At 40.1% G+C, this 115,343-nt stretch carries 106 protein-coding genes (2 of these 106 only partly in view); 45 read left to right on the top strand and 61 right to left on the bottom strand.

Annotation, left to right across the window (positions count from 1 at the left end):
• Nucleotides 1–10 carry the final stretch of a DUF547 domain-containing protein gene (locus tag KO530_RS20760; RefSeq protein ID WP_216050359.1) on the top strand. The gene continues 869 nt to the left of window position 1, outside the view, so only the last 10 of its 879 coding nucleotides appear in the window; the start codon falls outside the window, past its left edge; its stop codon occupies nt 8–10.
• On the top strand, nt 1–1,223 hold the 3' portion of the coding sequence (locus KO530_RS20755; RefSeq protein WP_216050358.1) for an ABC transporter substrate-binding protein. 10 nt of this gene lie to the left of the window's left edge; the window shows 1,223 of its 1,233 coding nt (coding positions 11–1,233); its start codon lies beyond the left edge, outside the window; the stop codon is at nt 1,221–1,223. Before KO530_RS20760 ends, KO530_RS20755 begins: the two co-directional genes overlap by 20 nt.
• Nucleotides 1,199–2,854, top strand: coding sequence for an ABC transporter permease (locus KO530_RS20750; RefSeq protein ID WP_216050357.1), 1,656 nt, complete (start codon nt 1,199–1,201; stop codon nt 2,852–2,854). The genes KO530_RS20755 and KO530_RS20750 overlap by 25 nt, the downstream gene beginning before the upstream one ends.
• Nucleotides 2,841–3,503 (top strand): ATP-binding cassette domain-containing protein, encoded by a 663-nt coding sequence (locus KO530_RS20745; protein WP_216050356.1) that lies wholly within the window; start codon nt 2,841–2,843, stop codon nt 3,501–3,503. The genes KO530_RS20750 and KO530_RS20745 overlap by 14 nt, the downstream gene beginning before the upstream one ends.
• Before the next feature lie 68 nt (nt 3,504–3,571).
• Nucleotides 3,572–4,189, top strand: a complete 618-nt coding sequence (locus KO530_RS20740; protein WP_216050355.1) for a CDP-alcohol phosphatidyltransferase family protein — start codon at nt 3,572–3,574, stop codon at nt 4,187–4,189.
• Here the strand turns inward: KO530_RS20740 and KO530_RS20735 are convergent.
• Nucleotides 4,186–4,995, bottom strand: a complete 810-nt coding sequence (locus tag KO530_RS20735; protein WP_216050354.1) for a sterol desaturase family protein — start codon at nt 4,993–4,995, stop codon at nt 4,186–4,188. The genes KO530_RS20740 and KO530_RS20735 overlap by 4 nt on opposite strands.
• A 127-nt stretch (nt 4,996–5,122) precedes the next feature.
• Here KO530_RS20735 and KO530_RS20730 point away from each other — a divergent pair, with 127 nt between their 5' ends.
• Nucleotides 5,123–5,830, top strand: a complete 708-nt coding sequence (locus KO530_RS20730; protein WP_216050353.1) for a DUF1499 domain-containing protein — start codon at nt 5,123–5,125, stop codon at nt 5,828–5,830.
• A 263-nt stretch (nt 5,831–6,093) separates the two neighbouring features.
• Nucleotides 6,094–9,168, top strand: coding sequence for an EAL domain-containing protein (locus KO530_RS20725; RefSeq protein WP_354667885.1), 3,075 nt, complete (start codon nt 6,094–6,096; stop codon nt 9,166–9,168).
• Between the two features lie 65 nt (nt 9,169–9,233).
• Here KO530_RS20725 and KO530_RS20720 read toward each other — a convergent pair whose 3' ends face one another.
• Nucleotides 9,234–9,911: a spermidine synthase gene (locus KO530_RS20720; protein WP_216050352.1), complete on the bottom strand. Its 678-nt coding sequence runs from the start codon at nt 9,909–9,911 to the stop codon at nt 9,234–9,236.
• A gap of 208 nt (nt 9,912–10,119) precedes the next feature.
• Here KO530_RS20720 and KO530_RS20715 point away from each other — a divergent pair, with 208 nt between their 5' ends.
• Nucleotides 10,120–11,235: a polysaccharide lyase family 7 protein gene (locus KO530_RS20715; protein ID WP_216050351.1), complete on the top strand. Its 1,116-nt coding sequence runs from the start codon at nt 10,120–10,122 to the stop codon at nt 11,233–11,235.
• A 104-nt stretch (nt 11,236–11,339) separates the two neighbouring features.
• Here KO530_RS20715 and KO530_RS20710 read toward each other — a convergent pair whose 3' ends face one another.
• Nucleotides 11,340–11,831, bottom strand: coding sequence for a helix-turn-helix transcriptional regulator (locus KO530_RS20710; protein ID WP_216050350.1), 492 nt, complete (start codon nt 11,829–11,831; stop codon nt 11,340–11,342).
• A gap of 145 nt (nt 11,832–11,976) precedes the next feature.
• Between KO530_RS20710 and KO530_RS20705 the strand changes: the two genes are divergently transcribed.
• The 4 genes from KO530_RS20705 to KO530_RS20690 are packed head-to-tail and all read left to right on the top strand — an operon-like array spanning nt 11,977 to nt 17,577.
• Nucleotides 11,977–13,173 carry a hypothetical protein gene (locus tag KO530_RS20705; protein WP_216050349.1) on the top strand — a complete coding sequence of 399 codons (1,197 nt, stop codon included), beginning with the start codon at nt 11,977–11,979 and terminating at the stop codon, nt 13,171–13,173.
• Complete coding sequence (locus tag KO530_RS20700) at nt 13,170–14,204, top strand: hypothetical protein (RefSeq protein ID WP_216050348.1); 1,035 nt, start codon at nt 13,170–13,172, stop codon at nt 14,202–14,204. The genes KO530_RS20705 and KO530_RS20700 overlap by 4 nt, the downstream gene beginning before the upstream one ends.
• Nucleotides 14,205–14,207: 3 nt before the next feature.
• A complete protein-coding gene (locus tag KO530_RS20695; RefSeq protein WP_216050347.1) occupies nt 14,208–17,282 on the top strand; it encodes an efflux RND transporter permease subunit in 3,075 nt (1,024 codons plus the stop codon).
• Nucleotides 17,266–17,577: a DUF3240 family protein gene (locus KO530_RS20690; protein WP_216050346.1), complete on the top strand. Its 312-nt coding sequence runs from the start codon at nt 17,266–17,268 to the stop codon at nt 17,575–17,577. The genes KO530_RS20695 and KO530_RS20690 overlap by 17 nt, the downstream gene beginning before the upstream one ends.
• A gap of 90 nt (nt 17,578–17,667) precedes the next feature.
• Here the strand turns inward: KO530_RS20690 and KO530_RS20685 are convergent, their stop codons facing one another.
• From KO530_RS20685 to KO530_RS20670, 4 genes are all read right to left on the bottom strand, one after another.
• The gene (locus KO530_RS20685; protein WP_216050345.1) at nt 17,668–19,752 is read right to left on the bottom strand and encodes a sensor domain-containing protein; all 2,085 of its coding nucleotides are present in this window, start codon (nt 19,750–19,752) and stop codon (nt 17,668–17,670) included.
• A 148-nt stretch (nt 19,753–19,900) separates the two neighbouring features.
• Nucleotides 19,901–21,670 (bottom strand): glycoside hydrolase family 9 protein, encoded by a 1,770-nt coding sequence (locus tag KO530_RS20680; RefSeq protein WP_216050344.1) that lies wholly within the window; start codon nt 21,668–21,670, stop codon nt 19,901–19,903.
• A 236-nt stretch (nt 21,671–21,906) separates the two neighbouring features.
• Nucleotides 21,907–22,578, bottom strand: coding sequence for an LrgB family protein (locus KO530_RS20675; protein ID WP_216050343.1), 672 nt, complete (start codon nt 22,576–22,578; stop codon nt 21,907–21,909).
• A complete protein-coding gene (locus KO530_RS20670; protein WP_216050342.1) occupies nt 22,578–22,943 on the bottom strand; it encodes a CidA/LrgA family protein in 366 nt (121 codons plus the stop codon). Before KO530_RS20670 ends, KO530_RS20675 begins: the two co-directional genes overlap by 1 nt.
• A 412-nt stretch (nt 22,944–23,355) precedes the next feature.
• On the opposite strand from KO530_RS20670, the gene KO530_RS20665 reads away from it, so the two are divergent.
• A complete protein-coding gene (locus tag KO530_RS20665) occupies nt 23,356–24,258 on the top strand; it encodes a LysR family transcriptional regulator (RefSeq protein WP_216050341.1) in 903 nt (300 codons plus the stop codon).
• A 378-nt stretch (nt 24,259–24,636) separates the two neighbouring features.
• Nucleotides 24,637–25,236, top strand: a complete 600-nt coding sequence (locus KO530_RS20660; protein ID WP_216050340.1) for a Yip1 family protein — start codon at nt 24,637–24,639, stop codon at nt 25,234–25,236.
• 85 nt (nt 25,237–25,321) lie between these two features.
• Here KO530_RS20660 and KO530_RS20655 read toward each other — a convergent pair whose 3' ends face one another.
• On the bottom strand, nt 25,322–25,927 hold the full coding sequence (locus tag KO530_RS20655) for a peroxiredoxin (protein ID WP_216050339.1): 606 nt from the start codon (nt 25,925–25,927) through the stop codon (nt 25,322–25,324).
• A 277-nt stretch (nt 25,928–26,204) separates the two neighbouring features.
• Between KO530_RS20655 and KO530_RS20650 the strand changes: the two genes are divergently transcribed.
• The gene (locus tag KO530_RS20650; RefSeq protein WP_216050338.1) at nt 26,205–26,399 is read left to right on the top strand and encodes a bacterioferritin-associated ferredoxin; all 195 of its coding nucleotides are present in this window, start codon (nt 26,205–26,207) and stop codon (nt 26,397–26,399) included.
• A 70-nt stretch (nt 26,400–26,469) separates the two neighbouring features.
• Here the strand turns inward: KO530_RS20650 and KO530_RS20645 are convergent, their stop codons facing one another.
• Entirely contained in the window at nt 26,470–26,811 is a 342-nt protein-coding gene (locus KO530_RS20645; RefSeq protein WP_216050337.1) for a Grx4 family monothiol glutaredoxin, read from the bottom strand.
• A gap of 335 nt (nt 26,812–27,146) precedes the next feature.
• On the opposite strand from KO530_RS20645, the gene KO530_RS20640 reads away from it, so the two are divergent.
• Nucleotides 27,147–27,728 carry a superoxide dismutase gene (locus KO530_RS20640; protein ID WP_216050336.1) on the top strand — a complete coding sequence of 194 codons (582 nt, stop codon included), beginning with the start codon at nt 27,147–27,149 and terminating at the stop codon, nt 27,726–27,728.
• A gap of 280 nt (nt 27,729–28,008) precedes the next feature.
• Here the strand turns inward: KO530_RS20640 and KO530_RS20635 are convergent, their stop codons facing one another.
• Together KO530_RS20635 and KO530_RS20630 are read right to left on the bottom strand one after the other, a co-directional pair.
• Nucleotides 28,009–30,048, bottom strand: coding sequence for an NADPH-dependent 2,4-dienoyl-CoA reductase (locus tag KO530_RS20635; protein WP_216050335.1), 2,040 nt, complete (start codon nt 30,046–30,048; stop codon nt 28,009–28,011).
• 23 nt (nt 30,049–30,071) lie between these two features.
• Nucleotides 30,072–30,944 (bottom strand): crotonase/enoyl-CoA hydratase family protein, encoded by an 873-nt coding sequence (locus KO530_RS20630; protein ID WP_216050334.1) that lies wholly within the window; start codon nt 30,942–30,944, stop codon nt 30,072–30,074.
• Nucleotides 30,945–31,135: 191 nt separating this feature from the next.
• Between KO530_RS20630 and KO530_RS20625 the strand changes: the two genes are divergently transcribed.
• Nucleotides 31,136–31,759, top strand: coding sequence for a TetR/AcrR family transcriptional regulator (locus KO530_RS20625; protein WP_216050333.1), 624 nt, complete (start codon nt 31,136–31,138; stop codon nt 31,757–31,759).
• On the opposite strand, the gene KO530_RS20620 is transcribed toward KO530_RS20625, so the two are convergent.
• Entirely contained in the window at nt 31,760–33,385 is a 1,626-nt protein-coding gene (locus KO530_RS20620) for a GMC family oxidoreductase (protein ID WP_216050438.1), read from the bottom strand.
• A gap of 233 nt (nt 33,386–33,618) precedes the next feature.
• Here KO530_RS20620 and KO530_RS20615 point away from each other — a divergent pair, with 233 nt between their 5' ends.
• Nucleotides 33,619–34,344: a DUF1439 domain-containing protein gene (locus tag KO530_RS20615; protein ID WP_216050332.1), complete on the top strand. Its 726-nt coding sequence runs from the start codon at nt 33,619–33,621 to the stop codon at nt 34,342–34,344.
• Here the strand turns inward: KO530_RS20615 and KO530_RS20610 are convergent.
• On the bottom strand, nt 34,341–35,840 hold the full coding sequence (locus KO530_RS20610) for a wax ester/triacylglycerol synthase domain-containing protein (protein ID WP_216050331.1): 1,500 nt from the start codon (nt 35,838–35,840) through the stop codon (nt 34,341–34,343). The two genes, KO530_RS20615 and KO530_RS20610, sit on opposite strands and share 4 nt — an antisense overlap.
• Nucleotides 35,841–35,868: 28 nt before the next feature.
• Nucleotides 35,869–36,519 carry a TetR/AcrR family transcriptional regulator gene (locus KO530_RS20605; RefSeq protein ID WP_216050330.1) on the bottom strand — a complete coding sequence of 217 codons (651 nt, stop codon included), beginning with the start codon at nt 36,517–36,519 and terminating at the stop codon, nt 35,869–35,871.
• Nucleotides 36,520–36,859: 340 nt separating this feature from the next.
• On the opposite strand from KO530_RS20605, the gene KO530_RS20600 reads away from it, so the two are divergent.
• Nucleotides 36,860–37,621 (top strand): ParA family protein, encoded by a 762-nt coding sequence (locus KO530_RS20600; RefSeq protein ID WP_436792313.1) that lies wholly within the window; start codon nt 36,860–36,862, stop codon nt 37,619–37,621.
• An 18-nt stretch (nt 37,622–37,639) separates the two neighbouring features.
• On the opposite strand, the gene KO530_RS20595 is transcribed toward KO530_RS20600, so the two are convergent.
• Nucleotides 37,640–38,842: a DUF445 domain-containing protein gene (locus tag KO530_RS20595; RefSeq protein WP_216050328.1), complete on the bottom strand. Its 1,203-nt coding sequence runs from the start codon at nt 38,840–38,842 to the stop codon at nt 37,640–37,642.
• Between the two features lie 451 nt (nt 38,843–39,293).
• Here KO530_RS20595 and KO530_RS20590 point away from each other — a divergent pair, with 451 nt between their 5' ends.
• Nucleotides 39,294–40,781, top strand: a complete 1,488-nt coding sequence (locus KO530_RS20590; RefSeq protein WP_216050327.1) for a DUF3336 domain-containing protein — start codon at nt 39,294–39,296, stop codon at nt 40,779–40,781.
• A 411-nt stretch (nt 40,782–41,192) separates the two neighbouring features.
• On the opposite strand, the gene KO530_RS22165 is transcribed toward KO530_RS20590, so the two are convergent.
• The 3 genes from KO530_RS22165 to fadR form a co-directional block, all read right to left on the bottom strand.
• Nucleotides 41,193–41,765 (bottom strand): hypothetical protein, encoded by a 573-nt coding sequence (locus KO530_RS22165; protein WP_216050326.1) that lies wholly within the window; start codon nt 41,763–41,765, stop codon nt 41,193–41,195.
• Nucleotides 41,766–41,860: 95 nt separating this feature from the next.
• Entirely contained in the window at nt 41,861–42,214 is a 354-nt protein-coding gene (locus KO530_RS20580; protein WP_216050325.1) for a phasin family protein, read from the bottom strand.
• A 234-nt stretch (nt 42,215–42,448) separates the two neighbouring features.
• The gene (gene fadR / locus KO530_RS20575; RefSeq protein ID WP_216050324.1) at nt 42,449–43,159 is read right to left on the bottom strand and encodes a fatty acid metabolism transcriptional regulator FadR; all 711 of its coding nucleotides are present in this window, start codon (nt 43,157–43,159) and stop codon (nt 42,449–42,451) included.
• A gap of 264 nt (nt 43,160–43,423) precedes the next feature.
• Here fadR and nhaB point away from each other — a divergent pair, with 264 nt between their 5' ends.
• Both nhaB and dsbB read left to right on the top strand, forming a co-directional pair.
• The gene (gene nhaB / locus KO530_RS20570) at nt 43,424–45,010 is read left to right on the top strand and encodes a sodium/proton antiporter NhaB (protein WP_216050323.1); all 1,587 of its coding nucleotides are present in this window, start codon (nt 43,424–43,426) and stop codon (nt 45,008–45,010) included.
• Nucleotides 45,011–45,032: 22 nt separating this feature from the next.
• A complete protein-coding gene (gene dsbB, locus KO530_RS20565) occupies nt 45,033–45,557 on the top strand; it encodes a disulfide bond formation protein DsbB (protein ID WP_216050322.1) in 525 nt (174 codons plus the stop codon).
• Nucleotides 45,558–45,589: 32 nt separating this feature from the next.
• Here dsbB and KO530_RS20560 read toward each other — a convergent pair whose 3' ends face one another.
• From KO530_RS20560 to KO530_RS20510, 11 genes are all read right to left on the bottom strand, one after another.
• Nucleotides 45,590–46,081, bottom strand: a complete 492-nt coding sequence (locus KO530_RS20560) for a YcgN family cysteine cluster protein (protein ID WP_216050321.1) — start codon at nt 46,079–46,081, stop codon at nt 45,590–45,592.
• On the bottom strand, nt 46,078–46,752 hold the full coding sequence (locus KO530_RS20555) for a fumarylacetoacetate hydrolase family protein (RefSeq protein ID WP_216050320.1): 675 nt from the start codon (nt 46,750–46,752) through the stop codon (nt 46,078–46,080). Before KO530_RS20555 ends, KO530_RS20560 begins: the two co-directional genes overlap by 4 nt.
• Entirely contained in the window at nt 46,753–47,742 is a 990-nt protein-coding gene (locus KO530_RS20550) for a lytic murein transglycosylase (RefSeq protein ID WP_216050319.1), read from the bottom strand.
• Nucleotides 47,739–48,041 (bottom strand): YcgL domain-containing protein, encoded by a 303-nt coding sequence (locus KO530_RS20545; protein ID WP_216050318.1) that lies wholly within the window; start codon nt 48,039–48,041, stop codon nt 47,739–47,741. The genes KO530_RS20550 and KO530_RS20545 overlap by 4 nt, the downstream gene beginning before the upstream one ends.
• On the bottom strand, nt 48,041–49,189 hold the full coding sequence (gene rnd, locus KO530_RS20540) for a ribonuclease D (RefSeq protein ID WP_216050317.1): 1,149 nt from the start codon (nt 49,187–49,189) through the stop codon (nt 48,041–48,043). Before rnd ends, KO530_RS20545 begins: the two co-directional genes overlap by 1 nt.
• A gap of 87 nt (nt 49,190–49,276) precedes the next feature.
• Nucleotides 49,277–50,929, bottom strand: coding sequence for a long-chain-fatty-acid--CoA ligase FadD (fadD, locus tag KO530_RS20535; RefSeq protein WP_216050316.1), 1,653 nt, complete (start codon nt 50,927–50,929; stop codon nt 49,277–49,279).
• Nucleotides 50,930–51,024: 95 nt separating this feature from the next.
• Nucleotides 51,025–51,879 carry an alpha/beta fold hydrolase gene (locus KO530_RS20530; RefSeq protein WP_216050315.1) on the bottom strand — a complete coding sequence of 285 codons (855 nt, stop codon included), beginning with the start codon at nt 51,877–51,879 and terminating at the stop codon, nt 51,025–51,027.
• A 143-nt stretch (nt 51,880–52,022) separates the two neighbouring features.
• Nucleotides 52,023–52,676, bottom strand: coding sequence for a Slp family lipoprotein (locus KO530_RS20525; protein ID WP_216050313.1), 654 nt, complete (start codon nt 52,674–52,676; stop codon nt 52,023–52,025).
• 303 nt (nt 52,677–52,979) lie between these two features.
• Entirely contained in the window at nt 52,980–53,300 is a 321-nt protein-coding gene (locus KO530_RS20520; protein ID WP_216050312.1) for a hypothetical protein, read from the bottom strand.
• Between the two features lie 108 nt (nt 53,301–53,408).
• Nucleotides 53,409–54,092, bottom strand: a complete 684-nt coding sequence (gene tsaB, locus KO530_RS20515) for a tRNA (adenosine(37)-N6)-threonylcarbamoyltransferase complex dimerization subunit type 1 TsaB (RefSeq protein ID WP_216050311.1) — start codon at nt 54,090–54,092, stop codon at nt 53,409–53,411.
• Nucleotides 54,093–54,096: 4 nt separating this feature from the next.
• Nucleotides 54,097–56,025 carry an ATP-dependent DNA helicase gene (locus KO530_RS20510; RefSeq protein ID WP_216050310.1) on the bottom strand — a complete coding sequence of 643 codons (1,929 nt, stop codon included), beginning with the start codon at nt 56,023–56,025 and terminating at the stop codon, nt 54,097–54,099.
• 445 nt (nt 56,026–56,470) lie between these two features.
• Between KO530_RS20510 and KO530_RS20505 the strand changes: the two genes are divergently transcribed.
• On the top strand, nt 56,471–56,644 hold the full coding sequence (locus tag KO530_RS20505; protein ID WP_216050309.1) for a hypothetical protein: 174 nt from the start codon (nt 56,471–56,473) through the stop codon (nt 56,642–56,644).
• A 20-nt stretch (nt 56,645–56,664) separates the two neighbouring features.
• Nucleotides 56,665–57,033, top strand: a complete 369-nt coding sequence (locus tag KO530_RS20500) for a hypothetical protein (RefSeq protein WP_216050308.1) — start codon at nt 56,665–56,667, stop codon at nt 57,031–57,033.
• A 182-nt stretch (nt 57,034–57,215) separates the two neighbouring features.
• Here the strand turns inward: KO530_RS20500 and KO530_RS20495 are convergent, their stop codons facing one another.
• The 6 genes from KO530_RS20495 to KO530_RS20470 all read right to left on the bottom strand — a co-directional run bounded on the left by KO530_RS20495 (nt 57,216) and on the right by KO530_RS20470 (nt 63,395).
• The gene (locus KO530_RS20495; RefSeq protein WP_216050307.1) at nt 57,216–58,769 is read right to left on the bottom strand and encodes an amidase; all 1,554 of its coding nucleotides are present in this window, start codon (nt 58,767–58,769) and stop codon (nt 57,216–57,218) included.
• 512 nt (nt 58,770–59,281) lie between these two features.
• Complete coding sequence (locus KO530_RS20490) at nt 59,282–59,713, bottom strand: DUF3859 domain-containing protein (protein ID WP_216050306.1); 432 nt, start codon at nt 59,711–59,713, stop codon at nt 59,282–59,284.
• 43 nt (nt 59,714–59,756) lie between these two features.
• Nucleotides 59,757–60,320 (bottom strand): isochorismatase family protein, encoded by a 564-nt coding sequence (locus tag KO530_RS20485; RefSeq protein ID WP_216050305.1) that lies wholly within the window; start codon nt 60,318–60,320, stop codon nt 59,757–59,759.
• Entirely contained in the window at nt 60,310–61,614 is a 1,305-nt protein-coding gene (locus KO530_RS20480) for an alpha-amylase family glycosyl hydrolase (protein WP_436792312.1), read from the bottom strand. The genes KO530_RS20485 and KO530_RS20480 overlap by 11 nt, the downstream gene beginning before the upstream one ends.
• Nucleotides 61,615–61,640: 26 nt before the next feature.
• Entirely contained in the window at nt 61,641–62,468 is an 828-nt protein-coding gene (fdhD, locus tag KO530_RS20475; RefSeq protein ID WP_216050303.1) for a formate dehydrogenase accessory sulfurtransferase FdhD, read from the bottom strand.
• Between the two features lie 42 nt (nt 62,469–62,510).
• Nucleotides 62,511–63,395 (bottom strand): sulfite exporter TauE/SafE family protein, encoded by an 885-nt coding sequence (locus tag KO530_RS20470; RefSeq protein WP_216050302.1) that lies wholly within the window; start codon nt 63,393–63,395, stop codon nt 62,511–62,513.
• A 52-nt stretch (nt 63,396–63,447) separates the two neighbouring features.
• Between KO530_RS20470 and KO530_RS20465 the strand changes: the two genes are divergently transcribed.
• Nucleotides 63,448–63,948: a DUF2244 domain-containing protein gene (locus tag KO530_RS20465; protein ID WP_289847931.1), complete on the top strand. Its 501-nt coding sequence runs from the start codon at nt 63,448–63,450 to the stop codon at nt 63,946–63,948.
• 11 nt (nt 63,949–63,959) lie between these two features.
• On the opposite strand, the gene KO530_RS20460 is transcribed toward KO530_RS20465, so the two are convergent.
• The 7 genes from KO530_RS20460 to seqA all read right to left on the bottom strand — a co-directional run bounded on the left by KO530_RS20460 (nt 63,960) and on the right by seqA (nt 72,267).
• Nucleotides 63,960–64,283: a heavy metal-binding domain-containing protein gene (locus tag KO530_RS20460; RefSeq protein WP_216050300.1), complete on the bottom strand. Its 324-nt coding sequence runs from the start codon at nt 64,281–64,283 to the stop codon at nt 63,960–63,962.
• Complete coding sequence (locus tag KO530_RS20455; protein WP_216050299.1) at nt 64,277–64,702, bottom strand: HIT domain-containing protein; 426 nt, start codon at nt 64,700–64,702, stop codon at nt 64,277–64,279. The genes KO530_RS20460 and KO530_RS20455 overlap by 7 nt, the downstream gene beginning before the upstream one ends.
• A gap of 9 nt (nt 64,703–64,711) precedes the next feature.
• Nucleotides 64,712–65,737, bottom strand: coding sequence for a succinylglutamate desuccinylase (gene astE, locus KO530_RS20450; RefSeq protein ID WP_216050298.1), 1,026 nt, complete (start codon nt 65,735–65,737; stop codon nt 64,712–64,714).
• Between the two features lie 69 nt (nt 65,738–65,806).
• Complete coding sequence (locus KO530_RS20445; RefSeq protein WP_216050297.1) at nt 65,807–67,120, bottom strand: putative bifunctional diguanylate cyclase/phosphodiesterase; 1,314 nt, start codon at nt 67,118–67,120, stop codon at nt 65,807–65,809.
• A gap of 180 nt (nt 67,121–67,300) precedes the next feature.
• Complete coding sequence (locus KO530_RS20440) at nt 67,301–69,793, bottom strand: glycogen/starch/alpha-glucan phosphorylase (RefSeq protein ID WP_216050296.1); 2,493 nt, start codon at nt 69,791–69,793, stop codon at nt 67,301–67,303.
• 195 nt (nt 69,794–69,988) lie between these two features.
• Nucleotides 69,989–71,641, bottom strand: a complete 1,653-nt coding sequence (gene pgm / locus KO530_RS20435; RefSeq protein WP_216050295.1) for a phosphoglucomutase (alpha-D-glucose-1,6-bisphosphate-dependent) — start codon at nt 71,639–71,641, stop codon at nt 69,989–69,991.
• Nucleotides 71,642–71,670: 29 nt separating this feature from the next.
• Nucleotides 71,671–72,267: a replication initiation negative regulator SeqA gene (gene seqA / locus KO530_RS20430; protein WP_216050294.1), complete on the bottom strand. Its 597-nt coding sequence runs from the start codon at nt 72,265–72,267 to the stop codon at nt 71,671–71,673.
• Nucleotides 72,268–72,540: 273 nt separating this feature from the next.
• Between seqA and KO530_RS20425 the strand changes: the two genes are divergently transcribed.
• Genes KO530_RS20425 through KO530_RS20415 form a run of 3 tightly spaced genes read left to right on the top strand, consistent with a single transcriptional unit; the run spans nt 72,541 to nt 76,452 of the window.
• The gene (locus KO530_RS20425; RefSeq protein WP_216050293.1) at nt 72,541–73,458 is read left to right on the top strand and encodes an AAA family ATPase; all 918 of its coding nucleotides are present in this window, start codon (nt 72,541–72,543) and stop codon (nt 73,456–73,458) included.
• A 1-nt stretch (nt 73,459) separates the two neighbouring features.
• Entirely contained in the window at nt 73,460–74,428 is a 969-nt protein-coding gene (locus KO530_RS20420; RefSeq protein ID WP_216050292.1) for a DUF58 domain-containing protein, read from the top strand.
• A complete protein-coding gene (locus tag KO530_RS20415; protein ID WP_252729380.1) occupies nt 74,425–76,452 on the top strand; it encodes a transglutaminaseTgpA domain-containing protein in 2,028 nt (675 codons plus the stop codon). The genes KO530_RS20420 and KO530_RS20415 overlap by 4 nt, the downstream gene beginning before the upstream one ends.
• 50 nt (nt 76,453–76,502) lie before the next feature.
• Here KO530_RS20415 and rlmM read toward each other — a convergent pair whose 3' ends face one another.
• From rlmM to KO530_RS20395, 4 genes are read right to left on the bottom strand one after another with little or no spacing between them, the layout of a single operon-like run.
• A complete protein-coding gene (gene rlmM, locus KO530_RS20410; RefSeq protein ID WP_216050436.1) occupies nt 76,503–77,567 on the bottom strand; it encodes a 23S rRNA (cytidine(2498)-2'-O)-methyltransferase RlmM in 1,065 nt (354 codons plus the stop codon).
• Entirely contained in the window at nt 77,563–77,934 is a 372-nt protein-coding gene (locus KO530_RS20405; protein WP_216050291.1) for a DUF423 domain-containing protein, read from the bottom strand. Before KO530_RS20405 ends, rlmM begins: the two co-directional genes overlap by 5 nt.
• Complete coding sequence (locus tag KO530_RS20400; RefSeq protein ID WP_216050290.1) at nt 77,931–78,548, bottom strand: alpha/beta fold hydrolase; 618 nt, start codon at nt 78,546–78,548, stop codon at nt 77,931–77,933. The genes KO530_RS20405 and KO530_RS20400 overlap by 4 nt, the downstream gene beginning before the upstream one ends.
• On the bottom strand, nt 78,532–79,449 hold the full coding sequence (locus KO530_RS20395; RefSeq protein ID WP_216050289.1) for a transcriptional regulator GcvA: 918 nt from the start codon (nt 79,447–79,449) through the stop codon (nt 78,532–78,534). The genes KO530_RS20400 and KO530_RS20395 overlap by 17 nt, the downstream gene beginning before the upstream one ends.
• A 232-nt stretch (nt 79,450–79,681) precedes the next feature.
• Here KO530_RS20395 and KO530_RS20390 point away from each other — a divergent pair, with 232 nt between their 5' ends.
• Nucleotides 79,682–79,957: a hypothetical protein gene (locus KO530_RS20390; protein ID WP_216050288.1), complete on the top strand. Its 276-nt coding sequence runs from the start codon at nt 79,682–79,684 to the stop codon at nt 79,955–79,957.
• 17 nt (nt 79,958–79,974) lie between these two features.
• Here KO530_RS20390 and kdsA read toward each other — a convergent pair whose 3' ends face one another.
• The 7 genes from kdsA to hemA form a co-directional block, all read right to left on the bottom strand.
• Nucleotides 79,975–80,826, bottom strand: coding sequence for a 3-deoxy-8-phosphooctulonate synthase (kdsA, locus tag KO530_RS20385; protein WP_216050287.1), 852 nt, complete (start codon nt 80,824–80,826; stop codon nt 79,975–79,977).
• A gap of 197 nt (nt 80,827–81,023) precedes the next feature.
• Nucleotides 81,024–81,839, bottom strand: a complete 816-nt coding sequence (locus KO530_RS20380; RefSeq protein ID WP_216050286.1) for a SirB1 family protein — start codon at nt 81,837–81,839, stop codon at nt 81,024–81,026.
• Between the two features lie 81 nt (nt 81,840–81,920).
• Complete coding sequence (locus tag KO530_RS20375) at nt 81,921–82,292, bottom strand: SirB2 family protein (RefSeq protein WP_252729378.1); 372 nt, start codon at nt 82,290–82,292, stop codon at nt 81,921–81,923.
• A gap of 195 nt (nt 82,293–82,487) precedes the next feature.
• Nucleotides 82,488–84,038 carry a DUF3369 domain-containing protein gene (locus tag KO530_RS20370; protein WP_216050283.1) on the bottom strand — a complete coding sequence of 517 codons (1,551 nt, stop codon included), beginning with the start codon at nt 84,036–84,038 and terminating at the stop codon, nt 82,488–82,490.
• A 417-nt stretch (nt 84,039–84,455) separates the two neighbouring features.
• A complete protein-coding gene (prmC, locus tag KO530_RS20365) occupies nt 84,456–85,316 on the bottom strand; it encodes a peptide chain release factor N(5)-glutamine methyltransferase (RefSeq protein ID WP_216050282.1) in 861 nt (286 codons plus the stop codon).
• Nucleotides 85,306–86,394, bottom strand: a complete 1,089-nt coding sequence (gene prfA, locus KO530_RS20360) for a peptide chain release factor 1 (protein ID WP_216050281.1) — start codon at nt 86,392–86,394, stop codon at nt 85,306–85,308. Before prfA ends, prmC begins: the two co-directional genes overlap by 11 nt.
• Nucleotides 86,391–87,668 (bottom strand): glutamyl-tRNA reductase, encoded by a 1,278-nt coding sequence (hemA, locus tag KO530_RS20355; protein WP_216050280.1) that lies wholly within the window; start codon nt 87,666–87,668, stop codon nt 86,391–86,393. The genes prfA and hemA overlap by 4 nt, the downstream gene beginning before the upstream one ends.
• Nucleotides 87,669–87,856: 188 nt before the next feature.
• On the opposite strand from hemA, the gene lolB reads away from it, so the two are divergent.
• From lolB to KO530_RS20335, 4 genes are all read left to right on the top strand, one after another.
• Nucleotides 87,857–88,465, top strand: a complete 609-nt coding sequence (lolB, locus tag KO530_RS20350) for a lipoprotein insertase outer membrane protein LolB (RefSeq protein WP_216050279.1) — start codon at nt 87,857–87,859, stop codon at nt 88,463–88,465.
• Nucleotides 88,462–89,334: a 4-(cytidine 5'-diphospho)-2-C-methyl-D-erythritol kinase gene (ispE, locus tag KO530_RS20345; protein WP_216050278.1), complete on the top strand. Its 873-nt coding sequence runs from the start codon at nt 88,462–88,464 to the stop codon at nt 89,332–89,334. The genes lolB and ispE overlap by 4 nt, the downstream gene beginning before the upstream one ends.
• A gap of 106 nt (nt 89,335–89,440) precedes the next feature.
• On the top strand, nt 89,441–90,388 hold the full coding sequence (locus KO530_RS20340) for a ribose-phosphate pyrophosphokinase (protein WP_216050277.1): 948 nt from the start codon (nt 89,441–89,443) through the stop codon (nt 90,386–90,388).
• 144 nt (nt 90,389–90,532) lie between these two features.
• Entirely contained in the window at nt 90,533–90,940 is a 408-nt protein-coding gene (locus tag KO530_RS20335) for a hypothetical protein (protein WP_216050276.1), read from the top strand.
• Between the two features lie 80 nt (nt 90,941–91,020).
• On the opposite strand, the gene KO530_RS20330 is transcribed toward KO530_RS20335, so the two are convergent.
• Nucleotides 91,021–92,397: an amidohydrolase family protein gene (locus tag KO530_RS20330; protein ID WP_216050275.1), complete on the bottom strand. Its 1,377-nt coding sequence runs from the start codon at nt 92,395–92,397 to the stop codon at nt 91,021–91,023.
• Nucleotides 92,398–92,629: 232 nt separating this feature from the next.
• On the opposite strand from KO530_RS20330, the gene KO530_RS20325 reads away from it, so the two are divergent.
• From KO530_RS20325 to ychF, 3 genes are read left to right on the top strand one after another with little or no spacing between them, the layout of a single operon-like run.
• Entirely contained in the window at nt 92,630–93,271 is a 642-nt protein-coding gene (locus tag KO530_RS20325) for a 50S ribosomal protein L25/general stress protein Ctc (RefSeq protein WP_216050274.1), read from the top strand.
• Between the two features lie 5 nt (nt 93,272–93,276).
• A complete protein-coding gene (pth, locus tag KO530_RS20320) occupies nt 93,277–93,861 on the top strand; it encodes an aminoacyl-tRNA hydrolase (RefSeq protein WP_216050273.1) in 585 nt (194 codons plus the stop codon).
• A 48-nt stretch (nt 93,862–93,909) separates the two neighbouring features.
• Nucleotides 93,910–95,001, top strand: a complete 1,092-nt coding sequence (gene ychF / locus KO530_RS20315; RefSeq protein ID WP_216050272.1) for a redox-regulated ATPase YchF — start codon at nt 93,910–93,912, stop codon at nt 94,999–95,001.
• A gap of 69 nt (nt 95,002–95,070) precedes the next feature.
• Here the strand turns inward: ychF and KO530_RS20310 are convergent, their stop codons facing one another.
• On the bottom strand, nt 95,071–95,520 hold the full coding sequence (locus tag KO530_RS20310; protein WP_216050271.1) for a GNAT family N-acetyltransferase: 450 nt from the start codon (nt 95,518–95,520) through the stop codon (nt 95,071–95,073).
• Between the two features lie 159 nt (nt 95,521–95,679).
• On the opposite strand from KO530_RS20310, the gene putP reads away from it, so the two are divergent.
• The 7 genes from putP (at nt 95,680) to KO530_RS20275 (ending at nt 103,958) form a co-directional block, all read left to right on the top strand.
• Nucleotides 95,680–97,191, top strand: coding sequence for a sodium/proline symporter PutP (putP, locus tag KO530_RS20305; protein WP_216050270.1), 1,512 nt, complete (start codon nt 95,680–95,682; stop codon nt 97,189–97,191).
• A gap of 179 nt (nt 97,192–97,370) precedes the next feature.
• Nucleotides 97,371–98,285, top strand: a complete 915-nt coding sequence (gene cysD, locus KO530_RS20300; protein ID WP_216050269.1) for a sulfate adenylyltransferase subunit CysD — start codon at nt 97,371–97,373, stop codon at nt 98,283–98,285.
• Nucleotides 98,285–98,881, top strand: a complete 597-nt coding sequence (cysC, locus tag KO530_RS20295; RefSeq protein WP_216050268.1) for an adenylyl-sulfate kinase — start codon at nt 98,285–98,287, stop codon at nt 98,879–98,881. The genes cysD and cysC overlap by 1 nt, the downstream gene beginning before the upstream one ends.
• Nucleotides 98,881–99,666, top strand: coding sequence for a 3'(2'),5'-bisphosphate nucleotidase CysQ (gene cysQ, locus KO530_RS20290; protein ID WP_216050267.1), 786 nt, complete (start codon nt 98,881–98,883; stop codon nt 99,664–99,666). The genes cysC and cysQ overlap by 1 nt, the downstream gene beginning before the upstream one ends.
• 3 nt (nt 99,667–99,669) lie before the next feature.
• On the top strand, nt 99,670–101,079 hold the full coding sequence (cysN, locus tag KO530_RS20285) for a sulfate adenylyltransferase subunit CysN (RefSeq protein ID WP_216050266.1): 1,410 nt from the start codon (nt 99,670–99,672) through the stop codon (nt 101,077–101,079).
• A gap of 18 nt (nt 101,080–101,097) precedes the next feature.
• Complete coding sequence (locus tag KO530_RS20280) at nt 101,098–102,825, top strand: SLC13 family permease (protein WP_216050265.1); 1,728 nt, start codon at nt 101,098–101,100, stop codon at nt 102,823–102,825.
• A 167-nt stretch (nt 102,826–102,992) separates the two neighbouring features.
• Nucleotides 102,993–103,958 carry a transposase gene (locus KO530_RS20275; RefSeq protein ID WP_216050264.1) on the top strand — a complete coding sequence of 322 codons (966 nt, stop codon included), beginning with the start codon at nt 102,993–102,995 and terminating at the stop codon, nt 103,956–103,958.
• A gap of 56 nt (nt 103,959–104,014) precedes the next feature.
• On the opposite strand, the gene KO530_RS20270 is transcribed toward KO530_RS20275, so the two are convergent.
• Nucleotides 104,015–105,208, bottom strand: coding sequence for an ABC transporter permease (locus tag KO530_RS20270; RefSeq protein ID WP_216050263.1), 1,194 nt, complete (start codon nt 105,206–105,208; stop codon nt 104,015–104,017).
• Entirely contained in the window at nt 105,208–105,993 is a 786-nt protein-coding gene (locus KO530_RS20265) for an ABC transporter ATP-binding protein (protein ID WP_216050262.1), read from the bottom strand. The genes KO530_RS20270 and KO530_RS20265 overlap by 1 nt, the downstream gene beginning before the upstream one ends.
• 236 nt (nt 105,994–106,229) lie before the next feature.
• Between KO530_RS20265 and KO530_RS20260 the strand changes: the two genes are divergently transcribed.
• Nucleotides 106,230–106,934 carry a YIP1 family protein gene (locus tag KO530_RS20260; protein WP_216050261.1) on the top strand — a complete coding sequence of 235 codons (705 nt, stop codon included), beginning with the start codon at nt 106,230–106,232 and terminating at the stop codon, nt 106,932–106,934.
• 11 nt (nt 106,935–106,945) lie between these two features.
• Here the strand turns inward: KO530_RS20260 and KO530_RS20255 are convergent, their stop codons facing one another.
• Complete coding sequence (locus KO530_RS20255) at nt 106,946–107,929, bottom strand: DUF3025 domain-containing protein (RefSeq protein WP_216050260.1); 984 nt, start codon at nt 107,927–107,929, stop codon at nt 106,946–106,948.
• Between the two features lie 66 nt (nt 107,930–107,995).
• On the opposite strand from KO530_RS20255, the gene KO530_RS20250 reads away from it, so the two are divergent.
• A complete protein-coding gene (locus KO530_RS20250; RefSeq protein ID WP_216050259.1) occupies nt 107,996–109,630 on the top strand; it encodes a M28 family metallopeptidase in 1,635 nt (544 codons plus the stop codon).
• Nucleotides 109,631–109,697: 67 nt separating this feature from the next.
• Here the strand turns inward: KO530_RS20250 and KO530_RS20245 are convergent, their stop codons facing one another.
• From KO530_RS20245 to KO530_RS20235, 3 genes are all read right to left on the bottom strand, one after another.
• Complete coding sequence (locus tag KO530_RS20245) at nt 109,698–110,621, bottom strand: LysR family transcriptional regulator (RefSeq protein ID WP_216050258.1); 924 nt, start codon at nt 110,619–110,621, stop codon at nt 109,698–109,700.
• Between the two features lie 228 nt (nt 110,622–110,849).
• A complete protein-coding gene (gene uvrB, locus KO530_RS20240) occupies nt 110,850–112,868 on the bottom strand; it encodes an excinuclease ABC subunit UvrB (RefSeq protein WP_216050257.1) in 2,019 nt (672 codons plus the stop codon).
• Nucleotides 112,869–112,886: 18 nt separating this feature from the next.
• Complete coding sequence (locus KO530_RS20235) at nt 112,887–114,251, bottom strand: MATE family efflux transporter (protein ID WP_216050256.1); 1,365 nt, start codon at nt 114,249–114,251, stop codon at nt 112,887–112,889.
• Nucleotides 114,252–115,343 lie beyond the last annotated feature (1,092 nt).

Here is a 115,343-nt window from a genome sequence, read left to right as displayed (position 1 = left end):
GAACTTTTAACGTGGCAGTAACAACGTCTATGATGAGCAGAGCTACCCTGCCAATAACAATGCTATTGCTTGTGTTGAGTAGCGTAATGCCGTTTGCCCATGGGCAAGAAACTCAGCGTGCAACCGCGACCATAGTGACCACTAGCCCAGAATGGCAAAAAACCTTAACTGAAGCTAAAGGCCAGACCGTGTATTTTTACGCATGGGGTGGCTCAAAGCCAATCAATGACTATCTGCGCTGGGCAGCGCGGGAAATTGCCAGTCGTTACAAGATCCGTCTGCGCCACGTTAAAGTTGCGGATATTAGCGAAGCCGTGAGCCGTTTAAAAGCCGAGTCAGGCAACCAAAGTGCCATCGACTTGCTTTGGATAAACGGCGAAAATTTCAGTTACTTAAAACAACAACAGTTGTTACTCGGTAATTTGTGGTCAACCATTCCCAATAGTGCAATGCTGGCCACCGAACAACTTTCGTTACAGAGTGATTTTGGTGTAGCCATAGAAGAATTTGAAGTACCTTGGGGCGTAGGCCAGTACAACATTATTGCCAATCAGAATATCTTTGCACTTAACAGTGCTGACAAACAGAACTTAAACTTCACACCGGCAAGTATTCTGCAAGCTGCTAAACAACACCCTGGCCGACTTAGTTATCCAAGACCGCCAGAGTTCCATGGCACAACATTTTTGAAGCAACTTATAGTGGCTCTTAGCAACAACGATAAACGATTATTTGAATTCGCAACCCCAGAAGCCCAAACAAAACTACTCCCCTTGCTGTGGGAATATTTAGACCAATTGCATCCATTAATCTGGCAACAAGGTCGTGCCTTTCCGAGTTCAAACACCGAGCAACTTTCGCTGTTTCAACAAAACAAATTGGATATGGCCGTCAGTTTCAATCCAAATCAATTAAACAAAGAGCAGCAGGAAAAGCGCATATCGGTCTCGGCACAACGTTTATATTTCACTCAAGGCGCTATTACTAACAGCCACAATTTGGCTATTCCAAAGGGCGCACAAAGCCCATCAGGGGCAAAGGTTGTGATCAACTTCTTATTAAGTGAAGAAGCACAGAATCAAAAATTACATGGCAGTTGGGGTGATCCTGCGGTGATTAGGCCGTTATTAGATCCCGCATCAACGCTCCCCTCGCAACAAGAACTGCATAGCTCATGGCAACAAGTTATTGAAGATCAATGGCAACAAAAATACGGCGCTTAACGCTTAGTACCGGCTGGTTGATTGTTACATTAGTGGCAGGACTTCCCCTATTTGGAATCATCGTCGGTATATGGCCTTCAGTCGCTATATCTTGGAGTGATATAGCGCGTTTTTTTGCATACAACGGCTTAGCATCTACGGTATTAAGCACGCTGGCGTTATCGTTACTTGCTCCTTTATTGGCGCTTTACATTGCGTTTATGGTGTACAGTCAATATCGTTTTAACTCTCGTTGGCAAGCGCTAGAAAAGCGACTCGCCCCGCTATTATCGTTACCTCATTTAGCCGTTGCCTTGGGTTTAGTTTATTTATTTAGTTCTGGTGGTATGCTGTGGTCCTCCCTTTGGGGAGTATTTGGCTATTCCCCACCACAATGGCTAGGTTTACCACACAAAAGCTTAGTCACAATGTTGTTCGCAATCAGTATTAAAGAAGTTCCATTCTTTTTATTAATATTCAGTGCCTTAGGCCGTCAGTTAGCGATTAAAAATTGGTTGTTACAAGGCAGAGCTCTAGGACACAGCGAAAGTGCTAGTTGGTGGCTGTTGGTATTTCCTATCATCTTAAAACAATCACGTTTAGCGTTGCTCGCCGCTATGGCCTATTCCTTGTCCGTGTTAGATATAAGTTTATTGGTAGGCCCTAATATTCCGGAACTTTATGCTGTCGTGCTATATAACTGGCAGACCGGTTTTACTGCTGAACACCAAACCTTGGCTTTTGTTGGTAATCTTGTACTTTTAGTTTTGTTAGCCCTTTTAATTGTCGGCATTTATCTGCATGAATGGTGGGCAGTCAAACGTTTACGCAATCACGCAGTAAAAGGAACTAATTTAAAAATCGTTCGAATTAGCCGTCTATTTACCCATTGGTTAGGTTTTTTTAGCCTGTTAACCCTTGCTATTTTAGTGACTTTTTTGGTCTGGTCGTTAGGCTGGAACAATCAAGGAACAATTAACACCTTAAGCAGCGTAAATTGGTCTTTCAGATTATGGCAAGACGAATGGTTTTTTATGCAAGGGCCGTTATTGAACAGCCTCTACATTGCTTTATTAAGTGGTGTCATAGGTGTGTTCATGGCAATTTTAGCCTTAGAGCTACAACGTCAAAGCACAGTTTATTTACCCGATTATATTTGGTTAATGGCGATTCTTTTACCGCAACTGAGCATGGTATATGGTTGGCAAATATCACATACAGCTTTGAATGGCGGTTATCATAGCGGTTGGATAATCCTGTCACACCTGCCCTTCACCTTTGCTTATAGCTACCTTGTGTTGCGCGGCCCGTTTCAGAGTCTGGATCGCCATTTTGAATTAGTCGCCGCCAGCTTTGGATACAATTACTGGCAACAATTTTGGAAAATTCGCATGATGTTGCTGCGACCCGCAATGTTAAGTGCTCTAGCGATCGCTTTTTCCGTCAGTGTTGCCCAATATATTCCAACTTTAATGATCGGAGCCGGCCGCGTGACCACAATCACTACTGAAGCGGTTGCGATAGCCTCTGGTAACGAACAAAATATCACTGCGATCTATATGTTAGTTCAAGCTTCATTGCCTTTTATTGCCTTTTTTACCGCCAGTATAATGGCACAACGTGTCCGGGGAAGTTTCGATGTTACACATTAGCCACTGTAAAATTTTTATGGAAAACGGATGCATCGAACTTCCAGAAATACGCCTTAAAAACGGCGAGTTGTTGGTATTGACTGGCCCAAGTGGTATGGGAAAATCTACTTTTTTGCACTGGCTGTTAGGAGACACACCAGAGCATGCTAAAGTCAGTGGTGATATAACCTTGAACGATGTGCCGCTTAACGCTATCAAGATAGAACAGCGCCGTATAGGTTTGTTGATGCAAGATGTACATCTATTCCCTCACTTAACCGTGCTAGATAACATTTGTTTTGCACTACCTAAGCATCTAACAAACCAACCCCCTAATAAATTAAATAAGCATCAACGTCGTGATCTAGCTTTAGCCATGCTAAATAAGATTGATATGGGTTACGTCGCCAAGCATTACGTTGAACAACTAAGTGGTGGCGAACGCTCAAGAGTGGGGTTAGTAAGAGCACTGGCAAATGAGCCGAAAGCACTGCTAATGGACGAACCTTTTGCAGCACTGGATCCGAAAACCAGCGCCCAAGTGAGTCAATGGGCATTTGCGCAACTTCAAACTCGAGGAGTGCCAACTATTATGGTCAGTCACGACCTAGATAATATTCCTGCACAAGCCCAACACTTAGACTTAGCTGATTTTTATCGCAGTCTATAATAATAAATTCACTTTTAAAAAAATGATAAGCCATTCATAAGTGAAAACCACTAATAACAAGGTAAACCATGATTGACCCTCTATTAAATCGGCTTTTGAAAAAACCTCTTTGTTGCCTAGCGAAACGGCTAATTAAATGGGGTATTACTGCAGACTCAGTAACCTTTGTGGGTTTTATAGTTGGAATGTTAGCGATACCGGCGATCATGTTCGAGCACTATTATGTGGCATTAAGTTTAATTTTGTTAAACCGATTAGGAGATGGATTGGACGGCGCTATCGCCAGAGAAACGGCCCCTTCTGACGCCGGTGGTTTTTTAGATATTACCCTAGATTTTATTTTTTATTCTGCCATTGTTTTTGCATTTGTATGTGTCAATCCACTGGAAAATGCAATTGCTGGCAGTTTTCTAATGTTGTCTTTTATGGCCACTGGGGGGAGCTTTTTAGCCTTTGCCATTATGGCCAGCAAACATGGTATAGACAGTCCTAACTATCCACAAAAAAGCTTACATTATATGGGTGGCCTAGCAGAGGGTTTTGAAACGATTTTAGTCTTGTGTCTATTTTGTTTGTTGCCCACTCATTTTGTACTGATCGCCAGTGTGTTTGCGGTCATTTGCTGGTTAACGGCAATTATTCGCATCTGGGTAGGTTATAACACTTTGCTAGCAACCAAAGATTAATCACTATGGTTGCTAGGTTTATCCCGAAAAGGCATTAACAGCACAGTTCCAATACCTGTATTGCTAGACTCATTGGGGTAGTCTTTTAATCCCAATTTTAGCCCATCGTCTCCTGCTTCGGCTTGTTTAGTGTAACTATTAAAAAGACGGTCCCAGATAGACAAACAGAAGCCATAGTTGCTATCAGTCTCTTTCACTACCTGGCTATGATGAATACGATGCATGGCTTGGGTAACCACCAATTTACGCAAAGGCCATTCTAACCAACTGGGCAATTTAATATTGCTGTGATTAAAAATCGCACTTCCATTGAGCAATATCTCAAAGATTAAAATCGCCTCAACCGGCACGCCTAAGATTAAAATCCCCAGAAGCTTAACCAATAAACTTAGGGCTATTTCAATCGGGTGAAAACGCAATCCAGTAGAAGCATCTAAATGGGGATCGGCATGGTGAACTTTGTGTAAACGCCATAAAATAGGCACACGATGGAATAAACGGTGCTGCCAGTAAATCAAACAATCTAGCATAATCACGGCCAGCGAAATCACCAACCAATTGGGCATACTTAGAATATTAAGTAAACCAAATTGCATGTTATCAGCGAAAATAGCGACAACTGCCAGCCCGGCAGGAACGAATAGCCGCCCCACAAGCGCACCACAGAACACCAAAAAAAAGTTGCTGAGCCATCTTTTCGATCGCACTACAGGAGATACCCGATTGGGCAATATCGCCTCCCACAACATCATGATCACTAAGACCGTTAAAAAGCTACCCATTCGCAGCCATGCTTCATTTTGCATATTGATTCAATACCATTGTTAAACAGATTTCAAAACTAAGTCTAAAACAATTACTGACCGTACCTATTTGTTCATATATCATAAGGCTATAAAACATGGATATTACAATAAGATCGGAGTACTCACTATGAAGACCTTGGTTAGCCTCATTAGCTTTCTCGCTATTTTACTTGTTGCACTACCTGGCCCGTTATACAAATATGGAATTTTAGAGCTCGGTCCAGCTTTTACAGCATTGCGCTACGGAGTTTTCGCCGGTGTTGGGGCAATTATTCTGATTTTAATTCAAGTGATTTTTTTACGTAAAAACATCAGTTGGGCAAGTGTAACAGTATCTGCTGTTTTGGCATTAGTTGCCGTTGGTTTACCCCTTAGCATTATGAATAAAGCTAAATCTGTACCTCCGATTCATGATATTTCAACTGATCTTAGCAATCCTCCTCAATTTATCGCTATAGCAGACTTACGTGCAGATGCGCCTAATCCAGTTGAGTACGCCGGTGAAGAAACGGCTAAACAACAACGAGAAGCCTACCCGCAATTAACCCCTCAAACATTCTCTCAGCCTAGTTTGCAAGTCTTCAGTGCTACAGAAGCTGCCATTAAAGATTTAGGTTGGGAATTGGTTAATGCTGACAAAACATTAGGTATTATTGAAGCAACAGATACTACAGCCTGGTTTGGCTTCAAAGATGATGTGGTTGTTCGCATTGCTAGTAAAGGACCAGACACCATTGTTGATATCCGCAGCAAATCCCGTGTTGGTAGAAGTGACCTCGGCAAAAATGCTGAGCGAATTGAACAACTCATCGCTACAATCAATAGTCATCTATAAAACAAATTAAGCCCTCAATATTTCATTTAGATAAAATATTGAGGCTTTTTGTGACGACCAAGATTCCACTAAAACCAAAAAAAAATATATTCTTTCTTATATGCTATACAATTCTATGTATATAAGGTTTGAAACCATGCGCTGTGGTTACCTATTTTGGATTTAATTAGATAAACATGAGACGATTTTTAAAGTCAATACAATCGAGGTTAGTGTTACTCATTTTTTTGGTTGCTCTTCCGGGGATATTGGCTCTTGTTTATATGTCAATCCTTGAGCGCGAGCATGCAATTCATGAGGCCCAAGAGGAAGCACTAAAAACGATAGATATCACCACAAATTTTCAATCTTTGTTGATTAAAAGAACTGAGAAATTTTTAAAGCACCTAGCGACATTTAGCGCGGTGTTAACGCCAGATTCAGCTGAATGTAGCGCGTTGTTAGCCGATATAGTAAAAATTAAAGATACCTACATAAACATTGGTGTACCAAACGCTAGTGGGGAGTTGGTATGTAACGCTAAACCACTCAAGCAACCGATAAATGTCGCTGACCGTGCTTATATCCAACAAGCGATGGCAAATAAACAATTTTCGATTGGTGAATATCAAGTAGATAGAGCAGCGAAAGTAGCCAGTATTAACTTTGCGTATCCCGTCTTAAATCCGCAAAATAATGATGTCATTGGAGCTGCGGTAGCCGTGCTCTCGCTTGATTGGTGGAGTAAACAACTTTCCGATTCTCGTTTACCGCCAAATTCAGTAGCGTACATAACGGATCATGAACAAAAAATACTGGCCGCCTTTCCTGCTGATGCTAACTTACTGGGTTCGGATATTTCAATTATTCAAGGTAATCTGAAAAAATACGATTCTACTTTTAAGGTCGATAACCAACAGCGAATTTTTGTTAAAAAGCCACTATTCAATGATAGTGAAGTTATTAATATTCTCGTCGGTATTCCTTTCGGAAAAGAGCTTAACGCGATCAATTCACGTTTAATCATCACTGGTATTGTGCTACTTCTGATTGTATTTTTAATGATTATCATCGCCAGTTGGGGTATTCAAAAGACTTTAGTTATCCCGTTAAGAAACCTGTTGCAATCAACAAAAGATTTAGAGTTGGGTAAAGATATCGCAGATATACCTGAGCAAGGTTCATCTGAGCTTATAGAATTGCAACACCGCTTTATGCTGATGGCCAAAACTCGTTTAAACGCTGAAAGACAACTGCAAGAAAGTCAACAATCCCTATTAAAAAGTGAAAAAGAGTTTTCTGAACACATAAAGAATACCCCACTTGGCTGCATTTCTTGGGATAAAAACCTTATTTGTACTAAGTGGAACAAATCTGCAGAAAATATTTTTGGTTATACTGCGAATGAAGCAATAGGTAGACATGCCTCAGATCTTATTTTACTACCCGAATTAGAAGAAGAACTCATCAATGTTTATCAGTTACTGCTAGATCAAAAAGGAGGCAGATGTAATACCAATGAGAACTTCACTAAAAACCGCAACGTTATAATTTGTGAATGGCACAGTACACCAATCTTAAATGAATTCGGTACTGTTATTGGCGTAACTTCGCTGGTCCAAGATGTGACCAAAAATAAGCAGATTGAAGAACAGCTCAAGTTAGCTGCCAGTGTTTTCTCCCATGCCCGCGAAGGCATCATTATCACCGATATTAAGGGAGATATAATCGACGTCAATCAAACCTTCGTCAATATAACAGGGTATTCACGAGAAGAAGTTTTAGGTAAAAATCCAAGCATTCTAAAATCAGATAAACAATCTGCAGATTTCTATCAAAAGCTGTGGAAAGCAATTTCAGAATACGGTTTTTGGTGCGGAGAAATCTGGAATAAACGTAAGAATAATGATGTTTATGCCCAACTGCTAACCATTAGCGCCGTAAATGATGCCAATGGTAATGTAAAAAATTATGTGGCTATATTTACCGATATTTCCGAATTTAAAGAGCAGCAAAATAAACTTGAGCACATGGCCCATTACGATGTTTTAACTAACCTCCCCAATCGCACATTATTGGCAGACCGGTTAAGGCAGGCAATTTCCCAAAGCAAACGCAATCAGAGATTATTGGCTGTCGTATTTTTGGATTTGGATGGGTTTAAAGAAGTAAACGATACCCATGGGCACAGTTTAGGTGATGACTTGTTAGTGGTTATTGCATCTCGACTAAAAGAGGCCATGCGAGATTGCGACACATTATCACGCTTCGGTGGTGATGAATTTGTTGCCGTATTAGCAGATTTGGAGCAATTACAAGATTTCCAACCGATCATAAACCGGATGTTAAAAGCCGCTTGCGTACCAGTAACTTTAGGCAATATCACCCTAAAAGTCTCAGCAAGTATAGGTGTTACTTTGTACCCTGCCGACCAGACCGACGCCGACCAACTTATTCGTCATGCTGACCAAGCAATGTATTTGGCCAAGCAAAAAGGCAAAAACTGCTACCACCTATTTGATATCAAATCTGAAGATGCTATCAAGGTGCGTCATGAAAGGTTACAAAATATTCGAACCGCGTTAGACAACCGCGAGTTTGTACTGTTTTACCAGCCTAAAGTAAATATGAGAACCGGAGAAGTTATTGGCGCCGAAGCATTAATTCGTTGGCAGCATCCTGAGCTAGGACTACTGTCTCCGGCGGAGTTTTTACCTTTCATTGAGAACCATCAGCTGAGCATAGACGTTGGCGAATGGGTAATTGAGGAAGCGTTACAGCAAATAGGTAAATGGCAAAAAGATGATCTTGTGATCCCTGTTAGCGTCAACATTGGTGCACTGCAGATTCAGCAGAATAATTTTGCTGAGCGGCTAGGAAAGCTACTACTTGCCTATCCTGATATTGCACCCAACTTATTACAACTAGAAGTCTTAGAGACCAGTGCTTTAGAAGATCTGTTAGATGCGTCAGAGACAATGAAAAACTGTATAAATTTAGGGGTGAGTTTTGCGATTGATGACTTTGGAACCGGTTATTCTTCACTCACTTATTTAAGAAGATTACCTGCCAACTTAATCAAAATAGATCAAATCTTTGTGCGAGACATGTTAATCGATCCTGACGACAGAGCCATAGTCGCGGGTATAGTCGCCCTGGCTAAATCTTTCAATCGGAATGTTATTGCCGAAGGAGTAGAGACTGTTGCCCACGGCGTTACGTTACTTCAACTTGGTTGTGACCTAGCACAAGGTTATGGTATTGCCCGACCAATGCCAGCTCAGGATATAGTTGCATGGACGGCGCAATGGAATACTGAGCAAATATGGCAAACATGGGTAACTGACAATAAAAGCTAACAAAGACTTCAGTAGAGCTAAAATCGAAACTAGATTTTAGCTCTACTGGCAGATTTAGCTGGTTCTTAGGGTTTTCTAGCCAGAAAAATAGTATGCCTGCTTCCCTTACCTTGCCGCGCTCTCACTACACGGGTATCAACATCAAAACCAGCATCTTTTAAACGCACGCTGAACAGATAATCAGGACCTGCCGACCAAACCGCTAGCATCCCCTTAGGTCGTAATACCTGATAGATATCTTGAATTCCCTGTATTGAATAAATCCAATTATTATTGGCATGAGTAAGCCCTTCAGGACCATTATCAACATCCAGTAAAATAGCATCAAAGGTCGGTTTATTAGTTGATAACAGCGCTTTAACATCGCCCACTACCACTTTAGTGCGAGGATCATCGAGTGGACGCTTAGCACATTCTCCTAATGGCCCCTGATTCCAGACAACCACTTCAGGAACTAATTCAGCTACCGTAACTTGTGCTGACAAGGGTACAGCTTTTAGGGCTTCTGCGAGTGTGTACCCCATGCCTAACCCACCCACTAATACTTGAGCATCATCAACTGACTTTAAATAAGCACAGCCTAGCTTAGAAAGCTCTTTCTCTGAATTATAGACTCGACTATTCATCAGTTCGCCACGAATACCTGACAAACGTATTGAAAATTCATCACCTCGTTGCGATAGTTTCATTTCACCGCCACCATTAGGGATATTGGCAGTGCCTAACTGGGTCCATGGGATCATGAATTGCCCTTAAAAAAATATTCTGAAAACAAACCCACAGATTAACATAATTATACGGTTAACTAATTACAACAATGCTGCTTGTAAACAATTAATGCATTCCAGCTAATTCCCAGTTAAATTAATACATAATCAATTGATTAAGTATTTGTTATGGATTTGTCTAAAATAGTAGGCAAATTATTGAGAACTTTAATAAGAGAACTAAATGAATAAACCGCGAATTAAAAAAATTGCGCAAGCAAGTGTCATATTACCTTTGTCGATATCTTTTGTTTTAGCTTGTTCAAACAATAGTATGCAAGATGATTCTAGTAGTCCTGTCTCATCCGTTGCTAATGTTCCTGCAACCAAATTTGATTTATCTAATTGGAAAATTACCGTGCCGGTGGACATCGACAACAATGGCAAAATTGATGAAATCGACGTGGCTGAAATGCAAACCTATGTTCACCCTGATTTTTTCTATTTAGATGAAAATGGCGGCATGGTTTTCGCGACTCCGAATAAAGCAATCACCACTGCTTCATCAAGTAATACGCGTAGCGAACTACGCCAAACCTTCCGAGGTGTAAATAAAAAAATTAAGACTAAAGCTCCGGGAAATAACTTTGCTTTGGCAGCCCATCCTTTAGCCTCTAAATTTGCTGCTATTGGCAGTAAAGTAGATGCAACACTAAAAGTAGATCATGTAGCCCTGCGGGCCAAAAACCCCGACACACCTGCTGCATTTTCAGTGGTAGTGGGTCAAATTCATGCGGTGAAAGATGACAAGGTAATCGCTAAAAATCAAGGTTTTGGCTGGGGTAATGAACCGATAAAAATCTATTTTAAAAAGTGGCCAAATCATCAAAAAGGCTCTGTTTTTTGGAATTATGAGCGCAACTTGGCAAAAACTGATCCGAATCGCACCGATATTGCCTATCCAGTATGGGGAAATACTTGGGAAAACCCAAATGAACCTGGAAATACTGGCATCGCATTAGGAGAAGAATTTAGCTATAGCATCAATGTGTACGAAAATACCATGTACCTAACCTTTAGCGCAGAAGGCAAAGACGATGTTAAATACGAGATAAACCTCGCTAATAATATTGACGCTTACGGAAAGATTGACCCGAAAGATAATCCACTAGGTTATGCTGGTGACTCTCATTACTTTAAAGCCGGAGCGTATAACCAATGCAGCACAAAAGACCAAGCAGGCACTCTTTGGTATGCAGGATGTTTAGGAACTGGGGATTGGCAAACGGACAAAATGAATGGTGACTATACCCAAGTGACTTTTAGTAAGCTGACATTAAGTTCACCGGAAGCCCGTTAAACGAGAGTGAGTCCAATAGTTACCTCCGCGGTGCACAAGGTGCAGTGGGGCAAGCGCATGTTTCAGTAACCGGAAACATGCGCTAAAACCTAACGAAAATACGGTTAATTAAGAAAGTCTTCTAAAAACCACGCTGACAATTCATGTCGACCTTGTAAGTTGCTTTTCGAATATAAGCTAGAGGCTTGTTGCCTAACAGTGGCCTCTTTCGTGTCCCTAACGGAGGCAATTTCTTTTAAGCTTAAACCTTTTAAAATAAGTATCGCTACCTGCTGCTCTCCAACTGTCAAACCCCAGTCATTAAACTGCGCCTGAATAACCTGAGCATAATGTTTACGTTCGCTAGCGATTTCTCCGCTGAGCGTCTGAATTTGTATATTGGCATCTTTAAGTTTTGTCGCTAAGCGGTTTAATGATCTAGAACGTAACCGCAAATCATGGATGAGAAGTAAAGCTGCAATGGCCGAAACAATAACAATTATGCTTTCCCCTAACACATGCCAAATAGGCACATTTAATTGTATATCAACAAAGACATCCATCGCATTGAGTATCATGATGGTAATTAGCACTAAAATGATAATTCGATCTTTCATTTACTCTCCAACTCTCTAAATTTAATACCAATTCAGGTTATATCGAACATATGTTCGATGCCAAGTCCTACATGTGTTTATTGTTCCATAACCGATTAACATCAATAATTTGCGCACTGACCTAACCAGTAAGCAGCGCAAAATAATGTTTTATCTATCAGCAATCCCAAAACCACTTTTCATATTATTTTTTATTTGGCCTTCATCTATTTTTGCCGCGCAGTTGACACTCAATGATGTATTAAATGCTGCGTTAGAGATTCACCAACAGGATAACAAACAAAATCTGTTAAAGGGTAAAATTGAACAACCTTCTGATTCTTGGTTTGCTAGTCCTCCTACGGTTGGACTTTTATATATGCACAACCAGCAAAGCCTAGGTTCTAAAGAAACAGAAATCAGTTTAAACTTAGCAATTAAATCACGTTTACAGACTGACATTGACCAGCAATTAAAAAGTACTGCTCCCTTAATTCAGCGCCATGCGTTGCAACAACAAGCGCTATTCTTATCTGGGCTGATCCGCTTCACAATTTGGGAATATAAACTCGAATATGTTTACCGTGAACAAGCGCAGCAAAAACTCAAAGTGCTAAATAGGTTACTAAGCCATTACGAACAACTCGAACAAGCTGGTAACACCCCTTCATACCTAACCTTACTCGTAAAACAAGAACGTATTCAGGTTCAACTCGCTTTGTTAACACATCAAAATAGAACCCAAACCTTATTGGCACAATACACTGAGCTTACTGGTTTACATGCACTACCCGATAATACCAATGAAACCGTCTACAATAAAAATCTAGATGTGCTTAACATGCATCCTGACGTGCAGGCATTAGATGCAATTTGGCAGTTAAATATTGCCCTACTTAATGGGGCTTCAAATCATGCTAAACCTTGGAACCTTTCAATTTTTGCTAAGCAGAACGAAACCGCAGGGATCACTGACAAGCAAATAGGCCTAGGCGTTGAAATCCCTTTGTCGGTAGGCAACAACTATACAGCTACTCAGTATAACGAATTTATAGCCGCTCAATCTCAATACGCGATGGAAAAGAAACAGACGCAGCAACTAATTCGGCAATCCATCAGCGATGCAGCCGCCCAGCTGGAAATTAGTAAAACACGGCAAACACTGCTTAATCAATCTTTGCAGATAACCCAGAAACTACAGCCAACCTTAGATAAATTGCTGACATCCAATATAACCGATCAAGAGTGGATCTTAAGAAGGACGCTAGAGATTGTCGAAATTCAAGGGCAATACGCCATAAATCAAATTAATTTGGCCAAAAATATAGCCACCCTTAATCAAGCAGCAGGAAAATCTTTATGAAAGGTTTCGTAAAATCTATCTTTATTGCCACCAGTTTACTGGTTATCACTTCCACTTCGGCAGAACAGTTTAGTCTTGATGTAAAAGATCTCAACAATTTAGCGCTGCAGACAAAACGGGTAGAACAAATAAATGAATATGCAGGTCGCCCTACTCTGGGTGAAGTGTCAGAATTGCCGGGGCAAGCTTACACTGTCCGTTCACCTTTAACGGCTCAGCAAGTACGATTTCTGCACCCTGTAGGCACTAAGCTCAATATTGGAGTGGATTTTGTTGAACTAAGTGGTCCGGAAGTACATCACTATTATAGCCAGTATCAGGTAAAAAAATCGTTGTTTGAACTTACTCAGCAACAGTATGAAAAAAATAGAAAATTATTTGCTCAGTCTGCTATCTCTCAACAGGCCTGGCTTGACATCACTCACGCCTATTTCGCAGCTAAGCTAGAGTATGATGAAGTGCAGCACTTTTTTGAGTTAGTTGCCCGCTTTAATGACGAAACAGAAACGTTAACCTTAAAAACACCAATCAAGGGCGTAGTGCAATACACTAGATTTGAATCGCTGACAGAAGGCAGCGTAATTGCTAAGGTCACTCCTTTAGAAAGCATCAGGTTGAGTTTTAATATTACTAACAAGGAAGCAAAAAACCTGGCTTACTTATCCGCATCAAACTCTCAGTGTAAGTTAAACATAAGTAGTATCGAACTTGTTACCGCGGGACTTTCTAGCAAGGTTTGGAGCGACCCCTTGAACACTGAATGTCCTTACAATTTAGGGCAGAACTTGTCAGTCACGCCATTTTTTAAGCAGCACGCTTATTTAGTTCCCAAACAATCGGTTTTTTCGATGAACGGAGCCCAGTTTGTATTTGTGAAATCAGGTAATCAATTAACCGCAGTTAAAGTCACGCTCGTTAGCAGTGCTGCTGAAAATTATACAGTCACTAGTCAAGAATCACTTATTAACAGTCATCTACTCATCAGCTCCGTGAGCGCTGCTCAAGGTATACTGCTCGGGCTGGGGGAATGAATAATGTTATCTAATTTGATTCGATTATCCCTTAGCCAGCGGATTTTCATTCTACTAATGGCGGTAGGAGTCATGCTCACCGGCATTGTCTCGTGGATGAATATCCCTATAGACGCGTTCCCTGACATTTCGCCTACCCAAGTTAAAGTAATACTGAAAGCGCCAGGAATGACTGCTGAGGAAATAGAAGCGCAGGTGACTCTCCCCATAGAGACAGAGTTATTGGGGATCCCTGACCAACAAGTATTGCGATCGACCACCAAGTACGCAATTACCGACATTACCCTTGATTTTGTTGAGGGCACTAATATTTACTGGGCTAGACAACAAGTGGCGGAACGCCTAAACAATATTTGGACTTCGCTGCCCGCAGATCTTGAAGGCGGTATTGCACCGATGAGTACACCTTTGAGTGAAATGTTTATGTTTTCACTGGAAAATCCGCAGCTAAGTTTACTTGAACGCAGACAAATACTGGAGTGGGAGATTCGGCCCTTACTTAGAACCATAGATGGTGTCGCCGACGTAAATATATTGGGTGGCTTTGCGAAAACTTATCAGATCACACCAGATCCGGTAAAGCTAGCAACTTTAGGCTTAACCTTAAACCAATTAGCTCAACAGATTCAAGCAAACAATTTGAACGGGAATATTGGTCGTTTAGATATAGGTAACGACGCGCTAATTATTCGTGGTGAAGGACGCATAGATACCTTAGATCAACTTCGAGACATGGGAATCAGTAACCGTCTTCAACAGTCTATTAGATTATCTGATGTGGCGGATGTTAGTGTGGGTCATTTAACCCGTTATGGTTCTGTTACCCGCAATGGTGAAGAAACCACTGAAGCCATCGTTATATCGCTGAAAAATGCCAATACGGCAAGAGTAATAGAAGGCGTTAGTGAAAAGTTAAAACAAATTGAAAAGAGCCTACCTACTGGCTCACAAATAAACGTTTTTTATAATCGTAAGAACTTAATCGACACAGCAATAGGAACCATTCAAGAAGCATTATTGATTGCCGTGATATTGGTGATTATTGTGTTAACTTTGTTTTTAGGAAATATTCGAGCCGCACTAGTTGTATCCATGATCTTACCCCTTGCCGCGTTGAGCACATTTTGGCTGATGAATAGTGTCAATATGTCGGCCAATTTAATGAGCCTAGGCGGTCTGGTTATCGCAATCGGTATGCTTGTAGATGCTTCCGTAGTCGTCGTCGAAAATGTTGTTAATCAGCTAAGTAAAAAAAACCACTTACCCAAGTTACATCTGGTTTTTCGAGCCTGTAAAGATGTTGCCGTACCCGTGGTTTCCGGCACAATCATAGTGATAATAGTGTTTTCGCCTTTACTGACACTGACCGGTTTGGAAGGTAAATTGTTTAAGCCCGTGGCGATGACGATTGTATTTGCGATGTTTTGTGCACTGCTGTTATCACTAACCGTTATTCCAGCACTGGCCTCAATATTAATTAAACAACATGATTCCGCTGAGCCTAGTTTTGTAACCACACTCAAAGCCAATTATCGCACCACCTTATCTAAAACGTTAGCCCGCCCTGCTCCGCTAATTATCGGCATACTGTTAGCATTAATCGCTAGTGCCGTGCAGTTCGTATATTTAGGTAAAACCTTTATGCCTGTGCTCGATGAAGGCGACATAATTGTACAGCTTGAAAAAACGCCAAACATAACGTTAACGGCTTCCACGGAACTGGATATACAAATTCAAAATGCATTGCTTGAACAGGTGCCTGAAATAAGCCAAATCGTCGCCAGAGTCGGTGCCGACGAAATAGGTTTGGATCCAATGAGCTTGAATGAAACAGATGTTTTTATGGAATTAATCCCACCAGCACAATGGCGATTCAGTTCTAAATCAAAGTTAGTCGACGCCATTCGAGATGTGCTAAAACAGTTTCCCGGTATTAACTTTGGATTCACCCAACCTATTCAAATGCGAGTTTCAGAAATGCTTACTGGCAGCACAGGAGATGTAACCATTAAGGTGTTTGGACAGGATTTAACCGAGTTAGCTAAATTGGCCTCACGTATCTCCGAAATAACTAAGTCCACTGCGGGGAGTGTTGATGTCAATACTGCGGTCACCGAAGGAGGTGAGTTTTTAAATATTCGTCTCAAACCAGAAATTGCGCAGCGCTATGCCATGAGCATTACCGAATTGTCGAGTTATTTACGTTCACAATTCGAAACTGTTGCAATATCAGAAATAATTCAGGGCAAACGTAAAACCCCTGTCGTATTCGCTACTTCTGTTAGCTCTGCAATGCGTCCAGGCACATTACTCGAGATCAAAAACAATCTAATTTTGTTACCAGATGCTAGCTTAGTACCTCTGCATGAAATCGCTGAAATAAGCTTTAAGCAAGGACCTATTTTAGTTGAACGAGAAAACAGTAATCGTTTTTCAGTGGTAACCACCAACGTGTCTGGGCGCGATATAGTGGGTTTTGTCGAAGAGTTAAAAAAGACCCTTGCCAACACACTGGAACTGCCGTCTGGTTACGTACTTAGTTTTGGTGGTGAGTTCGAAAACCAACAACGAGCCACCAATAACCTTATGATGGTTGTGCCCATTTCATTACTGCTGATTTTAATCATCCTGTTTACTACTTTTGGTTCGTTAGCAAAATCTGCACTTATTTTAGTAAATATCCCCTTTGCCGTGATGGGCGGAATTTTCGCTTTATTTATTAGTGGCCAATATTTGTCAGTTCCCGCATCGGTGGGCTTTATCGCTTTATTGGGAATTGCCGTATTAAATGGGGTGGTAATGGTAAGCTACTTTGAACAAACAAAAATGGAGATTAGCGACACTCTCATCCGCATTATTGATGGAGCAACTCGACGTTTAAGACCAGTATTGATGACAGCGATGACTGCCATGTTTGGGCTAGCTCCACTAGTCTTCGCATCAGGTCCTGGCGCAGAAATTCAAAAACCACTAGCCATTGTTGTGATTGGAGGCTTATTTACCTCTACCCTAACCACTTTGTATTTATTACCTGTGTTGTATAATTGGATGGAGCGTCGAAATGCAAAAACAAAATAATATTCAATTGCTTATAGCGATTGTGCCACAACAATTAAAGGATAATTTAGTAGATACTTTAATTGGTTTAGAGGCCTTATCGGGTTTTAGCTTAAGCAAAATTCAAGGCTATAGTCGTGAGAATCATCAATACAATATTCAAGAACAAGTTGAAGGCTATAGGGATTTCTATCGATTTGAACTATTGCATAACCCAGCCCACTACCAAGAACTGTTAGCACATATTAAACAAGTTTGTGCTAACAGCCATATCCGCTTTTGGTGTGTTCCTGTTATTGATGGCGGGACTTTATAGAAAGCAGTAGAAAAAACACTTTTTCATATCAAGCATTGCCGGTGGTCAAAAACACGTTATGAATAATCGTTGGAATGTAGATTTAATTTTTTAATGTTGGCTAGAAAATTTAAGTAGCTGTTTAGCAGTTAATGGTTTACTAAAATAAAATCCTTGCACCAAATCACAACCTAAATCTTTCAAAATAGTAAGTTGTGGCTCCGTTTCTACACCTTCGGCAACCACAGTTAGCCCGAGGCTATTTGCCATGGCAATGGTCGCTTTAACTAAGTCACAATCTGACTTGTTTAATGTGATCCCATGAATAAAACTGCGGTCTATTTTAAGAACATTAAAAGGATACTGCCTTAAATAACTTAATGATGAATATCCCGTCCCGAAATCGTCTTGAGATAATTTAATTCCTAAAGCACTGATTTCAGCAATGGATTCATGAATGTAAGATTGACCATTCATTAACACCCCTTCGGTAATTTCAAGCTCTAAACATTCTGCACTAATTTGCGTAACCTCTAATGCCTTTTTAAGGCTCGAGAGTAACCCCTGCTCTCGAAATTGACGAGGTGACAAATTAATTGCCATTGTATAAAACTGTTGATCGCAAATTTGCCAATGTTTTAAAAAAGCTAGAGCTTGATTGATCACAAACTCACCGACAGGCACAATTAATCCAGTATGTTCGGCAATTGGAATAAACTCGCCGGGTGTGACCTCGCCCAATGACGGGTTATGCCAGCGCAGCAATGCTTCTGCACCCACAATTGCATTATTGTTTATCTCGAATTTAGGCTGATAATGCACTTCAAACTCACCACGCTCGAGAGCAACATGCATCTGCTCTTCGATTTCAAAACGGCGTTGCATAACCTTATTCATTTCGCTGGTAAAAAATGAAAAAGTATTCCTTCCTAATGCTTTAGCTTGGTACATTGCCGTATCGGCGTTGCGCAATAAATCAGATGCGCTATTGCCGTTTTCTGGGTAAACGGCTATGCCAATACTTAACGTTAAAATTAATTCTCTTCCAGCTAACTGGAATGGCTTTCTAAAGGTTTTTAGTAAGTTCTCAGCAATGGCTAACGCATCATTTGGTTCAGCTAAACCTTTCAATAAAACGATAAATTCATCACCACCTAAACGCCCAACGGTGTCTTCTTTTCGTACAACTTCTTTTAATCGGTTGGCAGCACTGATTAATAGTTTGTCACCGATTTCATGACCCAAAGAGTCGTTTACTTTTTTAAAGTCGTCTAAGTCAATGAAAATGACCACGGCTTTTTGATCGTTTCGTTTAGCTTCAATGAGGATTTGAGACAATCGGTCCAGGGCTAAAAAACGATTAGGCAATAAAGTAAGACTATCAAAATAGGCTTGATGACGAATTAATTCTGCCGATTTATGCTGTTCAGTAATATCGCGTATAACAACCATTACCTGTTTATATTCGCTCAGATAGGCCAACCTTGCTTCAAAATATGAAATGCCCTGTGGCATAGTGAGATCATATTCAAAGCTAATCATCTCCCGCTGTTCTATCACTTTTTCAATGTACGTCTGAAATTTGCTGGTAACTTCCTCAGGCATAACATCCGCCATGTTTTTGCCAATAAATTGCTGAGGAGAAACATAGAGATTTTCTTGTTTACTGGCATGATAATCAATAATGGTCCCGTCTTTTTGCATCAAAAAGAATAGATCTGGAATAGCTTCAAAAATGGTTTCTAGCATGTGTTCTTTGAACAATGCCTGGGCTTCAGCTTTTCTGATATCCGTCAGATCAATATCAACACAGTACATTTGTTTATTACCGTATTGATTGGTGAACATTACATGGCTTGAAAACACCGATACTTCAGCGCCACTTTTATGCTGCAAGGTAATCTCGGCCGCCGGAATCTCGACACCTTGATTGAGCCAATTTCCATGGGCCTCAACCACTCCTTCTCGCATATAGGGTGGAATGATTAAGTCTTCTAATTTTTGTCCGGTCGCTTCTTGCTTGGAATAACCATAAAGTACCTCACTGCCTTCATTCCAATAGATAACTCTGCGATCATCATCATAGCCTTGCACAGAAATCACTTTAACGGCGTCAAACAATTGGTGAAGCGGATCATTGAGCTCATATTGATGAGACAATGTTTTGCTTATTTTGCCTGTTTTGTTTGAACTCATTTTCGCGAATATTCCCAATTACACAGCTTTCCCCTAATAGTAGAACGAAACAATTAAATTAACACTAATAAAGCCAAACCATTTCATTGGGATTGTTGAAAATTGTGTAGCTTAAATCGCGCAAAACTCAGTTTGTCATATCCTTTATTTACTCCGCCGCGAGAAGGCTACCAAGCACGTAAACCAGAGGCGCATTCCAGTTAATTGCTACTTCATTACTTGCGTAGCTGCACCAGTCATCAACATAGCTACCAGCAGCAAAGTTGTTTGCATAATCGCATTTATCTTGTTGTCCTGGTTGTGGCCCTCCCGCAAGCATGCCGGGTACAGGTTCGTCGATTTTGTCACCGGCAGAAATACGGTGATGAGGATTTTGTGGGCTGATGTCACCAAACCCGGTTAAAAAAGAATAGCCTGTGGGATTGCGACCGAATACAAAATTGAGATTACCTTGGGCAACTTGACGATACTTTTCGTCGCCGGTAATTCGAAATGCGTTCAGCAACATAATCGCTTTATTTAAAACAACCGAATTACTTCCCCAAACATAATCGTCTGAGTTCATCGCCACACCGTAACCATTATTTTCATATATTTGTAAACTTGCTTCAGCGTAGTCAATCAGCTGAGATTGCAGCTTTTGAAAATCGATAGACGTTAAAGACGGCTTCCCTTCTCTGACAAGGCTAAAGTAACCCAACGCTGCCACATTGCTCCAATCGGGCTCTTTAAGAGGTTTGTTGTATTGTTGAAATGCGTGCAAATACTTTGCATTCTTTGTGGCTAAAAACAACTCTGCTCCAGCCCATGCAAATTCATCTGAAAAATCATTATCACCATATTCACCGCTGCTGACATCTGCAGGTTGTTGATATACGTAATTCGGATGGGCCATCGCCCAACGCCATGCTTTTTGCGCACTTGCTAACCATGTATCCAACTGTTCTGGATTCTCTGAAAACAACGGACGTAAAATTCGACTCGCTGCTGCAAGCGTGGCTGCGTAATCCAGTGCTGCGGATGTTGAGAAACCAATTACATAACGATCTGCGTTGTCATCTGCCGGCATATCTTTACCCGGCCACTGCAAGGTAGTGAGTTTATGATAAACCGCACCTTCATCATTTTGCATAGTATGCAGCCACTCAAGGTTCCACATAAGTTCATCAACAATATCGGGAAGCTGATTATTAGACTCAGGAATCGCCAAAGCAAGATTGTGGTAATAATTAGGATTATCAGCATAGGCGGCTAACAAAGTATAAGTTGCGATACTGGCATTCACGGTATATTTACCGTAGTCACCTGCGTCATACCACCCCTTCGGTGAACTGATGGTACTGAAGGCGGGTTGACTAGGACTGGCAGCAGAAGGATGCACAATGACGTTTTGATCAAGGTGACCTGCTTGGCGTTGAAATTTGCCTGCATAGGGTTCTGTTAAGGCCATTCCAGCGCGATTAAAATAAAAATATTTCAATGCTGCCTTATGTGCCAGTTGATTAATCTGGCTATTAATTTTTATTTGCCGTGAGAGTTCAACGCCTTCACCAACTTGCTTAATCGTTAAGCTATAAGTACCGGGTTGAGAAAATTCCGAAAAATCAGCAAATTTAAACTTATCAGGCCCTTGCGCTGACCAGCTTTTGGACTCGCTCAATGGGCCATCAAACACAGTGTCACCACGCAAATTTTGTAACCTAAACGATGTCTCTTGGGTGTTTGGCACAATTGCACCTTTTTCACCCTTTACAAAATATCCCAGTTGATTAATCTGAATTACTTGGTCGGGCTGCTGTGTTGCTATTGCATTGGCGGGCTGAGGGGGGATATCGGCTGTTTTACAGCCAATTAAAACCGAAGTTACGGTGTAACAGATTAAACTAGACAACAGTGTTTTTTGATTAAATTTAAGCATTTAGTCCCCTTAATTAATAGGCGATAAAATAAATTCATTACAAGTAAAAAGGTTTTATTCAAGCCTCTTCAAAAAATGAATCAACCGCAATTAAAGCCTAAATACAAATCGTTGGTATTTTGGCTTTCCTAAAACAAGATATGAAAGAATGAAGTAATAACGAAATTTATACCAGAGCGCTTCTTTGCTTTTCTTAAAATGCGATTCCGAAAAAACCGATTTCATTGGCAGGCTGATTAAATCCAGGTGAAAAATTGATACGCCATTGGCGCTAGAAATGATGAGAATATCGCAGCAATGATCAATGCAACTGAACTGAATGCGGTATCCTCAGAAGAGTGTTTTACAGTGGCGGAAGTGCCAATAGCATGTGAGAGACTTCCTACGATAATTCCCCGTTGCACAGACTCGTTTACGCCCAACAATTTGAAAATTGGGTAGAAAAGAATAGCGCCTGTTAATCCTGCGAATAACCCTAAAACAATCACGATTGAAGTTTGTCCGTTTAGACTCCCGCTAATCTCAAGGGCAATGGGTGTGGTGATGGATTTAACTAAAAGGGATGCTAAAAGAGGTGCAGGAGCATCAAACAACCAAGCAACAAAGCCGGTAAATAGCACTGCCAATGAGCAGCTTGCTAAACAAGAAAGTAAAATAAACTTCATGTTGGAGCGAATCTGCGGTAGCTGTTCATACAACGGATAAGCAAAGGCTACCACTGCGGCTTGCATAAAGTAGTTTATCCAATTGGTTTGCGCGTAATAAGTTTCAAAGGAAACGTCCAACACTAAAAGAATAGCAATAATGGCAATCATACTGATCAATAAAGAATTTAAAAAAGGAATTTTGATTCGATGTAAAAAGTACACCGATAGTAAATAAACCACTAGGGTTAGTGCTATCCACATTATTGATGTTCCTTAGCCTTGAGTTGTTTAAATAGCAAACTCAATATTACCGCGACAACAATATTAGACGCTATTGTGCAGGCCAATATTAATCCTATTTGCTGGTACATTAGCTCAAAGTAATTCATTAATCCGACAGCAATAGGAATGAAAAACAACAACATGTGTTTTAGCATTAATTTAGCACCGTCTTCCATCAATCGAACCGGAATAACGCCAACTGATAAGCAAAAAAATAATAACAACATTCCGATGATACTGCCCGGTAAGGAAATGCCAGACAAAGCTTGAAGGGTAATTCCTACCCACAAAAACAAAAAAATGATGGCGATGGAAAAGAAAACCTTAAGAATCGTACTTAACACGCTGATTTAATGCCATTTAATAGTAGATTTACAAATAATACCAGATTGCGGCCTCAATTCTGCGTAAAGTATAAAATTTAATGTTGATGACATGCCTTAAAAAGCATAACAGAAGATAAAGACAGAAATCGCCTATTGCTGCCAAATCCAAATTACCCTGGCGCTAAACACTTTTCTAATAACCAGCCCATTTTTGCAACAATTGTTGTTCTATCCCCTGATTATTCCAATATACCTTATAGGTGAATCTCAATTCTTAGTTAGCACCAAAATGGCAAAACCAACTATTACTTTTGGTCATCTATATAGCCAAATGAGATAACGTTGGCTTAAAATCAGCATTTGAATAGATGAAAGATAGTGGTATATTTTTATATATTCATGAATTTACTTCATAGAAATTAATCACAATATGTTGGATCGCAATCATCTCACTATTATTAAGGCTGTTGCTGAGACAGGTACCGTTACCCAAGCAGCCTCGCAGTTGTGTTTAACTCAGTCAGCACTTAGTCACGCCATTAAGAAAGTTGAGCTTCACTATCAAGTACAAGTTTGGCAAAAAGAAGGCCGAAAGCTACGCCTTACCCAAGCAGGTAACCAATTACTTAACCTTGCCAACCGTTTGCTGCCACAGTTTGAATATGCAGAACAACAACTTGAACAAATAGCCCATGGCAAAAAAGGCATATTACGCATTGGAATGGAATGCCACCCTTGTTATCAATGGTTGTTGAAAACTGTCAAACCTTTTTTGGCTCAGTGTGAAGGAGTAGATGTAGATGTACGGCAAAAATTTCAGTTCGGCGGTTTAAGTGCTTTATTGGGCTATGAGATAGATTTATTGATTACACCCGATCCCTTATTCCACCATAATGTGCGCTATACGCCGGTATTCGATTACGAACACGCTCTGGTCGTTTCAGGACAATCTCCCTTAGCTGAATTGCAACAACTTAATCCTGAAGATTTAAGCGAACAAACCTTAATTACTTACCCAGTGGAAGCCAGTCGCCTGGATATTTTCAGCCATTTTTTGACCCCCGCAGGTGCCAGCGTTAAACAGCATAAAATTATTGAGAATACTGAGATAATGCTGCAAATGGTAGCCGCAAATCGAGGCGTTGCAGCGCTACCGCGATGGTTAATTGAAGAATACCAACAGCATATGGATATAAAGCCAATATCATTGATCAGTCCGACTGCCAAAAATGGTATTCAGAAATCGATACACTTGGGTATTCGAGAAAATGAAACGCCACCAGAGTATTTGAATAGATTTATGGAATTATCCAAACGAGTGAAAGTAACCTAAACCGAGTCGGTCGAACAAGTAGCGTTTACAGAAAAATCATCGCAAAATAACGGCATTTCAATCAACCTGAAAATTTACATAAATCCTTTAACCTTGAGTGTTACTTCCCCCATTTTTTTACAGATCGGCGAAATTTCGTCCGGCAAAATCTAAATAGCCCGATCTTCGCACCCTAAAAAATACCATCATCTGTGCTTTTTCAGATAACTATGCGGAATATTTACAATAAACATCACCTAAATACGATTATTTGCCGTAAAACTAAACAAATCAGTTGACGAAAAATCGTTTGTAAAAGAAACTATTGTTAACATTTTGTTATTAATTAGTTGCTTTAAAATTAATGACGGTACAAAAAGCCACCAAAGGAGTCGTATCTTGGTACTAAATCACTTATGGGGTATTTATACTCACCCAAAAGAAGAATGGCATGCAATTGACGAAAGGCATGAAAGCTACTTCTACAGTCTGAGTCACATATGCATCATTTCACTCATTCCTGCTATTTTGAGTTATTACTCTTCCTATCATTTGGGCTGGAGTATTGGTGTTGGAGAAGTTATTAAATTAGATCAGATGTCTGCCGCATCTTTGGGTATAGGCATGTATTTTGGCTTAATTGCAGGGGTCATTGCCCTGGCTATTATCATTTATGAACTTGCCAAAGTGTTCGATTCTAACCCAAGTTATACACAGTCGTTAGAACTAGCTGCGTATACTGCAACTCCGCTATTTATGTGTGGATTTGCAGCGTTTTATCCTGCGCTTTGGTTTGTTATGGTGGTAGCCTTTATCGGTATCTCCTACTCTATTTACTTGTTGTATTCAGGTGTGCCCATCATGTTGCATATACCTGAAGATAAAGGTTTTATATATTCTAGTGCGGTGGTTACCGGTGGCCTTATTCTTCTTGTAGTACTGATGGTAGGTTCGGTGCTGTTGTGGAGTGTAATCGGGGACCCCGTATTTACTCACTAAATTTTAAACGCTCATAAAAAAACCGCGAAACCTTTACAGTTACGCGGTTTTTTATTTTCTATGACTAATTAACAGCTATTGCTAATTAAAGCGCGTCAGAATTCTCTGCAAGATACTTAGCAACACCTTCTGGAGATGCATCCATACCTTTTTTACCTTCTTGCCAGCCTGCAGGACAAACTTCACCGTGCTCTTCATGGAAGTTCAAAGCATCAACCATGCGCAACATTTCGTCAACGTTACGGCCTAGTGGCAAGTCGTTCACGACTTGGTGACGTACGTTACCTTCAGCATCGATTAAGAAAGAACCACGGAAAGCAACGCCCGCGTCAGGATGCTCTACATCATACGCTTGGCAAATTTCATGTTTAGTATCAGCTACCAAAGTATATTTCACTGGACCAATACCGCCTTCATTAACTGGGGTATTACGCCATGCGTTATGGCTAAATTGTGAATCGATTGAAACACCGATAACTTCTACGCCACGCTTAGTAAATTCTTCATAACGTTTATCAAACGCGATCAACTCTGACGGGCAAACGAAAGTGAAATCTAAAGGATAGAAAAAGATAACGGCTTTTTTACCTTTAATATTTTCGCTAAGGGTGAAACTATCAACAATCTCTCCGCTTCCAAGAACTGCTGCTGCAGTGAAATCTGGTGCTGGACGACCAACTAGTACACTCATTTTTTTCTCCATTTATTAGTGAAAGCATTTATAAACGCAAATGCATGTTCGATTAACGATTTAAAAACCTTGTAAGCACAATATAAGACTAGAATAATAAAACCCAAGGAAAACAATAAACTTTTTTTAATTAAATCGACAAAAAACAGTATTCACGATTCTATCCCCTGCTATCAATCACTTTTTAAAACAATGTATAACAAATAAGCAAATTAGCTATTGAAAAAGATACAAATAACAACTATTATCATTTGCATGAAGATTGAGGTGTAATTAAATGTACGTTTGTTTGTGTCACGGCATTACTGATAAAGCTATTGCAAAAGCTGTCCGCGAGGACGGTATTGGAAGCACTCGAGAATTGCGCGCCAAATTTGGTGTCGGCAGCCAGTGCGGTCGTTGTATACAAATGGCACAAGATATCATTGACACAACTATTATCGATGAAAGCCTGTTCAAAGAAGTCAGTTAAAACAAATTTAAATCACAAAAAAGGAGCATTACGCTCCTTTTTTAGTTTTTAATCTAGCTTAAAATAAAACTTAGCTTTCTTTGTCTTGCTCAGCATTTTTTTCTGCAGTCTGTTTAATCAAAGGCTGCAATTCACCCTGCTGAAACATTTCCATTATAATGTCACACCCGCCAACTAGCTCGCCATCAACCCATAACTGTGGGAATGTTGGCCAATCTGCATATTTTGGTAATTCGGCACGAATGTCAGGGTTTTGCAAAATATCAACATACGCAAATTGCTCTCCACAAGACATTAGGGCTTGAGAAGCCTGTGAAGAAAAACCGCAACTTGGCAGCTTCGGAGACCCTTTCATATACAATAAGATTGGGTTTTCATTAATTTGTTGTTTGATTTTCTCTACAGTGTCCATTTTACCACTCTCTAAATTAAGTTAATTTGAATATGGGTGTTAGTTTACCTGTTTCAAGCGCTGCTTTCCAAAAGGTTTGCTAAATTACGCAGATTTGTCACAATCATTGGAAATACTTGAATAAATGCAAATTCATAAATAATCTAACGACTTCGTAAAAAGTATTTGTAATTCGGGTTGATAATTAGCATCTTATCCCCAGATCATCATTTATAAATCATAGTATTACAGTAGAATGAAAGCCTTTATTGAGGCTTTACATTCTAAAAATTCACGCTAGCATTTAGCCTGAAAGTAATTTAATAACGCTAAGCTCACATTAATGGAGAATTTACATGGCTTTTGAACTACCCCCGTTACCATATGAAAGAAACGCTCTAGAACCGCATATTTCTTCTGAAACTCTTGATTACCACTATGGTAAGCATCACGCTACTTATGTAACTAAACTAAACGGTTTAGTTGAAGGTACTGCAATGGCTGATATGTCATTGGAAGATGTGGTTAAGCAATCAGACGGCGGTGTATTTAACAATGCTGCACAAATCTGGAACCACACATTTTACTGGAATAGCCTAAGCCCTAATGGCGGCGGCGAACCAACTGGTGCGTTAGCTGATGCTATCACTGCCAAATGGGGTTCTTTTGACGACTTCAAAGCAGCCTTCAACGACAAAGCGGTAAATAACTTTGGCTCAAGCTGGACTTGGTTAGTAAAAACTGCTGACGGCAGCCTAGACATCGTTAACACTAGCAATGCTGGTACTCCAATCACTGAAGAAGGTGTAACACCGCTTATCACAGTTGATTTATGGGAACACGCATACTATATCGATTACCGTAATGTTCGTCCTAACTACTTAGGTGGTTTTTGGGCATTAGTTAATTGGGAATTTGCGGCAGCGAATTTCGCATAAGTTTTAGTTTAAAAGCTAAATCAAAAAAACCAGTCAAATGACTGGTTTTTTTATATTCAAAGATAATCTCGGGGCTAAAGCACCCGACTACAAATTTATCGTTAAACCACATTGAATAACAACCTGTAGCACGGCCTTCAGACCGTCGATTTATTGGCTTCATGCAGATCGAAAGCCCCCCCCCCACACAGATTCATCGTTAAACCACATTGAATAACAACCTGTAGCACGGCCTTCAGGCCGTGGATTTAATGGTTTTTACGCAGTTAAAAAACCTCGCCTACAAGGTGGCTGCCAAGCGAGTTCCTTGATTGATAGCGCGTTTTGCGTCTAATTCTGCTGCTACATCTGCGCCACCTATCAAGTGATATGGTTTATTAAGTCCATCGGCTAATTCGCGCAGCGGATCTTGGCCTGCGCAAATAATCACGTTATCGACATCTAAAACTTGAACTTCATCGTTTACTTTAATGTGTAAACCTTGATCATCAATTTTCAAATATTCTACACCGGCTACCATATGCACACCTTTGGCTAACAAACCTGCACGATGAGCCCAACCTGTGGTTTTCCCTAAATTAGCACCGACTTTAGTGGTTTTACGCTGCAGTAAATAGATTTCTCTGCCAGAGGCACTAGGTTGAGGTTTCACTCCCTCTACGCCGGCTCGTGCATTAAAAGTCATGTCGATTCCCCACTCTTTCATAAAAGCAGGAATATTTTGACTGGTAGATTCCCCTTTATGGGCTAAATATTCAGATACATCAAAACCAATGCCACCAGCGCCAATCACCGCTACCGAATTGCCCACCGGTTTCTTATCACGAATAACATCTAAATAACTTAGAACCTTGGAGTGTTCCACACCAGGAATTTGAGGGGTTCTAGGTTTAATACCAGTAGCAATCAATACTTCGTCAAAGTCACCGCTATTTAATAGCTCAGCATCTACCCGAGTATTCAATTTCACCTCAACGTGATGCAGCTCTAATTGTTTTGAAAAGTAGCGAAGGGTTTCATAAAACTCTTCTTTTCCTGGTATTTGTTTAGCAATATTGAACTGCCCGCCAATTTCACTGGCACTATCAAATAAGGTTACCTTATGACCTCGTTGGGCAAGGGAAACTGCAGCTGCCAATCCGGCCGGTCCCGCACCAACAACGGCCATATTTTTAATCACATCTGCTGCGACTATATTAAGCTCAGTTTCATGACACGCTCTAGGGTTTACCAAACAACTTGTATCTTTACCTTCAAATACATGATCTAAGCAGGCTTGGTTACAACCAATACAGGTATTGATTTCATCGGCGCGATTCTCCATGGCTTTGACAACAAAATCGGCATCCGCCAGAAACGGTCTAGCCATAGAAACCATATCCGCATCGCCGCGAGCTAGCACCTCTTCTGCAACCTCGGGCGTATTAATTCGATTAGAAGTAATCACTGGAATATTTAGCGCGCGGCGAAACTTTGCAGTTACCCATGTAAATGCTGCACGAGGAACTTTAGTAGCAATGGTGGGAATTCGCGCTTCATGCCAACCGATACCAGTATTAATGATGGTTGCGCCGGCTTTTTCTACCGCAAGGCCCAACTCCACAACTTCTTCGTAAGTTGAACCACCCTCCACTAAATCGAGCATGGATAGTCGATAAATAATAATAAAGTGTTCACCCACAGCTTCTCTAACACGTCTAACCACCTCAATGGGAAGACGGATTCTATTGCTGTACTCTCCGCCCCACTCATCATCACGGTGATTCGTTCGGCTAGCTATAAATTGATTTAAGAAATAGCCTTCAGAGCCCATTATTTCGACCCCGTCATAACCGGCTTTTTGTGCTTGTTTGGCGGTAAATACAAAGTCGTCGATTTGCTGTTGGATTCCAGCTTCATCTAACGCTTTGGGTTTAAATGGATTAATTGGCGCTTGAACCGCCGAGGGAGCAACGAGCTTGGGATTATACGCATAACGTCCTGTATGCAGTATTTGCATACATATTTTACCGCCTTCAGCGTGCACAGCATCAGTGATAAATTTATGTTCGGCTATACGTTTATCACTATCGAGTAAATTAGTTTTCGCATGGGTTGCTCCTACTTCATTTGGTCCAAACCCGCCGGTAACAATCAAGCCAACACCGCCTTTTGCCCGTTCTCTGAAAAAGGCAGCCATACGAACATGGCCATTTTCGGCCTCTTCAAGCCCCGTATGCATTGAGCCCATGATGACTCGGTTCCTTAGCGATGTGAAACCCAAATCAAGGGGTCTAAATAAATTCGGATAAGGTGCACTAACTTTTAAATCTGCGGTCATTGTTTTTTGGTCCTGTATTAAATTTATTTGTTGGTCATCATCGAGCTTTTATCCAGAAGCTCGGCATATTGCGGCATGCGTTTTTGCTGTTGCGATGCCATGGCTTCTTGAATATCAGGCATTTGGAACATGCCAGACTGCCATGTCGCCATATAGGTAAGACTGTCTTGAACACTGTGATCTCGGGTGTAATTAATCATCTCTTTACATCCGGCAACGGCCATAGGTGAATTCATGGCGATCTTTTGCGCGATTTTCATCACAGCGTCTAGCATCGATTCTTGATCTTCAAATACTTTATTGACAAAACCTTGGGCCATCGCCTCTTCAGCACTCCAATTTCTGCCGGTAAATGCCAGCTCTCTAACTAAACCTTGAGGAATTAAATGCGGTAGACGTTGCAAAGTACCAACATCGGCGGTCATGCCAATTTCAGTTTCTTTGATAGTGAAATAGGTGTCTTGGGTGCAATAACGGCAATCTGCGGCGCAAATCATATCCACAGCGCCACCAATAACCCCACCTTGGGCTGCAACTAATACCGGCATTCTTACTTGCTCAAGGGCATTAAATGAATCTTGCAACTCCAACACTGAACGTCTTAGTCGTTCAGCTCTTCGGGCAGGTTCTCCGCTAAAATCTTTGGCCATTTGGGTAAATACTGACAAATCCATACCCGCACTAAAGTGCTTTCCTAAAGCGGAAATAACAATCACTCTCGCTGCCGACTCATGATCTATTCGTCGGACAGTTTCTGGTAATTCATGCCAAAATTCGGGGATCATGCTGTTAAGTTGCTCTGGTCGAGACAGCTGTATGTGCGCAATATGATTTTCTATTGATACAGTTAACGTGGTTAATTGTGAAAAATCTAAATTTGTATTTGAGTTTTCCAAAACGATTTTCTCCAAGATGGTACACAGGTAATAAGTAAAGCACGCCTACCTAATTGAGGCTGTTTAGTTAGCTTATGCGTACCTATAAATTGGATGAATTCCTCAAAGGAACGCTTAAACTTACCTTATCTAGACAATGTCAAGATAAGGTAAGATGTTGACGCTGTCAAGATCTATGATAAAGTGCACGAATGACCGATAAAAAGCCTCTCAAAGCCCGTTATCACCACGGTGATTTGCGCACAAGCCTTATACTTACCGCCTCCTCAATGCTCAAGGCGCAGGGAGTAGAGAGCTTGTCATTACGTAAACTAGCTGATCAGGTTGGTGTTTCGCGCACAGCGCCTTATCACCATTTCAAAGATAAAAATGAGCTTTTATGCGCGATAGCGGAACAAGGTTTTAGCCATTGGAAGTTACAACTGGATGAAATATTTGAAAATCCGAATTTAAATGAAAGACAGAAATTAAGGGCATTTATTCACGGCTATATTAGTTATGCTGCTGAAAATCCAGAGTTGTATGATTTAATGTTCGGTAGAACAATATGGAAACAAAACAGCGCTACTGATTCGTTGAAAGACATCGCCTACCCAACATTTCAATTTCAAGTGAAAATGACCCGTGATTGGCAACACAAGGGATTATTACCGGCTAGTTTAGATACGCTGCGCTTATCCCAAGTTACTTGGGGGACTATTCATGGTATTGCAAGATTATTAATCGATGGAATTTATGCAAACGCCAGTCATATTGATGAGATGTGTGAAACAGCTTTACAAATGTTTGTATTAAACAGCCAAGATAGTGATTAATTATAGTGACAATTGGTACTGCTGTTTTATCATATCGGCCGCTTTTTCAGCGATCATGATAGTCGGAGCATTGGTGTTACCACCTATTAAACTTGGCATCACTGACGCATCAACCACACGCAGGCCTGTTATTCCCTTCACTTTTAGCTGACTATCTACCACCGTCATGGGATCTTCAGTGTTGCCCATTTTACAAGTACCAATGGGATGATAAATGGTCTCTGCCCGTTTACGTAGATAAGCTAATATTTCTTCATCTGATTGTGCAGCAATACCTGGCCCGATTTCACGGGAACCGTACTGATTAAATTCACTCGTTGCCAATAATTCACGGGCTTTGCGAACGCCATCAATCATTACAGCTATATCATCTGGATGGCTTAAATAATTTGGGTCGATAATCGCCGGAGCCAATGGATCTGATGATGCCAACCTTATTTCACCTACGCTTTTAGGATATAAACAACAAACATGGACACCATAACCATATCCAAAAGCGGTGCTACGACCATGATTCAATAAAATTGCTGGTAAAAAATGATATTGCAGATCGGGACGGTCGGTAGCATATTTGGATTTAGCAAACCCACCTGCCTCGGCAATGTTCGATGTCATTAATCCTTTACGTCCAAATAAATATTGAAATACTGATTTGATATACATAGGTAATGACGGCAGCGCTACAGCGTAACTTTCTCTGGCTTCACATCGCTGCTGGACGATAGCATCCAAATGATCTTGTAAATTCTGCCCGACACCAGGTAAATCAACGTTAACCTTTATGCCATGTTCAGTCAGATGCGCTTTAGGGCCAATTCCAGATAACATGAGTATTTGCGGGCTATTGATAGCTCCGCCACAAAGCAGCACTTCTTGCTTCGCGTTAAGCTGTATCAATTTGTCTTTTAAATGTAATTTAACTCCAGTAGCAACACCATCATCAACAACAATATGTTCCACTTGTGCATGGGTGAGCACGGTTAAGTTAGAGCGTTGTAAAGCTGGTTGCAAATAGCCTTTTGCACTAGAACATCGTTGCCCATTTACTTGAGTTACTTGATAAAAACCTAAACCTTCCCGTTCTTCTCCGTTGAAGTCTTGTAGAATTGGCATGCCCACTTGTGCGGCGCTTTTAACAAAAGATTGGGATAATTTGTTGGTGTGGCGTAGGTCATTAACATGCAACAACCCCTGATTGCCATGATTGTCACTGCCACCGTGTTGTTGCCGTTCAGATTTAATAAAATAAGGTTTAACTGACTGCCAATCCCACCCTTGAGCGCCTTGGGCTTGCCAGTCATCGTAGTCTTTCTGATCACCGCGTATATAACACATTGCGTTTATCGAACTAGAACCGCCTAAGGTTCTACCACGAGGCCAATATAACTCTCGATTGTCTAAGTTAACCTGTGACGCGGTATTATAATTCCAGCCGACATTTTTAATTCTTGAAAGCAATGACAAACCAAAGGGAATATGGATCAAAGGATTGGAGTCTTTTCCACCCGCTTCGAGCAGACAGACCTGAACATTGGGATTTTCACTTAGCCGAGAAGCCAATGTGGATCCAGCCGAACCTGCGCCAATAATAATAAAATCAAATTGGGTCTGTTTTAATTCATGCATGTCGGCTTCTACTTCAAAGGTTTTTTTGTTAGTTACAACTACGAATAAATAGTTACTTAAGTTCACAAAGCTAGTCAACTGCTCTGATGTCATACCAGTCAGTTTACCAAAAAATAAAATGGGTTGTTACTTTAATGTACAAATGAAATGAAATAAATAACGCCAAACTTGACATTAAAAGCCTCTCACCTTCACACTTAGTGCTGGATAATGATGAATAAGTTAACAACTACGTGGCAGAAACACTTAGAAAACGGTTTTCACTAAAACTCAATAAGTTCATTGCTAAATGGATGATCAAGCTAGGCAAAATAAGCCATGTAGATTATACCGTCGAAGAGTTAAATGATTTGGCAAGGCCACATTTTCCGCAACACCTAGACGTCGACGTCCCTGTGGGTAAAGGCACATTTACCATTCTTGAGACAGAAATAGACATTCCACGCAATAGTAATACCGTAAAGGTACAGCTTTATTCAAGCTTAGATATTGATGCGGTTAGCAATCCACTTTATCGCGCGCATTTGCTAATTGTATTGGATATGACACCCAAATATGATGCTGAAAATAAGACTGTGACTATCGACTCACTAGAATTGGATTCAATTAGGTTGATTAATGACGAATATGCGTTACTTAATGATTCGAAGCAACTTCTCGATCTAGTAATGCCTAGAAGCGTACAAAATTTAATATCTGGTACCTTCAAATCGGCTTTAGGCTTAATGACTGCGGGAAGTTCAGATATTGCCTCTGATTACTTGCGATTATATTTATCAGGAAGCAAACAACGGGTATTGGATTACCACAAACCGCAGATTATTAAGTTACTAGATGAAACAAAACACAACCCAGAATTTGTCTATAAACTGGACGAAAACGATTGGCAAGAAGCTTTGTTCATCCAACATGGCCAATCAGTTTGTGTAGAGCAACGTTGTGTCAGGTTTAAATTCTAAGCAGACTTTTTAGCTGTATTTTCTGACTCCAAGTGGTCGTGATCGGCTTCTTCATCATAGACCTCATCATCCACAATCGACAAGTCGGTTTGACGCACACGTTCACCAATATCGTCAATGTTCAAAGACGGATCATCAATACACCTTTCCAACATCTCAAAAGCTTCGGTGAAATAAACAGATAAAGTCTCCAAAGATTTTACGTTTTTATCACAGCAAACAATCCCCACATTTGCAGTTCCTGCATAGGTAATTAAAGTGATATTTACGCCTCCACCAGGGGTCATCGTTGAAATGGGATAACAGGCCAATAATTTGCTGTCTTTTAAATAGCGCACATCTGTTGGGCCAGGCACATTGGAAATTAGAATATTGGCGATAGGACGCACAAAGTCAGACAGCCGCAACATTTCAAATATCAATGAGTAAGACTGTATTAGCACAGTGTAATAACTGAATGCTAAGGGTCTGGAGCGCTTTGCCGCGCGTTTTACAATACGATGATTCTCGATGATTTGGCGCAAGCGTAAATAAGGATCATTTTTACCGTGAGCCAAGCGCACAGGCACGATAGCTATTTTGTTCCCCGCGGCCTGATCACCAGGTTTTCGCAGGTTGATTGGCATATTAGTATAGAGCGCTTTTTTGAAAGTGTGTCCTCTATCCATTAAAAATCGATGAACCCCAATATCAAAACAGCAGAGTAAAATTTCATTGGCAGACGCTCTGGCACGCTTACTCAAACCTCTAACTCGAGCAAAGTTTAAGTCTACCGTGGACACCACTCGACCTTTCTTAACTTGGCCAGTTAATATGGTTTTAGTGCCAGAAAAAGGCAAAGGCATGTAGGTTGAGTTGATGCGGGTTAGCTTCATCAATAGACGCAAAACGATATAGAGTAAGTCAAACACCACCATAAACAGTTCAAATGCGCCACCAAATACTAAGGTGAAAATACCTAGCTTACGGCGTTTGCGGCTTCGTCTTTGTGCCGCCCAAACCGGAATAAATGTTTCCGTGTTCTTTTCCGCCAGATAGCCAGCTTGGAACCAACGAATTAACGTTGCCCCATCACCATACAGATGATGGACTTTGGCATAAATCGCATATTCTTTATTCTTATTGTCAGTAATAAAGTGGTACTGCCAAAGAGGTTTATCACGATCCAGCCATTCTTCATGCAATTTGGCAACAAATTTATGCAGCGCTTCTTTGTCATTAACGTCGTCAACCACATGGTACTTGACGTGATAATCCATATCTAACTTGTCAATTTCATTGAGGCCGATAGGAAAACCCATAAACGTTTTAACCGTGCCATTGAAGGGACTAACGCCTTTATCGAATTGCTTCACCTCATTACACAGGTTTTCAACGTATTGTGGGGAGGCATCTTCTGGCATTTCCAAAAGCTGTAAACTTGCGACATGTTTTGGATTATCTTCAGACTCAGTAATCCAAAATGTTTTGTCGAGAAATGAAAGTTTTTTACTCAATCTCAATATTCCTTAAACGTACGGATTCTTAGGAAACGCCTAACCCACTGACCAAAGTTTGGGTAGCAATTGCTTCTTGTAAATGATGCAATTCCCCAGGTGGCAGGTTTATATAGGGCAATACAGCAAATAGAATGGTCGCTAGTCCCTTATACAAATGCGTCTCATCGCTGATATTTTGACCTTTTAATGCATAATAGTTCGCTGATTGAGTAAAGACTAGACCAACCAGCTCGACAATTTGAATTCCTTGGTGAAAAGTGGCTTTTAAACTGCTATTTTGAATAAACGACTTAATTAATTTTTCTATACTCCTTTCTTGCGAGAGGATAAGCAGTTTGAACTTCTTGGCAACCGTCGGATAATTTTCAGCAAGATTAGCTTGATTATGAAACAGAAATTGAAAATGATGGCCTTTTTCTAAAATTACGTATAGAAAATAAAAAAACTCTTCAATACTTAAATCTTTGTTGGTAGCAGAATTAAATGCTGTATCTATTTGATTTTTATATAAATCAAATAACGCGGCCACTATCATTTCCTTGCCTTTGAAATGATAATATAAATTACCGGGGCTAATATCTAATTCAACCGCAATATCAACACTACTGACATTACTCTCCCCGTGTTGGTTAAATAAATCCAACGAAGTGACTAGTATTTTCTCTGCCGTTTTCATAGTGATCAACCAAAGTTAGTCGAACGATTTACTCTTTCTTGCCAATACGATAATTAAATTACGCTAGGATATGCGGTAGCGTATAAAAATATGACAAAATTAATAATACCCATCATTTCATAACCCGTTGTGAACATACAAGAGCTACGAATGAAATAACGCTTTATTTATTTGTATCATGCTTTCGGTAAATTATGTTTACTTTCTGGTCATTAATATTATTATTTATCCACAGCATAGCAAATATCAAGACTGGTAATTGCGCAGTTCAATAATATAGTAGAGCGAAAATGGTTCCTGTTTCGCCAATCCAAATCCAGAGGCAATCCCATTGATAAGAGTGCTATTTAATAAAAAAGGTGGAGTAGGCAAATCCAGTTTAACCGTCAATCTAGCGGCCATTTCAGCTCACCACGGTTTTAAAACCTTATTGGTAGATTTAGATACCCAATGTAACAGTACAGCCTATCTAGACGCCATTAAAAAAGACGATGATTGCACTATTGCCAATCTATTTGAACAAACCATTACATTTCATTTGCACCGCAAACCAGCGAAGGAATTTTGTCAGCCAACAAAAGTAACAAACTTGGACATTATTGCCGGTTCAGCACGTTTGTCGGAATTAGAAAGTGAATTAGACAGTAGGCATAAAATCTATAAGTTAAAAGAAGCACTAGAAACGCTTAGCACTGAGTATGATCGCATCTACATTGATACCGCGCCCGCGCTTAACTTCTATAGTCTATCAGCTCTCATTGCCGCATCCCGCTGCTTGATACCTATAGATTGTGATGATTTTGCCAGACAAGGCTTGTACAGTTTGCAGCAAAAAATCGCCGAAATAAGAGAAGATCATAACCCTGATTTAGAAATCGAAGGTATTATTGCCAACCAGTTTATGAGTAACGCCAATCTGCCAAAACAAATCATCAATGAATTAATCGAAGAAAATTATCCAGTCTTAGCTGAGTACGTTTCCCAATCAGTTAAAATGCGCGAATCTCATCAGGCTAAGTCCCCACTTATAGAAATGGCCCCAAAACACAAGCTAACCCTATCTCTGGTAGGTATATTTGAATTAATCGAAAAGACCAAATAAGTAGAATCGGAATCTGTATTAAATTAAGTAAAGTTGCATAAATCCGGCAATCATACCCAGCACAGCACCAACCACAATTAATTTCCATTCGTCTGCTTGGTAAGCAGGACGCAATACACCTTCGAACTCTTCTGGGGTTAACAATTGCATTCTAGCGCATAGATCATCGCCAACTCTCAGTGCATCATTGGCATATTCATAGGCGTACTGTAAATATTTATCAGAACTGTCAAAAATCAACTGCACAGCTAACGCTTTCATTCGGTAATACTGCTTAGAGCCAACACCCAACGCAAAATAAGGTTGGGCAATAGCAACATATCGTTCAATAGCATCGTTTACATGTAATTCTATCAGTTCGAGTAACTGCTCTGATCCCGAACCATGGAGCACAATTTCTGTAATATTTTTCGAATTAATAAGCTTTTTTTCAATAATTTCAGAGTAAACTTCTGAGACTTCTTTTTGACGTTTTAAAAACATTCCTTGGAATGTGATTCCAAATAACCGAATTGGTTGTTTAGGCTCGAATATTATCTTAATTGCGATCCAATTGGTTGCATAACCCACAATCAAGCCGCCCAAAGGTAATATCCACCAACTCTGAAACCAATACCAGAAGGCCATAGTGGGTAATCCGAATAAGAAACCGAAATAGAGCCCTGAACGTTCAATAAATGGAAATTCTTTTTCACCAGATTTAAGAAATATTTCGTTGATTAGTTCAGGTTCATTGACTAAATGACTCACCACTAACTCTTTGATATCGAGAATTTCTTCCACATTATGTTGGAAATCATCGATCATTTTAGTGACCATATTAGGAATGTCAGCTTCAACGCGCTTGTAAACCAAATTTTTGGCTTGTACAGGCATGGATGCCCATATTTGAGGAGCAGACTCCTGCATCACTTGATTAATCACTTTGCGCAAAACTTGTTTAAGTCGGCGTTGTATAGAGGCTGTCATTTTGTCAGCCTCAATTCTTCCTGCAAGTTCCTGCACACTGAGCAACTTGCCTAAAACCAGTTCCACTTCAATTTCAGCCATTTCCTGGCGTTTCATAGGAATGAGTCCCTGCCAGCCGAAAAACGGACGGATACCAATAAATTCTATTGGATAAAACATCATTTTGACTGCTAGAAAGTTAGTTGCCCAACCAACAATCCCGCTGGTAATAGGAATCAACAACAGCAAGTAATTTTCTAAAATCCATTGCATAAGTGGCGTGGATGCCTTTAATTTATTAAAAAGGAATAAATAACAATTTAATCCGTGAACTCACTCTACAAAAAAGCAAATTAATAGTCACAGCTAAGTAACGGGCTTACTACCCTACTCCATCAGGCTAAACTTTGCGATTACAATGGTCAATCAAATTTGTGCCATTGACAGCAAATTATACATTCTCAAACAAAATCTCTTTGTAAAATAGTTGAAACGCCCAATTCTACTAAATTGGGTAGCACTTTCTAAAAACTTAAGTTATTAATAATCTCACACTAAAGGATACTATTAATTGGTTAACCATAGTGTTAGCGTTTAGTAATACTAATGTTAACGTTTAGCAACAATAGCGTGGTGTTAAAGATTCGAAAATTAGGGTTTGAATTGAACGAATTTACAGACCCTTATGTTTAAAAGTTGTATTTAATTAAACTAGGTGGTCCAAATGGCGTACCGTAATTCGCTTACTGATTTAGAAGCTGCAATTAATCATGCAGATAGTTATGAAGAATATAAGGAAGCTTGCCAAGAACATGATGAATTGTCTGGCGCGGAAGAATGGAAGGCAAAGGATACCTGTAAGGAATATGACTATCGTCTAATTCGTAAACGGGTTCAACGAATTAAGTTGGCGCGTTCTCGTGGTGATGCATTAGGCTTGATGTCCATTTTACACGAAGGTATTCATGGCAATTTAGGCAATATTGCTAATCCTGCGATGAAAAACCACAGTAAAATAGGTACCAAGTATTTAATTCAAGAATTTATCGATCAAGTATGTGAGTCATTAGATTTTATATACCATGCAAACGAGTCTGAAATCGACTTTTACGAAAAATTGTCATTTTTTGATGAAACAGCCCATGCCTTTGGCAAAAGTTGCTTGATGTTAAGCGGCGGTGCTGGGCTTGGATTTTTTCATGGTGGTGTCGTTAAATCACTTACTGAGCATGACTTGCTGCCAGATGTAATTTCAGGCGCTAGCGCCGGATCTATCATCGCAAGTCTTATTGCCACCCGTACCAACGAAGAACTCAAAGTCGCCTTAGAGCCACAAAATATCTACGAAAATTTTAGTAATTGGAGAATTTGGCAAGGTTTTGGTCAAAATAGTTTAATGGATAGCACCAACTTAGAAAATGCATTCATTGAACTCTTTGATTTGATGACATTTGAAGAAGCTTTCAAGAAAACTGGACGACATGTGACTGTTACCGTGTCGCCATCTGATTTGCACCAGTATTCACGTTTGCTCAATGCTAAAACGTCACCTAACGCAATTATTACCCAAGCGGTTAGAGCATCATGTGCCATTCCATTGGTATTTAGTCCAGTGCAATTAAAAGCGAAACAAGCAGATGGCAAGATTGTTCCATACATACCTAACCGACGTTTTGCAGATGGCTCATTGATGGCTGACATGCCATTTAAACAACTCGCCCGCTTATATGGGGTAAACCATAGTATTGTTAGTCAAACTAATCCCTTAGCCGTACCTTTTTTATCTCGGGACAAAAAAGATAGTCGAGGAATAGGAGCCTTAACTTGGCGCCACTTAGCTAACATTACCAAATTGAATAGTATTTACGCATTTGATGTTTTAGAAGGTATGACTTCTCATAAAGGCGCAAAACTGGGAATACACAAGTTGCGTTCAATCATAGATCAGCAGTATGTAGGTGATATCAATATTTTACCTAAACGAGGATTCGCAAGTTTAAAACATATCTTAGCCAATCCGTCGTTACGCAGTATTGAAAAACTAATTTCAAGTGCAGAAAGAGCAACCTGGCCACAAATAGATCGGATCAAACGTGATACCCAAATTAGCAAAACATTCGGGAAATACTTGAAGTTGCTTAAAGCCAGAGAAGAACGAGTATTGACTCAACACAATGGATTGAGCTTAGTCAACAACTCTAAATCGGCGTAAACACAGTGGTAGAAGGAAGAACAAAACAGTTGTTCGCGGATTATGGCTGAAAGAATGTAAAAATTTGGCACATTTGAACTCTCATTTGTGCCAAGTAAATTCTGTTGCAAACAGCATAGGTGTTTAATCGCAAATGCATTTGTATGTGGAATGAGTAACAAGAAAGCGAGAAAATGCGCTTAAGTACAACATGTCGTCAGCACTTCTTTAAAAAGCCACTAGTCAGCTTTGGTGGTAAAGACAATGCCGCTTATACAACGCGTATGTCCTATACAAAGACATCAAATTCAACTGAGCAGTGTGTAAGACCCAGTGCAAATCACCACAACGCCAACTCATCTCAACTTGTCGCAAGTTTGTTATAATCTGGCGTTATAGATTGATGGTCATCAAGACCGAGTAGTTATTCTACTATTCTTTATCTGCAGCCGGCTTTTTAGCTGCTGGTTTACGAGTTCTTGTCGTCGTTGACGTTGTCTTTGCTGGCGTTTTAGCTGCATCTGAGGCAGGTTTAGCACTAGCAGTCTTTTTAACGGCAGGTTTACGTGTAGTAGCAGTTTTAGCGGCAGTTGTCTTAGTGCTCGCTTTAGCAGCAGGTGTTGCCGTTGATTTTGCAGCACTTTGTTCAGCTGCTTTTTTCTGAGCAAGTTTTGCGACAACATCAATTAGGTTATCAACTTTGTTAGAGAGTATTTCTAGTTGAATTTCGCGACTATGACTTTGCATGCCCAATTTCGCCTTGAACATATCAATTTTGCTTTTTAACATCGACTTCCCCTTAAATATTGGGCTGTGTTCTAGTTTAGCTTTGATTTCCGCTTCTACCGATTCACCGCGTATAATCAGGTCCTGTACTAAAGCATTGCCGTCTGTATAGAGTTTGTCCAGTGCATCTGTGGATTTATTTAAACTTTCCCCATATGCGCCAACACTAGCTAACCAGGATTTACGCCCAGTTTCTTCAACAGATTTTATCGCTTTCATAACTCCCCCGACTTAATTATCCAAGTACATATATAAAGTGTTCAGGTACTGTAGACCTTAATTAAGGCCTACAGACAATCCTGAACTTGATAACATTACTTAGCAGCTAATTTTGCAACAGCGTCAGTTAATGCATCAATTTTTGCAGAAAGTTCTTCTACTTTGTCTTCTGAACTTGAAGAATCTAAACCTAGTTTTTTACGAACTTCAGTTACACGTTCTTCAACATTAGTTTTAGCTTTGATTTTAGCTTTAGCTTCAGTTTCTAAAACTTCACCTTTTTCAACTAACTCTTCAAATACTTTACCTGCTTCAGATGTCAACTTCTCATATTGACCTTGAGCTTCATCGAAACTCTTACCGTAAGCACCTAAACCAGCTAACCAGATTTTACGTGCAAAATCTTCAGCGTCTGAAACTTTACTTTTGATTGCGTCTAATTTAGTCATGATTATTTCCTCGATTTGTTGACTGTGAACAAGATTAACGATCTAAATTAGAAAGCGCATACTAAAGTCCTAAAATAATAAAAATTAATTTAGGACTTTAATGCAAAGCATTGATTTATGGTGTTTTTAAATTACCAAGTGAAGTCATAAAGGTTTACATTTTATGCAAACTTTTGCCAACTAGATAACGCGGTGATTTGAATGTCTAATAACAGAGGTTACAAAAAAATTGATTTAATCGACTAAGTCATTGGGCATTTCAGCACGAATTTCATGCCAAATTTTGCCAGACTCGATACCATACTCACGAACGACAGAAGCAACTCCTGCAAAATCACCAGTATCGGCCAACTCCATCAACTTTTGATAATAGTTGCGAGATAACTCTCGGGATTTGGGACAAGAAAAATAGTAGCCTCCAATTCGCGAGTATAGACCTCTAAAACCATTCATCATTAACACATATACTTTATTACCAGAGGCAAACGCCATGTCGTGATTAATGCGATAGTCATACAAAGCAAATGCGGCACCATCTTCAGGAATGTCTGGGAAGCCTTTGAGGATTTCCTTAACTCGCTGTGCATCATTTTTAATTGCACCACGAATAAACACAGCGCTTAAATTTGTTCTCGCGGCTAATAAGTGATCGACTAACTCAGAAATCCCGTCTTGGTCTAATCGAGCCAATGTTTCAAGGATGTTTAGACCTGAGGTTTCCCAAAAATTATTTACTTTAGTCGGTTTACCATGTTGAATTGTCAGCCAGCCATCTCGAGCTAGTCTTTGCAATACTTCACGTAACGTTGTGCGAGTCACACCAATAAGTTCTGACAACTCTCTTTCTGCTGGTAAGATCGTCCCAGGCGGAAATCGTCCACTCCATATTGACTCAACAATATATTCTTCTGCAAATCCAGCTGGACTTTGTGCCTTGTAAATCATGCAACGGCTCTCTTATTATCGTTTTAATGTCATGTTGATAACTGATTGTACCAGATGAATTTTATATGGAACAATGAAAGTTTAACAGCATGTTAAATATTTAATAGACTTTATCAGTCGCAAAGCTGCACAATATCTGTTCAAATAGAATCAATTCACTGATTAACAACAGATTTACCTTGCATTTATTGCCCTGACCTTTTAAAAATGAAGACATAAATAAATGCAATCGCACTTAAAGTCGATGAGTAAAAGGATTCCCATATGCAAGTTTCTATGACTCAAGCCATTTACAAAAACTTTTTAGGCCATGCTCCTGATTGGTACAAACAAGTTATTGTTGGATTTTTAATCTTAAACCCAATTCTATTTTACTTTGTTAGTACCTATATAGCTGGCTGGGTTTTAGTTCTGGAGTTTATATTCACCTTGGCAATGGCATTAAAATGCTACCCATTACAACCAGGGGGGTTACTGCTGATCGAAGCCCTCTTCATTGGAATGACATCGCCTTCCCACATGTACCATGAGATAACCGTTAATATTAGTGTGGTGTTATTACTGGTATTTATGGTTGCGGGTATTTATTTTATGAAAGACTTGCTGTTGTATTTGTTTACTAAGCTCTTGATTAAAATAGAAAATAAACGAGCGTTATCGTTAGCTTTTATTATCGCATCGGCGTTTTTGTCGGCGTTCTTAGACGCCTTAACAGTTATCGCGGTCATTATTGCTGTGGGGTTAGGCTTCTACAGCATTTACCATAAAGTCGCCTCAGGAAAAGATTTCAACAATGATCACGATCATTCAAGTGACGACGAAATAGGCCAACCAAGCCGCGATGATTTAGAGAATTTCCGCGCCTTTCTTCGCAACCTAATGATGCATGCAGCTATAGGTACTGCCTTAGGTGGAGTGATGACTATGGTTGGTGAACCGCAGAATTTAATCATTGCAGAAAAAGCATCTTGGGGCTTTGGTGAGTTTTTTGTGCGCATGTCTCCTGTGACAATTCCGGTGTTCTTCTCGGGACTGATTACCGCTTATGTAGTGGAAAAGTTTGGATGGTTTGGATATGGCGCTAAGTTGCCCCCTGTTGTGCGAGGCATATTAAGTGATTACAACACGCAAATGGACAAACAACGCACCAAGTTAGATACCGCTCGACTTTTTACTCAGGCATTAATTGGTATTTGGTTGATCATTGGTCTTGCACTGCATTTAGCAGAAGTGGGATTAATTGGTCTTTCGGTCATCGTTTTAGCGACGACCATGTGTGGTGTGATTGAAGAGCATTCAATTGGTAAGGCGTTTGAAGAAGCGCTTCCTTTTACTGCGCTGCTGTGTGTCTTTTTTGGCGTTGTGGCGGTAATCATAGATCAAGGTCTGTTTACGCCGGTCATTAACTATGTTCTGACCTTTGAGGGTAAAACACAAATGGTGATGTTTTACTTAGCCAATGGGTTGTTGTCTATGGTGAGTGACAATGTGTTTGTTGGCTCGGTATATATAACCGAAGTCACCACTGCATTAAAAAATGGCCAAATTACCCGTGACCAATTTGATCTATTAGCCGTTGCGATTAACACAGGTACGAATTTACCCAGTGTTGCGACCCCCAATGGACAAGCTGCATTTTTATTCTTATTAACCTCTGCCATCGCGCCGTTATTGCGATTATCTTACGGTACTATGGTTTATATGGCATTCCCATTTACGATTGTCTTAACCTTAGTAGGATTGGCTGCGACTTATTTTGGATTGCAGGAATTAACAGACGTTTTATATGATTTGCACTGGATAAATCACCATGTTCCAGATGCAGAAGTTGGCGCAGCTAGCGCCCACTAATAATTAGGTTAATTTAATAAACATGAATGTATTTGTATTCTTTGGCGACATGGCTTCAACACGATGGGCTTGGTTGACGTTGTTGCTATCTGCTTTAGGCTTAATTGTGGCAGCTCTATTTTTTCAATATGGGTTAGATTTAAAGCCGTGCATTATGTGCATATATCAACGAACAGCAGTGTTTGGCCTGCTGTTCGCTGGGCTACTCCCTACCCTAAGAAATAATCTCATAACACGATTCATAGGTTTTGTGACTTGGGGGGTCTCTGCGATTTGGGGAATGTTTATCGCCATTGAACATGTGGGGATACAGAACGAGTCAAATCCATTTTTTGTTTCCTGTGAAATTGTTCCCAATTTCCCAGCTTTCTTGCCGCTGCACAATTGGCTACCCAATATGTTTGCCGCTACTGGTGATTGTGGCAATATTGATTGGGAATTTATGAATATGAGTATGCCTGAATGGATGATTGTTGTATTTGCAATTTATACAGCGGTTTTTTCTATTGTATTATTTAGCCGACTATTTACCCGTAGAAGTTTTTAGCCGAAACAACTTGAAATCGATTAACTAGCTAGTTAATCGATTTCGTTTAATGGCCAAATAACGATGTGGTCTTCAAACTTACTTTCATCAACGTCCCGATCAAAAACAGTTTTACCACGCACAGACATGCCAGCCTTGTGCATCTCTGACTTTTTATTCTTATGCAATAATGGATGCCAACTCGGAAGCCCCTTTCCCTCGTTGAGTCTGCGATAACTGCAACTTGGCGGCATATAGGCAAGTTGATGAAGGTTATCTTGGGATAGAGTGACACATTCAGGTACCAGCTCATCACGGTCGGCATATTGGGTGCACGCGCAAGTTTTGGTATTCAAAAAACTGCAAACGACATTGGTAAAATGCAGCTCTTCGGTGGCAGCTTGTTGCCCATCTGTTTGCGAAGCATCTTCATCGATGATTTTGTGTAAGCAACATTTAGCGCAACCATCACAAATGGCCTCCCACTCCTGACGGTTCATTTGCTTCAACGATTTAGTTTGCCAAAAATTTGCTTCTAAACTCATTTTTCACCCTGCACTTTGCTATTAACGCTAAAATGTTTATCCAAACGTAAACACAATTCATCATTCGCAAATAGAGGGCCTACACCTTTTGGTGTGCCTGTCAGCACAATATCACCTGGTAACAGAGTGAATACCTCACTTATTTGTGACAACAACGAATAAACGCCCCACATCATTAAAGATGTGTCGCCTTGCTGTTTCAGTTGTTGATTAACCTCTAAACTGAAACTTAAAGCTTGAAGATCAGCTACATTGTGTATTTCAGTGAACCCTGATACTGGACAGGCACCATCAAAGGATTTAGCTCGCTCCCAAGGTAAACCTTTTGATTTTAATTTGCTCTGCAAATCTCGCAAGGTTAAGTCTAGTGCTAGTCCCACTCCCCAGATAGCGGATTGACAATCGCTCTGTGATGCATTTTTGAGTGGCGATTTAATCAGAATCGCTATCTCTAATTCATTGTGACAACTTCCCAGCGTATCGGCTGGTAAGGTCACCCCTGCATTTACATCACATAAACTTGTGGAAGGTTTCATAAATAACAAAGGGGTATCAGGAACTTCATTGTTAAGCTCTTTGACGTGATCAACGTAATTACGTCCCACGCACACCACCTTCCCAACCGGCAGTTGGATGGGCTGGCCATTAATATCTTTGTGAAAATACTCCATCTAAGAACCCTTTTTAATTCGATCGGCAAGATAACTCACAGCGCTTCCAAAGTATGTCGAGCGATTCCAACGCATTAATGTATGGAAATTCGAGTAAACTAAATAGATTCGGCCATTTTCATCATCTGGCATGATCAACGAAGCTTGCAAGTCGACCTTTGGCAAATCAGAGCCGTCATAACGCCTAACCCCCAATGCCTGCCATGCGCTTAAAGATTGCATTTTAGACTTAGTTAAACCTGCAAGGGCCAAATCAAAACCTTTAGGAATGCGAACTTGTCTGCCCCAAGTAATACTGTCATCCCAACCTTCTTTGCTTAAGTAATTGGCAATTGATGCAAATACGTCCGCGGGGTTACCCCAAATATCTTTTTTACCATCTTTATCATAATCAACCGCATAAGTTATGAAGGATGAAGGGATGAATTGGCTTTGCCCCATTGCACCAGCCCAAGATCCCACAAACTGTTGTTTTTGAATGTGACCTTGCTGCAGGATAGTCAAAGCTGCGAACAATTGTTTTTTAAAGAAGGATTCACGACGACCTTCATAAGCCAATGTAGACAATGCGGAGATAACAGAGTAATTCCCCATAATCTTTCCAAAATTACTTTCATTTCCCCAAAGGGCCACTATGAAGCGCGGTTGCACACCATATTCTTTGCCTATTTTGTTTAATATTTGTTGGTGTTTACGGTACAAATCGATGGCTTGTTGCACTTTCCAATCAGGGACTCGGGTGCGTAAATATTTATCTAAGGTGATTTTAGATTCTGGTTGATTCTTATCTGCCTTAATGGCTCTTTTATAGAACGTTATGTCGGCAAACGCCTGATCTACAAATTGTGCATCGAAACCTTCCGATATCGCTTCACTTTTAAGCTGTTCGACATAACCTGCGTAATCTTTTTCGTTTTTCTGAGCGTGTAGCGGGAAACTCAACAGCAGAATTGAAACTAAAATGCAGCTCCCATTCATTAGTCTTTTCATTTCGATGTCTGTCCTTTATTTTCTTTATTTTTATCTTGTGTTTGCTTATGGGCTTTTAACAAATCTTCATTAGGTGGAGGAAGTTGCAAGTAAAATCCATTTAAATTTAGTTCGTTGGTTAATTTATGTATATCCACTTGAGCCAATTTTTGACGCTTTTGCAGGGCTAAAATCATCACAAATGTGGGTTTACCGAAAGTTGCCATAAGCTGTTCGGGCACATCATCAAAATTGTCTCTTTTTAAGACATAGAGATACGTTTGTTGCTTTTTATTACTTTTATATACATATACAAGCATTAGTTCAGCTCTCCATATTTGGCGACTATTTTAAGCACTTGGTCTCCCAAAAGATCCCCTCTCCAGCCCTGAATCAAATCAGGTTTCAACCCCATCTCTCGCAATTCATCTTGTTTGTGCCAATGATATTTTAACAATTGTTGTATTTGTTTTTTTGATCCCAGGACTTCAACGGGTATCTCAAGTTCATCCGCTTTTAGCTGGCAAAGTGCTCTCAATTCAGCAGAGGCTTTTTTAAATCCTTTGTGCGTCATCAACCTTTCTACAGGCGATGGGTATATCTCAACCGGTGCAATCTTCGCTTCTTCAACCAAACTGAGTAATGCATCTGAGTGAATCCGAGCTTCTTGAGGAGTCATGCCATCAATGGCAAAAATAGCCCCTTTATGGCTAGGCAGAGTGCGTGCAATTTCTACTAAATTGGATTCACGCACAACAAAGTTTAATGCCAAGTCACGCAAACGCGCTTGCTCAATTCGCCATTTCGCTAAGGTTTTCAGTAAATACAGAGATATGCCCGATAGTTTCCAACTGTTCTTAATATTAAGATAGGCAAGTTCTGCAGGGAGATTAATGGATTTTTTCAATGCCAATTGCTGCATTTCTTGGTAAATCCATTCCGTGCGGCCTAAAGCAGCGATTTGTTCGCTCAACTGAGGGTAAATTTGCAACAAATAGAGTACGTCATTCGCTGCATATTGGCATTGCTGTTCGCTCAGCGGACGAGCAATCCAATCGGTTCGCGATTCACCTTTATCAAGTTTAATATCTAACATCAGCTCAATCAGATTTGCATAGCCCAATGTCGCTCCCATATTCAACAAGCATGCAGCAAATTGACTATCAAAAATAGGCGTCGGTATCACATTCAAACTATGCCAAAACGTTTCTAAATCTTCAGAGCAAGAATGCAAGACTTTGACCACATCAGGGTTAGCTAGAAGGTCCACCAGAGGCGATAAATCTTCAATCTCCAATGGATCCACAAGGGCCAGAGTAATGCCATCATAAATTTGGATTAAGCCCAATCTAGGGTACAAAGTTCTCGTTCTAACAAACTCCGTATCAACGGCTATTGCAGATGCTTTATTGGCTTGAACACAAAAGGAGTGTAATGCTTCGAACGTAGTTATTAGGGTATATTGCATATGAAAAGATGGACACCTAGAAAATAAAAAAACCGACATGAGTCGGCTCTTCAATTTAAATAAAATCAGTAGATGATTTCGTTTAAGCTAATCGCGCAACTCTTTGCGGAGTATCTTACCAACATTTGTCTTGGGAAGCTCGTCTCTAAATTCAACAAATTTTGGTACTTTGTAGCCGGTTAAATTTTTACGACAATGATCGATCAATATTTTCTCGGTCAATTCATCTGAATTTCGAACAACAAAGAGTTTAACCGCTTCGCCAGATGATTCACTAGGCACACCAACAGCTGCCACTTCGACCACTTGATCGTGCATCGCTGCGACTTCCTCAATCTCATTAGGAAACACATTGAAGCCAGATACCAAAATCATATCTTTCTTGCGATCGACAATATAGAAGTAACCTTGTTCATCAACGGTGGCGATGTCCCCCGTTAATAACCAGCCATCTTTGATAACCTCATCTGTCGCTTCGGGGCGGTTCAAGTAGCCTTTCATTACCTGAGGACCTTTAACATACATTTCCCCAGGCTCCCCCATAGGAACTTCATTGCCATCATCGTCACATAACTTGATATCCGTAGAAGATACGGGCATACCAATTGACCCTTTATAACTTTCAAGCTGTGGTGGGTTAACGGTAACAACAGGGCTACATTCGGTTAAACCATAGCCTTCCAAAAGTACCTTTCCAGTGACTTTTTCCCACTTCTCAGCCACTGAACGTTGCACTGCCATACCACCACCTAAAGCAAACTTTAAACCCGAGAAGTCCAGCTCACTAAATTCTGGTGTATTAAGAAGACCATTAAATAAAGTATTCACACCTGTTATTACGGTACAGTGATGTTGTGCCATTTCTTTTACAAAACCGACCATATCTCGTGGATTGGTTATCAGTAAACTTGGACAGCCAAATTTAACAAAAGTCAGACAGTTAGCCTGCAAGGCAAAAATATGGTAAAGCGGTAAAGCCGTCACCACCAACTCTTTACCTGGCTCGATAACGGTTTCCAATACTGAAGAAATTTGCTCTAAGTTTGCCACCATATTACGGTGAGTAAGCATTGCCCCTTTAGATACACCTGTAGTGCCGCCGGTGTATTGTAGAAAAGCGATGTCGTCACTGCTTATTTCTGGTCTGGTGTAGGTAAGAGAAGCACCTTTTTTAATTGCAGATGTGAAGTTTTCGGTATTCGCGATAGTAAAACTCGGCACCATTTTTTTAATGTATTTTACCGCAAAATTCATTATCCAGCGTTTGGGGGCTGGGAACATATCTGCTACTTGGGTCAGCAGTACTTTTTTCACATTAGTTTGTTCAATCACTTGAGCTAAAGTACTTGCAAAATTTTCAATAATAACAATAGCTTTGGTGTTTGAGTCGTTTAACTGATGTTTTAGCTCACGAGCGGTATAAAGTGGATTAACATTTACTACCGTTAATCCAGCACGCAATATTCCAAATAATGCAATAGGGTATTGAATAACGTTAGGCATCATAATGGCGACTGGATCACCTTTCTTTAAACCCTCGTTTTGTAAATAAGCAGCAAATTGAGCAGATAACTTATCTAACTCAGCAAAGCTTATGCTGTGTCCCATATTGATAAATGCAGTGTTGTTAGCGTAAGTCGATACTGATTGCTCAAATATATCTACTATTGAAGAATAACGCTCTGGGTCGATTTCTGCAGGAATTTTAGGGTCGTAGTGTTTTAACCAAATTTTGTCCACTTTGCCTCCAGGGCTTATGCTTCTCAATACGATTACACGATGTTAACCAATGAACATTTAAATTAATACAGGTAAGACCTGATTGTAGCTTAATTTTAGTGATTTAATGGATTAAGTGCTAGGAAATCCAGCAATTTTTTAGCAATGTCGGCGGGATTATCCATATGTAAGTGATGTCCCCCCTCACAAGTTACATGGGTTAAATTTGGCACCCAATCAAACCTTTCTTTGACTTTTTCACGCATGACTTCGTACCCCGTTGTGCCCATTATTGCTAATGTCGGTGCTTGGATATTTTGCATAAAGTGTCTAGCTTGCTCATCTGTCACTCGAATTGACGAGAGCGTACGAAGCCTTCTATCGGTGCGAAAACGAAGCTCGCCATTTTGCTCAATTAAATTGCGATTAACCAACAATGTTGCCGCATCTTCACTTAAGTCCCCAGCTAATGCTCTGGCTTTGATTACGGCTTCGTAGCTTTTGGGATGTTGCGGCTCTCTAGCTTGTAATTTTAATCTGCTTTCTATGGCCTCACGCATTTGTGACGGACTACTTTGCGCATTTTTTGAAAGAGGACCAAAGGATTCAATCGTGATGTAATGGGAAACAAATTCAGGAAAACTGCTAGCGTACATCGAACCGACGATCCCTCCCATGGAGTGCCCCAGTAAAATAAACTTTTTATACCCTTGACTTAAAATTAACTCATGCAAGTCGTGGACAAAATCAATTTGGTGATAATGAGCGTCAGCACTGCGATGGCTGGAGAGTCCATGCCCAGCAAAATCAATTGCGACCAAATGGTAATCGTTCAGATATTTGGCTAAAGGAATAAAGCTCGCGGCATTGTCTAACCAACCATGCAAAGCAATAATTAGGGGTTTATCGGTGTGTCCATTTGCAAGACCTGCTAACTCTAAGTTAGGTAAAGAGAACCTGACATCATGCATTTTAGTATCCTGTTGAGCGTTTTTTATAAACAAAAAAAGCGGCAATTACATGCCGCTTTTTAACACTTTATTGCCGTCACCGGAAATTATCCGCCGTGATACTCAGCTATTTTGATTAGTTATAATCCTATAAAAATCAGCCTTTAACGCTCTTTATCAACTGGCGCTATACCATTATTACGCGTAGCTGAACGGGTACTTTGTTGACGGTTAGGTTGAGTCGCTCGACTGGGAGTTGTTGCGCCGCCAGAGGGACTATCACTATTACGACGTATAATAACGCGTTGGTGATAAGGTCGGTATGGCCATCCCCAGTATGGATTATATGGCCACATGCTCAAGCTACTCACATTCACTTGCTCTATTTCTTTCCAAAGATGGTATCCAGATGATTTAAGGGTCGGAAAAACATATTTGTGCTCACCTACCATGCCTTCCTCGGAACCAGTAATTTTTCCGGTAAAGGTAACGCTACGACCTTTTTCAAAGACCACTGGATCGATAAATCCATCAATATAGACCCGAAACCGGCCCATGCTTTGATTTGAGACTCGAGGGCGAGCATAAGAACGCAATGGAAAATCGACCATTTCGATCATGGTTGCATCAGGTAAGTTTTCGACTTTAGCAATCACTCCCCCCCAACGAACAGTCTTGCCAATATTACTTTCGGGATTACTTGTAACCTGCTGATATTCTACTAAGTTTGCTTCATCTTCCACCTGAATACTGTCAGGTATGACAGAACAGCCAGCCATCAGTACTACTGAACAAAACACCGCAATTTTCGCTAACATGAGAATCCTCTCTACCGCTAAATTTTAACTTGCTAAACTTTTACCTTAATAAACTCTTAACTGATTAGATAGTTCACCAATTAGACTATTTACTTACTAAAACATGAATCCACTAATTAACGCTATAGAATCGTTTAGATATGTTGCTAATACTAACACCTATTGCCAATAACACGTTGCGTTATTGGCTGAATCAACATAGTTTCGGGATATAAAATCATCATAATCCGTTGTTCAGCATAACAAATAGGCGAAAAATTTTACACCAAAGTGATCATTTTATTCGAGCCTAATTGGATAAGATTAAACGAAGGTATCAATTCCCAGTAACGATTGGATTTCACTACGTTGACTTTCTTTGGCAAGAGATTGATAGGCGTCTATTGCCTGGCGAGCACTAAAATCTTGAGGTTGTGATGCACTATTTTTTTGTTCTCGAAAACGTTCGGCTTGTGCATATGCTTCAGGGGAATTTTGACGCGTAACAACCTGCTGACGTGGCAACTGAGTGTCACGTCTTTGATTTTGCTGCTCTTGTGCTTCCGCTTGTTTTTGCGGCTCACGGGCAGTGGGAGTAATAGTTAGTTGATTTTGCGCGGCAACTAACGAAGATTCAATTTCCACTTAGCTAAACTATTGCATCCTTTTTAGGTGTCAAACCAAAATTAACTGCAATAATCATGCACAAGATACGAACTATCGCGTAAAACCAATCTAATCCAGTTAAAACCACTATTCTCTACCAGGCAACTTTTTCCAGGTCACCTTGTCTCGCAAATAAACCGGTTGAATATTCTCTGCGTCGCTAAAATTGCCCTGCGCGATAGCATCTATAGCTAATGGGATCATTGCACTACTTGATGGAAAAAGAATGGATGGCTGACCGACCTGCTCGACGATTTGCTGGAAAGCTTTATAGGCAGTCCACCCCGTACCGCATAATACATCCGGTATTTCGGTTAAGCCTTCAAGCACAGCTTCCGGCCCTAGCACCTGCTCTTCTTCGATTAAACGGGCTAGGTTATTTTCATTGCGAAATAATGCGAAATAGACTTCATCCATGCGAGCATCTATCGCTACAGCAACCAACTTGGCCTGAGATTCATCAATCGCTTGTTGCGCCATTGCAGCTAAAGTAGAGATACCAACAACCGGCTTTTCAGTTCCCAACGCCAAACCTTGAATAATACCTGTTGAAATACGCACGCCAGTAAAACTACCTGGACCACGACCAAACACGAGATAGTCGATTGCCGATAATGTTTGATTATTTCGTTGTAATAATTGCTCGACCATCGGAAGCAGTTTTTGGCTATGTTGTTGAGGGCAAACTTCAAATATTGAATCGGTTTTTTGATCTACAAAAATGGCTGCAGAGCAGGCTTCAGTGGCTGTATCTATCGCAAGTATTTTCATCAATTCACAGGCCTTCAGAGGTATGTAATTCAGTTAAAAAATCAACCGCCACCGACAAGTCTCGAGTGCGCTTCATGGGCGGTAAACTGGCTAAAAAGGTTTTTGCGTAGTCTTTCGTGATTAGGCGATTATCGCAGATCACCAAAACCCCCTTGTCTTTTTCATCACGAATTAACCGCCCAGCCCCTTGTTTGAGGGAAATAACCGCTTGGGGGATCTGGATTTGTGCAAAAGGATTGGCACCTGACTTTCGACAATCTTCAATTCGAGCCTGCAGAAGTGGATCATCTGGGGCGGCGAAGGGTAATTTATCAATCATTACGCAGGTTAAATCATCACCACGCACATCAACTCCTTCCCAAAATGCTCCCGTGCCTAACAGTACGGCTTGTTTATTGGTTACATACTCGTCTAGTAACGCACGCTTGGTCGTGGTGCCTTGCACTAATATTGGGTTATCAATATATTCAGGCAAGCTTTGGGCAATGATTTTCAGCATCGCATGGGAAGTAAATAACAGGAAACAACGGCCTTTGCTCGCCTTAATTAAGGTCACTGCTACTTCCAATAAATTCTGTCGCATCTCACGGCTGCTAGGCTCTGGTAAATATCGAGGTACACACAAAATAGCTTGTTTTTGGTAATCGAATGGACTGTCCAAGGCTAATGTTTTTGCATTATCTAAGCCCATTAAACGCTGAAAATGGGCAAAACCGCCATCCACCATCAAAGTTGCAGAGGTAAACACCCAGCTTCTTTTCGGTTCTTCTATAAAATCAGCAAAGCGCTTAGCGATACTAAGTGGGGTTAAATGCAGCACAATGTGCTTAGGTGTGGTTTCGTACCATAAACTCACACCTTTTTGATTTACATCGTTTAAAACAGCCAGTTTGGATTTGGCGTGAGTTACCCTTTCAAACAAAGTATCAAGTTCTTTTTCTCGACCCAGATGAATTTTAACCACTTCGTAAAGTACCGTCAGTGATTCGTCCAATTTATTGATTTGCGCTTCGACCTCTGGGCGTTTTAGCATTTGTCGCCAATTGCCCCGCTCTGGAGTGACTGGAAACAAAATACGCAAGTCAGCCGCAATCAAACGACACTTCTCAGCAACTTTTACTAGTTGTTCGGCATCTTTTAGTTGAGTACGTTTTATAATCTCAATGTCTCGCGCTAAATCATGTATTTGTCGACTTGAGAGAGCTTCACCAAAGTATTCGCTGGCAATATCGGGTATTTGATGAGCTTCATCAAATACCACCACATCAGCTTCCGGAATTAGCTCACCAAAGCCTGTGTCTTTTAAAGCCATATCTGCAAAAAACAAATGATGATTCACCACCACTATATCGGCGTCCATTGCTTTGTTTCGCGCTTTGACTAAATAACAATCTTCATAATCAGGACAATCTCGACCTAAACAATTATCAACTGTAGAAGTCACCAAAGGTAATACTCTGGCATTCTCAGACAGTGACTTTAAATCTCCCATATCACCGGTTTTAGTGGTAGACGCCCACTGTCTAACTTGGGTTAATTCATCCAGGGTTTCCCGCTCCAATAAGGTACTGTTGCCACTATGCTGACCTAACCGATGTAAACAAAGATAATTTGAACGGCCCTTAAGCAGCGCTGCCTGACGATTACTGGCTAAGGCTTTTTTAAGTAACGGTAGGTCACGGTGAAACAACTGCTCTTGAAGATTTTTTGTACCCGTTGAGATTATTGCTTTTTTGTTACTGATCATTGCTGGGGCTAAGTATGCAAAGGTTTTACCTGTTCCCGTACCAGCCTCGACAATTAGCGGAACTTGATCGTCAATACATTGTTCAATGGCTTCAGACATTGCAATTTGCGATGCACGTGGGCTAAACCCAGCAATTGCCGTAGATAAAACCCCATCTTCGGCAAACAATTCTGATGTTTTAATCATGCACCCTTGCCTGTCTTTTACTGTCACAAATTAGTATCACTATCGTTATCCGTTATTCGCAAATTCTTAGCTTGTCCCGCAGCGCGAGAAATTGGCGGTGAGTATGCCAAAAAAATGCAAGCATTGTTAGAGGAAGATAGCCATTGCTTAACCTTGTGATATAAATATTGTTTAAAAAATTGCCCCAAAAAAGACACTCCGCACCAAAGGTGTATTTAAAAACAGACGCATTTATTGCAAACACGCTCAAAAACAACGCCATTCGCAAACAATATTGTTATTAATCAAATAGATAAATTAGTGGCACGAATTAAGCAATATCTCAAGCAATAGACAAATTATTAATTTATTCATCACAAAACAGAAAGATTTCTCTGTTATTAATGATGGAAACGACAGGTGAAAACCCAATTGTTTCAAGTGGCACACAGTAAGGAGTTCGATTATGTTATTCTGGTTAATCTTAGCGACTATTGTCACCTTGGTGGCAATTTTCAAACCTGCCGATTTATCTAGCAAGTTAATGTCAGCTGTAATTTCTGCTATATGTTATATCGGTATCTTTTTATTTGTGACAATGACGTTTGCTCGGTCACTTAAGAAAGAAACTGCACTTTAAAATGGACTAAAGGAAACACAATGAAAACAATCAATCAAAAACTCTTACTAGCATTATTTTTAGCTAGCTTAGGCTTAGCGGGATGTTCAGAAGCTCAGAAAGAATCCGCTAGCGATACTAAAGCTGAAATGACTGAAGAAATGGAAGACATGAAAGAAGAGTCTGCTGATTATCTTGACGATGTTAAAGATGAAGCCGGTGATATGATGGATTCAGCAAGCGAAAAAGCATCAGAAATGAAAGATGATGCACAAGATAAAGCCTCTGAAATGATGGAAGATGCTGGCGACGAAATAGAAGACATGAAAGAAGCTAGCGCTGATAAGCTAAAAGAAGCTTGTATCAAAATGAAAGAAAAAACAGGTGGTGACGTATCAGATTGTAATTAATTACAATCGGGTGTCTTTAAAATGAGACACTTTATGTTATCCCAAAAAAAAGAGCGATTTTTCGCTCTTTTTTGTTTATTCTGCAGCCTAAATAAGCTTGTCTCTTTTCAAGCTATCGACTGATTTTCGTATTGAATATTTTTCACTAATTAGCACTGAAAATCGAAATCTGAAACAGCGCTTCAATTCAACTCTGCTGGTTTTCTGTGTTTTGTCCCCTGCTCATAGGCATAGATGAGCTGTATTAACTTAGGTTCATTGTACATTCTGCCTAAAAACTGAAGCCCTGTGGGTAAGTTTTCCGAAGTGAACCCCATTGGAACCGTAAACGCCGGCTGCCCTGTGTGTGGACTGATAACTTGACTGTTGTCACCCATGTAATCTTCCTCAAAACGACTGATAAGAGCGGCTTTGTTATTCCAAGAAGGATATATTAGCGCATCTAGATTTAAGTCGTCCATCACCTTCTCAATACCTTGCCTAAACGCTATGCGCAGTGGATCAGAATAAGCACTTCCGCATTCAACATTGGACTCACCATAACGACCGCTTGCAGCAAGGTTTGCTTTTAATCTCGCTTTTGCAAACTCTGAGGTGGAGCCAACTGCGATAATATCTTCTAAGCGCTCCAGGGTGTCACTTTTCACATAGGTTGCTAAGAACTGCTCTACATCTTGTTGGAATTCTGCACACCATTGATTGGCTTTTAAACTATCAAAATTAGGGATCTCAACTGGATCAACGATTGTTGCCCCTAGCCTCTGTAAATCTCGAAGGGACTGTTGGAATAAGGCTAAAATTTCAGGATCAAGGCCGTCATCACTAAGTTGATTCAACACACCTATGCGTGCTCCACTCAACCCATCTTCGTTTAAATACGACAAATAACTAGCCGGCATCTTACCGTCCGAATGGGCCGTGATCGGATCATGCTCATCGTAGCCAGCAATTACGTCTAATATGCGAACAGCGTCTTCGGTTGTTCTGGCCATTGGGCCAACAACATCATTGCGCAGAAACAAAGGCACTATGGCACTGCGTGACACTAAGCCAATGGTGGTTCTTAAGCCCACTAGCGCTGCATGGGAAGAAGGTCCTCGAATAGAATTACCCGTATCGGTACCTAAACCAACAGTTGCAAAATTAGCGGCAATAGCAGCAGCTGTTCCGCCACTAGATCCTGCTGGAACATAATCTTGGTTATACGCGTTACGAGTGATTCCAATGGTAGAGCTTTCGGTATGTTTTGGACTAAATGCCCACTCCGCCATATTCGTTTTCGCTAAAACAATAGCCCCCGCGTCAACGAGTTTTTGAATGATAAAAGCATTCTGATTGGGAATGTAATCGACTAACGCAAGAGAGCCTGCGGTGGTGGGTAAATTAGCGGTATTGATATTATCCTTCACCAAAATAGGAATGCCGTGTAACGGGCGAAGCTTTCCTGTTTGTATAAACTCTTTATCTAAGGCTGCGGCAATCATTAGCGCATCGTTATTGACCACACTAATAGCATTAATTTTATCATTATGCTGGGCGATTCGTTTTAGGTACGTCTTAACTAAGTCTTGGCTATTGTACTCGCCATTTTTATAGTCTTGGTGAATTTGGGCAATAGTCAGCTCTGTGAGATCAATCTCTTTTGCCGATGTTCTATGTTGCTGGCACCCTTGCAAATATGCGACAAAAATCGATAACAGTATAAATTTAGTGGGTAACACAGTTAATTTGAGCATTTAAGGGCCAGTCAGTAAAAATGAAAAAGGTGGCCTGAGCAAAGTTTCAGAGAATGTTCGCCATATGTTTAATCGCCCGCAAACGATGCATTTAATGCCAACATAACTGAACACTCGTAGTACAAGACCTTGTATTATGACAGAATAAAACACCTATTAACGCTATTCAATAGGGTCATATGGACAGACATCTTTTCAATCAAAGAAGTATGCTAATAATATGAAAAAATATATATTTGCAATAGCTCTTAGTTTGATAAGTATGGTTACGAAAGTAAATTGTAATGAGAAGATTAGTTTTGTTAATACATTTAAATTTCTTAAAGTTAATCTTCAGAAAATACGCCAATTCGAATTAGCAATAGGAAAGTACAGTGCAGTATCACTCCATCGCCATGGGTAACGAGCAGATATAAAGACCTATCAGAACATCAACCCGCTTCACTGTGATTCATTTTTTATCCACAGCGAAGCTCATTTAAAGAATAAAATGTCTGTTTACAAAAATGGCTTCAGTAACCGCGTTTTTTCCAAAATTGAATCTCGCCATCGGCATACTCTTCTAAAACGGTAAATGTTTTTTCAGCCACGATTTTGCCGTCACACTCAATTACCATACGCCAGTCCCCGACTTTGTCGTCAATAGGTGCCCATAAAGTATCACCTAAATAGAACTCCCAGTTATTGTTTCGCACATAAACATCACCGCTAAACGGTTCCATAACATTGCCTTTTTTATCTGGGATATTTGGATGATAAATAGTGAAATCTAACCGTAATCCTTTGCCTTTTTTAACTTCCAATATAAAACCAAATTCCACATCTAAAGTGGCTGGGATTTTGGTGGTAAAGTTGCGAATCGATGGTAATTCTTTACTGTTGTTGTCCCACCCTTCATAGAGACCATAACTGGTCATTTCAAATTGCGCTTTATGTTTCGCCATTACTGCTAATCTCTTGAATGCTATTAGGGGGCTTTATTTTTAATTAGTGGGCTTTAAGTAAATTACTGACACGTTTAAAATGTTCATGTTTGGCATCCTTCAACCACCCAAAAACCACCATTTCCACTGAAACCAAATTACAACCAGCTGCGATTAATTGCTGCTTGGCTAATTCCCGATCGGATTCATAACGAGAAGCAGTAGCGTCCCACGCAATGGAAACTGTATAGTTCGCCTTGAGAGCATCAATGGCAGTTTGATATAAACAAACGTGGGATTCAGCCCCTAAGAGCAACAAATTTGGCTTGTCACTTGATGATCGGATGTGATCAAGATGCGCGACTAAATCTTTTTGCCCAAAAGCAGAGAATGCGGTCTTGGTAAAGTTATGTTGTACATAAGGCTGCAACATTTCGTGGGTTTCACCTAAGCCTTTGGGATATTGCTCTACGCCCGTAATGGGAATTTGAAATATCTGAGCAGTTGCCAGTAAAGTAAGACTGCGACGCAACATCATTTGGTGATTACTCATTTGAGCAAACAATTTTTGTTGTATATCGACCATTAACACTTGCGTTGTTTCGGGTTTAATTTTTTCAATTGACATAAATTTGATATCCCCATGGTGCTATTGTCAGTTCGGAATCTTGCTTAAACACTAAACTTTTATTTTCGAAAAAAGAATCGTACTCACCTAAAAACAAACTTCCAGTGAAATTCACTTGCAGCGAGTGACTTGATAAATTTAATACGACAAAAATTTTACTATTTTTATCGGTCCGCACAAAACTGAATATTCTTTCTGGCTCAGAATTAGCGACGTGAATCATCCGCGCGCCCCACTGGGCATTATGTAGCGCGGAATGTGATTTTTTAAGTTGAATTAATCGTTGATATAAATCACCAATGTGATGTTCCTGCCAGTGAATCGGGTCTCTTTCAAAAAACGCTAAGCGTTTTGTTTCACCGGCTTCTTGTCCATTGTGAATAAGTGGCATACCTTCACCAATAACCGACAGCACAATAGCGGCTTCTAGGCCATCTTGAAATTGCTCTTGCTGAGTACCATCCCATGCATTCTTATCATGGTTACTGACAAACGTCATTCGATGTGCTTCAGCTGGATAGGATTTTTCGTTCCAAGAGTAGTATTTAAAAAGTTTACTAATAGGTAAACCATTGCACGTAATACCATGCATGATTTCATTCCAACTCCACGCATAGGTCATATCAAAGGCATTTTGATGTAGATCTTTGGATTCCCACTCAGCTAACATAAAGATCGGTTTAATGGTCTCTAAATCAGCCCTAACAGCTGCCCAGAAATCATTTGGAATAAAACCGGCCACATCACACCGAAATCCATCAATGTCAGCCACTTCAACCCAATAACGCATCGCTTTGGCTATATACTCACGTAATTCAATACTTTGATAATCAAAGTCAATGACATCATCCCAATCCCACCAAGGTGTTGGCGTAAAATCGCCCTTATAATCCCTAGCGTACCACTCTGGATGATCTTCAACTAGGTGATTATCCCAAGCAGAATGATTGCATACCCAATCTATAATAACCTTGAAACCAAATGAATGGGCGGTTTTGACAAAATCTTGAAATGCGCTCAAATCACCAAATTCTGGATTCACACCATAATAGTCTTGCACCGCATAAGGACTCCCTAGTGTGCCCTTACGATTTTTAACTCCAATAGGATGAATTGGCATAATCCACAAAATGTCGACACCTAAGGATTTTAAACGTGGGAAGTGTGATTGGGCTGCATTGAAAGTGCCCACAGAGGTGAATTGGCGGGTGTTAATTTGGTATATAATTGCGTCTTTAGCCCAGACTGGACTGACAATTTGCACATAGTTTTTAGGGGTATGATCCATTTTCAAAAAGTCCTTTTTGTTAGCTAAACTGTTTAAATTAACTGCCTTTCTCCATGATACAGATTAAATTGCGTCGCTTTGATAAATCCAATCAGTGCAATATCCAATTCTTTACATAAATCTACGGCCAAACTGGTCGGTGCGCCAACCGCAATAATCATACTAATACCAGCTCTAGCTGATTTTTGCACCATTTCGAAACTCACCCTACCGCTCAATAGCACCGCATATTGGCCAGGTAAAAGGGCTAAATGTTTACCAATTAACTTATCCAGCGCATTGTGCCTACCAATATCTTCACTGGTTCCTACAAGAGATCCCTTGTGATCCAGCAGCGCTGCTGCGTGAACACCGCCAGTCCTAAAAAAAACCGGTTGTTGTAATCTCAGATTATTCGGTAAATCACATATCGACTTTGCCGCTAATGAAACCCTATTTTGTTCATCGATAGGAGACAAATTTTCTAGCAGTTTGTCGATATTCTGTTGTCCGCAGACACCACAACTAGAAACGGACAATGGGTTCGCCTTATATTTCGATAATTCAACAGATACACCCGGTTTCAGAGTAATCAGGATCCGATTGCTATGATTTTCTTTTAATCTGTCTGTGCCAGTATGTTCAATACTGAATATATCGTTAAGGGAAACCAAATCAATAGAAAGCAACCAGCCTTTAACCAAATGGATGTCATCACCAGGAGTACGCATGGTGGAATGCAAATAAAGCTTTTCGGTTTGGTTCGGCGTTTTATAAAATTTCAACCAAATTTCCAAGGGTTGCTCACACGCAATCCAGTCGGCTTTATAGGTCGCTGAATTCTTATAACTCACTATATTGTATTGAATAGATTCTTGCATACCGCGCTTTTGTTAGAAAAATCTAGTTGCCAGAATCGAGCATCAGTAGGGTAATGCGCTGAAGCCAAGAAATAACACCCAACTGGCAAAAAAGATTTTTAAATTTGTTGCTGAAAAATATAACACCACTTGCTTAGCCAAGATACCACCGATAATCGCGCCAGCTCCAGCAAATAAAACCACAGGCCAGTAAACGTCAACGCTAAAAAAGCCATGATAGATGATGGCGCTCCACACTGAAAAAGCACTTAGAATAACGGCTACAGCGATGGAAAAAGTGATACTGAATTTACGAATGATTAAATAAATGGCGACTAACTCCCCCACTCCAATTGATAAGTAGGCTGTTATGATGCCTCCGATAAATGCGATTATCGTCAAGGCATAACAATCAAACCGTGCTAAGTCAGAGGAAAAGGACTGCTTTTTAAGCAAAGGAATACTCGCAAATAACGCGATCGCCAAACCAATAGAGAATACGCCAAAACCTGCATGTAATTGCTCAGCTTCGCCTATTCCACCTCGGGCAGCTTGAAATAGTTGTGCAAGCCAAATGCCCAATACAGAAAAAGGTACTGTTAGCTTGAGTATTTTGCTGATCTCGTGCCAATGCTTATCATCAATATGCTGTTTGCGATAAAATGCCCACCAAGTTATGGCGCCAGCTGTCATCCCACAACATTGAATGGCAAAACTGGTTGCCACTGTAGAATTGGAATCGAATCCCAATTGATTAAAAAATGGGACAAATATCACACCACCACCAGCGCCTGTTGCGTTGGCAAAAATAGCGCCCACCACACCTAAAATTGCAAAAGCGCTATACTCTGTTATTAACAACAGTGGTTCTGCTTGAAAAAGCAATACACCAAACCAGGTTACAAAAAGGAAACATCGGATTTGATTGGCAGTTATGACGTGCAACATAGCAGTATCTTAAAGGTGTTTGGCGACTCAGTGTATCGCGTTTCAAATTATTATGGTTAAGCATTTTACGCAAAACAATATCACAACGATCACGCTGAGCCCAAATCGTTCTGCTACTTGGGCTGAAGCCAAAATGATTGTATTTATTATGGCCCTATGTGTACTGCTAATCGCGTCGATTTGGACATTGTTAGGGATGTGGCTAATTTTACCTTTTGCCGGATTTGAGGTCGCTTTACTTGCCTTTTTAATGCATAAAGTGAATCGCCATTGTTACAGCAAACAAATCATTACCATCAACCCAAAAACCCTAATAATTGAATGTGGAATTCAATATCCCATTTTCAATTGGCAGTTTGAACGGCATAAAACACACTTGTCGGTCATCGAAGCTGAAAGCTCATTTGACCGACCACACATGATCTTAACCGATGAAAATATCAGCATTGAGTTGGGACAATTTTTAAATCAACAAGACTGCCTTATCGCGCGTAATTTGTTGAAGCACAATGGCGTTATGGAAGTCAGCAACAAATGGTGGAAGCGACAATAATTTAGTAAGGTTTAATCCACATACTTGACCGCAGTACCACAGATACTAACCATCAACATGCTTCCATTTTGGCCAATCACTTCATAATCAATATCAACGGCAATAACGGCATTCGCGCCCATCATCCTGGCTTCTTCGGTTAATTCCGTAAATGCAATTTTGCGGGCTTTGGTTAACTCTTGTTCGTACGAACCAGAACGCCCGCCTACAATGTCTCGTATCGAAGCAAAAATATCTTTGAGTATGTTCGCTCCCATAATGGCTTCTCCCACTACAACACCGTAGTAGTGCTCAATCTTTTTGCCATCTAAATTGTTTGTCGTCGTTACTAACATATTTTATCTCCCAATAATGTAGACATTTTTTCAATCAAACTGTTTGAATCACTCAGTTCATAATGTTTGGCAGCAGCCACACCCCACACAGGTTTGGGCCATGCGACATCATGTTGAAATCGAGCAATATGATGAATATGTAATTGGGAAACCATATTACCAAGGGCCGCGATATTCAATTTGTATGGTTGAAACAAGTGTTTAATCGATTCACTAAGAATTTTTGACTCGTACCATAACTGACTCTGTTGCGCTTCGTTCAAATCAATTATCTCGGTGACTTTATTCACGCGGGGCACCTGTATAAACCAGGGGTATTGATAGTCGTTTAACAATAAGATTTTACTCAGAGGTAAATTACATACTTCAAAGCAATCTTTGGCCAATTGCGGATCGAGTTGGAAATCAGCATTGTGCATGCTTTCTCCTTATAATTTTGTTGCGACTACTGTTAGCAGTGCCCGTTGTCCAATTGCCACATTTTCATTCGGAAAAACAATGGCTTCATTATCAAACTCACAGCGATATTCGGCACCCGTCTCAGAGGCTAACAAATGTCCCTTTTTAAAGTCAGTAAAATTGGGGGTATCGTTATCGAAGTGTAATTTAAAATCTGGTTGCTGCTTGTTTATCACCTGATTAACCCGATAAATATAGGTTTTTTGAGGTGGAAATGCAGGTATATTTAATTCTTTATTGACGATCAGAGCGGTCAAGGTTTCTCTCACTGCAGCAAATTTCGACATGTCATTTTCGCCAAAACGATGCACTTTACCCAACTCAACAGTAAACGCATGAGCACCAAATTGGTGGGAAGAGTAATAACTAAAAGTTGTTGTAGGACTTTCAGAAAGCAAAAATGTATTGACGCCACAAGCATACAAAAAAGCCAGTTGTTCAAGGCTATGTTGTTTTCCGTGTAAAAAGGGATAAACCGCAAATTTGTCGTTTTTAGAAGCACGAATGGCTGTATGTAAATCGTAATGTAAGCGCTCAGACGAGGCACTACCTTGGGTATAGAAATTCGCCACAACTTGCTCAAGCTCTTTGGCTCGTTGACGCTCCTGATTATTCTCGCCACTGGACGTTGTGTGAGCACCACTGAACAGGCGATTTAAATTTTCAACGACAAAACGTTTCTCGATATCCATTGAAGGTAAGTTAGCAAAAATCACCAAAAGCCGATGTTGTGGAGTTAGTTCTAAACGTAGGATTTGTGCAACTAAATCGTCGCATATTTCAATCGGAGCCGTTTCGTTGCCATGCACACCACAGGATAAAACTATGTCCTTTTTTGAAGTGCCTGATGGGGTAAACTGAATGATTCCAGGACTGCTAATATTGACTTTTACGCCATTGGCTAAAATGAATTCAACGGGATGCTTAAATAATTGAGGATCGAATCTGGAAAGCGCCAAAAATTGGCCTGATACGGTAAGTTTCTCAACTAACATAGAACCTCTTAACTGTTAAAATCATGAAAGTATAGCAAGTTGTCATTTAACTGGCAGCATAAGCCGTGCTTAAGCAGGTCTAGACAAAAATGTCTTTGACGTTCCAACAATCAAATCTGTGTAAAACAGCTGCACAAAATCGTCACGCTTAATGGCCTTAGAAAAAAGAAATCCTTGCCCACATTCAATGCCAATCTCTCGCAACATTTGCATTTGTTCTACACTTTCAATTCCTTCTGCCACTATGTCACATTTCAGTGCCCGACCAATCACTTGGGCAGCTTGAATAATCGCCAAATTCACCGGATTGTCTTCCAAGCTCATAACAAATGTTTTATCTATTTTTATCGCATCAATAGACAGATCGCGAATGTAGGCTAAATTCGAATAACCTTTACCAAAGTCATCCACCGATACTTTCATTCCCAAAGTTCGAGCTTCAGATAACTGACGTTTAACCATTAACGAATTAGACAGCGCCACATCTTCTGTTAACTCAAGTTCTAAACAGTTCAAATCAATATCATAAAGTTTCTGCAGTTCCCGTAATTTAGGAATGAATTTGAAGTCGTAAAGTTGAGTGGGCGACATATTTACCGACAGAACAATATCTATGCCCTGCTGTTTAAAGAAGACCGCACTTTGAAATGCTTTTTCCAACGTCCAGTTACCCAATTCGTTCATCATATTATAAGATTCAGCAGCTTCGATTAATGCACCGGGAAACAACACGCCGTCTAACGGGTGATTCCATCGTAATAAACACTCAGCACCAGTAATCTTTAGGGTTTGTAAATTCACTTTAGGTTGGAAATAAATTTCTAATTCATCATTTTGAAAAGCGCGTTTCAAATCGGCTTTTAACGCTAAAGAACGACCACTATGCATTCTTTGGCTCATACTAAGAATATGTAAATTCTCATATTTATTTTCTTTAGCCTGTTTTAACGCAGACTCTGCGGCAGCCAGTAATTTAATGGTATCTTGATTATCCGCTTCATTGGCTACAGCACCAACATTGAAGTCAGCGATAAAGGCGTGCCCATCAATGTTAATAGGCGTTTTAAAGTGTTCGACTAAATGATTGAAGTGGTAACGAAGTTGTCTGTCTCCATGACGTCCTGGAATGACAATACCAAAAATATCACCACTCATTCTGCCGAATAGGACTTCTCGTCCAAATAAATATTTGATGCGGTTAGCTATCGCCAACAAAATGATGTCGCCGACTTGATAACCAAGGGAACTACTAACGTCTGAAAAGCGTACGACATCGATTAACATTAAGGATAATTTGTTATCGAGTTTAACCGCTTCATCTATGCGATCTAAAAATGCATATCGATTCGGGATAGTTGCTAACGTTTGGTGAGCTTGACCCATTCTAATTTTTCTTATTTAGGCGCACTGCTAGGCAATTACTAAGATTCTATACGTATCTGAGGGCAAAAGAAAAGGCTCAATTGAAAAATTGAGCCTTTTAATAACGTATCAGCGGTTTTGAAATCTAAACTGTAACCATATGAGTGCTAGGTTAGCAGCAACTATCTAAGTCTATTAGGTTCAAAATGATTGCTCTACTTCACATGCATCTAACTTCCAGATTCGATCTACGTAATCTTGAACCGAGCGGTCGGAAGTAAATTTACCCATTCTGGCACAATTTAAAATTGCCATGCGAGCCCAATCTTTACTGTCTCGATAGGCTATATCCACTTTATTTTGAGCTTGCGAATATGCCTCGAAATCTGCTAACACTAAATATGGATCACCACCATCAAGCAAACTATGCTTCAATGAGGATAAAGCACCAGGCTTTCCAGGCGTGAAATAGTCGGTTTCTAACCAATCTAAAATGGCCTTGAGTTCCGCATTTTGGTAGTAGTAATCATATGGGTTATAACCTTTGGCGTGTAATTTATCGACTTCCTCAACCGTTAACCCAAAAATGAAGATGTTTTCGTCGCCCACTTCCTCAGCAATCTCTATATTGGCACCATCCATCGTACCTATAGTCAAAGCACCATTTAGCGATAGCTTCATATTTCCGGTACCCGATGCTTCTTTTCCGGCTGTCGAAATTTGCTCGGAAACATCAGCAGCAGGGATCATTTTTTCAGCCAAGCTGACTCGATAGTTGGGTAAAAACACCACTTTTAATTTTTTGTTTACCCGCTCGTCATAATTAATTCGTTCTGCAACCATATTAATCGCGTAAATAATGTCTTTGGCTAATTTATAACCTGGCGCAGCTTTCGCTCCAAAAAGAAAGACTCTAGGCTGCATGTCATAGGCTGGGTTTTCTAATAATCTGCGATACAGAGCCATAATATGCAGCAAGTTTAGATGCTGGCGCTTATATTCATGTAAACGTTTAATCTGCACATCAAATATGGCCTTAGGATCGATGTCGATCCCAGTTAATTTTTTCACCTCACTGGCAAGTGCGATTTTATTGTTAAGCTTAATTTTCATAAAGTGTTTTTGAAACTTTGCCTCAGTTGCAAATTTTTCTAAGTCTTTTAATTTTTCTAAGTTTAACGGCCAATCAGTACCAATCTTCTTATCAATTAATGCTGACAGTTCTGGATTACATGCTTTTAGCCAACGACGAGGTGTTATGCCATTAGTTACATTGGTGAGTTTATCTGGCCACATTTGGTCAAATTCTGGAAAAAGATTCTGTTTAACTAACTTGGAATGGATTTCAGCCACACCATTAACAGCAAATGAGCCAATCACGGATAGATTGCCCATGCGTACCATTTTATTGTTGCCTTCTTCAATAATTGACAGCTTTTGCTTAATTTTATTATCGCCAGGCCATTTTTTTTCTACTTCAGCTAAAAAGCGGGAGTTAATTTCGTAAATAATTTCTAAATGACGAGGCAGTATTTTTTCAATCATTCTGGCCGGCCACTTTTCTAATGCCTCTGGCAGCAAAGTATGATTAGTATAAGCAAAGGTTTTATGGCAAATCGCCCAAGCGTCATCCCAATCGAGTTCTGCTCGGTCAACCAAGATACGCATCAATTCAGGGATAGCGATAGCTGGATGGGTATCATTCAGTTGAATCACGACCTGTTGCGAGAAACGGCTCCAATCATCACCATGGGCACGTTTGTAGCGTCGTATAATGTCTTTTAGTGAACAAGCGCAGAAAAAGTATTGCTGAATTAGACGAAGTTCTTTACCCGCTTCGGTTTCGTCATTTGGATATAGTACTTTAGAAATGGTTTCAGCTTGCACATTTTCTGATTGGGCATCAACATAACCACCCGCATTGAAAACATCCCAATTGAAATAATTTGACGCTTGGCTTTGCCACAAACGCAGGACGTTTACCGTTTTACCGCCAAAACCGACGACTGGAATATCCCATGGAATACCTTTGACAATAGAACCAGGATGCCATTCTTTTAATATGCGACCGTTTTCACCATATTTGGTTTCCACATAACCAAATAGTGGTACTTCTTGAATTGATTCAGGACGGCATATTTCCCAAGGATTACCATAGTCACGCCAACTATCGGGACGTTCTATTTGCGCACCATTTTTAATTTCTTGACGGAATAAACCATTTTCGTAATGGATTCCGTAACCTACTGCGGGCAAGTCCATTGTCGCTAATGAATCGATAAAACAAGCAGCTAAACGTCCCAACCCACCGTTACCTAGTGCCATGTCTGGTTCTTCTTCCATCACATCGGTAAGACTGACCCCCAACTCTTGCAAGGCTTGTTGTGTCACTTCAAATAAACCCAAATTATGCAGGTTATTGGACATTAAACGGCCCATTAAAAACTCAGCGGAAAAATAGTGAACGGCTCGGGTATCGTTTAGGTAGTGGGATTTCTGGGTGCGGCGTAAACGCTCAAGGACTTGTTCTTGCACGGCTGCACATGCCGCTTTCCACCAAGCGTGGTTGTTGGCTTTATTTTCGTCTGTACCTAAAGAACAATGAAGGTGACGAACAATTGCTTCTTTGATATCACTCTTGTCTAATTTTGCAGGCTCACTTAGAGCCTTACTTTTAAGATTAACTTTTGGCATGACAGGAATTCCCACTTTTGCGACTTTCTATTCAATTCGAAACTGTAATAAAATTACAGTTTTCAGTATGAACGTAGTTTTAGCAGGAATTCCAAATCAATTCTATTAAATAAATGTTAATTTTTAGACTATTTTCGTAAATATTCTACAAAACACGAGTTATTTAACTAAAATAGAACCGCAAACAAACATTAATTAAACATTTTTGGATTTAAACACACCATCCACTAGGTTTTGAGCTTCATTTAAAAGACTATCTAAGTGTGTTTCGCCATTAAAACTCTCTGCATAGATCTTGTAAACGTTTTCTGTACCAGACGGACGTGCAGCAAACCAACCATTTTCGGTACTCACTTTCACGCCACCAATAGCGGCATTGTTACCTGGCGCATGAGTTTGGATATTGTTAATTTTCTCACCCGCTAATTCTGTAGAGGTAATTACCGACTTATCCATCTTACTCAATACTTGTTTTTGTTCATGACTGGCTGCAACATCAATACGTTTATAACTTGGCGAGCCAAACTGTTCTGTCAGTTTCTGATAATGTTCGCCTGGATCGATGCCGGTAACCGCCATGATCTCAGCCGCTAATAAACATAAAATAATGCCGTCTTTATCTGTAGCCCAAGGCTGACCATTCCTGCGTAAGAAAATTCCACCAGCACTTTCCTCTCCAGCAAAACCGAATTCGCTGTTTAACATACCTTGTACAAACCACTTAAAACCAACTGGCATTTCCGCTAATTCACGTCCCAGAGATTTAGCGACACGGTCAATCATGCTGCTGGAAACAAGGGTTTTACCAATTTTCAAATTGCTAGGCCAGTCGCTGCGATGCTGGTATAGGTAATTGATGGCTACAGCAAGGTAATGATTAGGGTTCATCAAACCTGCGGTCTTAGTGACTATTCCATGACGGTCGAAATCAGGATCATTACCAAAGGCGACATCAAAATCTTGACGGAGCTCAATGAGTCCAGCCATGGCGTAAGGCGATGAACAATCCATACGAATTTTGCCATCTTTATCGCGGTGCATAAATCCAAATTGTTGATCAACTTTGTTATTAACCACTTTGATATTTAGATTGTAACGGTCGGCGATGATGTCCCAATAGCCTAAACCAGCTCCACCCAAAGGATCTGTTCCAAGACTTAAACCAGCTTCAGATATTGTTTTGAGATCAACGACTTGATCAAGTTCGCTAATATATTGTGCGGATAAATCAACCTCTTGAACAAACCCTGATTTCATTGCTGCATCAAAGTCCATGCGCTTAATTTCTTTGCATCCTGCGGCAATAATGCGATTCGCTCTATCTTGGATCCAATTTGTGGCATCTCCGTCTGCGGGACCACCGTGAGTGGGATTATATTTAAATCCACCATCCTCGGGAGGATTGTGCGAAGGTGTAATCACCACCCCATCTGCCAAGCCGGATTGCTTACCGCGATTGTAGTTAAGAATAGCGTGAGAAACGACCGGTGTAGGGGTATAGCCTCGCTTTTCTTGCACTATCATGTTGACCTGATTTGCGGCTAAAACTTCCACAGCAGTAATAAAAGCAGGCTCTGATAAAGCATGGGTATCCATACCAATGTACATAGGACCACTAGTATTTTGAATACTTCTATATTCCGCCAATGCTTGGCATATAGCCGCAATGTGGACATCCGTAAACGTATTTAAAAAAGCACTACCACGATGACCAGAAGTCCCAAACGCCACAGCTTGTGTAGGATCGTCTAGATTCGGTTTATTGGAATAATAAGCGCTGACTAAGCGCGCTACATTGACTAGTTGTTCTGGAGCTGCCGGCTGTCCTGCCTGTGGATGAATTGCCATAATAATCCTAGTAGTGAGTTTGAGTGAGTTTAGGCTTTAAATATTTTACCTAAGCGTTCTACATTACTTTTAGAATACCCTAAGATAGCAGCGGTATTGGTTAGCATAGTACATTTTTTCTCTGTATTGTTATTTGTGACTACCCAATACTCTGAACCGGGTATTTGTTTTGGGTTAGTACTGCTGCCCGTTTTTAATAATACATTTTTGTCAGTCGCAAAATAGAGTCGACCTTTACCTTTGATTTCCAAAACCGCATTAAAACGATCCGGATGGGTTTGATGTAAAGCGCCCAACATCTTTAAAAAACGTTCTACCTTGCTCATGGGTTGATCAAAAGTCTCTTGGTTCAATAAATCGAACAACGACGTTGCATCAACCACCTCATCAGTGTTTTTTTGCTCTTTTGCTTGCACGTCACGAACTTTTTTAATTTTATTTATATCTTTGACTTCTTTATTTACTTCTGCTGGCTTGGATACATCAACTCTAGGACTTTCCCCTGCTTTTAAGCCTAATTCATCTATCAAAATTCGGCGCAAGATATCTGAAGCACTTTCACCGATATGCTTCGTTTGAGAGGCAATAAATCCATATAATTCGTCGTCGATAGTAATCGTTTTCATATTTCTAATAACTGCTATTTAAAAGTGCCACTATTATAAGACTAATGACATTTTTATTTCAGTAAAAAATTCACTTCTCTGTTCTAATTGGCTGACTTTCCTGCCGTTTATTGTGATTAAGTTGGCTTCTTGACACGCTGACATAAAAAAGTGAATAAGATCTATACGTGAGTATTAACCCTGACAGTTACACGACTCTCAGCATGGTCTAGAATTAAATAGAGTAACTGTTTCTTTTCAAATACTAAAATAAAAAACAAGGTATTGCCAACTATGCACCCACAATTGCAAAATGCGATAAGTCAGGTTTCAGAACAAGTCATTGGCAAGCACCAACAGATTAAATTAGCGTTTACCTGTTTATTGGCTAATGGTCATTTGTTGATAGAAGATTTACCCGGAATGGGCAAAACTACCCTATCCCATGCACTTGCGGCAGTATTGGGGTTGGATTTTTCCCGCATTCAATTTACTTCTGATTTATTGCCTGCGGATATGCTGGGTTTAAACATTTTTGATAGCACCAAACAATCCTTTCAATTTCATCCAGGACCGATTTTCAATCAATTGATTTTAGCTGATGAGATTAATCGCGCTAGTCCCAAGACCCAAAGCGCTTTGTTAGAAGCCATGGAAGAAAAACAAGTTAGTCTAGACGGTGAAACACGAGCTTTACCTACCCCATTTTTTGTTATTGGGACACAAAACCCAATGCATCAATCAGGGACCTACCCTTTACCTGAATCTCAATTGGATCGTTTTTTAATGCGTATTCAATTAGGTTACCCAGATTGGCAAGCTGAAAAGAAAATGCTTTTGGAGCAAGATTTCGGGACTAAAAAATCCCAACAAGCCTGCTTAACTGTTGCCGAATTTACACAAATGCAAGAGCAAATAAATAAGGTCAATGTATCTGATGCCATATTGGATTACATTCTAAAATTAGTAACCCATAGCCGTGAAAACGAAGGTTTCCCTAATCCCTTGTCCCCACGAGCAAGTAAGGCACTGATGCAAGCGTCCAAAGCCTGGGCATTTTTGCACGGCAGAGATTACGTCATACCTGAAGATACCCAAGCGGTGTTACCGTCGGTAGCAGAACATCGAATGCGCGCAGCTTTGTCCGACTTTAATGGGCAAACGAGTTTGAGTGATCGGCTACTAGAAGCCATTGACCCGTTGGCAGCCTAATATGTTTGGTTGGCAATCAACTGCACTGAGATGGTTAGATAGGCGCATTCCTGAAGCCAATAACTATAAATTGAACTACCGTAGTATTTTCATTTTTCCATCGCGTTTCGGAGGATTGTTTATCCTGTTATGTGTGGGTTTATTTATTTTAGGAACCAATTATCAAAATAACTTAATGATAATGTTATGTTATTTTTTAGTCTCATTATTCCTTCTGAATTTATTTATCGCATATCTAAATTTTGCCAAGTTGGAAATTCAATTGGGTAAAATTCAACATGGGTTTGCAGGGGAAAAGCTACAAATACCAATCTGGTTTAACAATAATAAACAAGTTTCCCACGGAATCCTTAAACTGAATTTTTGGAAGGTGAAAAATAATATTAATGTGGACTTGGACAATTTTTCGAATCCTATTTACCTTCCTTTGGATTGCCCACAAAGAGGTAGATTGAAATTACCCCGAGTCACACTAACCAGTACTTTTCCTCTGGGATTAATCAGTTGTTGGACTCACCTAGCTTTTTCATCTGATATTGTGGTTTACCCCAAACCTTTGGCTAGCAAAGTTCGGCTAATTGATAAACAAGACTCAGTGCACCTCAACCAAGCAGATTCGTCGCTCAAAGGTCACGATGATTTTGATAGCCTAGCGCCATACAAACAAGGTGAGCCCCTTTATCATGTGGCGTGGAAACAAGTCGCCAAAGGCCAAGGCATGATCTCCAAACAGTTTTCCAATCAATCAGGTGCAACAGGCTGGTTAATATTGGCATCGCTAAATTCCCATGATTTAGAACACAAACTCAGCGAGCTGAGCTTTCAAGTTATTGAATTAACTAGAAACAATAGTGTATTTGGTTTGGACTTGGGTAACCTTAAAATTGCGCCTAGTAGTGGAATAGAACATCAATATGCCTGTTTAAAGGCGCTCGCTTTGCACACGCCTTATTTGGAAGGCGTTAAATGATGATCTCTTCTGCTAAAAATCATGCTCATATCATACTGACTATGGTATTTCTGTGTATTAGTTTGAGTTTACTTGAGCCAGTAATGGGCTGGATTCTCATTTTAGTGGTGTGCGCTGTAGTGATGCGCAGCGCACTGTACTTAGAGTTACACAAGCATGCTCCATCTGTACGTACACTCAACCTCTTAGCACTGTTAAGTGCAATTGTACTGGCCTATTTTAGTTTCCAGCTAGGGGTACTTCTAGGCATGATAAACCTGTTAGTTTTAGCCTGCTCATTAAAGTTAATGCAGTTACGCAGTATGAAAGATTATTATCAATTAATAACCTGCTGTGGCTTCCTGATTGGTTGCGGTTTTATATTCCAAAATAGCATAGGTTTTAGCATTTTTTATTTGTTCCTAACATTGCTGCTTTTGCTTTCTCTAGCCTGCAATATCAGTCCTAGCCTCGGCTTTGACACTAATTTAAAAAGAATCGCGATTATGGCAGGGCAGGCTTTACCTATCACCGCCTTATTGTTTATTGTACTGCCCAAAATAGGACCATTGTGGCAAATGCCCACGGCCAAATCGCATCAAACCGGATTAGCAGAACAGGTCACTCCTGGAGATATTGCGCAGTTGTCTCAAAGTGCAGAATTAGCATTTAGAGTAACATTCAAAGGCGCCATCCCTGTCCCTCAAGAACGCTATTGGCGGGCTCTGGTTATGGAAGAGTTCGACGGTAAAACTTGGCGAGTATCTGCAGAACGAAAAGCGATTCAGCGCCAGTACAAACGGTTTAATAAAGAATTCACTCCCACACTTACTGGAAAATTCTATAGCTATGAGGTTATTGCTGAGCCAACCCATCAAAACTGGTTATATAGTATTGATGTTGGCGTTCCAGAAGGTCCCAAGAGTGCAAACCAGATTTGGCAAAGCCACGAATATCAATTAACAAGTCACACGCCGCTGGTAAGTAACTTTCAATATACATTGCGATCGTATCCCGAGACACCTCTTAACCAAGCTATCTATAGTGTAGACAGGCGGATTAATTTGCAACTGCCGGACACAGGAAATCCCAAAACTCAAATTTGGGTTAATAACCTGCGATCGCAATATCCCGATGATCAGGAATTCATACGCCAAGTATTGGCATATTTTGCTGAGCAACCTTTTGAATACACCTTACAGCCTCCGTTAATGCAAACAGATACTGTAGATACGTTTCTATTTGCACAACAGCAAGGGTTTTGTTCCCACTATGCTTCTGCTATGGCGTATATTCTGCGACTTGCAGGGATTCCAACTCGCTTAGTGACAGGTTATCAAGGCGGCGAAATGCGTGAGCAAAATTACATGAGTGTGTATCAATATGATGCCCATGCATGGATTGAGGCATGGCATTCAGATTTGGGGTGGCAGCGCTATGATCCAACTGCAGTGGTAGCTCCTGATAGAGTAGAGTATGGGTTAAGATCAGCAATAGAAGAAGCAGCAGAATTGATTGACTCCCCATTCTCACTTAGTCGCTATAGCGCAATAGCTTGGTTAAATGAGTTTAGGCTTTTACTAAAAGATATTGATTTCGTATGGACCAAGTGGGTGTTAGGTTTCGATAAAAACTCCCAAAAAGACTTAATTAAATCATTAATTGGCGAGTTGACCCCAAAAAAGTTAGCCCTATTTGGACTCAGTGTGATCGGCTTGATCGTGCTTTTATTGGCATTTTTCTTTCTGCCATCGTTACATCGCAAAAAACCTGATCATATTACCCTGTACTATCAAAAATCAGAAAAGCTCTTGAACAAGCTTAAAATCTACCGGGCAAAATCCCAAGGGCCACTAGACTTTGCCAATAGTGTAAAAAACAAGCTTCCCAATTCACTACACCAACCTTTTAGCAATGTGACGCATATTTATATGTGCCATCATTATCAGCAAAACACCAATGCTCAAAAATCGAGTAATAGAACACGAATAAAACAACAGTGGCAAGCCTTAAAAAAAGCAATTAATCGACAGCTTAAAAACTAATCATTAAATAAAAGCGGATAAGCCTAAGCTGAAAGTCGCGCTTTAAAACGCTAGAGGGTTTTAATATGAACGGTCACTTCTTCTCGGTCGTGATAAAGGTGTTTCGCTTGCCATTCATATTTAATCGCATGTTTGTCCATCATTTCATGCACAAGTTGCTTCGCTTGGGTAACCGATTCGTACCTTTGTTTCATGGGCAACTTTAAATTAAAAATAGCTTCTTTACACCATCCCTTAATTAGCCAGTTAGCCATAAGTTTCGCCACGCGCTGGGGTTGCTCAATCATATCGCAAACTAGCCAATGAACATTCTTTTTACGGGGTTCGTATTTAAAGCCATCTTCAGGAAAGTAGCTAACCTGCCCTGTTTCCATCAAAGCTGCATCCATAGCGCCATTGTCAACCGCTTGCACAAAAAGCCCTCGCTGCACCAATTGATATGTCCAGCCACCTGGACATGCCCCTAAATCTACGGCGTGCATACCTGGTTCAAAACGGATTTGCATCTCAGCTTTGGGGATAAAAACCTGAATGGCCTCATCTAATTTAAGGGTTGAACGACTGGGTGCAGATGAAGGTGAACGCAAACGTAAAATGCCTAGCGGCAACGGACTGTGCTTTTTAGGATTAGAGAATCCAAGAATCACTTCAACACCAGTGACAAAAAATACAAATAAACAAGGTTTGTTAGTTTGTTCTTTTGCTGTCAGTAAGTTGTTTTTACGTAAACTTTGTCGTAATGGTACCGCTAACTTTCGACATAACTTAGATAGTTCGCGACCATCCGTAGTGTCTGCATGTTCAACCCGCAGTTCACCAAATAAACTTTGGTCTTGCAAATTTTCTAAGATGGGAGAGATACGATCTGCAGTATCAGTGAGAGAAATAGGTTCTGTGCACGCAAACATTTGACGAGCAAAGACCAAATCTTTTACGGCCAGTTGTTGAATAACTTTTTCTGGATCTCCATCTTGATGACAGATAAATCGGACAAAACCCGATTTTTTGGAAAACAGTGGATAACCAAATACACCTAGCTTACTCAACTGTTCTTGCAGTTCAGTGCACAGATCAGCCTCAAAGCCTGCTCGGCAATATAATAGTAGAGAATTAATTCTCATATTCGTAAGCTGCCACTAATAAACATACCCAACCGGCTATAAAACATAATCCACCCAATGGTGTAATTGGACCAACCCACTTTAAGTTAGTCAATGCTAACGTATATAAGCTGCCACTAAAAAAAATAATCCCAAAAGCAAACGAACGTGCTCCCCAAATTAACCACTCATTTTTCCAAAAACTGTAAAAAACTAAAAATGCCAACATAGCAAGACTATGGGTCATTTGGTATTGCACAGCAGTGTGAAAGTAGCCTAACGAATTCTCAGTTAACAAGGTCTTTAATGCATGCGCCCCGAAAGCCCCGAGCAATACTGATAGCGCTGCACTACTAGCAGCGAACATTAATAAAAACTTCATATTTGTCCCTTCATAAATTTTATCATTCTATCGGCTGCAGAATTAATATGTTCAACGGCTGTAATTCCACTCGATTTAAGCGGTACAAAACTATGGTCTGCCGCTGCTAAGAATTGAACGTCTATATTTTTAGGGAGTGGATATGACTCCACTCTACTGCGATTCCCGAATGTATCCCGCTCCCCCTGAATAATCAGTATAGGTGCGTTTGATAAATATAGATGTTCAGTGCGTTCCTTTTCAGGTTTACCTGGTGGGTGAAAAGGGTAACCTAAACAAATAACACCTTTAACTCGAGCAAGTGACTCAAGCATCGAGGCCATTCTTCCCCCCATGGATTTACCACCAATAAATAATGGTAGCTCTGTATCGGCACTATTTATCATCTCTATAAAATCTTGCAGCAAAATATTAGCTCTATCAGGGGGCTGGCGTTTATTTTTTTCCGCTGCTCGAAGCATGTATGGGAAGTCAAAGCGTACAACCTCTACTCCACCTTGACAGAGTAATTCGGCAACCTGTTGCATAAACTCACTATGTTTATTCGCGCCAGCTCCATGGGCAAAAATAAACCGAGCAAACGGCTTTTCAGGACGATCAATTAAGCACTTCATCTTGCTCCCCATCTTGCTCTTCTTTAACCTGTTCTAACAACCAATGCCGAAAAGTCGCAATTTTACCTAACTCGGCTTGAGATTCATGACAAACAAGATAATAACTACTTTTACTCACTAAACGCTCTTCAAATGGACAGACTAATCGTCCAGAAGCTAATTCAGGTCGTGCTAACACACTATTTGCAAGCGCAATTCCTTGCCCAAGTGCCGCGGCTTGAAGAACCATCATAGTGTGACTAAAAATGGGCCCCTGCTCGACTTTGACGCCGCTAACATGAAATTGTCTAATGAACGTTTTCCAACTTTCGCGGGTACTGTCATGTAACAAACGATGGTATTTAAGATCATCGAGACTATCTAAAGGCTTAGTACCGTTAAATAGCATTGGCGAGCAAACAGGTGTCAAATACTCAGTATGAAGTTTGTCTACTTTTAGCCCTGACCATTTGCCTCGCCCATAATAGATTGCCACATCAACATCGTCCTCTAAGAAACCATCATCAAAATCTATGGCTTTGATTCGCACATCTATATCAGGGTATTGCTGGCTAAATTGGTTCACCCGAGGCACTAACCATTGGATGGCGAAGCTTGGAGGCATGGCCACAGTTAAAGCACCTTTAGCGCCTGCCGCGAGAAGCCTCTCAGTAGCTGAGTGTAGTGATTCGAACAGTTCTTTTAATTCAAGGTAATAGCTTTGTCCCTGCTCTGTAAGTAACAAAGAACGATTCTTACGTAAAAATAATTTGATCGAAAGATACTCTTCCAAACTTTTAATTTGATGGCTAACTGCGGCTTGCGTTACGTAAAGCTCATCTGCCGCTTTCGTAAAACTTAAATGCCTTGCAGCAGCTTCAAATGCTCTAAGGGCATTCAATGGGGGCAATCGGCGATTCATGACAAATCTTATTTTTAGTGAATTGTGTTAAGGATAAACTAGAAACGCTTTTTAATCATTAGTTTTTCTAATGATTATCCATACTAAATGTCATTTTCAAGGTTTCACGTTATTGTATAAAATAGCTCCAAGTTAAAATTTTATGTATATAAAACATTAACTTATTTGTACGTTTTTGTTAAATAAATATAGCAAAAATGATAATGTTAAATGAAAATAATTTAGAGAAAATATGAAAAACTTAAAATATCTTACAATTGCGATCGCTTTAAACGCCAGTGCTATCAGTTTTGCTAGCGCTAATGAAACAACTGAAATGGGCTTGTCACTAGCAACAACCATTGACGCTTTACTTCAACAAAACTTGGAAGACTTGCAACCATTGAACTCAATTGAAGCTTCTAAACTTTTGTTAGGATCTAATGCTGCCAAAAAAGAACTACAAAAATTTATAGTTGAAATTGAAGAAACTTCAAGTGTAAACAACACGGCGAAACTAACTGAATAAGTTCGCCGTTACGGCTATTAGTTAGCGCTAGTATCTAAAGGTTCAAAACTTTTAACCAATTCATCTAGCTGTTTCATTTGTAGTAAATAAGGTTCTAATTTATCCAACTTTAATGCACAAGGTCCATCACATTTAGCTTGATTTGGCTCTGGGTGAGCTTCAATAAATAATCCAGCGAGACCAAGTGACATGCCGCTACGAGCCAACTGAGCCGCTTGCGCTCTGCGACCATCGGCAGAATCAGAACGTCCACCAGGCTTTTGAAGAGCATGGGTTGCATCAAAAATAACAGGTGCATAATCTTTCATTTCATCCATACCAAGCATATCAACTACGAGATTGTTATAGCCATAACAAGAACCCCGTTCACATAATATTACTTTGTCATTGCCCGCTTCCAAAAACTTATTAATGATATGACGCATTTCATGGGCCGCTAAAAACTGTGGTTTTTTAACGTTAATGACGGCATTGGTTTGAGCCATTGCAACGACTAGGTCTGTTTGACGTGCTAAAAATGCAGGTAGCTGAATAACATCTACAATTTCAGCAACTGGTTGCGCCTGATGAGGTTCATGAACGTCTGTAATCAGCGGCACATCAAAGGTGTTTTTAATTTCTTCAAAAATCTTTAAGCCTTCTTCCATTCCAGGGCCACGATAAGAATGAACCGATGAACGATTGGCCTTATCAAAAGAAGCCTTAAAAACATAAGGGATATTTAATCGAGTTGTTACTTCTTTGTAGTGTTCTGCTATCCGCATTGCCAGATCACGAGATTCTAGTACGTTCATACCGCCAAACAATACAAAAGGTTTGTCATTCGCAACGTCTACATTGCCTACCGAAATAGATTGTTGATTATTCACTTAAATTGCTTCTCTATAGCTGAATTTATTACATAAGTTAGTGCTATAGTAGGAATATTAAAGTGCGGAGTAAAGGAAATTTGTCGGTGGCACGAGTAAGCAAATTGAGATTAATGTTTAGCGAGTTTTGCGCTGCTTTGGTTAACGTGTCTATAAATTACAGATATCAAATCGCGCCATTGAAGTTGCATAAAAATTTAGTGTAAAACCACAGTCAAAGCGCTTTCCCAATGCCGCATTTGCATTTTTAGTAGTTGCGCGGAAGGGTCTTGAGGACAACGTTTTATGAAAAACTGGTAATCGGCTTTCGCCACTTGAGGACACTCTAACTGATGAAGTAAAAAACCACGATCACGGCGTTCGTAAGGGTCATCAGGACAAAGTTCAATTAGCAAATCCACCGCGCGAAGTGCCATTTGGTAATTTTCTTCTCGGATATAAGACGCTTTTAAATTATGTAATAACCTAACCAATATTTCTTCTGTAGAGGCAACATTGAGTGTGTCTGAGGGCATTTCCTCATCTTCTGTTTCACCTACGATACTAAAATATAACGCTTCTAACTCTTGCCATTTAATAGTGTTGCCATTAAGTGGATCGATAAAGCGTAAACGCTTTTCCTGACTTTGAAAACGAATTAAAAAATGCCCAGGAAAGTTAACCCCTGCCACATTGAATCCAAGTTGATTGGCGATAGCAGAAAAAACAATGGATAGGGTGACGGGAATCCCAGTGTGATAGTCAATAACTTGGTCTACTAAACTATACTTGGCATTAAAAAAATTGTTTTCATCGCCGCTAAATGCCAATTGAGTATAGAAACCGTCGATTAGTTGTTGAAACCTTTCCAGTTCCGACCCATTAGAATCGATATGTTTTGCGACTTGTTTGGCTAGTACAGTAATTTGCGCAACGTACTTAAGTACGTTGATGCTGTTTCCAAATTGTTGAGTTAATAATAAACTCGCCAACAAAGAGTCTTTCTCATTGATAGCATGGTGTAAGGCTTTCACAGTATCCTCTAACAATTTGACATTATGTGTTGTTATCGGGTTAGCGTAGTGAAACCTTAACACTTATCCATGATCTATTTGTTAAAAGCCAATAAGTGCTTGTTTACTAACCGCTAAGTTAGCAGCCAACATTAAACACACAATAGCGAGGGTAAAACCACCCCATTGTTTTATCGCTGAATCAGCAAATTTTAGTACGTAAAACCCTAGTCCAATATAGGCGATAACCAGAACGATTTTTTGCCACAACCAAGGATGTTGGATAGGATTAAAAGGTACGATAAAACATAGAGTTATAGCAGTAACCAGCAACAGGGTATCAATTACATGCGGTACTATTTTCACCCATTTTTTATGTAACAATGTTGAATTACGCTGTAACCATACAAATCGTAAAATAAATAAAATAATGCTTAATGCCACTGCAGTAAGGTGAAGATGTTTGGTCATCATGTACATAAAACGCCCTTCTAATTATTATGTTTTTCAGTTGGAAAATTTGCACCTCAATATAAAGGAAGACTTTTGAGGCGGCCAACACTTTATACTAGACCAGTAGTCAAATCGAGAAGCCTTTGATTATTTTTTTGATAAGCAGCGTTCCCCGTAAGCTTGCTTGTATTAACGTTTGAAACTGGCGATTATTGATTAAACAGGATCAGGGTATTGCTGTTGTATATTCTCTATTTTCTCGATATTTTCGAGTAAAATGTCGACCAGTTTAGGTTCAAACTGTTTTCCTCGCGCCTCTTTGAAGGTATCTAGCACTTTATCCAACGGCCAAGCCTCTTTGTAATTGAGTTTACTACGCAGGGTATCATAAACATCAGCAATGGCCGTAATCCGACTAAAAATATGGATTTTTTCACCCTTCAAACCTCGAGGGTAGCCATTGCCATCCCAATGTTCATGGTGATCGCGAGCGACTTGGGCTGCTGACTGAATAATTTTGCGACGAGAATCTTTCAACAAATCATAGCCGATTTGAGCGTGCCGTTTGGCAGCCTCTTTTTCTAAGTCATTGAGCGGACCCGGTTTACCTAATATATCGGTTGGAACTTTCAATTTTCCGACATCATGCAATGGCACAGCTAAGGCGAGCATTTCAATTTGTGTCTCAGATAAACCATACTCTTTGGAGAGCAGTTTACACATTTCAACCATCCTTTGAATGTGCTTTCCAACGCTAAACTGTTTTTCCATAGCATCGCCCAAACGTTCGATTATTTCTCGTTGGGAGTCTTCAATATCTTTTGTGAGAAGCACGTTATCAAAAGCTATTTGGACATTATTACTGAATATTTCCAGAAGCTTTTTATCATAGCAATTCATTGCTCTGGGAATACCAGATAAATACAACAGGGATCCATTAGTATGTTTACCCTGACAATAGGCTGCAACGTATTCATCGCCATAAACCAGTGATTTTTCTTTCAATGCTTTTCTACAGGCAACAAGCTCATCCCCGGTTACAACATCTTCTAACAACGCTCCTTCTTGTCCATGGTACTCTCCTTTTCCAGAGAACACGTAAAACTCCTTAGGCTCGAATACATCAATTGGATTAGGGGCGGCAATGGCTGAAGTGATATAAGCAGCATCCTTTGTTCCTCCAAGTAGCGAAGATAGCTGTTGAATAATACCTTCGATAAAATTTTCTAAGGAACGAATAGAAAATAAATTTGCAGAAGCGGATATGATTTTTTCTAAACCTTGCCGATTCTCTTCAATTACCATGATATCTCGATATGAGCGAAGAGCTGCGATTACCACAGTGAACAATTTCTGAGCTGTAAGTTCGGTTTTCGATTTATAATCATTAATATCGTAATTTAGAATCACATCACGCTCTGGTGCTTGCCCGGGCTGCCCTGTGCGTAAAATGATACGAGTGAAATTGTTGTGAAGCTCGTTACGTACATATTGGGCAACGTCTAAACCGGCTTCATCTGTTTCCATTACAACATCTAACAACACAACCGCAATATCATCATGCTGCTGGAAAAGTTCTTTAGCTTCTTTCCCGCTGTATGCGCTAATAAAGCGAAGGCCTTTTTCCTGAAAAACAAAATCGTTCAATGCAAGCTTGGTAACCGCATGAACCTCAGGTTCATCGTCAACTATAAGGACTTTCCATACACCTTTCTGAACTTCAATTTTTTCGTCTGTGTCTTCAGCAAACAGAAACATATCAGACATAGCATAACCTCATAGATAAATATCCGAGACAATCTACCATTTAGAAACTACTTGAGCCACAGAAATTTAATACCTCAAAAACAACAGGCTTAACCTAACAAATTCATCGAACCTCATACACTTTCAAGTAGTTTTGCCCTGCCGTTTAATCAGGACACCCACCTTTAATTCATATGACATAAAATCTGGTCAGCATAGGTTTAAACATGGCTGTCTTTGTTGTTAGTTTTGCCCAGCACTTTATCCAGGACACCCACCCTTTAATTCACATGACATAAAATCTGGTCAGAATAGGTTTAAGCATGGGTGTCTTTGTTGTTAGGTTTAAGCATGGGTGTCTTTGTTGTTATCTTTGTTGTTATTTTGCGTATTTACTAGAAAGCTGAAGTGAGATAGGTCAGTTGACGTGTAATAGAATTAGCGTTTTTGAGCTGCACTTATACGGGGTTGGTTATTCAGGTCTTTTTTATGAAATATATTTATATATTGATAGTGAGCAAATAGTTTACCGATAGCCTCAGATTGATTGTATCCATGTTCAATAAGCAGCCAACCCCCTGCTTCTAGATACTGAAGTGATTGCTTAATGATTATTTTAATGTCATCTAAACCATCTTTTCCAGAAGTTAAAGCAGATACAGGCTCAAAACGCACATCACCTTGTGAAAGGTATTGGCTGTCACTTTCAACATAAGGCGGATTACTAACAATCAAGTCAAAAGTGTTAGCGCCTAATTCACTAAACCAACTACTGTGCAGAAATTTGACATGAGACAATTGATTGGCAACTGCGTTGCGCTTTGCTAAAGCGACTGCATCTTCAATGACATCCACACCTAAAACATCCCATTCAGGCTTTTCTTGAGCTAAAGACAATGCAATAGCCCCTGTACCTGTGCCCAAATCTAGTACTTTTGCCTTTTGATTTAAGGGTAATTGCAACGCTTGTTCAACCAATAATTCAGTTTCAGGGCGCGGAATCAGCGTATCAGGTGTCACCTCTAGACTTAGTGTCCAGAAATTTCGTTTACCAATTAAATGTGCTACTGGATGACCTAGCTTGCGCTTACAAACCAATTGCTGAAAACGTGATTGGGCGCTCTCATCAACGATTTGATCTGGCCAAGTCATCAGGTAAGTCGTTGATTTTCCGATGCAGTAAGCTAGTAACAATCTAGCATCCGTTTTCGGACTTTCGCCCTCTGACAGATGCTGATAGGCCCAATTCAACAGTTCTGAAACGCAGGAACCTGCAGTCAAATTTGGATTAGTTTCCATCAGACAAAGAGGCTAACAGGTCAGCCTGATGCTCCTGTCTAATTGGCTCCAGCAACGCATTCACATCGCCGGCAATTACGTCATCCAATTTGTACAAGGTTAAATTGATTCTATGGTCGGTCACTCGGCCTTGGGGAAAATTATAAGTACGAATGCGCTCAGAGCGATCCCCACTCCCAACCAAGTTTCTGCGGGTCGAAGCTTCTTCTGCAGCGCGTTTATCGTCCTCGATTTGATTCAATCTAGATTGCAGTACAGACATAGCTTTAGCACGGTTTTTGTGCTGAGAACGTTCATCCTGACATTCGACTACAACGCCTGTAGGTATGTGAGTTAGACGAATTGCAGAGTCTGTTTTGTTGACGTGCTGTCCTCCCGCCCCCGATGCCCGGAACGTATCAATTCTTAGGTCTGAAGGATTAATTTCAATTGCTTCAGATTCTGGTATTTCAGGCAATACTGCAACAGTACAAGCAGAGGTATGAATTCGGCCTTGAGATTCCGTTTCAGGAACCCGTTGAACTCGATGTCCACCGGATTCAAATTTCATGATTCCATAGACGCCGTCGCCGATAATATTCGCAACCACCTCTTTGTAACCACCGTGCTCACCTTCGTTTGCATTGATAAGCTCTACGCGCCAGCCTTGTGTCTCAGCATAACGGCTATACATCCTAAACAAATCACCAGCAAAAATAGCGGCTTCATCTCCACCAGCCCCCGCCCTGATTTCCAAGAAGCAATTGCTATCGTCATTAGGATCTCTTGGCAGCAATAATATTTGTAAGTCATTTTCTAAACTTTCGATTTTCGACTTAGCTTCTTTATACTCTTCTTGTGCCATCTCGCGCATTTCTGCATCATCTTCTTGCATCATTTCTTGCGCAGATTTTAAGTCTTCCTGGGCTTGCTGATAAAGCTTAAAGGTTTTAACAACACTTTCTAATTGAGAATATTCTTTAGATAACGCGCGGAATTTATTTTGATCAGCAATAATTTCTGCATTACTTAACAACGCCTGAACTTCTTCAAATCGTTCGATAAGGGTTTCTAATTTACTGACTACTGAATCTTTCATGATTTTCCTGTTTGTTCTTTTTCGACATCCAGACCCAATGTTTGCCTGAGCAATGACAATGTATCTTGGTCTTGTTCTGATGCAGCACGGCTCAGCGCTTTGGTTGGCGCGTGTAGTAACGCATTGGTCAGTTTATTTGATAATTCTATCACGACTTCTTGCGGATCTTTGCCTTCGGCCAATTGGCTTAGAGCACGTTGTTGTAATTTAACTTTAACGTCATTATTTTGCTGACGAAATAATTTCAATGAATCAATCGATTCTAGTGAGTTTTGCCAATTAAAATAGACCTGAGCCTGTTCTCTTATGATCAACTCAGCTTCGTCGGCAGCTTGTTGGCGACTGGCCAAATTCTGTTCAACAATATGTTGCAAATCATCAACCGAATACAAATAGGCATCATCTAAATCTGCGACTTCGGTTTCTATATCTCTAGGTACCGCAAGGTCCACGAAGAAGATAGGCTTATGTTTACGGTCTTTTAGCGCACTTTCTACCATCCCCTTACCGATAATGGGCAAAGTACTTGCAGTAGAACTAATGACAATATCGGCTTCATGCAAAACATTGGGAATTTGCGCAAGTGTAATAACGTTAGCGTTTATTTGCTCTGCTAATTCTTTACCACGGCTTAATGTCCGGTTGGCAACGGTAATCTTATTCACACCATTATTGGTCAGATGTTTAGCAACCAATTCTATTGTTTCACCAGCCCCTATTAACAAAACTTTGGTTTTTGATAATGAAGAGAATATCTGTTTTGATAACTGCACAGCAGCAAAAGCAACGGAAACCGCATTAGCACCAATGTCTGTCTCTGTTCGAACTTTCTTTGCCACCGAGAAAGTATGTTGGAATAACTTTTCAAGTTGACTATTCACTGCGCCATAATTTTTGGCGCTCGTATACGCTTGTTTTACCTGCCCTAGAATCTGCGGCTCACCCAATACTAAAGAATCTAAACCACTGGCGACTCGCAAAATGTGCTGGATAGCCTCTTGTTCTTCAAGCAGATAACTATGGCAAATAAGTTCGTTGGTATCTAAATTATGAAAGTTAGCAAGCCACTTGATCAGCTTATCGCCTAACGAATGTTCAGTTGATATATAAATTTCAGTTCGATTGCAGGTAGATAGAATTACTGATTCTTCAGCACCTAAATGCTCTCGCAAAGAGGCAAGCGCTTCCACCATGGATTCCACAGGAAAGGCAACTTTCTCGCGTAAAACCACAGGGGCCGTTTTGTGATTAATTCCTACAGCAATCAGTGTCATTGAGAAATGCTAGTCAACCGTGCAATATTATTGGGAGCGGCATTGTACGCAAAAGCCAAAAGTATTGAAAGTAGTGGAGCTTCTGTGTTCCCATATAAAATAACAATCCAACTCAATTTTAGCTGTTTTTTATCAGAAGTCTTAATTAACGCATAAAAAATCATCTAAATCTCAATTTGGCACTTTGCATGAAATCGATTTTTGTCATATCTGCTTGTTTGACCATACTGTTATTATCAGGTTGTGTAACATCGACTAGAATTAATCAAAGTATCGATAGCGAACGTCATCAACACCAGCTTTCAGATTTAACCCATTGGAAAATCAAAGGGCGCTTAGCATTCAAAAGTGAAGAAGATAAAGTTAGTGCTTACATGAATTGGCAGCAGCAACTAACTCAACTTGATTTACAATTAAATACCTTTATAGGTACCAGCATTTTAAAAATGCAAAGTGGTGATAACTACGCAAAATTAGAAGTTGATGACCAAACCTTCACCGATACTGACCCCAATAAATTGATTTTACGGGTAACAGGTTGGAATATTCCGGTAGAAAAGCTCGGACTTTGGGTAAAAGGACAACATACAAAAAATGATAACGTGGTGTACGATGAGTACGGTTTAGTCAGTAAGTTAGAAGCTAAATGCAAAAAATGCGTGCCTTGGACGTTAACTTATTCTGACTACAAAAAAGTGGAAGAACTTTGGTTACCCCATGCTATTGAGCTGACCAACACGCAAAATACCGCGAATCAAATTAAAATTAAAATATCTTCTTGGCAGAGAATGCAATGATACAGAGCCCGCTCCCTCAACATTGGTGGCCTAGCCCCGCCAAATTAAACCTTTTTTTGCACATCAATGGACAAAATGAAAAAGGTTATCATTTATTGCAAACATTATTTCAATTAGTGGATATTGGTGATCAATTAGCGTTTGAAGTCACTGATGACGGCGCCATTAGCATAAAAAGCGAACTAGAAGGTGTAGCCCAAGAAGATAATTTAATCTACAAAGCAGCCAAACAATTACAGCAACTTTCAGGCTCAACTTTAGGTTGCAATATCTGGTTAGATAAGCAGCTTCCAATGGGAGGTGGCATTGGCGGAGGTTCGTCCAATGCGGCAACAACCTTGGTTGCGCTCAATGCATTGTGGAAAACGAAATTATCAGAATCGCAATTAGCTGACATCGGATTAACCCTAGGTGCCGATGTCCCTATATTCATCTATGGCAAAACCGCTTTTGCAGAGGGTGTGGGAGAAAAAATCACAGCAACTGAGCTTCCTTCGAAATTTTATCTGATTGTTTTTCCAAATTGTCACGTGTCCACTGCGGAAATTTTTGCGGCGGATGATTTAATCCGAAATTCAGCTAAAATAGCCTGGCAAGATTACGAATTTACGAAAACTCGCAATGATTGCCAAAAATTAGTCTGTGATCGCTATCCTAAAGTTGCAAATTTATTACGTCAGTTGTTAGAATACGCGCCGTCGAGAATGACAGGGACAGGAGCGTGCTTATTTTCTGTTTTTGACACTTTCGAACAAGCTGAGCAGGTTAAACGAATCTTGCCTGAAGATTGTCAGGCGTTTGTCGCAAAAGGTATTAATACATCACCCTTACATGAGTATTTAGCTATACTGCAATTAACCTCGGCTTAACTGCTGACAAACGCAATCTAGACTAAGCTCGCGGCAACCCTGAAACGCGATGAATCAATGTAGCCCATTGGTTACCCTTAACACTTTCGCACTGAGGAAATTTCTTGTGCCGGACATGAAGCTTTTCGCTGGTAATGCAGTACCAGAACTCGCCCAAAAAGTAGCAGATAGACTTTATACTAAACTTGGCCACGCTAGTGTGGGCCGCTTCAGTGATGGTGAAATAAGCGTCGAAATCCATGAGAATGTACGTGGTTCTGACGTTTTTATCATTCAATCAACTTGTGCCCCAACTAACGATAACCTAATGGAATTGATCGTGATGATCGACGCACTTCGTCGCGCATCAGCAGGTCGTATAACCGCTGTAATTCCATATTTTGGCTATGCACGTCAAGATCGACGAGTTCGCTCGGCGCGTGTTCCTATTACCGCAAAGGTAGTGGCTGATTTCTTATCGAACGTGGGTGTTGACCGCGTATTAACCATCGACTTGCATGCAGAACAAATTCAAGGTTTCTTCGATGTGCCAGTAGATAACGCATTTGGAACACCGATTTTGCTAGACGATATGCGTCGTCGTGATTTTCATAATCCAGTAGTAGTTTCGCCAGACATCGGTGGTGTAGTAAGAGCCCGAGCAATGGCAAAACTGCTTAATGACACAGATTTGGCGATTATTGATAAACGTCGTCCCAAAGCTAATGTCGCACAAGTTATGCATATCATTGGTGATGTAAACGATCGAGATTGTATCATTGTCGATGATATGATCGACACTGGCGGTACATTAGGTAAAGCAGCTGAAGCACTAAAAGCTCACGGTGCAAGAAACGTGTATGCCTATGCAACTCATGCGATCTTCTCTGGTAATGCAGTGGAAAATATTCAAAACTCAGTGATTGATGAAATTATCATCACCGATAGTATTCCACTTGCTGATGACATAAAAGCTTTGAGCCGTGTCAAACAACTAACCTTGTCCAACATGTTAGCTGAAGCAATTCGTCGAGTGAGTAATGAAGAATCCATTTCAGCGATGTTCGAGTACTAATTTCTAACAGTACACGAGATTGATTAAAAGCCGTTTGATTGTAAAATCAAACGGCTTTTTTATGCACTTTTATAAAATGTAATTGTCAAAGTATCGTGTTATACATGGTTATATATTGTACAAAATAATATTGATGGGATAAAAATGAATAAGTTACTGTGTCTATTTTCGATAATATTTTTTGTGGGTTGTTCAGGTACTGATACTGCCGATACCAGCGTGTCTGCAGCGGCTCAAGCAAAACCGGCTGTAGAATTGAAAAAAGCGAACAACAGTGAAGCCACACAAGAGGAAACAGAAATGCTCACTATTACTGGCACCATTGTTTATAAAGGTATGGAAGGTGGATTTTTTGGCTTAGACGCAAATGATGGCAAAAAATACATGCCCAGAGGAATGAACAAAGAACTATTGCAAAATGGCATGGTTGTCGAAGTAAAAGGCTATGTTTTAACTGATGTACTAACGTTTCAACAATATGGTGAAGTACTCAAAGTAGTAGAAGCTATTGAAATTGATAGAAGTAAAGTTAAGCAAAAAGACGCTTGGTGAGCCCTCTCTCGTCTTGTATAAAAAATTGAGCCCGAACAATGTCGGGCTCTCGAACCATATTAATCTATTTGAACATGAGATTAATCTAAATTTTTCTCTACCGGCACACCTTCTGATTTATAAACCACACCACCTTTCATCACAAAGTCGACCCGCTGTAATAAATTAATGTAACGTAAAACATCTCCGTGAACCGCAATAATATCGGCATCTTTACCCGCTGAAACCGTACCCGTTTTTTCATGGACCCCCATCATAACTGCGGGCCAATAAGTTGCTGCACGAATCGTATCCATAGCACTTATATTCATTTCATCTACCCATACTGCCATTTCATTCCAGGTACTTTGACAATGAAACTTCGCCGGAATACCACTATCTGTGCCAACTAGAAAAACCACACCCGCGTCTTTCAATTGCGCGATCTTGCGTTTCAACGTAGGTTTACGTAGCGGTGTCAGTTGCATGTAGTCCAGTTGCCCTACATGTTCTAACGATCCTTTGATATCAGTAATTGTGTCTTCCTTGAGTCCACGCTTCCAACATTGGCTGTCTAATTTTTCAGGATTGGCAACAGTGGCAGGATAATTCCACAAACCTTCAACGGTGGGTGTCCAAAATAAAGGTCCGCCCGCTACTCGACCGGTTGCAGTGCGCTCTTTTAGCATTTTTACAATATCTTCGGGATACTCAGGAGAGGTTGTTAGTCCAGTATGTTCAAAATTATCGACTCCGATTTCAAGACCGCGTCTAATTTCATTCGGTCTATGGGAATGCGCGATAACTTTAAGGCCTCTTTTATGCGCTTGATCGACAATAGCTTGGGCTTCTTCTAATTCCATTTTATCCTGATCAATTAATTTAATGATGTTCATACCTGCATCAGCTAATTTATTAACTTTTTGCTTTGCATCACGCACCCCATTGATGCCCCAACGAAACTGTTCCGTTCCTGGGTAGGCTTCATGTTGTAAGAACGGCCCTGACACATATAAGTTAGGACCAGGAATAGTGCCATCTTCAATTCGTTTTTTAACGCTTATGGTGTCATCTAAAGGTGCTCCTAAATCTCGAGCACTCGTGATCCCCGCGAGCAATAGTTGCACAGCACTCGCGGGCATAATTTCATCAGCCAAACGGTTTATGTAAGCTTTATCCCAATGCACATAGTCTGAGTGACCATTGAGCATTAAATGAGCATGGTTTTCCCACAGACCAGGTAACACATCCATCCCTTCGGTGGAAACAATTTGATACCCCTTAGGCACAGGTAAAGTATCAACTGTGCCTACTTGTTGAATAATTCCATCTTTGATTAAAATGACGCTATTCGCTATAGGTTGGTGCCCAAACCCATCAATTAAGCGTCCACCAACTAACGCTGTTTGCTCAGCAAAAACGCTGAAATTGATTAAACTGGCACACAATATTACGACCCAAGATTTAAGATGATTCATTCAAACTATTTCCTATATTGAGAATAACTAAAAAGCTAATCTATCCTATATCCACAAGTGATACAAAATCTTAGACAGCTAGTTAAATAAAGTACCAAGTGCTTGTTAAGTATGCACTCGAGTGGTAGACTTCCGCGCCCGTTTTCAATGGGTAGCGAGGTAATACTTGCATTTATGTAGTTTCTGGTCGCAAGAAACTACAAAATTTAATTTTTTAATTTGGAGTTCCAAAATGTCTGATGCAATTTTCAACTTGGATGCAGAAGTTCGTTCTGACTTGGGGAAAGGTGCGAGCCGCCGCCTACGTCGTGAAGACAAAGTCCCTGCTATCCTTTACGGTGCTGGTAAAGACCCAGTATCTCTAACACTAGCTCATAACAAAGTAATTCAAGCGCAAGAATTCGAAGCTTTTTATAGCCACGTTCTTACTCTTAACATTGCTGGTGAAAAAGTAGACGCGCTTGTTAAAGATATGCAACGTCACCCTTTCAAACCAAAAGTTACACACATAGATTTCTTGCGTGTTGATAAAAATAAAGAAGTTACAACCAATGTACCTCTTCATTTCATCAACGAAGATAAAGCGGAAGCAATTAAAACTGAAGGCGGTCACGCAGAACATCACATGAATGATGTTGAAGTAACATGTTTACCTGGCGTACTTCCAGAATTCATCGAAGTTAACTTAGAGTCTGTTGGTCTAGGTGAAACTGTTCACTTGTCTGACCTTGTGCTTCCTGAAGGTGTAGTTTTAGTTGAGCTTGCTAAAGGTGAGTCTCATGACTTGGCTGTAGCAACAATTAAAACAGCTAAAGGACCAAGCGCAGAAGAAGCTGAAGAAGGCGATTCTGAAGAAGCTGCATCTGAGGAATAAGTTGCTTGTCTGACATTCAACTTATTGTGGGCCTGGGAAATCCAGGCCCCGAATATCAAAATACCCGTCACAATGCCGGTACATGGTTTGTTGAAGCACTGGCAAAACAATTTGGGTGCACGCTCAAATTGGAAAATAAATTTTTTGGATATACTGGCCGCATTACTTATGCTGGACAGGATATTAGATTACTGATCCCTACCACCTATATGAATAAAAGTGGTCAGGCAGTTTCAGCTCTAAGCAGTTTTTATCGAATCCCCCCTGAAAATATGTTGGTTGCATTTGATGAGCTTGATTTACCACCCGGTATTGTAAAATTCAAGGTTGGCGGCAGTTCCAGTCAAAATGGGATCAGGGATATAGTTTCAAAACTGGGAAACTTTAAAGACTTTTTACGCTTACGTATTGGCATTGGTCATCCAGGTGATAAATCCAGAGTTACCGGCCATGTGTTAGGAAAAGCGTCAAAACAAGATCAAGAAAAAATCGATGCCGCAATAGACGAAGCATTGCGTTGTACCGAAATATTGTTAAAGGATGATTTAAAAAAGGCAATGAATCGCCTTCATTCATTCAAAGTAGAATAACAGCATACGCCGGATTATCTGAGCGCCAAATAGTTTAAGGAACACCAAATGGGTTTTAAATGTGGAATAGTTGGTTTGCCCAACGTCGGAAAATCAACGTTGTTCAATGCATTAACAAAAGCTGGCATAGAAGCGGCTAATTTTCCGTTTTGTACGATTGAACCCAATACAGGTGTTGTACCTGTGCCAGATGAAAGACTGACTGCACTATCTGAGATCGTTAAACCGCAACGCGTCATTCCTACCACAATGGAATTTGTTGATATTGCAGGATTGGTCGCTGGTGCTTCTAAAGGCGAAGGTTTAGGTAATAAGTTTCTCGCAAACATTCGCGAAACAGATGCCATAGGACATGTTGTTCGTTGTTTTGAAAATGACAACATCGTGCATGTTGCAGGTAAAGTTGATCCACAAGATGACATTGAAGTTATCAACACTGAATTGGCCTTGGCTGATTTAGAAACGGTTGAAAAAGCACTACTTAGAGTTGCCAAAAAAGCTAAAAGTGGTGATTCTGATGCAAAATTCGAAATAAAAGTATTGGAAAAGATTAAGCCAGCATTGGATGAAGGAACTTTACTTCGCGGTGTGGCGCTAGAAAAAGAAGAACTAGCCGCAATTAGCTACATGAACTTACTGACGCTTAAACCGACAATGTATGTAGCAAACGTTAACGAAGATGGGTTTGAGAATAATCCTTATCTGGACAAAGTTCGCGCTATTGCTGAAAAAGAAAATGCAGTAGTTGTAGCAGTATGCGCAGAAATTGAATCTGAAATAGCAGAGTTAGATGAAGAAGAAAAAGCAGAATTTATGGATGAATTGGGTTTAACAGAACCCGGCTTAAACCGAGTCATTCGTGCGGGCTACAACTTATTGACCTTACAAACTTACTTTACTGCTGGAGTTCAAGAAGTAAGAGCTTGGACTTTCCCTGAAGGCTCAACTGCACCACAAGCTGCCGGTAAAATCCATACAGACTTTGAAAAAGGTTTTATTCGAGCTGAAATAATTGGTTACGACAACTTCGTAGAATTTAAAGGTGAGCAAGGAGCCAAAGACGCCGGTAAATGGCGTTTGGAAGGCAAAGACTACATTGTGAAAGACGGTGATGTTATTCACTTCCGCTTTAACGTCTAACTTGTAGTGTTCGACAATTTGATATTTGAAGAGGCCCATTAATTGGGTCTTTTTTATTTCCCATGCGAGCTATTTAAAAGAGAGAAACATATCCACATGATCGATACCGCCATCATCGTATAGCTCACTTTTTATTTCAAATCCCCACTTTTTATAAAACGCAATAACATCTACCTGAGCCGATAATAAAAGCCCTTCAACCTTCGTATCTTGTTGGAAATATTCAATAATTTCATCCATCATTTGAGCTGCTAATCTTTGACCACGAGCATGGCTGTCTACAACAACTCGTTCTATTTTCCCGATAACCGATGCTTCGCCAACAATCCGTAATCGTGAATAAGCCAACAATTGCTGCTTCTGTGAATAGACACATAAGTGTTTGGATAGTTGATCCAGATTATCAATATCGTCATAAAAACTTTTTTGTTCTAAAACAAAAACGTTCTGGCGTAAACGCAAAATTTGATAAAGCTGATTCGGGCTTAATTGCTCAAATGCATAAAAACAATAATTCATAAAACTAAGAATTCTCGATGCCTTAATATTAGTCGTTGCACTAGGTCAACTGTAATAATATTTTTACGGCTTAGATGGATGCCCCTAGTATGCCACCGCTATGCTTGTTAGCATAGATCAACTCATACAGAGATAAATATTAAAAACAAAGGATTTTCAATGGAATTAGGTACACTCATATCACTTACCGTGTATTTTATCGTGATGCTTGGTATAGGCCTTTACGCCTTCAGAGAGTCCACATCCGACATGACAGAATACATGCTCGGTGGTAGGACGTTAAGCCCTAAAGTGACAGCCTTATCTGCAGGTGCGTCAGACATGAGTGGTTGGATGTTAATGGGAGTTCCTGGCGCAATGTACGTATCCGGACTATCGAGTATCTGGATCGCGGCAGGATTAACCATAGGTGCTTTCCTGAATTATATTTTGGTTGCTCCAAGGCTTAGGGTTTACACTGAAGTGGCTAATAATTCTATTACCCTACCCGACTATTTTGAAAACCGATTCGAAGACAAAAGCCGCTTACTCCGAGTTATTTCCTCCGTCGTGATTATTATATTTTTTACCCTTTATACCTCCAGCGGTGTCGTTGCTGGCGGCAAGCTATTTGAATCCTCTTTTGGTTTAACATACGAAACCGGTCTTTATGTGACAGCCGGTGTGGTGGTTGCGTATACCTTATTTGGTGGTTTCTTAGCGGTGAGCATGACTGACTTTGTGCAAGGCTGCATAATGTTTGTGTCTCTTATTATGGTTCCCTTAGTTGTGTTGTTTGAAGTGGGCAGTATAGGCGAAGTCACCCAACAGATATCGAGTGTTAGTGAGAATATGATGAGTTTGTGGGTAGATGCATCAACTGGACAGGCACTCTCGGCCATCGGCATCATTTCGTTACTTGCTTGGGGACTCGGTTATTTTGGACAGCCACACATAATTGTAAGATTTATGGCTATTCGACATGTCAAAGACATGAAAGTAGCGAGACGGATTGGCATGAGTTGGATGATCGTCTCTTTGGCAGGCGCAGTTGCAACGGGTTTGTTCGGTTTAGCCTATATGACTAAAACCCAAGGAAATATTGAAGATCCTGAAACTATTTTTATTGTGTTATCACAATTGTTATTTAACCCATTTGTCGGCGGTTTTTTACTCGCAGCAATTCTAGCCGCAATTATGAGTACCATTTCATCGCAGCTACTGGTGACCTCAAGCTCATTGACGGGTGATTTTTATCAAGCATTTTTACGTCGTGGAGCCAGTCAAAAAGAGTTGGTCATGGTAGGTCGTATATCGGTGGCTTTAGTCGCTTTTGTAGCGGTAATGCTTGCGTATGACCGAGATAGCACAGTCCTCACATTAGTTAGTAACGCATGGGCTGGTTTTGGTGCGGCTTTTGGACCATTGGTTATCATTAGTTTGTACTGGAAGCGCATGACATTTGCTGGTGCATTAGCTGGTATGATTACCGGTGCAGTAACGGTACTCATTTGGGTTTTTGCAGACTTAACGATTAATGGACAGGCATTGAGCGATGTCATTTACGAAATAGTACCTGGGTTTATTGTAAGTTGTATCTTTACTGTGGGTGTCAGTCTTATGACAGCCAAGCCTACAGCAACTATTTGCCAGACATTCGATAGCGTTGACCGTGAATTAGAAGATTTGTAAAAAACGGCGAAAAAACACAGAGGCAAACAAGCTATTAACAAGTTGTTTACCTTTGCTTTTTTTAAACGATTTTGTTGCTAAATATAGTAAATGGTCATACCTATTCTGCTCTAAAGTATGTTATTGTTCTATGCATATAAGTATTTTGTCTAACGCTCGAATTTACGTGGAAATAAAACATGACTAACTCTATTCCGTCAGTGACTCATTTGAAACAGCTTGAGGCTGAAAGTATTCATATTTTCAGAGAAGTTGCTGCAGAATTCGATAACCCAGTAATGCTCTATTCAGTAGGAAAAGACTCTTCGGTCTTATTACACTTAGCCCGCAAAGCTTTTGCCCCAGGTAAAATTCCTTTTCCTTTATTACATGTCGACACCACTTGGAAATTCCACGAAATGATCGAATTCCGTGACAAGATGGCTAAGAAGCATGATTTAGATTTGCTAGTTCATATCAACCAAGAAGGTATCGATATGGGCGTAGGTCCGTTTTCCCACGGTAGTGCCAAGCATACCGATATAATGAAAACGGCTGGATTAAAACAAGCTCTGAACAAATATAAATTTGATGCCGCTTTCGGTGGGGCTCGTCGCGATGAAGAGAAGTCTCGTGCTAAAGAAAGAGTCTACTCTTTCCGTGATGATAACCATCGTTGGGATCCAAAAAATCAACGTCCAGAATTGTGGAATATCTATAATTCGCAAATCAATAAAGGGGAAAGTATTCGTGTATTCCCTATGTCTAACTGGACTGAGTTAGATATCTGGCAATATATTTACCTAGAAAATATTGAAATCCCTTCACTATACTTAGCCAAACCCAGACCTGTTGTTGAAAGAGATGGGGTTTTGTTTATGGTTGACGACGATCGTATGCCTTTAGAAGAGGGTGAAGTACCGCAAATGCGTTCAGTTAGATTTAGAACCTTAGGCTGTTATCCACTAACGGGTGCTGTCGAATCTACAGCGGATACCTTACCTGAAGTCATCCAAGAAATGTTGTTAACTAAAACTTCAGAGCGTCAAGGAAGGGTTATAGATCATGACTCTTCAGGTTCAATGGAGAAGAAAAAGATGGAAGGATATTTCTAATGGCTAACAACATCGTATGGCATCAACATGATGTCGACAAGCAACGCAGAGCCAAAGCAAAAGCACAAAAACCATCAGTAATTTGGTTAACAGGTCTTAGTGGCTCTGGCAAATCTACTATTGCTAATTTATTAGAAAAGAAACTAGCTGAAGCCAGCAAGCATACTTATTTGCTTGATGGTGACAATGTTCGTCACGGTTTGTGTGGCGACCTAGGTTTTAGCGACTCTGATAGAGTTGAAAACATACGCCGAATCAGCGAAGTGGCTAAACTTTTTGTAGATTCAGGATTAATCGTACTCACAGCGTTCATTTCGCCATTCAAAGCGGACAGAGATTTTTGTCGTAGTTTGCTGGCCGAAGGGGAATTTATCGAAGTGTTTGTCGATACTCCCTTAGAAGTTTGCGAGCAACGAGACCCAAAAGGACTTTATCAAAAAGCTCGTCAGGGCGATATTAAAGACTTTACGGGAATTGATTCCACCTACGAAACACCAGAGAATCCAGAAATTCATTTAACATTTTCAGGACAAAGCGCAGAAGAATCTGCTGAGTTATTGTTTAAAATGTTACAGGAAAAAGGATTTTTAGACTGATGTTTGACCATGCTCTCGCAACGCAAGTCGCTGAAATAACCCATAAAGCAGGGACAGCCATACTTGAAATATATAAAAAAGATTTCGCTATTTACGAAAAGTCTGATGAAAGTCCTTTGACCGAAGCAGATTTAGCCGCACATCACATCATTGTGGATGGACTCAAAGCGATTTCGGAACTGCCTATTTTATCAGAAGAGTCTGCCAGTATTGACTGGAAAACTAGACAAACCTGGGATGATTACTGGCTGGTTGACCCACTAGATGGCACTAAAGAATTCGTAAAGAAAAACGGTGAGTTTACCGTTAACATCGCTTTAATTAGTAACGGAAAGCCTGTTTTAGGCGTAGTTTATGCCCCAGTACTAAATGCCACTTATGTTGGTGTTAGTGAACTAGGCGCATATAAGATAGATGGTGGAGAAATTAACGATATTAGCGTTAAACCACATCAAGATGGCGAAACCTGGCAAGTCGTAGGTAGCCGTTCACACCAAAGCCCTGAAATTAAATCATTACTGGATTCTCTGCCTGGCCAGACAGAATTAGTAGCAATGGGAAGTTCACTTAAACTGTGTTTGGTTGCTGAAGGCAAGGCTCACCTATATCCTCGATTAGGTCCAACATCTGAATGGGATACAGGTGCAGCACAAGCTGTAGTTGAAGCTGCTGGCGGTAAAGTTACCGTTATCAATTCAGACAACCCATTGGATCCTGATGCCCCAGCGTTACGTTACAATCAAAAAGATTCTGTATTAAACCCTTATTTTTTGGTGAGTTGCTAAAATATGAATAGCGAAAACACATTACTACAAAAAGATATATTGTCTTACTTAGATCAACATGAGAAAAAAGATCTTCTTCGATTTCTTACTTGCGGAAGTGTAGATGACGGCAAAAGTACGCTTATCGGACGTTTGTTACACGACTCAAAAATGATCTATGAAGATCAGTTAGCAGCGATTACCAAAGACAGTAAAAAAGTAGGCACAACAGGCGAAAAAGTTGACCTTGCTTTGTTGGTTGATGGATTACAATCAGAGCGTGAGCAAGGTATCACCATTGATGTAGCTTACCGTTATTTTTCGACTGATAAACGTAAATTTATCATTGCAGATACTCCAGGACACGAACAATATACGCGTAACATGGTAACAGGTGCTTCAACCTGCCAAATGGCGATTATTTTAGTCGACGCCCGTGCTGGCGTGAAAACGCAAACTCGTCGTCACTCATTTTTAGTCTCGTTGTTAGGTATCAAACACGTCATTGTTGCTATCAACAAAATGGATTTGATGGATTATAGTCAGACTGTTTTTGAAGAGATTAAGCAAGATTATTTGGAGTTTTCTAAACAACTAGACATTCCTGATATCACTTTTATTCCTTTGTCTGCACTTGATGGCGATAACGTGGTGAATAAAAGCGAACACACGCCTTGGTATACTGGAAGTACCTTGATGACAGCGTTGGAAAATATAGAAATCGGTAAAGACCTCAATCTGGATGATTTCCGCTTCCCTGTGCAATATGTCAATCGCCCACATCTTAACTTCCGCGGATTTGCTGGTACAGTTGTATCTGGTCAAATTGCAGTAGGCGATAAGGTTACGACCTTGCCATCTGGAAAACAGTCAACGGTAAAATCAATCGTTAACTTTGAAGGTGAACAACAGCTTGCTCATGCTCCATTGACTACGACCTTAACCTTAGAAGACGAAATTGATATATCTCGTGGCGATATGATTGTTAAGTCGGATAATTTACCACTACATGGAAATACGTTTAAGACCCATTTGGTTTGGATGGATGAAGAAGCATTGATTCCAAACAAGCAGTATGGTTTTAAATTTGCGACGAAATTCGTACCGGGTTCGGTCACCAATATCAATTATTTAATTGACGTCAATACCATGGAAAAGAAAGAAGCAGTACATCTGAACTTAAATGAGATTGCGGTTGCTAATATCAAGCTTACTCAGATGGTTGCTTGTGACCCCTATACTGAAAATCGTGCTACAGGTGCGTTTATCATTATAGATAGGGTAACAAATGGAACTGTGGGCGCAGGAATGATAATCGAGCAGACACAGGCGACAACGGCTGTGAATCAATTCTCAGAATTTGAAATTGAGTTCAATACTTTGGTTAGAAAACACTTCCCACATTGGAATGCCACTGACATAACCAAGTTATAATTACTCGAACTCCCAGCTGTGGATTTTAATCAATTTGCTGTTATCGCGATTTTTTTCGCAACTATTGCGGCGCTTATCTTTACTGATAAGCGCCCTTCTTCTGTGTTTGCAGGTTCCACATTAGCATTAATGCTATTTGGCCAAATAACATTTTCAGAAGTTGCCCATAATCTTACCAACGAAGGCTTACTGACCCTTATTATTTTGCTGTTAGTTAGCACCGCCGTTGATAAGACATCCATGATTAAAAGTTTAGGCAGAAAACTGATTACAGCCAGTTTTAAAGCGAGTTACTGGCGATTGTTTGGACTCACTTTTGCATCCTCAGCACTACTAAATAACACCGCAGTGGTTGCCAGTATGATTGCTCCAATCAGCCAAAATCAACATCACCCTGCATCAAAGTTACTTATTCCGCTGTCCTACTCCGCAATATTAGGCGGGACAGTCACGCTTATAGGAACATCTACCAACTTGATTGTAGATAGCTTCCTGATTGAACAAGGACACCCTGGTTTCCAGTTCTGGGACTTTACCTTTTACGGTTTGATTGCCGGCTTAAGTTGTGGCTTATTAATGTTTTTATTAACACCAATTTTGCCAAATATTGAGACCCGCAAAGGGAATTTTCAATATTACTTTATAGAAGCTGAAGTGATAGCTGATTCGGAATTGATCGGAAAAACCGTAGAACAAAATCATTTACGAAATTTACCTGAATTGTTTTTAGTTGAAATCATTCGTGACGGGCAATTAATTAGTCCAGTAGCTCCCGACCTGATGATTTTAGAAAAAGATAAATTAATTTTTTCTGGAAACATAAAGAACGTAGACAGCCTTTCACATATAAAGGGGTTAGTGTTATTTGCCGAAACAGATGGCCTTTTAAGAGATAACTTAACCGAAGTTATCATCTCAAATCGAGCTCAAATTATAGGCAAAACCCTTAAAGCTGTTGGGTTTAGAGCCCTATTTGATGCTGCAGTTGTTGCTATTCGAAGAGATGGTGAGCAGTTATCTGGTAAATTGGGAGACATTAAATTGCAAGCCGGAGATTTCCTCTTACTTGCAACGGGACAAGATTTTGTTAACAGGCACAACCTGAGTAAAAACTTCTTTATCATTTCTGAACAGAAAATTTCAACCCGTCTAAATAAACCTCAAGAAATTTTGACCATTGGTGGCTTTTTATTAACCATTTTATTAGCTGCAACTTCGGTACTCAGTTTATCTTCAGGCTTATTATTTTTCATGGCCGCGTTAATCGTCGCCGGTGTTATTAATAATTCAGAGCTAAAACGAAACATTCCAATTAACTTAGTAATTGTGATTGTTGGCGCATTGAGTTTAGCGTCTGCCCTATCTTCTTCAGGCGTAATTGATCTAATAACCGGTTCCTTAAAACCCTTTTTAAGTGACAGCAGTCCATTTATAGCTTTGCTGGTTGTCTACGGGTTAACCCTACTGTTGACAGAATTGGTCACCAACAATGCAGCCGCAGCCCTGATGTTTCCTTTCGCATACGGTGTAGTTCAACTGCTAGAAGTTCCACTTATGCCCTTCGCATTAGCGGTAGCATTCGCTGCCAGCGCTAGTTTTTTATCACCTTATGGATATCAAACCAATTTATTAGCGTTTAATGCCGCCAATTATAAATTTAAACATTTTATCAACTTTGGTTGGCCAGTTTCTTTACTGTATTCGAGTATCGTTTTGCTGCTGTTGAAGTATTCTTACAGCCTCTAATTCTAAAATTCCTACTACAAAATTTTGGTACCAAATCGTGGACAGGCACCAAAACTACAATTTGTGGACAGGCAACCAAACTAGACCTGAATTCAATTTAAACTAGACTTCTCATTACCAAAATTACTACTAAGCTATTGTGAATTGCATTAAAAATGGATTAAAAAATGCCTGTTGCAAGGAAGCATCAAATTAGCCTGGTTGATACGCCGTATTACCACTGTGTATCTAGGTGCGTTCGCCGTGCCTACCTATGTGGCATAGACACTCATAGCGGCCAAAACTATGAACATCGACGCCAATGGGTTGAGGACCGATTATTATTACTCACATCTGTTTTTTGCATTGATGTATGTGCCTATGCAGTCATGAGCAACCATATTCACGTGGTATTGCATGTAAATAAAACTAAAGCACTTGGTTTATCAGACACAGACGTCATCAAAAATTGGCAAAAAATACACAAGCCAACCGAATTAGCTCTGCAGTTTATCCAAACTAAATCACCGGAATTGAACGAAACCCAAAGACAAGCCCTCAATAATACAATATCAATATATCGTCAGCGCTTATTTGATATTAGTTGGTTTATGCGCGAGTTGAATGAACCGATTGCTCGACGGGCAAATCTAGAAGATAAGTGCACTGGGCATTTCTGGGAAGGTAGATTTAAATCCCAAGCGTTGCTAGACGAAAAAGCGCTAACCGCTTGCATGGTATATGTCGATTTAAACCCTATTAGAGCTAAGATAGAGGCTACACCTGAAACTTCGAGTCACACTAGCATTAAACGACGCATTGCGGCATTTCAAAAAGGTATTCAACCTCGCGAATTAATGCCTTTTGTTTCTGAAAACAACAAAGAGTCGTGCTTACCTTTAAATTTGATCGATTATATAAGCTTAGTGAGGGAAACAGCTAAAATATCCAATCCATCGCATGACAATTTAGTTACTACTTCTCAACAGAGTATTCTAACCAAACTGAATTTTATTGAATCAACTTGGTTTACTCTCAGTCACCAATTCGAAGCGATTTATGGTCTTGCAGCAGGTAGTTATCACGCCTTAAAACGATTCAAAGAACATACGAACAGGAAAAGAATACTAAGTGTCACAGATAATTATTATTGAGTAAGAGCCTAAAGAATAATATCTGCAACACAAATTCTAATGCGACCAATTTACAATTAACGGAACAGAACTTTTTCTTTATTAAACCAGTTTACGCAAAATGCCAACAAACCTGCGGCAATCAAAGCCGTAGACCCGAAAATTGCAATCAACTGAAAATAATCCATTGTACCTTTAATCAATTCTTTTATAGCCAATGCAACGTTAGTTAAAGGTACCCAAGCCCAAATCCCTTTCAATTCAACCCCGGGCGCCATGGCTAAAAAGATAGGGATAAACAACAACATCATCAACGTCCCCATATAACTTTGCGCCTCCTTGTAACTTTTAGCGTAGATGGACAGGCTTAATAAAATAGATGCGAAAATAGCTACCACGGGAATTAACATCAGGAACATCAGAATAAAGTCTACAGCGCCAATGGAAGACATAAATGTCACCACAAACTCAATCGCTAAACCCTGACTAAGTATCAGCCCCCATAATGCCATGCTGGTGACAGTAATGAGTGCTGAAGTTAAACCTGCAAAGGCGATAGTTAGAAATTTACCTAATACTAGTTTGTAGCGCTCAATAGGCGAAATTAACAAGGTCTCTAAGGTTCCTCTTTCCTTTTCTCCCGCCCCTAAATCTGCAGCCGGAAACATTGCCCCTTGAAGACACAATATAAAAATAAAGTAAGGTATTAAACCACCTATTTTCTCTCCCCAATTTTCGCGGCTGTCAGCAGTATTAACTTTCTCTAGAATAATCGGATTTAATACAGCAATTTGTTGTTCTTCTGATAAATTCAATTTAGCAAAAGCGGACGCCCTTAATTTTTGAAGTTGTTCATCAACTATTTCATTTACACGATAAAAAACGCGATTCAAGCCAGAATCATTTAGATGAAGTTTTAGCAGTGCCTGTCCAGATTGCAAAACGTCATCAGAGTAATTTGCTGGAATTTCTAAGACAAAATCGACTGTATTCTCTTGGATCAATTTTTTGTAATCCGTCTGCTGATTGATTTCAACTCTTTTTAAACCATCAATTTGCATTAATTTAGCATCAATATCAGGAGCGTACTGTCCTCCTATCAACGCATAATTCAACACTTTATTTTGTGCTTCAGTCGCGGCATTTTGCGCAAAATAAATAGCTATACCAGCGAAAGCAGGCATTACAAGTATGGGAACCGCAATCATAAAAAATAGCGTTTTTTTATCTCTGACTAGTTCTTTTAATTCTTTTAAAAACACCAACCACATTATGACTCTCCCTTTTGAATGGTGGCTAAGAAAGCATCATGTAAATTACCATCTATTGCCTGTCTCCTAAATTCATCAAGACTGCCATCAAACTGACTAATCCCTTTATCAATAACAGTTACTCTGTCACATAACTCCTCCACTTCACTGAGATGGTGAGTCGAAAAAATGACGGGGATATCTTTGTTTTTCAAACTACGAATAAAATCCAGCACAGTTTGAGTCGCCATTATGTCTAGACCTGTAGTTGGCTCATCCAATATAACGACTTCAGGATTATGGACTACAGCTCTGGCAATTGATGTTTTTTGCTTCATTCCAGTAGAAAAGTTTTCACTTCGTCGATCCAAAAAAGTTCCCATTTCTAACAAGTCTGATAATTCTGTTATGCGACTTTCGATTTCTTGTTTATGCATACCGTGCAACTGTCCAAAATACTCAATATTTTCACGACCAGTCAAACGACCATATAACCCTGTGGAACCTGATAGGAATCCAATTTTCTGACGAGCAACTAAGGGATCTTCTAATACATTAACGTCGTTTATAAAGACACTTCCCTGATTTGGTTGCAGGGCCGTAGATAGCATTCTTAAAGTTGTAGTTTTACCTGCCCCATTAGGGCCGAGTAAACCAAGTACCTCCCCCTTATTTACTGTAAACGTCACATCCAATACAGAATGGAAGTACCGGCCTTTAAGGCGAGGATCTTTCTTTTCTTGCTCGCTAAGTTTTTTGGGATTCTCAACCTCAAACTTTTTAGCTAAGCTCTTTATTTCTATCATTACTTTTCCCTGATTGCATTTTAGCTAGATAAACTCTACAGATTTATAAAGTAAACTAAACAGTCAATATTAAAGCAAATGCCTGTAATTCGGACATACTTGTTCAATAGTGTATAACTTGCTGGATTTATTACATATAATTGAAAAAGTTCTGCTTTACATTTATACAAAATAAAACAACTACGCCATTTAGAGTGAATCAAGAAAAACTTTAACCTAACGAGAGCACCTTTGTTATGCAACCCACTAATCCATTCCAAGCATCTCTACAAATATTCACAAAACCAAATGGAGTTTTTGAAGCTGCTAACAATAATAATAATTGGTCTTGGATACCTTTCATATTAGTTATGAGTTTTGTATTACTACCAATATATTTATATTACAATTTTGTTGATTTTGAATGGTATCGTGATTTTATCGTTAATAGTACAGCTGGTAATCTTAGTCCTGCCGAACAAAATAATATTCGAGCGCAAATCAAACCAGATTTTCTAGTTACTGGTATGCTTATCGTTGCTTTTTTATTCCAAGTAATCATCAATTTAATACTTGCTGCTTATCTCAACTTAGTCGCTAAAACAGATGATGAGTGTATTAATGGGTTTACAGATTGGTACGGTTTTACATGGTGGGTCTCGTTACCCTCGGTAATTGGTTTTATTGCGGCCTTAATCAGCCTGACTTTAGCTGAAAACAATCAAATTTCCATTGGCCAATTAAACCCTCTAGCTTTGTCGTATTGGTTAAGTTTAGACGAAGGTTCAAAGTGGTATGGGTTAGCTAATTTAATAAAGCCTGAACTATTTTTTAGTATTTACCTGATAGCTGTGGGACTTAGCCGCTGGACCAAATTTAACAGTTCGAAGATTTATACAATTGCAATTGCGCCTTTTGCAATAATAATAGTACTGTGGTTTTTCTTGTTATTAATGAAATAACCATGGCAAAGTTATTTTGAGCGAGCGGGTCTGAAGTAGTCCTGATTCATGTAGAAGTCTTCGTTCTCGTTTGCTAAGTGCCAACCTGGTATGCCTAAAAGCGGAATGGGTGATAGTTTTCTCGAGTTTGAAAGCAAATGTTTACGATTTAAAAGCTCATAAATAGCAGAATCTAAAATAGTTAACTGCCGATCATAATTTTCCTCGAAAAAACTGTTATCAACTCTTATAGCTAACCATTTCCCAGTCAACCCGATAAAAGGATTTAGAAGCATTTCATAATTTGCGTGTCCAAAAACAAACGCTTTAGCTGCCGGCATCTTAACATGACTGTCCTGGTTATTTAGCCGCTCCAAATCGTGATGTAAATACGAGTTATAATTTGCCCACTTATGTCTGTCTTCAATAAAAACCTTTTTCCATTGATGATTAGACAGGTTTTCACATATTTGTGGATCCGAGACAGCCAAAATAACGCCACATTCATCAAACAGTGTAATTTGGTTTCGTCGATGGGTACGCGGTGTTAAACCATGGGATTGAATATCTTCAACATGCCACTCGTTTAAAAGTGTTTTAGTTTTAGGAAAATTAAGCCAAATCAAACCATTAAATAAGTCATGCCAAGAATTAGGTCGGGTAGGAATAATTTTGTCTTTGAAAATGATGGTTTCGTAATAGTCTTCCGAATCAGACATGGAATTTTGACATTTAAAAGACTGTTTAAAATCAATTTGACATGCCTGTCCATGATTCAAACTCTGACTGAAATCATTTTGCGGTGCCTGTCCACGTTGGGTATGTCCACGTTGGGTAGAGCCTTTCTCTGTGGTAATAAGCCTATTTTTTAAAGTGTTGAGCGTGTCTGCATGCAATAAGTGCTCAAATTTAGTTAAGCTATAACGCTGTTCAAGTTCAGTAAAAGGCGGCCTTTTTGCAATGCCTGTCCACAATTCTTGGCATTCGCTAGGCGATGTTGGGTTAAGTGTTGTCATTGGCTACTAGAGTCTTTTTGATGGATTTCTTATACTGGACGCAAATGTAATAATAAGAGTAACAATATGCAATCACGACGTTTTATTTTTCCCGTTGTTTTTTCGATTTTGGCTTTGGCCGGATGTGAACAACTCCCAGACAGCAATAGTCCGCAAAGTAACTTCCAGCAGGTGTATGACAGCATCAGTGAACAGGAGTTGAAACAGCACGTCAAAACTATATCGTCTGACGAATTTGAAGGTAGAGCACCAACCTCAGCAGGGGAAACGAAAACCCTTGAGTATTTAGTGAATAATTTCAAAACGCTAGGATTTCAACCTGGCAATGGTAATAGTTATCTTCAAGCAGTGGAATTAATGGAAATTACTGCTGATCCAAACATGCAACTACGCATGGGACAAAATACATTTGAATACCAAAAAAATATGGTTGCATCTTCGAAACGTGAAACTGCCCAAGTTAATCTGAATGACTCCGAAATTGTATTCGTTGGTTACGGTGTAAATGCACCAGAATACAATTGGAATGACTATGAAGGCCTAGATGTAAAAGGCAAAACCGTGGTCATTTTAGTTAATGATCCTGGGTTCGAAAATCCCGAAAGTGGTAAGTTTCAAGGTAAAACTATGACTTACTATGGTCGCTGGACATACAAATATGAAGAAGCCAGCCGTCAAGGCGCTGAAGCAGCCATTATAGTCCATGAAACAGCGCCAGCCTCATACGGTTGGTCAGTTGTATCCAACAGCTGGAGTGGCCCGCAATACAGTTTAGTTTCCAAAAATGGTAACTCAGACAGAGTCGCGGTAGAAGGTTGGATTAGTCTTGAAGCCGCCAACAAAGTGTTTGCCGAAGCAGGCCTTGATTTCAGCCATGAAAAAGCCCAAGCAATGCAAGGCCCCTACTCCAAAGCATTAGGCACAACAGCTTCAATTACAATAAACAGTAAGCTGAAAAAGTCAGTGAGCAATAATGTTATCGCAACATTACCTGGCAGCGTCGCTCCTGACGAACACATAATTTACACCGCGCACTGGGATCATTTAGGCATGGACACCAGTTTAAAAGGGGACCAAATCTATAATGGTGCTCACGATAATGCGACAGGGGTAGCCGCCAGTTTAACTATGGCAAAAGCATTTTCAGAGCTTTCTATTCGTCCAGCACGTTCAATTACCTTTTTAATTGTAACAGCTGAAGAGCAAGGTTTGCTTGGCTCTAAATACTATTCCGAACACCCAATTATTCCGTTAGATAAAACCGTAGCAAATCTAAACATGGATGCCCTCAACGTTTTAGGCAGAACAAATAATGTTTCAGTTGTGGGAATGGGGAAATCTGATTTAGAGAACTATCTTCAGTCAGCCGTCACTAAGCAAGGCCGTTATCTGACACAAGAAGATAGACCGGAAGCTGGATCATATTATCGTTCCGATCATTTCAGTTTCGCAAAACAAGGGGTCCCTGCCCTTTATGCTAAAGGTGGCAACGAACCAATAGACGAAGCGACCGCTAAATATCGTAAACGCGCCAGTGTAGTAGTAAAAGGTTGTTACCATCAGGTATGTGATCAATTCAGAGAAAACTGGGACTTTGGCGGCATTCAAGAAGATACGCAAATGTTATTCGATGTGGGCTACAGCATTGCCAACTCAAATGATTGGCCACAATGGAGTAAAACCAGCGAGTTTCAGCGTTAAAAATAAGACTATCTAAAATCAAATGCCAGCAATTATGCTGGCATTTTTTATGAATTAAAATTCAAATTTACTTCTGACTTTCTTTGATAAAGTGACTGAGCTCTTTAATGCAGTGACGCAATACTGGGTTTAAGCGTGTATTTTTGCCGTTCATAACAAATAACTCATGTTCAAATTTGAACATATTACCACCACCAACAGGGACTAAGCCTAAGCCAGCGCCTTGTTCTTTGGTCATATAATCAGGCAACAAACCTACATACTCACCAGTCATGATAGCCGACATGCAGCCATCGAAAGAGTCAGAAAACGTTTGAATAGCTAAACGTCTTTCATCTTGAATATAATTAGCTGAGGACAACCCTGAAATCCCAATTGCCGGATAATCTTCTATCTTCACGGTCTCAGGTAAAGCTTCTTTATACTTAGCCAACGGATGTGAAGGGGCGCAATATAATCTTCCATGACAAATATGATCAACAGTATGGAAGGTTACCGATTCTGGTTTTACCATGTCATAAGTTGAGATAACTAAATGACACTCGCCGGATAAGGCCACATGCTCAACTTCATTGTAAAGTCGGGTTTGTATATTGACGTGAATATCATCAAATTTTTTCATTGTGCTTTTAACTGCTTTACTAACAGCAAGCTGCATAGAAAGAGGTAATCCAGCCATCAATACTAGTGTGATATGGCCAGAATAATCATCATGTAAACTCTTCAAGTTAAACACAAAATTATCAAAAGCATTAAAGATTCGTTTAGTTTCCTGAAAAACTACTTCACCCTCTTTGGTCATTTGGAAACCGCCACGGCCTCGATGACAAAGCACTAGATCTAATCTTTCTTCGAGCTTTTTAATTGCAGCACTGATATTCGGACGTTGCATTCTAAGCACAGGTTCAGCAGCGGTGAAGCCGTTGCATGAGGCGACAGCATAGAAAACACGTAACAATTTTATGTCTGATTCTTGTAAGCGGTTTAACATAAAAACACCAAGTTAAGGTATATAAATAGATACTCTAATTGCTATATTAGGCAAGCTGCCACTGTATTACAATCATTAATTACAGTTTATTCTATTGATGTTTTAGGGATTTAAAACACTTAACTCAAAGTCACAACCTTATCTAAACTCATACCTTTTTGCCCCTCAACACTCTCGTCATCACAAGTAAGTAGCCATTAGTACATAGCAAAACTATCTTCAATCCCCCTAAGATAGTTTTACACTTTGCTCACGAAGAAGTTCCACTTCATCTCGTAAACTCGCCGCTTTTTCAAATTCCAACTCTCTGGCTGCAGTGAACATTTGCTTTTCTAATTCAGCAATTTTCGCCATCAACTCTGTGGCTGTCATTGCTTTGTATGTTTTATTCGCTTCAGCAATTTTACGCAATTTAACTTTGCTACCAACATCCACCGAATTACCCTCTCCTATATCCATAATATCGGTAATAGGTTTGTTTAATTGCGTGGGCACGATACCATTATCAAGGTTATGTTGATGTTGCTTCTCCCGTCGGCGCTCGGTTTCTTCCATTGCTCGTTGCATTGAACCTGTGATTCGGTCGGCATAGAGTATTGCTTTGCCATTCACGTTTCGAGCAGCCCGCCCCATAGACTGAATCAGTGAGCGATCAGAGCGCAAAAAGCCTTCCTTATCAGCATCTAAAATGGCGACTAATGAAACTTCTGGCATATCCAAACCTTCTCGAAGCAGGTTAATCCCCACTAGAACATCGAATTTACCCAATCGTAAATCGCGGATAATTTCAATACGCTCAACCGTATCTATGTCTGAATGCAGATATCTTACTCGAATGCCATGTTCATCCAGATAATCCGTGAGGTCTTCCGCCATGCGTTTGGTTAGCGTGGTTACTAACACTCTTTCGTTTTTCACCACACGCAAGTTTATTTCCGACATTACGTCGTCAACCTGGCTAGCAACGGGTCTCACTTCTACTTCAGGATCTAACAAACCTGTTGGTCTAACAACTTGCTCAACGATATCGTCACCGGACTTTTCAATTTCATACTTACCGGGCGTGGCTGAAACATAAATAGTTTGTGGAGAAATTTGTTCAAATTCTTCAAACTTTAATGGTCGGTTATCTAATGCTGAAGGCAACCTAAAACCGAATTCAACGAGGGTTTCTTTACGAGAACGGTCGCCTTTGTACATGGCACCAATTTGCGAAACCGTCACATGCGACTCATCCACAAACAACAAACCGTCGGCTGGAAAATAATCTAATAATGTTGGCGGTGGCTCACCAGGCGCTCTGCCTGATAAATACCGAGAATAATTTTCAATACCAGAGCAGTAACCTAACTCTTGCATCATTTCCATATCAAATTGAGTACGCTGCACTATGCGTTGCTCTTCAACTAATTTATGTACTGATTTCAGTTGTTCTCTGCGATCTTTGAGCTCTACTTTAATATGCCCTATTGCCTCCAAGATCTTTTCCCGTGGAGTAACATAGTGCGTTTTCGGAAAGACAGTGGCGCGAGTAACAGTTTGTTCAACGCTGCCAGTCAATGGATCAAATAATCGAATGGCATCGATTTCTTCATCAAACAACTCGACTCTGATTCCTTGCTTCTCCGAATCAGCCGGAAAAATATCAATTACATCACCGCGCACACGAAAAGTACCACGCTCAAAAGAGACATCGTTGCGAGCATATTGCAACTCCGCTAAGCGACGAAGAATAGCCCGTTGATCCATTAAATCCCCTTGACGCAAATGTAACAACATTTTCATATAAGACTCAGGATCACCTAGTCCATAAATAGCTGAAACACTCGACACAATAATAACGTCGCGACGCTCCATCAAAGACTTGGTGGCTGACAATCGCATTTGTTCAATATGGTCATTTATGGAAGAGTCTTTTTCAATGAAGGTATCAGTACTCGGAACGTAAGCTTCGGGCTGATAATAATCGTAGTAAGAAACAAAATACTCAACAGCGTTGTTAGGAAAAAACTCTTTCATTTCTCCGTATAATTGCGCTGCGAGGGTTTTATTGTGAGCAAGAATTAACGTCGGTCTTTGTACTTGCGAGACAATATTCGCCATTGTAAAGGTTTTACCAGAACCAGTTACCCCCAACAATGTTTGATTTGCTAACCCGCTTTCCAAGCCATCGACAAGTTTTTCGATCGCTTGGGGCTGATCACCCGCGGGTTGATAATGTGAGGATAATTCAAATGGTCGACTCAATTCTTTTTCCTTACTTAATTAGGCAGGTTGGTGTCGCGTATTGATGCTCTTCGTAAACCAAACGTAAGCTACAATTGCGGTACAAATATTAGCTAATATAATGCCAAAAAACATGCCTTTAATATCTAACAACTCGCTTCCTAAATAAGCCAATGGTACAAAAAACAAAAATAACCTAATGACGCTTAAGATCAATGCTGATATCGGTTGATGCATGGCATTAAAGGAAGAATTTGTGAGAATAACAACGCCCTGCAATCCATAACCAAGGGGCACTATATACAAAAATAAAACAATTAAGTCTGCAACCTGCTGTTCTTCGGCAAACAAAGAGGCAACAAATGGTGCGACTAAACACAGAAGAAGGTAAACAACTAGCTGAATAATGAGTACAAACTTAAGCGAAAGTACGTAACTAGAAGCAACTCGAGTAACTTTGTTAGCCCCAAAATTTTGACTGATAAACGGAGGTAACGACATTGATAGTGCTAACACCAAGATACTGGCAATCGATTCTAAGCGACTTCCCACGCCCCAAGCCGCTACGGCTCCAGGACCATAACCAGCAGCAATTGCAGTGATTATGCCGCCAGCAATTGGAGTTAGCATATTGGCTCCAGCCGCAGGTAAACCTATTCGTAAAACCCCACCACTGGTCAGCTTTAGCTCTTTTAAGGTCAATAACCGAGGAAGCATTAATTTCCGTTTTACGGCAAGTAAATACAATATATAGAGCAGCCCTATCCCCCAAGCAATAGCGGTAGCTAGCGCCGCACCTTGAATTCCCATCGCTGGAACGGGTCCCCAACCAAAAATAAAGATGGGATCTAAAATAACGTTAATTATGCCACCACAGGTCATAATAATACTTGGGGTTTTAGTATCTCCCGCGGCTCTTAAAACACTATTTCCCACCATGGGAACAGCTAAAAATATGGCCGCTGCATACCACACCACCATATAGTCATTTATGTAAGGCAATAAGTCATCTGTTGCCCCCATCAAACGAAAAATAGGGTCAATAGTTAAATAACCGATAAAAGCCAACGCACCGACTAAAATAAAAGAGAGCATTAAAGCGCCAGTGGCAAATTCCTTGGCTAAGTGAGTTTCACCTGACCCCAAGGAACGACCAATAATCGCTGAGGTGCCGATGCCAAGACCTATGTTTAAGCTAATAATGGTAAATGTGACAGGAAATGTGAAGCTGATTGCTGCCAGTTCTTCAGTACCCAACATACTCACAAAAAACGTGTCGGCTAATCCAAACGTCATCAACATAATCATCGCCAAAATCATTGGCAACGTCATCCGTCTTAATGTTTCGAAAATGGGACCATTCAGCAAATCATTGTTTCGGTTTGTTGCTTTGGACTCATTCACTGTATTTGTACTCGTTAAGGCTAATCGACAATGATAATAGACATAGTGAAAATTAACTATGCCTAAACTACTTTTTACTTTATTTGGGGTGTAATTGCGCTGCGAAAGCAAGCACATAATTATATGACAGACAGATTTTCGAATATATGCCTATTTATATATTTTTTACTGCTTAGATAAGGATCCCATTGATCTGATCGTCTCGGAACGGAAAATTTTAAGTTTTTATTAACTGCCGAAAAATGTTAATAAATTGTCAATTTTTCAACATCTTACTAAACAGATTCTATCTACCTAGCAAAACTACACACAGGAAAACGAATGTTAGGTAACTTTATGTACCACCTTGGTGCAATTTCTATCGAAAACACAATAAGATATTGATAATAATGAATAAAATATTTTTTCATAAAAATATCAAATGCTATATTGACTTCTTTAAACAAATTAGATTTTGTTATTTTCAAGTGTTATACACAAACTTATCCACAGGATTAGTGGATAACTGCACTAACACCAATAAAGCCGCTATGTTACAGTAATGTGACTAAAAATTAGGTAAGTCAACGCTAACCTGACGGGCTATAAGTTTATGTTTCAGATTTATTAAACACTGTTGTAAAACACAGTGATCAACTAAATCTTTATAACAAAATAGTATAGTAAGCTGTATTTTTGCTAATTAAAGTTCAAAGTAATTCTGGCACTTTTATTGCCGAATTATTGCGCAATTTAGTTGCTAATTTGTAACGTAAAAACAGTTCTTTCTAAATTTTAAAAATGACAGCTTGAAGTTTTTTATATCTAGTACGCGAAATTTTTTAGTGCTTTTCTAATTTGCTAAAAGAAAAAGAGATGTTGTTTTAGCCGGAAAAGTAGTTTTTTTTAAAATTTTTAATTTTATCAAAATCGAGTTTGAGTAATAAAAATAGCGCTAACTGCTAAATATGAGCTATTTTTAAAGCGAAAATAGCTGCTTATTCAATCAATTTGAAAGAAAGCCTAAAAAACTAAGATATTGTATTGACAGAACGGTTGATGCTCATTAATATTCGCCTCCGTTGAAATCAGGTCCCCCTTAGCTCAGTTGGT

Origin of the sequence: Aliiglaciecola lipolytica (assembly GCF_018860635.1) — a bacterium.
GTDB lineage: Bacteria > Pseudomonadota > Gammaproteobacteria > Enterobacterales > Alteromonadaceae > Aliiglaciecola > Aliiglaciecola lipolytica_A.
The sequence above is the reverse complement of the archived record's forward strand: the minus strand, read 5'-3'. Positions and strand labels throughout refer to the sequence as shown.

Bases quoted from the DNA above. Each gene is read 5' to 3' on its own strand.
- KO530_RS20590 (WP_216050327.1), top strand. From the start codon at position 39,294: ATGGCGTACCGTAATTCGCTTACTGATTTAGAAGCTGCAATTAATCAT.
- fadR (WP_216050324.1), bottom strand. From the start codon at position 43,159: ATGATTTACAAGGCACAAAGTCCAGCTGGATTTGCAGAAGAATATATT.
- nhaB (WP_216050323.1), top strand. From the start codon at position 43,424: ATGCAAGTTTCTATGACTCAAGCCATTTACAAAAACTTTTTAGGCCAT.
- fdhD (WP_216050303.1), bottom strand. From the start codon at position 62,468: ATGCAAGAATCTATTCAATACAATATAGTGAGTTATAAGAATTCAGCG.
- KO530_RS20550 (WP_216050319.1), bottom strand. From the start codon at position 47,742: ATGAAAAGACTAATGAATGGGAGCTGCATTTTAGTTTCAATTCTGCTG.
- KO530_RS20640 (WP_216050336.1), top strand. From the start codon at position 27,147: ATGGCTTTTGAACTACCCCCGTTACCATATGAAAGAAACGCTCTAGAA.
- KO530_RS20655 (WP_216050339.1), bottom strand. From the start codon at position 25,927: ATGAGTGTACTAGTTGGTCGTCCAGCACCAGATTTCACTGCAGCAGCA.
- KO530_RS20625 (WP_216050333.1), top strand. From the start codon at position 31,136: ATGACCGATAAAAAGCCTCTCAAAGCCCGTTATCACCACGGTGATTTG.
- KO530_RS20420 (WP_216050292.1), top strand. From the start codon at position 73,460: ATGTTTGGTTGGCAATCAACTGCACTGAGATGGTTAGATAGGCGCATT.
- KO530_RS22165 (WP_216050326.1), bottom strand. From the start codon at position 41,765: ATGAAAGCGATAAAATCTGTTGAAGAAACTGGGCGTAAATCCTGGTTA.
- cysN (WP_216050266.1), top strand. From the start codon at position 99,670: ATGAATAGCGAAAACACATTACTACAAAAAGATATATTGTCTTACTTA.
- KO530_RS20415 (WP_252729380.1), top strand. From the start codon at position 74,425: ATGATGATCTCTTCTGCTAAAAATCATGCTCATATCATACTGACTATG.
- prfA (WP_216050281.1), bottom strand. From the start codon at position 86,394: ATGAAAGATTCAGTAGTCAGTAAATTAGAAACCCTTATCGAACGATTT.
- ispE (WP_216050278.1), top strand. From the start codon at position 88,462: ATGATACAGAGCCCGCTCCCTCAACATTGGTGGCCTAGCCCCGCCAAA.
- KO530_RS20740 (WP_216050355.1), top strand. From the start codon at position 3,572: ATGATTGACCCTCTATTAAATCGGCTTTTGAAAAAACCTCTTTGTTGC.
- KO530_RS20445 (WP_216050297.1), bottom strand. From the start codon at position 67,120: ATGGGTCAAGCTCACCAAACGTTAGCAACTATCCCGAATCGATATGCA.
- KO530_RS20725 (WP_354667885.1), top strand. From the start codon at position 6,094: ATGTCAATCCTTGAGCGCGAGCATGCAATTCATGAGGCCCAAGAGGAA.
- KO530_RS20545 (WP_216050318.1), bottom strand. From the start codon at position 48,041: ATGCTTGTATATGTATATAAAAGTAATAAAAAGCAACAAACGTATCTC.
- KO530_RS20425 (WP_216050293.1), top strand. From the start codon at position 72,541: ATGCACCCACAATTGCAAAATGCGATAAGTCAGGTTTCAGAACAAGTC.
- rnd (WP_216050317.1), bottom strand. From the start codon at position 49,189: ATGCAATATACCCTAATAACTACGTTCGAAGCATTACACTCCTTTTGT.
- KO530_RS20310 (WP_216050271.1), bottom strand. From the start codon at position 95,520: ATGAATTATTGTTTTTATGCATTTGAGCAATTAAGCCCGAATCAGCTT.
- ychF (WP_216050272.1), top strand. From the start codon at position 93,910: ATGGGTTTTAAATGTGGAATAGTTGGTTTGCCCAACGTCGGAAAATCA.
- KO530_RS20700 (WP_216050348.1), top strand. From the start codon at position 13,170: ATGAAAGGTTTCGTAAAATCTATCTTTATTGCCACCAGTTTACTGGTT.
- KO530_RS20260 (WP_216050261.1), top strand. From the start codon at position 106,230: ATGCAACCCACTAATCCATTCCAAGCATCTCTACAAATATTCACAAAA.
- KO530_RS20685 (WP_216050345.1), bottom strand. From the start codon at position 19,752: ATGAGTTCAAACAAAACAGGCAAAATAAGCAAAACATTGTCTCATCAA.
- seqA (WP_216050294.1), bottom strand. From the start codon at position 72,267: ATGAAAACGATTACTATCGACGACGAATTATATGGATTTATTGCCTCT.
- KO530_RS20395 (WP_216050289.1), bottom strand. From the start codon at position 79,449: ATGAATCGCCGATTGCCCCCATTGAATGCCCTTAGAGCATTTGAAGCT.
- KO530_RS20595 (WP_216050328.1), bottom strand. From the start codon at position 38,842: ATGCAATGGATTTTAGAAAATTACTTGCTGTTGTTGATTCCTATTACC.
- astE (WP_216050298.1), bottom strand. From the start codon at position 65,737: ATGTTAGTTGAGAAACTTACCGTATCAGGCCAATTTTTGGCGCTTTCC.
- cysC (WP_216050268.1), top strand. From the start codon at position 98,285: ATGGCTAACAACATCGTATGGCATCAACATGATGTCGACAAGCAACGC.
- KO530_RS20750 (WP_216050357.1), top strand. From the start codon at position 1,199: ATGGCAACAAAAATACGGCGCTTAACGCTTAGTACCGGCTGGTTGATT.
- KO530_RS20470 (WP_216050302.1), bottom strand. From the start codon at position 63,395: ATGTTGCACGTCATAACTGCCAATCAAATCCGATGTTTCCTTTTTGTA.
- KO530_RS20525 (WP_216050313.1), bottom strand. From the start codon at position 52,676: ATGTTAGCGAAAATTGCGGTGTTTTGTTCAGTAGTACTGATGGCTGGC.
- KO530_RS20735 (WP_216050354.1), bottom strand. From the start codon at position 4,995: ATGCAAAATGAAGCATGGCTGCGAATGGGTAGCTTTTTAACGGTCTTA.
- KO530_RS20325 (WP_216050274.1), top strand. From the start codon at position 92,630: ATGTCTGATGCAATTTTCAACTTGGATGCAGAAGTTCGTTCTGACTTG.
- KO530_RS20485 (WP_216050305.1), bottom strand. From the start codon at position 60,320: ATGTCAATTGAAAAAATTAAACCCGAAACAACGCAAGTGTTAATGGTC.
- KO530_RS20555 (WP_216050320.1), bottom strand. From the start codon at position 46,752: ATGGAGTATTTTCACAAAGATATTAATGGCCAGCCCATCCAACTGCCG.
- KO530_RS20490 (WP_216050306.1), bottom strand. From the start codon at position 59,713: ATGGCGAAACATAAAGCGCAATTTGAAATGACCAGTTATGGTCTCTAT.
- KO530_RS20645 (WP_216050337.1), bottom strand. From the start codon at position 26,811: ATGGACACTGTAGAGAAAATCAAACAACAAATTAATGAAAACCCAATC.
- hemA (WP_216050280.1), bottom strand. From the start codon at position 87,668: ATGACACTGATTGCTGTAGGAATTAATCACAAAACGGCCCCTGTGGTT.
- KO530_RS20620 (WP_216050438.1), bottom strand. From the start codon at position 33,385: ATGCATGAATTAAAACAGACCCAATTTGATTTTATTATTATTGGCGCA.
- cysQ (WP_216050267.1), top strand. From the start codon at position 98,881: ATGTTTGACCATGCTCTCGCAACGCAAGTCGCTGAAATAACCCATAAA.
- KO530_RS20560 (WP_216050321.1), bottom strand. From the start codon at position 46,081: ATGAGTTTAGAAGCAAATTTTTGGCAAACTAAATCGTTGAAGCAAATG.
- lolB (WP_216050279.1), top strand. From the start codon at position 87,857: ATGAAATCGATTTTTGTCATATCTGCTTGTTTGACCATACTGTTATTA.
- KO530_RS20635 (WP_216050335.1), bottom strand. From the start codon at position 30,048: ATGACCGCAGATTTAAAAGTTAGTGCACCTTATCCGAATTTATTTAGA.
- KO530_RS20370 (WP_216050283.1), bottom strand. From the start codon at position 84,038: ATGTCTGATATGTTTCTGTTTGCTGAAGACACAGACGAAAAAATTGAA.
- KO530_RS20270 (WP_216050263.1), bottom strand. From the start codon at position 105,208: ATGTGGTTGGTGTTTTTAAAAGAATTAAAAGAACTAGTCAGAGATAAA.
- KO530_RS20390 (WP_216050288.1), top strand. From the start codon at position 79,682: ATGAAAAACTTAAAATATCTTACAATTGCGATCGCTTTAAACGCCAGT.
- KO530_RS20695 (WP_216050347.1), top strand. From the start codon at position 14,208: ATGTTATCTAATTTGATTCGATTATCCCTTAGCCAGCGGATTTTCATT.
- KO530_RS20330 (WP_216050275.1), bottom strand. From the start codon at position 92,397: ATGAATCATCTTAAATCTTGGGTCGTAATATTGTGTGCCAGTTTAATC.
- KO530_RS20500 (WP_216050308.1), top strand. From the start codon at position 56,665: ATGAAAACAATCAATCAAAAACTCTTACTAGCATTATTTTTAGCTAGC.
- KO530_RS20605 (WP_216050330.1), bottom strand. From the start codon at position 36,519: ATGAAAACGGCAGAGAAAATACTAGTCACTTCGTTGGATTTATTTAAC.
- KO530_RS20665 (WP_216050341.1), top strand. From the start codon at position 23,356: ATGTTGGATCGCAATCATCTCACTATTATTAAGGCTGTTGCTGAGACA.
- KO530_RS20400 (WP_216050290.1), bottom strand. From the start codon at position 78,548: ATGAAGTGCTTAATTGATCGTCCTGAAAAGCCGTTTGCTCGGTTTATT.
- KO530_RS20530 (WP_216050315.1), bottom strand. From the start codon at position 51,879: ATGCATGATGTCAGGTTCTCTTTACCTAACTTAGAGTTAGCAGGTCTT.
- KO530_RS20265 (WP_216050262.1), bottom strand. From the start codon at position 105,993: ATGATAGAAATAAAGAGCTTAGCTAAAAAGTTTGAGGTTGAGAATCCC.
- putP (WP_216050270.1), top strand. From the start codon at position 95,680: ATGGAATTAGGTACACTCATATCACTTACCGTGTATTTTATCGTGATG.
- KO530_RS20675 (WP_216050343.1), bottom strand. From the start codon at position 22,578: ATGTGGATAGCACTAACCCTAGTGGTTTATTTACTATCGGTGTACTTT.
- KO530_RS20680 (WP_216050344.1), bottom strand. From the start codon at position 21,670: ATGCTTAAATTTAATCAAAAAACACTGTTGTCTAGTTTAATCTGTTAC.
- KO530_RS20705 (WP_216050349.1), top strand. From the start codon at position 11,977: ATGTTTTATCTATCAGCAATCCCAAAACCACTTTTCATATTATTTTTT.
- KO530_RS20505 (WP_216050309.1), top strand. From the start codon at position 56,471: ATGTTATTCTGGTTAATCTTAGCGACTATTGTCACCTTGGTGGCAATT.
- KO530_RS20245 (WP_216050258.1), bottom strand. From the start codon at position 110,621: ATGTTAAACCGCTTACAAGAATCAGACATAAAATTGTTACGTGTTTTC.
- KO530_RS20440 (WP_216050296.1), bottom strand. From the start codon at position 69,793: ATGCCAAAAGTTAATCTTAAAAGTAAGGCTCTAAGTGAGCCTGCAAAA.
- KO530_RS20710 (WP_216050350.1), bottom strand. From the start codon at position 11,831: ATGAAAGATCGAATTATCATTTTAGTGCTAATTACCATCATGATACTC.
- cysD (WP_216050269.1), top strand. From the start codon at position 97,371: ATGACTAACTCTATTCCGTCAGTGACTCATTTGAAACAGCTTGAGGCT.
- KO530_RS20335 (WP_216050276.1), top strand. From the start codon at position 90,533: ATGAATAAGTTACTGTGTCTATTTTCGATAATATTTTTTGTGGGTTGT.
- KO530_RS20405 (WP_216050291.1), bottom strand. From the start codon at position 77,934: ATGAAGTTTTTATTAATGTTCGCTGCTAGTAGTGCAGCGCTATCAGTA.
- KO530_RS20465 (WP_289847931.1), top strand. From the start codon at position 63,448: ATGGTTAAGCATTTTACGCAAAACAATATCACAACGATCACGCTGAGC.
- KO530_RS20250 (WP_216050259.1), top strand. From the start codon at position 107,996: ATGCAATCACGACGTTTTATTTTTCCCGTTGTTTTTTCGATTTTGGCT.
- KO530_RS20720 (WP_216050352.1), bottom strand. From the start codon at position 9,911: ATGATCCCATGGACCCAGTTAGGCACTGCCAATATCCCTAATGGTGGC.
- dsbB (WP_216050322.1), top strand. From the start codon at position 45,033: ATGAATGTATTTGTATTCTTTGGCGACATGGCTTCAACACGATGGGCT.
- KO530_RS20745 (WP_216050356.1), top strand. From the start codon at position 2,841: ATGTTACACATTAGCCACTGTAAAATTTTTATGGAAAACGGATGCATC.
- KO530_RS20275 (WP_216050264.1), top strand. From the start codon at position 102,993: ATGCCTGTTGCAAGGAAGCATCAAATTAGCCTGGTTGATACGCCGTAT.
- KO530_RS20495 (WP_216050307.1), bottom strand. From the start codon at position 58,769: ATGCTCAAATTAACTGTGTTACCCACTAAATTTATACTGTTATCGATT.
- KO530_RS20730 (WP_216050353.1), top strand. From the start codon at position 5,123: ATGAAGACCTTGGTTAGCCTCATTAGCTTTCTCGCTATTTTACTTGTT.
- KO530_RS20455 (WP_216050299.1), bottom strand. From the start codon at position 64,702: ATGCACAATGCTGATTTCCAACTCGATCCGCAATTGGCCAAAGATTGC.
- KO530_RS20650 (WP_216050338.1), top strand. From the start codon at position 26,205: ATGTACGTTTGTTTGTGTCACGGCATTACTGATAAAGCTATTGCAAAA.
- KO530_RS20715 (WP_216050351.1), top strand. From the start codon at position 10,120: ATGAATAAACCGCGAATTAAAAAAATTGCGCAAGCAAGTGTCATATTA.
- pgm (WP_216050295.1), bottom strand. From the start codon at position 71,641: ATGGCAATTCATCCACAGGCAGGACAGCCGGCAGCTCCAGAACAACTA.
- prmC (WP_216050282.1), bottom strand. From the start codon at position 85,316: ATGGAAACTAATCCAAATTTGACTGCAGGTTCCTGCGTTTCAGAACTG.
- KO530_RS20255 (WP_216050260.1), bottom strand. From the start codon at position 107,929: ATGACAACACTTAACCCAACATCGCCTAGCGAATGCCAAGAATTGTGG.
- KO530_RS20375 (WP_252729378.1), bottom strand. From the start codon at position 82,292: ATGATGACCAAACATCTTCACCTTACTGCAGTGGCATTAAGCATTATT.
- KO530_RS20580 (WP_216050325.1), bottom strand. From the start codon at position 42,214: ATGACTAAATTAGACGCAATCAAAAGTAAAGTTTCAGACGCTGAAGAT.
- KO530_RS20460 (WP_216050300.1), bottom strand. From the start codon at position 64,283: ATGTTAGTAACGACGACAAACAATTTAGATGGCAAAAAGATTGAGCAC.
- KO530_RS20510 (WP_216050310.1), bottom strand. From the start codon at position 56,025: ATGATTAAAACATCAGAATTGTTTGCCGAAGATGGGGTTTTATCTACG.
- KO530_RS20690 (WP_216050346.1), top strand. From the start codon at position 17,266: ATGCAAAAACAAAATAATATTCAATTGCTTATAGCGATTGTGCCACAA.
- tsaB (WP_216050311.1), bottom strand. From the start codon at position 54,092: ATGAAAATACTTGCGATAGATACAGCCACTGAAGCCTGCTCTGCAGCC.